The organism is Streptomyces sp. NPDC028907, assembly GCF_055564995.1.
Genome location: NZ_JBVHVE010000002.1, coordinates 902,795 through 986,944, shown reverse-complemented (window position 1 = coordinate 986,944; position 84,150 = coordinate 902,795). Strand labels below are relative to the sequence as shown.

The window sequence follows — 84,150 nt, the reverse complement described above, 5'->3', positions numbered from 1 at the left end:
CTCCGGGCGCTTCCCTTCGGTCTTGCGTTTCCGACTCTATCAGATCCTTTTCCGATCCGATTTCCTCGGTGCTTTCCAGGTTCCCGCTCTCGCGTTTCCCTTTCCGGCGACTCCGACTTTATCAGAGATTCTGAGTCGGATTTCCCGCCCCCTCCGGGGACTGGTTCCGACACACGAAGTGGCCGGGTTCCCGTTCAGGCGGAGCCGTAAACGTACTGGAGCGGGGCGCCCCGATGCAAATCGAGGCGCCCCGCTCCTGGTTCGCGCAGCCGAGTGTCCGACGGGCCGTCAGACCTCCACGACCACAGGCAGGATCATCGGCCGGCGCCGGTAGGTGTCCGAGACCCACTTGCCCAGGGACCGGCGCACCAGCTGCTGGAGCTGGTGCGGTTCGACCACTCCGTCCTGAGCCGACCGCTCCAGCGTCTCCGTGATCTTCGGGATGACCTCGCTGAACGCGGAGTCCTCGATGCCGGAGCCGCGGGCCTGGATGTGCGGGCCGCCCGTGATCTTGCCGGTGGAGGAGTCCACCACCACGAAGACCGAGATGATGCCCTCGTCGCCGAGGATCTTGCGGTCCTTGAGCGCCGGCTCGCCGACGTCACCGACCGAGAGGCCGTCGACGTAGACGTATCCGGCCTGGACCTTGCCGGAGATCTTCGCCTTGCCCTCGATGAGGTCGACGGCGACTCCGTCCTCGGCGATGACGATGCGGTCGTGCGGGACGCCGGTCAGGGCGCCCAGTTCGGCGTTGGCGCGCAGGTGGCGCCATTCGCCGTGGACCGGCATCAGGTTCTTCGGACGGCAGATGTTGTAGAAGTACAGCAGTTCGCCCGCGGACGCGTGGCCCGAGACGTGGACCTTGGCGTTGCCCTTGTGTACGACGTTCGCGCCCCAGCGGGTCAGGCCGTTGATGACGCGGTAGACCGCGTTCTCGTTGCCGGGGATGAGTGACGACGCGAGGATCACCGTGTCGCCCGGGACGATGCGGATCTGGTGGTCGCGGTTGGCCATACGGGACAGGGCCGCCATCGGCTCGCCCTGGGAGCCCGTGCAGACCAGGACGACCTCGCTGTCCGGTAGGTCGTCGAGGGTCTTGACGTCGACCACCAGCCCCGGCGGGACCTTCAGGTAGCCGAGGTCGCGGGCGATGCCCATGTTGCGGACCATCGAGCGGCCGACGAAGGCGACCCGGCGGCCGTATTCATGGGCCGCGTCCAGGATCTGCTGGATGCGGTGGACGTGGCTGGCGAAGCTCGCCACGATGACGCGCTTGCGGGCGCCCGCGAAGACCTGGCGCAGGACGTTGGAGATGTCGCGCTCGTGCGGGGTGAAGCCCGGGACCTCCGCGTTCGTGGAGTCGGAGAGGAGGAGGTCGATGCCTTCCTCGCTCAGCCGGGCGAACGCGTGCAGGTCGGTGAGGCGGTTGTCCAGCGGCAGCTGGTCCATCTTGAAGTCGCCGGTGTGGACCACCATGCCGGCGGGGGTGCGGATGGCGACCGCAAGGGCGTCCGGGATGGAGTGGTTGACCGCGACGAACTCGCAGTCGAAGGGGCCGATGCGCTCGCGGTTCCCCTCCGCCACCTCGAGGGTGTACGGGCGGATGCGGTGCTCCTGGAGCTTGGCCTCGATGAGTGCGAGGGTCAGCTTGGAGCCGATCAGTGGGATGTCCGGCTTCTCGCGGAGCAGGAAGGGGACGCCGCCGATGTGGTCCTCGTGGCCATGGGTGAGGACGATGCCCTCGATGTCGTCGAGGCGGTCCCTGATGGACGAGAAGTCCGGCAGGATCAGGTCGATTCCGGGCTGCTCCTCCTCTGGGAAGAGCACTCCGCAGTCGACGATCAACAGGCGGCCGCCGTACTCGAAGACCGTCATGTTTCGGCCGATTTCGCCGAGGCCACCGAGCGGGGTGACCCGCAGGCCGCCTTCGGTGAGCGGCGGGGGCGCGCTGAGTTCAGGATGCGGATGACTCAAAAGACTCTCCTCACCACGCGCGCCACGTACCGGTTGGGCACGTGGCGCGCGTGACGTTCGTGCAGAAGCAGTTGTCGTTGTGGGGTGCAGGCACCGGTGGCCTGCTTATTCAGTTGTGAAGTCTGGTGCGCGCCCTGCGCGCGAAGTCTGGTGTTAGAGCTGTACCCCGCCTGCGGCAAGATCGATCTTGAGCTGCTCGATCTCCTCGGGCGAGCACTCGGCCATGGGGGCACGCAGCGGTCCTGCGGGCAGGCCCTGGAGGGCGAGCGCGGCCTTGGTGGTCATGACGCCCTGGGTGCGGAACATGCCGGTGTAGACCGGGAGCAGCTTCTGGTGGATCTCCGTGGCCTTCTGGACGTCACCGGAGACGTACGCGTCGACGAGCGCGCGCAGGTCGGGGGTGACCAGGTGGCCGACGACCGAGACGAAGCCGACCGCGCCCACGGAGAGCAGCGGCAGGTTCAGCATGTCGTCGCCGGAGTACCAGGCGAGGCCGGAGCGGGCGATGGCCCAGCTGGCTCGGCCGAGGTCACCCTTCGCGTCCTTGTTGGCGACGATGCGCGGGTGCTCGGCGAGGCGGACGATCGTCTCCGTGTTGATCGGGACGCCGCTGCGGCCGGGGATGTCGTAGAGCATCACCGGCAGCTCGGTGCTGTCGGCGATGGCCTTGAAGTGCCGGTAGAGGCCTTCCTGCGGGGGCTTGTTGTAGTACGGCGTGACGACCAGGAGGCCGTGTGCGCCGACCTGCTCCGCCGCGCGGGCGAGCTCCAGGCTGTGGCGGGTGTCGTTGGTGCCGACTCCGGCCACCACGTGGGCCCGGTCGCCGACGGCCTCCAGTACCGCCCGCACCAGCTCCGATTTCTCCGCATCGCTGGTGGTGGGGGACTCGCCGGTGGTGCCATTGATGATCAGGCCGTCGTTGCCTGCGTCCACCAGGTGCGTGGCGAGCCGCTGCGCGCCGTCGAGATCGAGTGCGCCGTCCGCCGTGAAGGGCGTGATCATGGCGGTGAGGACCCGCCCGAAGGGGGTCTGCGGAGTGGAGGTCGGAGCCATGGGTTACACGCTACTCGTTGCGCTCGGCCTGGTCTGCCCTCGGGTGGTGCAGAAAAGTCAGGACAAATATGGAGCCCGGCACTGCCTGCTCGGGGGTTCAAGCAGTGCCGGGTCCGTTCGATCAGGCTAGATGAACTTATCTAAATGCCGCAATACGGACACTTCGTGCGGCTGGGCCGTGCGGCCGTGCCCGGTCGGGCGACGCGGGCGCGCTACGGCGCCACGCGGCCGTTCGCATTGAAGGCGGCGTACGTCAGCGGCATGAGCTTGGCCCACTCCGCCTCCATCAGCTCGCCGACCATCTCGATCTCCCGCTGCGGGAAGGACGGCACCTTGGCCAGTTCGTGCTGGGTGCGCAGGCCGAGGAAGTGCATCAGGGAGCGGGCGTTGCACGTGGCGTACATCGAGGAGAACAGGCCGACCGGGAGGACAGCGCGGGCGACCTCGCGGGCGACGCCTGCGGCGAGCATCTCCTGGTAGGCCTCGTACGCCTCCCGGTACGAGTCCTCCATGACGCGGCCGACCAGCTCCTGCTGGGCCTGGGTGCCCTCCACGAAGACGTACTTGCCCGGGCGGCCCTCCTGGACGAGCCTGCGGGACTCGCCGGGGACGTAGAAGACGGGCTGGAGCTCGCGGTAGCGGCCGCTCTCCTCGTTGTACGACCAGCCCACGCGGTGCCGCATGAACTCGCGGAAGACGAAGATGGGGGCGCTGATGAAGAAGGTCATCGAGTTGTGCTCGAAGGGGCTGCCGTGCCGGTCCCGCATCAGGTAGTTGATCAGGCCCTTGGAGCGCTCGGGGTCCTTCTGCAACTCCTCCAGGGACTGCTCGCCGGCGGTGGAGACGCGGGCGGCCCACAGCACGTCGGAGTCGGCCGCGCTGTGCTTGACCAGCTCGACGGTGACGTCGCTGCGGAAGCTTGGCTTGAGGTCGTCGGCGGGGGTGTCGGTCACGGCTCGGGGGGTCCTTCCATCACTTCGCTGGGCGGCGCCCACTCTACGGCCCGGCACTGACAACGGGTCGTTCGGTGCCGGGTCCCGACATACGGCGGCGAACTTCAGCGAATTTCTGTGAAGTCGGTGAAACCGGGCACCTTTTGGGGCACTCGCTCGTCTGTGTTGGTGACGGTCACCCACACGATCCCGAGAGGAGAAGCTCCCTGATGTTCGGTCGGCGCGAGCCCGTCCCGTTCGCCTTCCTCGCCGAGGCAGACAGGTTCCGCAGCAATGTCACTCCCCCACCCCGTGAGCGGGCGTCGGTCGGCCAGATGGCCGGACGCTGGCTGCTGGGGCTCACCATCGTCGCCGGGCTGGTCGGCTCGCTGGTGCTGGGCATGCCTGCGCTGTCCACGGACACCGCGACGCAGACGCAGCAGTCACAGGCCTCTCAGGGGCACTGACTCAACCGGCCCCCCAGGAGTGGTGAGTGGGGGCGCGGGTCGATTAGCCTCACCGGGCACAGCCCCTGCATGGATTGAGTGAGGACCAGCCGTGCCCCTGCCCTTCCTGACGGCCGACCGCGCATTCGAGACAGCCGATGACGTCGCGCTGCCCTTCGACGACCTCGACCGCTGGCGGCGTCCCTACCGGCCCGGGCCGTGGCGCGTGGGCGTGGGCGCGCTGTGCTTGCTGCTCGCGTCGTATGTGCTGTTCGCAGCGGTCGTCATCGCCTTGACCGGCACGGTGACCGAGGCCGCCGTCGTCTTCGGCATCGCGCTGGCCGTCATCGCCGGCGCCCTGCGGTTGCTGCGGATGGGTGTGTGGGTGAGCGCGCGGGGGCTGCGTCGGGTGCGGTTCCTCGTCACGCGCACGGTGCCCTGGGAGCAGGTCGTCGCCGTACGGACCGTGCAGCAGCCGGTGCGGTGGCTGGGGCTGCCGCGCACTGTGCAGGGGCAGGCGCTGATGCTCGTACAGCGCGGTCGTGCGGCGGATGACATGCCGACGCTGATGACCACGCACAACACGGACTTCCTGGCCCGGGTCACCGCGTTCGACCGGGCCGCCGACTCGGTCGAGGTGTGGGCCGCGGAGAACACGCGCGGCTGAGCACGACGGGTATGTGAAGGGGTCGGCCCGCGGCAGCGGACCGACCCCCTTTGGCTTATGGCCTGCTTGTCGGCGTATGGCTGACGCGTTGGGCGCGGTCGGATCGTCGGCATACAGCAAGCTCGTCGCCGTAGGGCTGGTGCCTCGTCCAAAGCCAGTCTGCCTACCTGAGGAAGGGGCATCGGCGTGTGGCCGGCCATCGTGGGCCGGTTCGTCCGGTCGCCGCCCTGCGCGGCGTCCCTGCCTGTGGCACGCCGTCGTGCGGCTTTGCCCGTCGGCACGCATCGCCTTCGTCGGCCCAGACGGCCCGGCAGCGGCAGCCAACCCGCCCCGCCGGAGACCGGGGCGTCGACGGACAGCCGACTCACCGGCGTACGGTCGTTTCTCCATCCCGCGGCGGCCCTCCGGCGGAGTGCTCAGGCCTCGACTGTCCTGCCCTCGTGCAGGGCGATGGCTCGTTGCATGGCCTTGCGGGCTCGGGGAGTGTCGCGGGCGTCGTGGTAGGCGATGGCCAGGCGGAACCAGCTGCGCCAGTCGTCGGGGGAGGCCTCCGTCTCGGCCTTGCGGCGGGTGAAGACCTCGTCGGCCGAGTCGCGGTCGATGCGGCCGCCGGGGGTGCGCTTCAGCTCGTCGACGGGAAGGCCGCCCTCGGCGTCGAGTTCGGCGGCGAGGGCGTTGGCCTTGCGCACGAACTGGGTGTTCTTCCACAGGAACCACACGCCGATCACCGGCAGGATCAGCACCGCGACCCCGAAGGTGACGGTGATGACCGTGCCGGACTGGATGAGCATCACGCCACGGCTGCCGACCAGGACGAAATAGACGACCAGGACGGCGGCCGTTATGGCGTAGGTGATCTTCGCGCGCATCTAACAGCCTCTTGTCAGCCCAGGTCCAGGAAGTGTTCCAGGCCGAAGGTGAGGCCCGGAGTGGTGACCACGCGGCGGGCGCCGAGCAGGATGCCCGGCATGAAGCTGCTGTGGTGGAGGGAGTCGTGGCGGACGGTCAGGGTCTCGCCCTCGCCGCCGAGCAGGACCTCCTGGTGGGCCAGCAGGCCGCGCAGGCGGACCGCGTGGACCGGGATGCCGTCGACGTTCGCGCCGCGCGCGCCGTCCAGGGCCGTCTCCGTGGCGTCCGGTGCCGGGGCCGTGCCCGCGGCGCGGCGGGCTTCGGCGATGAGCTGGGCCGTGCGGGTGGCGGTGCCGGAGGGGGCGTCGACCTTCTTCGGGTGGTGGAGTTCCACCACCTCGACCGACTCGAAGTAGGGCGCGGCGATCTGCGCGAACTTCATCGTCAGGACTGCGCCGATGGAGAAGTTCGGCGCGATCAGCACGCCCGTCTCCGGGGAGGCGGACAGCCATCCGTTCAGCTGCGCGAGGCGCTCGTCGGTCCAGCCCGTCGTACCGACGACCGCGTGGATGCCGCGGTTCACGCAGTAGTCGAGGTTGGCCATGACCGAGTCCGGCGTGGTCAGTTCGACGGCCACCTGGGCGCCGGTCTCCGCCAGCGTCTCCAGCTTGTCGCCCCGGCTCAGGGCGGCGACCAGCTCCATGTCCTCGGCGGCCTCGACCGCCCGTACCGCCTCGGAGCCGATCCGGCCCTTGGCGCCGAGGACCGCCACGCGCAGCTTGCTCATCTCTTGTGCTTCCTTCACCAGGGAATGGTCAGGCGACGGCGTCGTGCAGCCGGGACGCCTGCTTGTCCTTCAGTGGGCCGATGACCGACAGCGAGGGCCGCTGTCCGAGGACCTCGCGGGCGACCGAGCGGACGTCGTCCGGGGTCACCTCGGCGATCCGGGCCAGCATGTCGTCGACGGACATCTGCTCGCCCCAGCACAGCTCGCTCTTACCGATGCGGTTCATCAGGGCGCCGGTGTCCTCCAGACCGAGGACCGTGGAGCCCCGGAGCTGTCCGATGGCGCGGCCGATCTCGTCGTCGGACAGGCCGTGCTGGGCGACGTGGTCCAGTTCGTCGCGGCAGATCTTCAGCACGTCGTGGACCTGCGACGGCCGGCAGCCCGCGTACACGCCGAACAGGCCGCAGTCGGCGAAGCCCGAGGTGTACGAGTAGACGCTGTAGGCCAGGCCGCGCTTCTCGCGGACCTCCTGGAAGAGGCGGGACGACATGCCGCCGCCCAGCGCCGTGTTGAGGACCCCGAGCGCCCAGCGGCGGTCGTCCGTGCGGGACAGGCCGGGCATGCCGAGGACGACATGGGCCTGCTCGGTCTTGCGGCCGATCAGCTCGACCCGGCCGGCGGCGCGGATGGTGCGCCGTCCATCGCGCGGGGCGATGGGCGCCGCGTCACCGTTCTTGAAGGCGCCGGCCTTCTCGAAGGCCGCGCGGACCTGTCGTACGACCTTGTTGTGGTCGATGTTGCCCGCGGCCGCCACAACCAGGTGGGTCGGGTCGTAGTGCTTCTTGTAGAAGCGGCGGATGCGGTCGGCGGTGAGGGCGTTGACCGTGTCGACCGTGCCGAGGACCGGGCGGCCGAGGGGGTTGTCGCCGAACATGGTGTGCGCGAACAGGTCGTGCACGCAGTCGCCCGGGTCGTCCTCGGTCATGGCGATCTCTTCGAGGATCGCGCCCCGCTCGACGTTGACGTCCTCTTCGAGGATGAGGGAGCCCGTCAGCATGTCGCAGACGACGTCTATGGCGAGCGGCAGGTCGGCGTCGAGCACGCGCGCGTAGTAGCACGTGTACTCCTTCGCCGTGAACGCGTTCATCTCGCCGCCGACGGCGTCGACGGCGGAGGAGATGTCCAGGGCGGAGCGGCGGGTGGTGCCCTTGAAAAGCAGGTGCTCCAGGTAGTGCGTGGCACCGTTCAGGGCCGGCGTCTCGTCACGGGAGCCGACATGCGCCCAGATGCCGAAGGTCGCGGAGCGGACGGACGGCAGGATCTCGGTGACGATGCGCAGGCCGCCCGGGAGGGTGGTCTTGCGGACCGTGCCGATGCCGTTCTCGCCCTTGATCAGGGTTTGGGTACGGGCGACGGCCCGCGCCTCCGAAGAGGTGCGGGCCGTCACCGTGGAGCTACTCGACGTCACTTGTCGGTGTCGTCCTTCTTGTCGTCCTCAGCCTCTTCGCCCTCGATCACGGGGACGAGCGAGAGCTTGCCGCGCGAGTCGATCTCGGCGATCTCGACCTGGACCTTGGCGCCCACGCCGAGCACGTCCTCGACGTTCTCCACGCGCTTGCCGCCGGCCAGCTTGCGGATCTGCGAGATGTGCAGCAGACCGTCCTTGCCCGGGAGCAGCGAGACGAACGCGCCGAAGGTGGTCGTCTTCACGACCGTGCCCAGGTAGCGCTCGCCGACCTCCGGCATGGTCGGGTTGGCGATGCCGTTGATCGTGGTGCGGGCGGCCTCGGCGGACGGTCCGTCGACCGCGCCGATGTAGATCGTGCCGTCGTCCTCGATCGTGATGTCGGCGCCGGTGTCCTCCTGGATCTGGTTGATCATCTTGCCCTTGGGGCCGATGACCTCACCGATCTTGTCCACGGGGATCTTGACGGTGATGATCCGCGGGGCGTTCGGGGACATCTCGTCCGGCGTGTCGATCGCTTCCATCATCACGTCGAGGATGTGGAGGCGGGCGTCACGGGCCTGCTTCAGGGCGGCGGCCAGGACGGAGGCCGGGATGCCGTCCAGCTTGGTGTCGAGCTGGAGGGCGGTCACGAACTCCTTGGTGCCGGCGACCTTGAAGTCCATGTCGCCGAAGGCGTCCTCCGCACCGAGGATGTCGGTGAGGGTGACGTAGTGCGTCTCGCCCTCGATCTCCTGGGAGATCAGGCCCATGGCGATACCGGCGACGGGGGCCTTCAGCGGCACACCGGCGTTCAGCAGCGACATGGTGGAGGCGCAGACCGAGCCCATGGACGTCGAGCCGTTGGAGCTCAGCGCCTCGGAGACCTGGCGGATCGCGTAGGGGAACTCCTCGCGCGTCGGCAGGACCGGCACCAGGGCGCGCTCGGCGAGGGCGCCGTGGCCGATCTCGCGGCGCTTCGGGGAGCCGACGCGGCCGGTCTCGCCGGTGGAGTACGGCGGGAAGTTGTAGTTGTGCATGTAGCGCTTGCGGGTCACCGGGGAGAGGGTGTCCAGCTGCTGCTCCATGCGGAGCATGTTCAGGGTGGTGACGCCCAGGATCTGGGTCTCGCCACGCTCGAACACCGCGGAGCCGTGCACGCGCGGGATGGCCTCGACCTCGGCGGCCAGGGTGCGGATGTCGGTGACACCGCGGCCGTCGATGCGCTTCTTCTCCTTGATGACGCGCTCACGGACCAGGGTCTTGGTCAGCGAGCGGTACGCGGCGGAGATCTCCTTCTCGCGGCCCTCGAACTCCGGCAGGAGCTTCTCGGCGGCGAGCGCCTTGACGCGGTCCAGCTCGGACTCGCGCTCCTGCTTGCCCGCGATGGTCAGCGCGGAGGCGAGCTCCGGCTTGACGGCGGCGGTGAGCGCCTCCAGGACGTCGTCCTGGTAGTCGAGGAAGATCGGGAACTCGCCGGTCGGCTTGGCGGCCTTGGCGGCGAGGTCCGACTGGGCCTTGCAGAGCACCTTGATGAAGGGCTTCGCGGCGTCCAGACCGGCGGCGACGACCTCCTCGGTCGGGGCCTCGGCGCCACCCTGGACCAGCTTGATGGTCCCCTCGGTGGCCTCGGCCTCGACCATCATGATCGCGACGTCGCCGTCCTCCAGGACACGGCCCGCGACGACCATGTCGAAGACGGCGTCCTCGAGCTCGGAGTGCGTCGGGAAGGCCACCCACTGGCCGTTGATCAGCGCGACGCGGACGCCGCCGATCGGGCCGGAGAAGGGCAGGCCGGCCAGCTGGGTGGACGCGGAGGCGGCGTTGATCGCCACGACGTCGTACAGGTGGTCGGGGTTGAGCGCCATGATCGTGGCGACGACCTGGATCTCGTTGCGCAGGCCCTTCTTGAAGGACGGGCGCAGCGGGCGGTCGATGAGGCGGCAGGTGAGGATCGCGTCCTCGGAGGGACGGCCCTCACGGCGGAAGAAGCTGCCGGGGATCTTGCCGGCGGCGTACATCCGCTCCTCGACGTCCACCGTCAGGGGGAAGAAGTCGAGCTGGTCCTTGGGGTTCTTGGAGGCGGTGGTGGCCGACAGCACCATGGTGTCGTCGTCCAGGTACGCCACGGCGGAGCCGGCGGCCTGCTTGGCCAGGCGGCCCGTCTCGAAGCGGATGGTGCGGGTGCCGAAGGAGCCGTTGTCGATGACGGCCTCGGCGTAGTGGGTCTCGTTCTCCACTAGCGTTTTCTCCGTTACTTTGTCGTCTTTTGTCCCGTCGCTGCCCGTGTGGCAGGGGGACGGTGGCGGAGAAGCGCTCCGTGCGGTGCGGGCCGGTCTTCGATCGAAGCACCCGGGGCTCACTTTCCCCCCGGGGGCCACTACCGAGGACCGGCGGCGGCTAGGCGCGCTTCTCCTCTTCTTGTCGTGCTGTGTCGTCCGTATTGCGTTGTGCTACCACACTACAAAGCGTGTGTGACACTCCGCATGTTTCCGCACGCACGGTTGACGTTCCGTACGTACAGCAAAAGGAGCGGCTCCCGATCTCTCCGGGAACCGCTCCCCTCACGGCGTCTTACTTCGCGCCCGCCGCACCGCGGCGGATGCCGAGGCGGTCGACCAGCGCACGGAAGCGCTGGATGTCCTTCTTCGCCAGGTACTGGAGAAGGCGGCGACGCTGACCGACCAGGATCAGCAGACCACGACGGGAGTGGTGGTCGTGCTTGTGGGTCTTGAGGTGCTCGGTCAGGTCCGAGATCCGGCGCGAAAGCATGGCGACCTGGACCTCGGGGGAGCCGGTGTCGCCCTCCTTCTGGCCGAACTCGGAGATGATCTGCTTCTTCGTAGCGGCGTCGAGCGGCACGCGTACTCCTCGTAGTCTTTGAATGGCCACCGAGTGCCCCCGGTCTGTGTCTCGGGGGAGCTTCCGTTACTCGGGAGGCGGGGATCCGCTGGGCGCGTCCCCCAGGAAAACCCGGGGGCGCGTACACAAACGGCCGTCACACAGCGTACCAGCACATGGGCGCGCCCTTGACGGACGGTCCCGGCGGCGCTGGTCAGAGACCGCCGCGGACCTTGGCGTAGATGTCCAGGACGGCCAGGCAGATCGGGACCAGGGAGAGCAGGACCAGCGAGTCGGCGAGGTCCAGCATGCGGCCCCAGAAGGGGGAGAGGCCCTTCTGCGGGACGATCAGGGCGATGGCGATGAGCAGCAGCACACCGACGCCGACCGAGGCACCGAGCCACAGGGTCCGTACGTTGACCGGGCCGGAGTTGTTCTGGAGCAGCTCCATGATGATGTCGGCCGGGGGCGAGATCGCGAGGCCGAGGACCAGCAGGGCGAGGGTGACGACACCGGCCACGAACAGGCAGGTGACCTGCGCGGTGTAGCGGAACAGGCGGGCCCGCAGCATCGCGGCGAGGCCGGTGCACAGGGCGAGCAGCTGGGCCCAGCCGTTGTCGCTGAAGCCGAGTACCGCCCCGCCGGCGCCGATGATGACGGCGGCGCATCCGCCGACCAGGCCGAGGAGCAGTTCGTGGCCGCGGCTGGTCTGGGCGACGATGCGCTGGACGTCGACGGCCTCGAGGTCGCCCTCGCGGCCTTCACGACGGGCCCGGGCGAGGTCCTCGGGGTTGCGGAAGCCGATCGGCAGCTTGGCGAAGCGGGACGACCAGCCGGGCAGGAAGCCGACGACCGCGAGGGCGACGACCGAGGTACCGGCGGCGATCTCGCGCGGCTCGGCCTCGGTGAGGACACCGCAGAACACGGCGAGCGTGCCGATGGCGGAGGCGAGTGCGGCGGCCACGAACGGGGCGTCGCCCTGCGGCAGCAGCATGATCAGTACGACGGAGCACAGCAGTACGGCGACACAGCCGACGAGGAACTGGATCCGTCCGGGGCCTTCGCCCGCGTCCTGCGGAAGGGCGCCGGAGCCGGCGATGAGCGCGTGCGGCAGTGCCGAGATGCCGAGTGCGACGGCGGAGCCCCGGTCGTCGTACACCCGGGCCCGTACGCCGGCGAGAGCCGTCAGCGCGAGCGCGGTCACGCCGGCGAGGATGCCCTGGAGGCCGTGCATGTCGTGCCGGATCGGGTCCGCGAACCAGAAGACGAAGCCGAGCATGACCAGCAGCAGCGATCCGGCGACGAGGCCGGCGACGCGCATCAGGTTGTCGTTCCAGCTGCGGGTGTCCTGCTTCACCGCGGCGGCGATCGCGTCCACGACGTCGTCGTGCACGGCCGGCGGCAGCGAGTCGGCGAACGTGCGCAGCAGCAGCACCTCGCCGTCCCTGACCCGGTGCTCGAGCAACGAGCGGCTCGCGTCGAGTACTTGACCCTCGCGGGTCACAAGGTGGTAACCGGAAGGACTCGTATCCGACTGGACCAGGCCCGACAGCCTGATGATCTCAGGAAAGAGGTCCTGGATCGGCAGGTCCTCGGGCAGCGCCACATCGACTCGGCTGTCCGGCGCTGCGATGGTGATTCGGCAGAAACCTGTCGAAGTCCCCGTGCTCACCTGGTGTTCCCCCTGCTAGACAAGGCTTCCTCGCGCCGCTCGTACGACGCGGAGCGCCACCATATCCGTTGCGGTACCGGCCGCAGGACCTACCTCCCCCATTCCTCCCAGGACCTGCTCCGCATCTCCATCCGCCTGCCTCACTCGGGCACGTCACGCATCAGTAGGATCGACGCCTACGCGAACGACGCCTACGCGAACGAGAACACGTCGCGGTACACGGGGGCGTCGGTGCCAAGGACGTATCACGTATCAATCGCGAAGGATGAGTGCATCGGTGAGCGTCGTCATCATCAAACGACCACCGCGGACAGTGCCACCGGCCGTCCCGGACGGCGAGGTCAAACTCGAGACGCCGCCCGAGATTCCGCGCGAGGGCGACGACAGCATGCTGATGAACATGCTGCCCATGATGGGCATGCTGGGTTCCGTCGCCTTCTTCTTCACAGCCGGCCAGTCCTACATGAAGGTCGTCGGCGGCCTCATGCTGGCCTCGACGGTGGCCATGATGGTCGCCCAGTTCGCCAAGGCCCGGCAGGGCCCGGGGGCGGGCATGGCCCAGGACCGGCGTGACTATTTCCGTTATCTGGAGCAGGTCCGCAAGGACGTGCACAAGACGGCGGAGCTGCAGCGGCGCAGCCAGTTGTTCCAGCACCCCGACCCGGAGCAGTTGTGGGCGGTGGCGGCGGACGGCAAGCGGCTGTGGGAGCGGCGCCCGAACGACGCGGACTTCGCGTCCGTACGGATCGGCCGCGGTACGCAGCAGCTGAACACCCCGCTGGTCGCCCCGGAGACGGCGCCCAAGGACGAGCTGGAGCCGCTGACCGCGGCGGCCATGAAGGCGTTCCTCGACGCGCACGGCAGTCTGCACGACCTGCCGGTCTCCATCTCGCTGCGTGCCTTCTACCACGTGACGATCTGCGGTGAGACCGACACGGTCTACGGCAACGCCCGCGCGACCCTGTCGCAGCTGGCCACGCTGCACTCGCCCGAGGACCTGATGATCGCCGTGGTGGCGCACCCCTCCGCCACGGCGGACTGGGACTGGATCAAGTGGCTGCCGCACAGCCAGCATCCGAAGGCCAAGGACGGAGCGGGTTCGACCCGGCTCCTCTTCGACGACCTCGGTGAGCTGGAGGAGGCACTCGCGGACCAGTTGGGCGATCGGCCCCGCTGGAACCGTGAGGCGACTCCCGTCTACGACCAGCCGCACCTGATCGTCGTCCTCGACGGCGGCACCGTGCCGCCGGACTCCGAGCTCGCCGGCACCGAGGGCCTCCAGGGCGTCACCTTCCTGGAGATCGCCCCCGGTGAACTGGAGGAGGAGCTGCGGGCCGGTCTGACGGCCTATGTGAAGCCGGACCGTATGCGCCTGTTCGTCGGCCACGAGTCCGCGTACACCGGCAAGCCGGATGTGCTGAACCCGGCGCAGGCCGAGTCCCTGGCGCGCCAGCTCGCTCCCTTCCGGGTCGGCTCCGCCGAGGAGGGCGAACCCCTTCTGTCCAACCTGGACTTCACGGACCTCATGGGCATCGGCGACGCGGGCACGGTCGACGTCTCGCGCACCTGGCGGCCGCGCACGCTGCACGAGCGGCTGCGGGTGCCGATCGGCGTCGGCGAGAACGGCGAGCCGGTCATGCTGGACCTCAAGGAGGCCTCGCAGGAGGGCATGGGCCCGCACGGCCTGTGCGTCGGCGCCACCGGTTCCGGTAAGTCCGAGGTGCTGCGTACGCTGGTGCTGGGTCTCGCGGTGACGCACTCCTCGGAGACGCTGAACTTCATCCTCGCGGACTTCAAGGGTGGCGCGACCTTCGCGGGCATGGCGGACATGCCGCACACCGCGGCCGTCATCACCAACCTCGCGGACGACCTCACCCTCGTCGACCGTATGCGTGACTCGATCATGGGTGAGACGCAGCGCCGTCAGGAACTGCTGCGCTCGGCGGGCAACTACGCCAACCTGCACGACTACGAGAAGGCCCGGGCCGCGGGTGCCGCGCTGGAGCCGATGGCCTCGCTGGTGATCGTGCTCGACGAGTTCTCCGAACTCCTCACCGCCAAGCCGGACTTCATCGACATGTTCATCCAGATCGGCCGTATCGGCCGATCGCTGGGCGTCCACCTGCTGCTGGCCTCGCAGCGCCTCGAAGAGGGCAAGCTGCGCGGTCTGGACACCTATCTCTCGTACCGCATCGGTCTGCGGACCTTCTCCGCCGCCGAGTCCCGTACGGCGATCGGTGTCCCGGACGCCTACCACCTGCCGTCGATCCCCGGTTCCGGTTATCTGCGCTACGACACCGACACCATGGTCCGCTTCAAGGCGGCGTACGTGTCGGGGCCGTACCACGGCGAGGGCCCCTCCCGGGTGAGCCGCTCGACGCAGCTGCGTCCGGCGGTGTTCACGGCGGAGCAGGTGGCGCTGCCGCCGCAGCCGGTGATCGAGGAGCCGGAGCCCGACAACCGGGTGGACGACGCGCTCGCCGACACCGTGCTGGACGTCCTCGTCGGCCGGATGATCAACCAGGGTCCGCCCGCCCACCAGGTGTGGCTGCCCCCGCTGGAGGAGGCGCCCTCGCTGGAGCAGCTCCTCCCCCAGCTCGCCGTCAGCCCGGAGCGCGGCCTCACCGCGCCCGACTACACGGCGCTCGGCCGGCTCAACGTACCGGTCGGCCTGGTGGACAAGCCGTTCGAGCAGCGGCGTGACGTGCTGTACCGGGACTTCTCCGGCGGTGCCGGTCACGGTCTGTTCGTCGGTGGTCCGCAGTCCGGCAAGTCGACGCTGCTGCGCACGCTCATCTCGTCGTTCGCGCTCACCCACACGCCGTCCGAGGTGCAGTTCTACTGCCTGGACTTCGGTGGTGGCGGTCTGATCTCGATGGAGGAGCTGGCGCACGTCGGCGGGGTCGCGAACCGTCTCGACGCCGAGAAGGTGCGCCGTACGGTCAGCGAGGTCGAAGGCATCCTGAACGCGCGCGAGGAGTACTTCCGCGCGAACAACGTCGACTCGGTCCAGACGTACCGTCAGCGCCGGAACTCCGGCCAGCTGCCGGACCAGCCCTGGGGTGACGTGTTCCTCGTCGTCGACGGCTGGGCCACGTTCAAGACGGACTACGAGATGCTCGAGGCCACCGTCACCGAGATCGCCACGCGTGGCCTCGGCTTCGGTGTGCACGTGATCCTCACGGCGAGCCGCTACACCGAAGTGCGGCCCGCGCTCAAGGACATGCTGCAGAACCGTATCGAGCTGCGGCTCGGTGACCCGACGGAGTCGGAGGTCGACCGCAAGGTCGCGCAGAACGTCCCCGCGACCGTCCCGGGCCGTGGTCTGACGCAGGACAAGCTGCACTTCATGGCGGCGCTGCCGCGCGTCGACGGCTCCTCGGAGACGGACGACCTGTCCGAGGCGACGTCGATCCTCATCCGCGGCATCAACGACAACTGGCAGGGCCAGCACGCTCCGGCCGTACGCCTGCTGCCCACGATGATGCCGGCGGACCGGCTGCCCAAGGGCTTCGAGCACCCGGAGCGCGGTCTGGCCATCGGCATCGACGAGTCGTCGCTGTCGCCGGTCTTCGTCGACTTCGAGACGGACCCGCTGTTCATCGTGTTCGGTGAGAGCGAGTCCGGTAAGTCCGCGATGCTGCGGCTGCTCGTCAAGCAGATCACCGAGCGCTACACGCCGGACCAGGCGAAGATCGTCATGGGTGACTACCGGCGCGCCCACCTGGAGGGGGTGCCCGACTCGCACCTGTCGCGGTACTGCGCCTCGGCGCCGGCTCTGACGGAGACGCTGGAGGGCCTCGCCGGCTCGATGCACCGCCGGATGCCCGGCCCGGACGTCACGCCCGAGCAGCTGCGCAACCGCAGTTGGTACAGCAGCCCGGACGCGTTCGTCATCGTCGACGACTACGACCTGGTGGCGACCGGCGTGAACCCGCTGGCCCCGCTGCTGGAGTACCTGCCGTTCGCCCGTGACATCGGTCTGCGCGTCATCATCGCGCGTGCCTCCGGCGGTGCGAGCCGGTCGCTGTACGAGCCGGTGATGCAGCGGATGCGCGAGCTCGGCGCCCAAGGCATCGTGCTCTCCGGCGACCGGGCCGAGGGCGCGCTGCTCGGCAACATCACGGCGACGCAACTGCCGCCCGGCCGTGGGTACTTCCACACGCGCCGTCGCGGTGGGCAGCTGATCCAGACGGGGTGGCTGCCGAACCGGTTCTGACCGGTACCCGAGGAACGGTCGGTCGAGCAGGAGGGGCGGTACCCGCGAGGGTGCCGCCCCTCTTCGTTGCCGGTGGGCGCGCCGTTAAGGTGGAGCCACGACAGAAATGACGAGCCACGGGGGGCAGTTGTGCCGTCGGACTACATGGACTCCGATCCTGAGGTACTGAAGACCGAGGGATTCCACATGTTCAACGCAGGTGTGGAGTTCTCCAAGGCCGTGCACAAGCTGACGACCGGCCTGACCGCCCTGGAGAAGGGTGACACCCCGCCGTGGGGTGACGACGACATCGGCGAGAAGTTCGGCGTCGTCTACGAGGGCCTGCGCGACGGCATGTACGACTCGATGGGCAGCCTGGCGGAGCGGATCGCCGGCATGGGAGCCGCCCTGGCCCGGATGGGCGTGGCCCACGAGCAGAACGAGGCCGCGCAGAACGACATCTGGAAGAAGACGATGGCCGAGTACGACGGTCAGGTGGAGGTTCCGCCGGGGGTCGCACAGGGCACTCTGCAAGCCCGGTCGACCAACTGATCCGCGACTGCGGCCTGCCCGACGGCCGTGATCCGCGACGGACGTGTGACAGGTCACTCGCGCCAGTAGGGTGAGACACACACTTCGTACGCACGTCAGGAAGAGGCCCAGCAGCATGACCGAGGCTACCGAGCCACAGAACATCGAGGTCGGGACTCAGGCCGAGGACACCAAGGCGCGCAAGGAGCGGGAGCGGGACGAGCTGTACGCCCTCGACATCTCGGGGGTCGAGTGGCACTGCGCGCCCGGCACCGAGGAGCACGAGGAGCGCGTCGAGATCGCGTATCTGCCGGAGGGGGCCGTGGCCATGCGGTCGTCCCTGGATCCCGACACCGTGCTGCGGTACACCGAGGCGGAGTGGCGGGCGTTCGTGCTGGGGGCGCGGGACGGGGAGTTCGATCTGGAGCCGGCGCCGCACAATGGTGGGGTGGGGGCGGAGTAGGGCGAGTCCGCGTATTCCCCGTGGAATCCGCGTAGAGGGTCTTACGGCCGCCGGCCATGGCAGCGGGCGGCGGCCGCTCTCTCAGAAACCGGCGCCCACGCCTCCGAACAACCTCGGCGGCCTGCAACGGACTTGTGACAGCAAACCCCTGAAGTCACCGGCAGGTGATTCCGTAAGCTTTGCGGACGGCTGTACTCCAGTGTGATTTCCCTTGGCTGGTGAGGGATGTGTACGGCCGTGAAGTCTGACGGGGGTGCTTTCCGCTGTGGCGATGATGTTGCCGGACGAGCTCGAGTGGGTCCTCGAGATGCTGGGCTACAAGTGGCCCACGGCGAACGAGGACAAGCTCAGAGACTGCGCCGCCGTGTGGCGCGAGTTCGGCGAGAAGGTCAACGAGCTCCACACCACGGCGAACGGCGCCGCCCGCCAGGTCACCGCGCACAACGCCGGTGAGTCGATCGACAAGTTCACCAAGACGTACGAGAAGTTCGACGGTGGCGGCGGCAACGACGGCTACCTGCGCAGCGCCGCCGAGGCCGCGTTCCTCATCGCGAACGTGCTGGAGGCCTGCGCCTACCTCGTCGAGTTCGCCAAGTGGGCGGTCATCGCCCAGCTCATCGCACTGGCCATCCAGATCGCCGCCGCCGCTGCCGCCGCGCCCTTCACCTTCGGTCTGTCCTCGGTAGCGGGAATGGGCGCCACCCAGGCCGCCCGCCTCATCGTCCGACGCCTCCTCGACGAGCTCAAACAAGCCCTGATCGAGGCGATCATCGAGACGATGAAGGAACCCGCGATCTCGGCGATCGAGGCGATCATCACCGACCTCATCCGCCAGACCGTCAACGTCGGCTTCGGCGCCCAGGAGGGCTACGACGTCGGCGCCACCCTCAAGGCCGGCGGCGAGGCAGGCCTGGACGCCCTCAGGCAGAGCCCGCAGACCTTCGCCGAGGGCGTGCGCGACAGCCTCGGCCAGAAGGCCGGCAGCCGCGCCCGGCACGCGATCGACAGCCGCATCGACGGGTACGACGGGCCGTCGGGGTCGGACTTTCCGGGGGGTGACACCGGTAGCGACTCCAGCAGCGGGTCGGAGAGTTCCAACTCCTCTTCGTCCGACTCCTCTTCGTCCGACTCCTCGTCCTCCGGTTCGACTTCCTCGGACTCGGACTCCAGCACCTCGACACGTTCGAGCAACGGCAACATCCCCGGCGCGAACATAGGCAGCGGCATTTCCGCCGACACGGGCGGCAACGACATCCCCGCCCCCAACATCGGCGCGGGCTCCGACTCCGGCTCCGGTCCGGGGTCCGACTCCGGGAGTCCGTCCTCCTCGGACAGCCCGTACGCAAGGCCGACGCAATCGCCGGCGTCGTCCCTGTCGGACTTCGACGACCCCTCACCCAGCGGGCCCTCGTCCAACGGCTCCGACTCCAACGGCTCGTCCAGCACTCCGAGCACGTCCGGTCCTTCGCACTCCGGCGGCGGCTCCCCCGTATCGGGCCTGTCGTCCCCGAGCCCGCAGTCCGCGCCCACGGCCTCGTCGTCCGGCGGTACGTCGTCCTCGCCGGGAGGCGGCTCGATCGGCACCCAGATCGACGGGCTGGCCGCCAGCGCGCCCACGCAGTCCAACGCGGCGCCGACGCCTACGGCGGACTCGTCTCCCGCCGGTTCCGGGGGCCGGTCGGACGGTGGCGGGTCGGGCATGCCTACGTCGCCCACGGCGCCTTCCACGGGGGGTGCGGTTCCGGGGGGTGGGCACCACAGCCCGGGCGGCTCTGGCGGCAGTCCGTCCGCTACGAGCCCGACCAGCCCGAATACCAACTCCGGCCCGGCGAGGAACCCTTCCGCCGGCACACCTGGCACGCCCTCCGCCACGGGGACAGGGCCTGCCTCCACTCCGAGCCCTACGTCACCTGCGACGCCTCGGAGTACGCCTGCCTCGACGCCGGGGGCCACCGCGTCCGCCACGGGATCCGGGCCTGCCTCCACTCCGAGCTCCACCACGCCCTCGACGACGCCACGGACGACGCCGTCGCAGACGCCGGGGACCACCGCGCCCGCCACGGGATCCGGGCCCGCCTCCACGGCAAGCCCAACGTCACCTACGACGCCCCGGAGTACGCCTGCCCCGACGCCGGGGACCACCGCGCCCGCCACAGGGACCGGGCCTGCCTCCACGCCGAGCTCCACCACGCCCTCGACGACGCCACGGACGACGCCGTCGCAGACGCCGGATCCCCGTACGTCCGGCGCCGACGGTCGGACTCCCGGTACGCCGGATAATCGCGTGCCGAACCAGAGCAATCCGAGCCAGACCACTCCTGGTACGACGCCAGGAGACCGCACGCCGCCTCGGAGTACGCCTGGCACCACGCCCGGCGACCGGACTCCGTCCCGCGACACGCCGGGCACCACACCGGGCGACCGCACGCCGAACCGGGACAACACCAGCACCACACCGGGCGACCGCACCCCGTCGCGTAACAACGCGGACTCGACCGGCACCCGTACACCCGGCCAGAACCCGAGCCCGACCACGCACTCGCCGGGGAGCCAGACCCCGAGTCAGACCACTCCGAACCAGAGCCCGGCGCAGTCGTCGCCATCCAGGACACCGTCCGCTACCACCGGCACGCCGACGACGACACCCGCCAACTCCTCCAACAACGGGTCCGACCGAGCCTCGACCCCGGGCAACAACCAGAACCCGTCGACACAGCCAGGCCGCGCCCACACGCCCGGCGCTCCGAACCAGCCGAGCGCCGACCCCGGCACCACCCCGCCCCGGCCACACCAGCCTGCGGGCAACACACCCAACACTCCGCCGAACCCGAACCCGACCCCGAAGCCGAACACTCCGCAACAACCCGCCGCGCAGTCCCCCCAGGCGGAGAACACGCGACCCGAACGGGATGACCGGGACGACCGGGATCGACAGCACCAGCAACAGCAAGTGACGGCAGTCCCGATCCACACGGTCGTCACGACCCCGGGTCCCTCGACGTCACCGTCACACGCGGACCCCACGCCCCAGAACCCGGGCTCGCCCCAGGCCACCCCCAACAACCAGAGCCAACCCCAGCAGGACAGCCTCGACGACATCCGCTCCGACCTGGACCACCAGCCGGGCGGCCTGTCCCAGCCCGACCCCGCCGACCAGCAGGCACTGGCCGACGCCGTCCCGCACAACGAGGACGGCACCCCGCAGCGCTTCCCCGACCCCTTCGGCCCCTACACCCAGCTCCAGAACGACGGCGGCAACACGGTCCCGGGACGCAGCAACAACTGTGCCGACTGCTCCCGCTCGTTCCTGGAGACCTGGTACGGCAACCCCCAGGTCTCCGCCCCGCGAACAGTCGACCTCGACGAGAACGGCAAGCACAACCCGTTCACCCCCGAGGACAACGCGAACGCCAACCAGATCCGCTGGACCGGCGCCGCCCACACCTATGCCGGACCCGGTGGCGACCCCAACACCGCCAACAACATCGCCTCCACCCTCCAGCAGGCCGGACCCGGCTCGGCGGCCATCGTCCAGGTCGACTGGCCCGGTGGCGGCGGCCACGCCTTCAACGTCGTCAACCACAACGGCAAGATCGTCTGGATCGACACCCAGAGCGGACAGGTCAGCGAGCAGCCACTCCACATCGACCAGGCCAAGCACGTCTGGCACATCCCGCTGGACGCCGACCGCAACCCCATCGACACCAGCAAGTCGGACGACAAGGATTCCGAGGACACCGAAGGCTCCAAGGACTCCGAGAACCAGAACGACGACGCGGCCCAGCCGGAGAACTCCGAGAAGGACGGGCAACCGGAGAACACCCAGAACCCGCAGGACGACGCGTCGGACGACACCCCGACGCAGGGCGACGGCAGCGACACGACAACCGAATCCCCCCAGCCGGCGGTCCCACCGTCCCCAGAGGCATCGGACAACGCGGACTCCGCGCAGCCGTCGACGGCCGACCCGAACTCGTCCGAGCCGGATGGCACACCCGACGGCCACGAGCCGTCCCCGGGGACACCGGACACCCCGGATCAGCAGTCACGCCCGGACGAGGGGACGCGCGCCGACTCCCCCACGGAAAACCGGCAATCGTCCACCGACACCACATCCGACGACGGCACGTCGGACGACAGCACGCGTCCTGCCCGAACCGCGACGGACGACCCGAACGATCCCAAGACCGACCGGGACACACCTCAGCAGAACACCACACCCTCGGACCCGCGTACAACGACCCCGCACCAGGAGAACGGGGACCCCCGGGCCACCGACCCACGCACCGCTGACCCTCGCACCACGGACCCGCGCACGTCTGATCCTCGCGTTCCTGACCCCCGGGCCACCGACCCCCGCACGTCCGAGCCCCGTACGTCCGACTCGCCTCGGGACACCCCCACGCAGAACAGGCCGGAGGCCGACGGGCGACCCGACAGCCGGCGGCCGGACACCACACAGCGGCCGGACGAGACGCGCACCGATCACGCCGGTGATCCGCGGTCGGAGAACCCGCACAAGGTCCCGTCCGAGACGCCGGACCAGCCCCGGCCTGAACCCGCCGACCAGCCGCCGGCGGACGGCCATCGCGACCGCCCGAGCGGCATGAACGAGGACTCCGCGGTCCCCGCCCGCGAGAGCCTGCCGGACGGCAAGAACGCCGACGCCGCCAACTACGTGAAGGAATCCGTCAACGGGAAGAAGCCGCTGTACGGCGACATCGCCTCCGAAAACCCGCAGCAGGCATCCCCGTCGGCGAGTCCCGAGCGGTCCTCCGGTCCGGCGGATCCGGCAGGCAATTCTTCGAACGACGACGTGGCGAGCCGTCGGCAGCGCGATCTGGACATGCTCGCGCGGGCCAATTCGAAGGATCCGAAGGACAAGGCCTGGTTCGAGAAGTACTACTACCCGAAGAGCGGCTACCGCCAGAGCGTGACAGCCCCTGCCGAGGACGGCCGTCCTGTCCCCCAGTTGCATCCCACCGGCGATCCCAACGCTCCTTGGATGCTGGCCAACGACGCACCGGATGCCGATCCGGAGTCGTACATCGACTCGGGCGAGCACAAGGGTAAACGCGAAGAGGAGATCTCCAAGAAGAACCTGGAGGAGCTCGACAAATACGCCAAGGCCCGCCAGGACGCCATCAACGCGGACCGGCAGCCGCACGTGGACCGGCAAGCGGCCAAGGAAGCGTACGAGAAGAACAAAACTCCCGAGAACCTGAAGAGGTTCCAGGAAGCCGACGCGAAACACAGTCCCCTCCACGGCAAGATGACGCGGGCGAGCGAGGACTATGGCGAGGCCGTCGCCGAGTTCCACGTGATGCCCCAGCATTTCGAGGACTACAACCGCGTCGACGATCGGGCCATGGGCAACAACCGGTTCGACCAGGTCTGGATAGATCCCGGCAAGAACCCACCCGAGTTCGTCGTCGTGGAAGCCAAGGGCTCCACGAACGCCGAGCTGGGCCAACGACGAGGTATCGCACCGGATCAAGGCTCCGACCAGGCCGCCTCATCGGGCAACCCCAGCCAGACGCAGGGTGACGGCGGGCAGAGTGGGGATGAGGCGGGCCAGGACAAGCCGAGCCCAGGCGTACCGAAGGTCCGGCAGGGGACTCGCGCATACTTTGAAACGATCTTGCAGGAGATGGAGAACCGCGCAGACCGCAACGAGGACAAGGCCACGACCGACGCCGAGTTTGAGGCCGCAGAGGGCGAGCGGAAGCTGGCCCGCGAGCTCAGGAAGGCCCTGAACGCGAACCCGTCGCGGGTCAAGTACATACTCGTCAAGGGAAACGCCTCCACTGCAGGCGAGCACCAGGGGTACGAGATGAAGCAGTTCGACATCAGAACGGAAGAAGAAAAGGAACGCCATGCAGATTCCGCGACATGAATTCCCGACGCGAAATGTCCTGAGGATTCTTGAAACCCGTACGAGGGACTTCTGGGAGGACGTTGAAGACCTACGGGACCAACCGTCGTGGTTCTCGAACATTCTGGCTTCCGCCATCAATCTTCTCGGCCGACGCTGTGTCGTGGACCCCGAGGCCGACAAGCTGGAGACGTGGGAGGCCTGTGTCACCGCCATGCAGGTCGGCTCCGCCCTCTTCGCATCCGCCCAGGCCACGACCGGCAGCATCGAGTACCGCATCGGTCACAAGATGCACACCATCCGCGCCGGCGCCCTGCCCCGCGCCCACGCCGGAAACTGGCTCAACGCCTTCTGGCTCGCCTGCATCTGCCGCGAGAAGAAGCGCATGACCGAACTCTGCCAATTCCCCACCTCGAAACTCCGGCAAGCCGACGGAGTCCTCGACGAATACATCTACGACTGGGTGGAAGCACTACAGGCCTACTGGCTCAAGCGCCCCGAATTCGGCGACAAGCTCGTGACCGCGGTGGAGAAAACCGACCCAGCCGCCCTACGACACGCCCCACGCGACGGCGTCCTCCAGATCATGTATCCCCCCATGAACCTCCTCACCCAGCTCGCCCGCGGCGACCAGAACAAGTTCAACACCGAACTGGCCAAAGCCCTGGAATGGCACAAGGACTACTGGACCCGCGACGAGGACCGCGCCCTCGACACGGAAGGCCTCGTGGCACTCGGCCCACTGGCCGTGTCCTGCCTCGCCGTTCAGGCCGGCTTCACCATCACCGTCGAATCCGAGTACCTGCCCAAGCACCTCCTCGAAGGAGCCTGGATCAACGAATTCCCCACATAGCCCCCCAGTCACACCCCCGGAAAGCAATGAGGAGGGCAGGAGGGCTATGCAGGTTCCACGTCATGAATTCCCCACGGGCGCTTTGCCTCAGGTGCTGAAGGTGCTCGCACGAAGGCTGGACGGTGAACTCGAGGACCTCAAGGAGAACCCCGAGTGGTTCGGGATGGCCCTGAGCTCGGCGACCACCGCCCTCGACAGGCGCTGCTCGGGGGATCCCGAGGCCGACAAGGTGGAGACCTGGGAAGCCTGTGTCACCGCGATGCAGATCGGCCACGCCCTCTTCGTCGCCGCCCGCGCCACGACACCCACAGTCGAATGCGAGGTCGGCCACGAGAAGCACGTCTTCCGTTCCGGCACCGGGCCCTGGGCCGACGCGGGGAACTGGCTCACGGCGTTCTGGCTGGCCTGCGTCTGCCGCGAGCGGCAACGTACGAACGACCTCTGCCAGGTACCCGTCTCCCTGCTGCGCGAAGCCGGCGGCTTCGAGGAGTACATGTACCTCTGGGTCGAAGCACTTCAGGCGTACTGGCTCAGGCAGCCGGAACTCGGCGACAAACTCCTCGCCGCCGTGGACGCCACCGACCCCGAGGTGCTCCGCCCCGCCACACGCAGCGCCGTACTGAACCTCATGTACCCGCCCATGAACCTCCTCACTCAACTGGTACGCGGCGACCAGGACCGCTTCAACACCGAACTGGCCAAGACCGTCGAATGGCACAAGGGCTACTGGACCCGCGACGAGGAACGAGCCCGCGACTCCGACGGACTCATCGCCCTCGGCCCCCTCGCCATCGCCTGCCTCGCCCGGGACTCCGGCTTCACCATCGACGTCGACTCCCCATACCTGCCCGAATGCCTCCTCGACGGCAGCTGGTACGGCGAGTTCCCCACTTAGCCAACGCACCAGCCGACCACAGCCCGAACAGCGAACAGGAGACCCATGGCTCCCGAAACGCCACCCACCACCCCGGACGAAGCCGTCCAGATCGTCCGCGCGCGTTACGCCCAGCCCAAGCTCCCCGACGGCACGCCCGCCGAGCTCAACGTCCACGAGTTCGACATCGGCTACCTGGTCTACGCCGTCTTCCCACCCAGCGTCGACGCCTCCGGCCGACCGCAGCCCGCCCCACCCGGCGGCGCCAAGATCGTGGTGTCGAAGGAGACCGGCGAGACCGTCACGGTCCCCAACTATCCGACCGAGCAGGCCATCGCCCTGTATCGCAAGAACCTCACACAGAACACCTGACGCCGGGAAGGCCCAGCCCAGGCCGCCCTCACGAGACCGCTCTCCCCTGACCGCCCACCACTCCAACCAGGACTGATACCCATGGCCGGCACCACCGATGGCTACGCACCGCATCCCTACATTGGCGGCCGCACGGCAGTGCTGCGTGCCCTCGCCGCCTGGCGGATGGAGTGGCCCGGCACCCCGCGCGTCCTGGTCCTGACCGGAGATCCGGGTAGCGGTCGCTCGCATCTGATCACCGGGTTCCTGATGCTCTGCGACCCGGAGTACCGCAAGCGGCTCCCCTTGGCCGACCTGGACCCGTCGACCGTGCCACCCGACCTGCCCGCACCCGCCGTACCGGGAGCGGCCGGGTTGACCGCGACCCAGGTGATCTGGCTTCTCGCCGATCATCTCGGCCTCGTGGCCGACGAGGTGTCGGACGTGTTCAGCGAGCTGGCCTGCCTCTCGGGCCCCGTGACCGTGGTCGTTCCGGACGTCGACCGGGCAGGACCGGTGCGTCCTGCGGGTGAACCGGACCGACTCCTGCGTGAGGTACTCAAGCCGCTCGCCGCCGTCGAGACCGTCCGCCTGCTCACCGAGATGCCTCGCCGGCTCGCGGACGAGTTCGCAGCCGGCCTCCCGGCCGGCACCGTCCAGGTGATCGATCTCGACGCACCGCAGTGGGCCGACCCTGAGGGCCTGGTGCGTCAGGCCGAGGCGCTGCTCGACCCACGACTCGGCGCTCCGGAGCTGCCGTTCACCACCGACGCGGCGACGCGACGGACTCTGGCCGAGGCGATCGGGCGCCGGGCCGGGGCCAATCCATTGACCGTGGAACTCGCCGTGCGCAGCGTCCTGACGGGTGGGGGCGTCGGCGTCGTAGCCACGCACGACGAGGCCTACCTCCCCTCGTCCGTCGGCCAGGCAGTCGACCTGCACGCCCGTCGCCTCGGAGCGGACCCGCAGACCCTGCGGCTCCTTCTGGCGCCCTTGGCCCTGGCGGAAGGTGACGGTCTGCCTGTCGGCCTCTGGGCGCGGCTCGTCAGCGCCCTTGCGGGCAAAGATATGAGCGAGATCATCGAGAGCAGTGGTGCGTTGTCGGAGCCGTTCGTCGAGTCGCTTCAGCCCGACAGGGACGCGGCAGGCGGCGGGCGCACGCTTGTCCGGCTGCTCCATCCGGCCATCGGCAGCGAGATCCGCGCCGGCCTGCCGAACGTACGCGCCGCCCAGACCCACATCGCGATGGCGCTTCTGGATGCCGTCCCGGAGCAGGACTGGAGCAAGGCGGATCCCTACGTCCGCGACTACATCGCGAGCCACACCCTCGAGGCGGGACTGCTGCCCCAACTCCTCACGGACCCCGGGTTGTTCGTCCATGCCGATCCGGTGCCGCTGCGCGCCGCCGTCGAGGTCGTACCGATCGAAGAACTCGGCGCACCGGCCCGTACGTACCTTCGTACGGCCCCCCTGCTGACCCGCACCCAGGCACCCGTCATCCGGCGCGCCGCCCTTCTGGAGAAGGCGTTCGTCGAGGACGGTCTGCCCGAGTACGCCGAGGCCATCCGGCACCGGCTCGGCCTCGACCTGCCCCGACAGACCGTGTGAGTCGGTCCGCGGCGCCCAGGACGCCGGTGACCGTCACCGTCCCCAACCACCCGACCGAGGCGGGCCATCGCGCCGTACGGAATCCAGCCCGGGGGGCCTGACCCGCTGGTGCGTGTGATCAGTGCGTGATCAGTACAGCGAGAACCCGCCGCTGTGCCGCCCCTGGTTCTTCTTCCCGGACTGCGCACCCTCACCCTCCGACCGCCTCGGCTCGGACGGGCCGGAGGCGGGGCCATCGCCTGCCAGCGGCTCGCCGTGCCTGACCTGGTCGCGCTCATCCTCCGACAGCGACTCCCACTGGCCGCGCAGGGATGTCAGGCCTCCGCTCAGGGCGCGGGACACCGCGGGGTCGTCCAAGGCGTCGCGCAGGGCGACGCGGCCGGAGAGCAGCTTCTTCGCCGCCTCCTGCAGCTCCTTGCCCGCACCCTCGGTCTCGGACAGCTTGCGCAGGGCGGAGTTCAGGGAACGGATCTGCTCCGGTTCGAGCGCCTCGTCGATCACACCGCGTTCCTGTGAAGAGCCGTGCGGGTTGGGTGAGTTCTCGGGCTTCCTGGTCATTCGCTTCTCCTCGACTCTCGACACCTGAAGTATCTCCCGTCACCCATGGGTACCCTGCGGGGCCCCGGTGGTCGAAGTGAAGAGGGCCGGGAGACCTTCGGGAGGGCGAGCCACCTGCTCCAGCATGCAGGCTCCGGGGCGCGGGCTCGGGGCTCGGGAGTGTCGAAAGGTAGCGTGTGCCCTTCAACTCTGCGTTGATCTTCATCCGTTCAACCGACCACGGGGTCTTCCGGCATGTCCACGCCTCCACCGCAGTACCAGAACCAGCCGCCGTACGGGCAGCAGCAGCCGTACGGCTACCCGCAACAACAGCAGGCTCAGTACGGATATCCGCAGCAGCCGCAGCCTCCCGGCGGGCCTCAGCGACCGCAGCCGGGAGGTCTGTTGCGGGCTGTGAAGTCGGCCGTCGTCGTCATCGCGGTGTTCGGCGCCGTCGGCTACTGGGTCTGGGACTACAACACCAGCCCGACCGGCGGCAAGGCGAAGGCGGAAGCTTCGGCGTCCGCGGCGGCCGAAGAGGCCAAGACGCACGATCCCGAGATCGGGGACTGCGTCAAGGTCGCGGACCCGCAGGGCGAGCCGCTGCCGACGGTCGTCGACTGTGGCTCGCCCGAGGCCGAGTACAAGACGGGTGCCCTTCTCCCCGGCCAGGGCAAGGAATGCTCTGCGGAGTACGACTACGGCATCCAGTACCGCAACAGCCGAGGCTTCGACTACACGTTGTGCTTCACCAAGGTCTGATCCTCCGCCCCTGAGCCGAACGGCCTGAGCCGGCCTTCGGCTCGCTGACGACAATCCGGGAGGTCAGGGCAGCGCGTCCGCCAGCGACGCACCCGCCGCCGCCAGAATGATCGCCATCATGGCCAGGCGGGTGCGTCCGCGACGCGCCAGCTCCACGCCGAGACCGGCGGAGGCGAGGCACAGGCCGTACACCACGGTTCCCACGCCGGTATGCGTACCGCTGCTGAGACGTCCCACGATCACGAAGAGACAGACCAGAACCACCAACGCCCCAGCGGCCATGAGCCCCACGCGAGCGCTCCGTGCCTGATGCGACCGCTGCGACGGCTGTCTCGCGAAGCCCGGATCCGGCTGTCTTGGGAAACTCGCCATCGATTCCTCCACGCCGGGCGGGATCGGACCGCCCTCACCGGCTGGCACCTGCGTCTGTACCTGTTCCGCGCCGAGTTCCCGGCCGTGCGTCGTCATGAGGAGGGAGCGTAGGTCAATTCGCTAAGCTCACGCACCATGTTGCCTTCGCACACGCCCTCTCCCGCGCCCGACGCCACGGTCATACGGACCGGCCGCCGCGGTGCCATGACCGGGCTCCCCTGCTCCGTCCTGCTCATCGCGATGGGCGCGGTCGGCGTCTTCGGCGCTGTCGTGATTGCTACCGGGAACCAGAAGGGAGCGTCCAGCCCGGCGGGTTACGCGGGCCTGGTCTTCATGCTGCTGCTCGGGCGCTCGGCGTGTGCCTCTTCGTCGTCAACTGGGCCAACCGCCGCACCCGGGTCCTCGTCGACGCCACCGGCCTGTGGGTCGAGAACGGCAAGCACCGCGCCGTCATCCCCTGGCAGGGCCTCGCCGGGGTCGGCCTGTACTGGAGCAGGTACGGCCGCCAGACCGTCTACTCCCTCGAACTGTTCCCCACCGGCCCCATCGACCGGGACGACCCAGTCCTGTGGACCCTCGTCCGCGACGAGGAGCCGCTGCACCCCGACCTGCCCCGCCTGCGCCACCGTCTCCCCTTCCCCGTCCCGTGCCGGCAGGAGATGGTCTCGGCGGTCCAGCAGTACGTCCCCCACCTCTGGCTCGGCGAGTCCGAGCGCGCCAAGGGCCACGTCGGGCAGCCTGACGTGAAGGGACACCGAGAGCGCACTCAGGGCCGTAGGCACTGAACGGCCGACCCCTGTCTCCGCGTCTGCGGACAACCTCGGCGGCCAAGAAAGCTACGAACAGAACAAAATCCCCGAGAACCTCGAGAAGTTCCAGAAATCCGATGCGAAACACAGTCCCCTCCGCGGAAAGACGACGCGGGCAAGTGAGGACTACGGAGAGCAAGAAACCACCTGAGTTCGTCGTCGTGGAGGCCAAGGGCTCCACGAGAGCCGTACTGGGCGAACGACGAGGGCTGCCGCCAGAGCAAACCCCGGACCAGGCCGTATCATCCGGCGACCCGAGCCAGAGGCCGGGCGACGGCGTACAGAACGAGAACGAGGCGGGCCAGGGCCAACCCTGGGGTGCCGAAGGTCCGGCAGGGGACGCGCCCTTACTTTGAGGCGATCCTGCATGAGATGGAGAAGCGCGCAAACAGTAACGAGGCCAAAGCCAAGACCGACTCCGAACTGGCGGCCGCGAAAGCAGAGATGAAGCTGGCGCGCGGCCTCCGCAGAGCCCGGACCCGTCGCGGGTCAAGTACATACTCGTCAAGGGAAACGCCTCCGAGGCAGGCGAGCACCAGGGCTACGAGATGTTCCAGTTCGACATCAGAACGTCAGCAGAGAAGGAACGCGATGCAGATTCCGCGACATGAGTTCCCGACGCGAAATGTTGCGTCAATGCTCGAATCCCGTGGTGAGTACCTCTGGGAGGACGTAGAAGACCTGCAGACGCAACCATCGTGGTTCTCGAACGTTCTGGCTTCCGCCATCGCTCTCCTCGGCCTGCGTTGTTCCGTTGACCCGGAAGCCGACAAACTCGAGACCTGGGAAGCCTGCGTCACCGCCATGCAGGTCGGCTCCGCCCTCTTCGCATCAGCGCAGGCCACGACCGGCAGCATCGAGTACCGCATCGGTCACAAGATGCACACCATCCGCGCCGGTGCTCTGCCCCGCGCCCACGCCGGCAACTGGCTCAACGCCTTCTGGCTCGCCTGCATCTGCCGTGAAGAGAAGCGCCTGACCGAACTCTGCCAGTTCCCCGTATCGCAGCTCCGGCAAGCCGACGGAGTGCTCGACGATTACATCTACAACTGGGTCGAAGCACTACAGGCCTACTGGCTCAAGCGCCCCGCATTCGGCGACAAGCTCGTAGCCGCGGTAGAAGGAACCGACCCCGCCGGCCTGCGGCACGCCCCGCGAGACGGCGTCCTCCAGATCATGTACCCCCCGATGAACCTCCTGACCCAACTCGCCCGCGGCGATCAGGACAAGTTCAACGCCGAACTGGAGAAAGCCCTCGAATGGCACAAGGACTACTGGACCCGCGACGAGGATCGCGCACTGAACACCGAAGGTCTCGTGGCCCTGGGACCGCTGGCCGTGTCCTGCCTCGCCGTGCAGGCCGGCTTCACCACTACCGTCGAATCCGAATACCTCCCGAAGCACCTCCTCGAGGGCGCCTGGGTCAACGAATTCCCCACCTAGCCCCCGACCACAAACCCCATGTGACAGCAAGGAAGGCGATGCAGATTCCGCGTCGTGCATTCCCCACGGGAGCCTTGCCTCAGGTACTGCAGAACCTGAAGGCACGACTTGAGGACGAGCTCGAGGACCTCCAGGAAGACCCCGAGTGGTTCGGGATGGCCCTGAGTTCGGCGATCGACGCCCTCAACAACCGCTGCTCGGGGGATCCCGAGGCCGACAAGGTGGAGACCTGGGAAGCCTGTGTCACCGCGATGCAGATCGGCCACGCCCTCTTCGTCGCCGCCCGCGCCACGACACCGACCGTCGAATGCAAGGTCGACCACAAAAAGCACGTCTTCCGCTCCGGCACCGGCCCCTGGGCCCACGCCGGGAACTGGCTCACCGCCTTCTGGCTGGCCTGCGTCTGCCGCGAACGGCAACGTACGAACGACCTCTGCCAGGTACCCGTCTCCCTGCTGCGCGAAGCCGGCGGCTTCGAGGAGTACATGTACGCCTGGGTCGACGCACTGCAGGCCTACTGGCTCAGGCAGCCGGAACTCGGCGACAAACTCCTCGCCGCCGTGGACGCCACCGACCCCGACGTACTCCGCCCCGCCACACGCAGCGCCGTACTGAACCTCATGTACCCGCCCATGAACCTCCTCACCCAACTGGTGCGCGGCGACCAGGACAAGTTCAACACCGAACTGGCCAAGACCATCGAATGGCACAAGGACTACTGGACCCGCGACGAGGAACGGGCCCGCGACTCCGACGGACTCATCGCCCTCGGCCCCCTCGCCATCGCCTCCCTCGCCCGCGACTCGGGCTTCACCATCGACGTCGACTCCCCCTACCTGCCGAAATACCTCCTCGACGGCAGTCGGCACGGCGAATACCCCACCTGATGCCCTATCAGGCCGCCTAGAAGAGCACGGCATTCACCAGCGCACAGACCCCACAGCCCAGCAGCCCACCGAACAGCAAGCCGAGGCCGGCGATGAACGTCCCGCGCCGCATGGGGCGGCCCGAGCGGCGGAAGGCGGCGCTCAGCGGGAAGAGCGCCACTCCGAACATGGTGGCGGCGACGAACCAGACCTTGACGGCCTCGACGTAGAACGAGGTGATGGTGCCGCGCCTGAAGTACCCCGTGTCGTCGCCCACCACCTGGAACTCGTCGCCCCGGTCGGCGTCCTCGTCGGGCTCGAAGTCCGCCACGTCGGAGCGGTGCCTGCCGTCATCGGAGCGGAAGGTGCCCGAGCACTCCACGTCGTCCCCGATGACGTCCCTGCCGCAACGCTCGACGGTGATCGTCCCTTGCGTGCCGCCGGACACCTTCGCCGGGCCTTTCTCGTAGCCCACACCGACGAGAATCAGGCTGAAGAGGAGGGTGAGAACGCCCAGCACTCCGGAGCCGATACGGCTGCCGACGCCCCGCTGTCCCGCGGCAGCGAGGCCGATGAGGTGTGGCCTCCGTGTTCCGGCCGTCCGCAGATTCCGCCCGCCGCTCGCGTCCGTCTTCAATGCCGTCCCGTTCTCCTACGTGGCGCCCGCGCCACCCCAACTGACTCAGGAGATCTTGGCGACGCCGGTTCATGCAGGTCAAGCCGGTCGAAGCGGCCTCGCGCCCCTTTCGCGGGCAACGGTGTGGGGGTTTCACGGCGCGTATCCGACACCTCTACACATCCACCACGTTCCCACCCCCACAGGCCGCCCTTCACGCAGCCCGCTCCGGCTCCGACGGCCCCCTCCTGATCTCACTGATAGCTTGCTGCTCCAGTCAGTTCACTCCGTGGGAATCCGATGACTCAGCCGCCGTTCCAGCCGCCACCGCAGCCTTCACAGCCTCCACAGCAACCGCAGGCCCCCAACAACCCCTACAACCAGCCCCCACCGCCCCAGCAGGCGCCGGGATTCGGCCCTCCGCAGCCCCCGATGCAGGCTCCGGGGCAACCCCCGATGCAGGCCCCCGGCCAACCGCCGATGCACCACGGAGCTCCGCCGCCGGTGCCGGGGCAGCCGCCTGTGCAACCGATGCAGCCGATGTATCCGATGCAGCCGGCACCGCCGTTCCAGGCGCCCCCCTTCGGGCAGCAGCCGAATGCCGGCGGTCATCCGGTCGGCGCGGTCTTCCTCGGGTTCTTCGCCTCGGTCATCGTCTCGATGCTCTACAGCGGTCTCATCCTGGCCACTTACGAGGACCAGACGCTCACGACGGCCAACACCCTCTACCTGGGCCACGCACTGCTGAACGGCGCGGTTGTCGGCTGCTTGATCGGTCTGGTGGGTCATCGCAACACCGGCGCCCACATCAGCGGAGCCGTCATCGCCGCGCTCGGCGCCTTCTTCGGCTACACCAACGCCCTTCCGCTCATCATCGCCGACCGCCAATCGCCCGCCGCCATCGGGGACATGATGGAGGCCGACCCCCTTATCCCGGCCAAGGCCTGGTGGAACAACGAGACCGACGGCGGGGTCGACTGGTTCTCCCCGCTGGGCCTCGTGCTCGCCGCGGCTGCCGCCTGGGGCCTCGCCTATCTCATCGGCAGCAGGCGCCGCCAGGCGTGACGACCGTGTTCACGTCCCTTTGATGTCTGTTCAGGTCCCTTTGTCGTCCGTTCAGGTGCCGGTCCGGGCGGCCACCGCCCAGGTGCCCGGTCGGTAACTGAACTGAACCCGCCTCAGCGGAAAACGGGGCTGTCGCCGAGCCCCGCCAGCGCCGCCCCGATGCAAGTGACCATCATCGCCCACCGCGTGTGACCGATCCGGCCGAGCACAAAACCCCAACCGCCGAGCGCCACACCCACGGCATACGTGGCCACCCAGACACCGAGCGCATCGCCCTGCCCGAGACGTACGACGATCAGGGCCAGGCAGGTGACGGCCACCAACCCGGCGAACCCCGCGTACATCCCCCGCGCCTGCCGCGCGTCCCGCCGCCCCTCCTCCACGAGCTCCGACCGGCCCTGAGCCCGGAACCCCGCCCGCAACTCGTCCGTACTCGCACCGGAGGACAGAGGGCGCCCGCCCGACCTGGCCGATCCGTCCGACCTGTTCGCCGCGTTACCGTCGTGCGTCGTCATGGCAACCGAGCCTATCGGTCGACGGCCACCCTCGGGCGGCACGCCGATCGCTACGAGCCTTCGAGATAGGCCAGTCCCAGCATCAACGGCAGCGAGACGAGGGCGAGTCCGAACGCCGTGGCCGACATGGCCGTGCGGACTTCCCGTTTGCCACGAATTCCCAGGTAGGCGGCGATCAGCGGGAGGACGGCACTCAACAGGAAGCTGAATCGCCAGCCGTTGTCTCCGATGAGGAAGATCATGAGGCCCCAGGAGGCCGGCACGGACGCGACGCTCAAATAGCACGACCGTGTGAGGAAGCGCTCCAGGTCGTCGGTCCCGCCAAAGAAACTCATCGATCCCTACCTCTTTGTCCGCTAAACGGCCCGGTGGTCGTAACCACTCGTGCCCACCTCGGGAAAACCGTCCGCCGCCGAGAACCCGTTGATGGCCGCCGACGCGGCCAGGGCGATCCCGCTCAGCGCCATCGCGAACCTGTCGAACGTCATGGCCGCCTCCGACCACATCTGCATGAGCCGTAGAGCCTGTGCCGCGGCCAGCGCGAACATGCCCGCCGAGGCGACCTGCCCACCGACCGGGATCGCGTTGACAGCCCACGCGGCGGCCATGTTGACCATCCAGGTGATGAGCAGATCGCAGAACGACACCAGGAACGACTTGAGGAATTCAGCGAGCTGAAACGCCAACTGCGCGGCCTGCGCGTAACACTGGCGCAGGGATTCGAAGGTCTCCTTGATCTCGTCCAGCTTCTTGCTGAACTCGTCGAAGTACACGGTGGCGGCATCGGCAGCGTTGCCGTTCCAGCTGAGACCTACGGTCTGATTGCCCTTGCGCACGTTGTCGGCCACCGCGTCACAGAAGGACGCGAGATTGGCCCATACGTCGGCACAGTCGTTGTACTTGTTCCAGTCCCCGAACACCCAGTTCGTGCAGACGGCGAAGGGGTCGAAGTCGAAGAGCAGCTTGGACGCCTCCACGGCCATCGCCGAAGGGCTGCCGATGTCGAGCGCGGTGCCGAGCGTCTTCTGCACCGGACTCATCTGGAACTCGTCCGCGTGGCCCGAGGCGTACTTGACGAAGGGATTGTTGCTGTCCCCGTCCGGCGGCTTCAGCGTCTCGCCCGCGTCGCTGGCGTCCTTGAAGTCGTGCGGGTCTCCCCCGGAAGCACCGGCCGGCGCCTTGGAACCGGGATAGGTGGCGTCGAGCTTGGCCGCCTCGTCGTGGTCCGTCGCCCGGTAGTACTTGGCCGAGCCCGCCAGTTCCTTCGTGGAGGAGTCCAGTACGCCCCGGACCTTGCCCAGGGCCTTCTTGGCCTCGCTCACGTACTGGTCGTGCTCTCCCGCGACCAGGTCGTAGAGGTCGCCGCCGCCCTTCTCGATCTGCGCGTGCTGGCCGACGTACTGGACGGCCTTCTCACCGCTCTCCGCGGCACGCCCCATCAGCTTCGAGAAGCCGTCGAGCGCGTCGGGATTCACATCAAAGTCCACACTTCCCCCATCACCTGCTGCCGCTGACCCGTCGGCCGTACGGCCGGACCGACCGCGGCCACAGCCGACAGCCACCGCCATGACCACAGTCACAGCCACGGCCGACGGCCACGGCCACGCGTGGCCGGCGTCGGCTCAGTACAAGGACCAGCCGCGCCCGTCATGACGCGACTTCGTGTCGGACCGGTTCTCGGACTCCGCGCGCCGTCGCTCCTCCTCGAGCTGCCGCCGCTCCTCCTCGAGCCGGTGCTGCCCCTCCGCGGCGAGCTCCTCACGCTCACGGTCGGACATGGCGGCCCACTTCTCGGCGAGCGGAGCCGACTGCTGCACGGCCTCCTCGGCGTACGCCGACACATTGGCCGCCTCGCGCAGCCCCATACGCCCGGAGAGGACCTCCTGGGCCATCTCCTTGAGCGCATTGCCTCCCAGCCCCGACGCGAGATGCTCCAGGGACTGCCGCAGGATCTTTGCCTGTGCGGGGTCCTGCTGGGTCATCTCCAGGAATTCGGAGTCGTCTACGCGCTTGTCGGAACTGTCACGGGCGCTGTCCAAGGGATACCTCATCGGGAGGGTCGGCGTGTCTCGACCGGCGTGAACCTACCAATGCACTTGCGAACGCTTCAACACTCGGCCCGGGAGCGGATCGATTCACCTATGCCCGCAATTCCGTAATTCCGTGAATTCTTTCCCGGTCAACCAGGAATCGGATCAAGATGGCTCAATCTGACCGGAAACGCCGACGCGATTCGGCTCCAGCCGTGACCCCAGAAGTGGACCGAACACCACGAACCGTCGGCAAAGCCGATCTCGTGGTCACCGCCCGCCACATCGCTCCGGTCGCGGACATAGCTCACATTGCGAAGTTCAGTGACCCATCCCACCTCGACCGGGCCGCGCACGCCGGTGAAGGAGCGGGCGCGGGACACGTACACGAGTTGGAGGCGGCGGTCGGTCAGCTGGAGCATCACAGCCGTACTGTTCCTGGTCCGAGGGAGGAGGGCGCGGGCCATGTCGCCGGCCATGCTGTCCCAGCCGCCGTGGAAGGGCTCACCTGGCCTGTTCGGCTTCTTCGGCTCACGCCACATGACTGCCTCGAAGAAGGCCTCGATCGGATTCCAGTTCATGGCGCACAGTCGCGCGATCCCGTTCACGGGGAGCATCAGCCAGCTGCCGAGCGTGCGGCGCTCGGATCGCAGAGCGCGAGGGCGGCGGAAGTAGCCGGGCCGCGGCGCCCTGGCTGCCAATGAGACGGCGTGCTGACCGACCAGCACGTCCCCCGCCGGCACCATCGGCTTCGCCCTGTCGGCGGGCGTTTCTTGGTCGCGGCCCACCCTGCTCACCGAAAGAGGCCTCTCACGCTGCACATGATCATTGCCATGAATGTAGCGCACGGGCCTTTGCTGTAGGCGTGCGGGGCTTTGCTTGCCCGGGTGTGTGAGGGGCGTGAACCTCCGGAAGGCGGGGGCCTGTTGGGCGTACGACTCACCCTCCATGCTGGGGACGCCTTCCCGGGACGCCTTGCTGAGAACGCCTTCCCATGGGGCGCGGCACGTCCTACATGCCGGTGCATGGTGACAACCGAAGCGCCGTAGGGGTCACCCGAACTCGTTTCGAGCCCAGTCGTCCGCGCCTCCGGACGATCCTGAGGAACCGGAGGACCGCGAGGAACCCGAGCTCGCCGTGGAGGCGGCAGCCGCCGGCCTGTTGGCGGACTGGGCGCCGCTTGAAGACCCGGACCCCGCCCCGGAGGCTGTGGCCGCCGCAGCCCCGTCCGACGCCGACGTGCTCTGGGCACCTTGTCCGGCCAGCGCGTCCACGCCGTGCTGTACGCGATCCCCGGCCGCCGTGGTGACACGCTCCGTCGCCGCGTCCACGGCGTTGTTCACGTGCGTCGCCGGATCCACGTAGTCGGCGATGGTCGAGCCCTCGCCGCCGGTGACCTCGTTCTTGAGGCCGTCGACGTACTCGCCGGCCGCAGTCCTGGCCACGTCCGCCGTCTCGCCGAGGTCGATGCCGGACCGCGCGTCGAAGTACGTCTCGATGCTCTGCTGGCCGATGTTCTGCGCCATTCCGACGGCGGCTTCCGTGGCCTTCTCCTTGGCCGCGTCGATCACCTTCTCCTGGACGAACTGCTTGCCCTGCTCTTTGAGTTGGTCCTTGGCGAACTGCTTGACCTTCTCCTTGGTGATCTTTTCGAGCTGCTCCTTGGCCAGCTTCTTCACCGCGTCCATGGTCGCGTGCTCCATGGCCTTGGTGACCGCCTCCATGACCTCCCGCTTGAGCCGGTCCAGCAGCTCCCGGACGATCAGCCGGGTGGCCTGTGTCGCGCCGAGCGCACCGACTTCGGACAGTCCGAAGGTGAAGGGAGCCGCCGCCTGCGCCGCGATGATCTCGATGGCGAGGGCGACGAGTTGGGCGATCACGGCCACTTTCGCCGCGAGTACCGCCACCGCGGCCGCGTCGAAAGCGAAGGCAATCACTTCACATGCGGTCTTCGCGTCCGGCAGATAACGGTCCTCGCCGTTCGCGCCGGTGTAGGCACCCCAGTCCTTGCTGAATCCGTCGATCGCCGTACCGAAGTTGTGGGCGACGACGGTACGGGCGAGGCCTTCGCCTTCCCGCTGGATCTCTTCGAGTTCGTCGCCGAAGGCCCGCCAGGTCTCGGCGACCTTGTGCAGCGCTTCCTCGTCGACCTCCGGCCAGGTGTAGCCGAGGAGGTCGAGTACCCAGACAAGCTCACCGGGAAGTGTGAGCGACATGCGAATAGCCCCCGAATTTAATTGGAGTTGGCTTGTTGATCAGAAGCACCGGAGATTCGGAATCGGCCGGAGATTCAGAATCAACCGGAGAAGATTCAGAATTGGCCGGAGATGTTGTCCATCAGCCCACTGTTCGACGCATCCGACGCGTCATAGGTGCGCGCCATGCCCTGAAGGTTGTCCCCGATCTTCTGAAGCCGTTCCGCGAGGCTGTCCATCGATGTGAAGATCCCGTCGCGAATCGGCGTGTAGACCTGGCCGAAGATCTCCCCGAAGTCCGCATCCGCCCAGGGTTCTCCCAGCGCATCGAGGGCGTCCTGAAGCCGCTTGGACGCGGTCGAGAAATCGCCTCCGAGGTCGGTGAACTTCCCGCCCTGCCGCCGGAGTACATCCGTGTCCACGTTAAAGGTGTCGAACTCCATGACTCTCCCCCGAACTCCCCTTGCCGTAGTTCATATTGGACGACAGACCGATACCTTAGACTCCTCGCGCACAGCCCTGCCAAACCCAGCAGTCAAGAGATCGTCAAGTTATTCAAGGGGACACCAAAAGTGGTGACTACACAGCCGCGTTACGGCAGCACGGGGAGTCTGTGGATGGGCAGACTCCTCGGATTGGGACTGCTCCTCGTGGCCGCGGTCGTCGCCGCGGTGACCATTCCGGAACTGCGCAGTGAACTCGCAGGTGACGGCACCGAGGGAACCCTCACGATTTCTTCATGCGAAACACACACCAAGACCCACTACGGCACGCACAGGCGTTCTACGGAACTCAAGTTCAGCTGCATCGGAAACTGGACCGCGCAGAACGGTAAAGGCACCTACGAAGACGTGGTGGTGGAAACATCGTCGCGTTTCGAATCCGGTTCGAAAATCCCCGTGATCCAGGTGGGCGACACCTTCGAGCAGCCGCAGGATCGCGACCCGGGCGACGATGCCGCGATTCTCGCGTTCTGCCTCTCCGTGCTGGCCGTCGGCATCTTCTGCCTCCTGACCGGCTTCGGCGGCCGCGGCGGCCCCGGCCTCTCGGCTTCCTGGCAGCGCCTGCCCGCCCGGACCGTCACCGGCCCCGCCCTCGGCGGCCTCTTCGCACTGGGCGCCCTGGCAGCGCTGGTCTGCGCCCTCGTCCTCTGACCGCTCCGTCCCCCATTTCCTGAGGAACCCTCAATGACCCAAGTACAAGGGAACGCCGCGCCCAACTCCGCCGGCCCCGGCGACCGAACCAGCCTTGGCCGCCTCATCGGCGCGGGCCTGATCCTCGTAGGCCTCGTCCTCCTGGCCCTGGGCGCCTACCTCGGCCCCTACACCTACGCCACGGCCACCCCGGGCAAACTCACCGTCGACACCTGCACCGTCGACTACAAGTACCGTTCCAGCACGTCGAGCAGCTCGCGGAAGAAGACCAAGACCCGTTGGTGCTACGGCACCTTCACGTCCACCGACGGCTCCGTCAAGGACCTCAACGCCGAGCTCAAGAGCGATGCGCTGCACCAGCGGGGCTATGTCATCGAGGCCATCAAGACCGGAGACACCTCGTACAAGCTGGATCACGGGTGGGTCGGGGCCATCGCGGTGGGCTGCGCGTGGTTCTTCGGTGCGCTGATCTCCCTCGCCATCGGCACCTTCGGCGCGGTCACGGGGTTCATCTCCGGCGGGGCGTCCGCGCAGGGGTTGTTCCGCACTTGCCTGGTGCTGGTGGGGGTCGGGGTGGTGGGGCTTGTTGTGAGCTTGCTGGTGGTGTTCTTCGTGTGACGGGGCTTCCCGCGTCCTACGGCCGACCACTCGTACGATCAGGGCGGAGGGATCAGCCGATGAACAAGGAATGCCGCAGTCAGGTCGAGCCGCATCTCCAGAGTGGCGAGCGGCTGATCGTGGTCTGTGAGTGTGAGACCGCGCCCGGGGTGCCGGACCGGCCGGCCTGGTTGCAGCAGCCACCCCAGGAGTCGAGTTGGGAGATCCGGCTCAAGTCCCGCCTGCCCGGAGTTGTACGGAAGTTCCTGCAACCCAGCCGGCCCAACTCCGTCACCCGGTTCGAGCAGATCATGGACGGCGCCGAGCGGACGACCGACGACGCCGTAGCACGGGCCGTACACGGCAAGGGCCTGCACGGCGGATGGGAGGGCCAGGCCGGTCAGTTCTTGGCAAGGCACTACACCGCTACGCATGTACCGGCCGCTGCACTGGCGGTCTCGTTCACCGACCGCCGGGTACTCGTGCTGGCGGACCGCGCGCAGCTCTGGCAACTCAAGCGGTCCTTCGAGCCCCAATGGGAGGCTCCGCGATCGGCAGTTCGCGGCATCCGCGCGACACCCAAGGGCGTCCTTCAGCGCGGCCGCTTCGAGCTCGTCCTCACGGACGGGTCGTGGATCGCGATGGTGGCTTCGGTGCCTACGCATGCGGAGCCGTTCGCAGGGCGGGTGGGTTGAGGGCTCGTTCCAGAGGGCCGTTCCCCTGGCGCGCACGGCGGCTGGGCAGACCGTTGCGGGCCTGCCTGGCCGCCGAGTCGATTTCTAGGACGCGGTCGTGGGCAGTGCCACGAGGGCGTAGGAATCGCCGCTGACGCCGGCGCCAACCGAGGTGACGTAGAGCACTCCATCGTGCCAGAAGGGCCACTCCCCGCCGCTCATGTTCTTGTTCACCTCGACCGGATATTCAGCGACTGTGGTCATCGCGCCGTCCTTGGGATCGAGTTCCACGAGCTTCGGCTTCTCCGCACCCTCGTTGACATACGCCAGAAGTCGGTCGCTGCCGGTATCCCTCAGTGGAATGTAGTGAATGGTCTTGCCTGCCGGCGCTTTCCACAGTTCCTTGCCTGTGTCCAAGTCGTAGGCGACGAGAGTGTACGACGAGCCCTCCGCCTCGTCCCGCTCGCCCACTCCCATGAGGAAGATGTTCCCGAAACCAGCGGCCTGGCGCAGCGGGCTTCCGTCCTCCGGTGTGTGGACAAAGTACTTCTCCGTCATTCCGGGAATCTTGCTGCGTCGCTCACCGGACTTCTCATCGAGCGCGAACACACCCTTCTCGCCGCTGAGGACGAGCGGAGAAGTGGAAAGGGCGATCTCCGCTTCGTTCTCCCCGAATCGCTTCGACCACTCAGCCTTGCCAGTGGCCGGGTCGACCAGCGCCGCCTCGGTCGACCGCTTGCCGGTGAACTCGTCGCCGCCGGTAAGACACCACGTCGTACGGATCAGATTCTTGCCGCCGGTGTACGTACCGCTCTGACAGCCGCTCGGTACGACCTTCTTCACATCCCAGGCCAAGCTGCCGTCGGCCACCTTGAGCGCCATCTGCTCCCGGTCCGTGGTGACCACGACGGTCTCACCGGCCCGGGCCAGCGCCAGCTCCGTACCGGTCTTGAACTCGTCCTTCACCTTGAAGGCCTTGTGCCACAGCTCCTTGCCGGAGTTGAGGTCGTACGCCACCGCGTGGTCGCACTGGCCGTGCGCTCCCCCCATTCCCGAGGCGCCGTACGCGACTACGCCGATCCCGCCGTCGGAGACGGAGGGCGCGACGCAGGCCTGGTTGCCCGCTCCGGGCAGTGGAGTGGCCCACAACTGCTTTCCGGTGGCACGGTCGTAGGCCTTCACACCTCCGGCCAGGGTCTGAACGACGGCCTTGTCGGTGAACCAGGTGCCGTCCACCTCCTGCTCGCTCAGCGACCACTCCGACTTCGACGGCACACTCCACAGCGGTTGCGTGGCGGAGCCGACCATCAGGTACCACGCTGCGCCTCCGGCCCCGCCGAGGACGACGAGTGCAACGACGAGCAGCACGATGAGCCCGGTCTTCTTCTTCCGCGGCCGCGCAGGCGGAACGGGTGACCCGGGGTACTGCGGTGGATGACCTGGCTGACCGTAGGCCGGCTGGCCGTAGCCCTGCTGGGGAGCCATCGGATACTGCGGGGGAGTCGGCTGCTGGGGGTAGCCGTAGCCCGGCTGTCCCGGTGGTGTCGCGGATGGCTGTTGCGGATAGCCGTACCCCTGCGGCGGCATGTGGCCCTGCGGCGGCATGTGGCCCTGCGGTGGCACGTGGCCCTGCTGCGGGGGCATGGGAGGCTGCGGCGGAGCGGGGGGCTGCTGGCCGTAGGGGCCGGCACCAGGACCTGGTCCGTTGGCGCTCATCAGATGCTGCTCCTGACGTACTGGGCCCATGCGGCCTGGAATTCACTCTCGCTCATGCCGACTGCTCGCTGAAGCTGCTGATCGAGTTTCGTGGGTGTCCGATAGTGGTCCACGGCGAACTCGAAGAGCGCGTCCTCGCCGCCCTTCTCCGCGATGAATCGCATGGCCAGATAGCTGAGGGAGTAGTTCGCACCCACCGTGTTGTATTCCGCTTCGAAGTCCTGACCAGGTAGTTCACCGCTGAACTCCTCCCCTGCCAGATCACCACGCACACTCGCGTCGCCCAAGGCCCGGTCGAACCGGTAGGAGACGTACTCCGCAAACCCCTCGACGACCCACGCCCGAATGCTCGTTTCCTCGTTCTGGCCGTATGCACCAGGATCCTGCGGCTGAATGAGAGCGTGCGCGATCTCATGCCGGGAGATGTCTCCGACACCCCTCTGCCAAGTGGACGACGTGAATCGGGTCGTCGAGGTGTCCATCTTGATGCGCGCGCCACCGTATTCGAGCCCGTCGTCTCCGCTGGAGCCGGCATTGAACGCGGGCATGGGTACGCTTTGTCCGGCGTCCCACCCCACGTCCCTGCCGTCGTTGTTGTACAGCTTCGTGTACGTCTTGCGATCCGGCTCAAGTACGACGAGGAATCCCTCTGGGGTGTTGGGAACCGACGATGTACTCGATCCCCACAGTTCCAGGTCTTTCTTGGCGCTCTCCTCCACGATGGGCGCGAAACGCTCCGCGTCAGCAGCGTTTTTCTTGGCCGAGATCGTGATGGTATGCGCCTGACGCTTGACGTACATGTCGTCGTAGAGGTCCCAAGGAGCGGGGTAGTAGACCGCGTTAGCCAAGGCGCTCGCGCCCGGAGAACCCCCTACTTCACTGATGCGGGGCTCGACCGACTCGGACTCCTTCTCGACCGCCCACCGATACCACTCGGAGACCGGTCGGACGTCAACGCCCTTGATCTGGTGCACGAAGGCGACATCCAGCGTGAGCTTCACATCGGAGCCCCACTCGTCCGATCCGTCGCCCGTCTGCTTGAGCACCATGAACTTGCTCTCCGCGAAAGGAATCTTCCGCAGATTCCGGAAAATCTCCCGCTGCTTTGCCTTTGCCGCGCCGACGAAGGGCTCCAGGAATTCTTCCTCGTCCCCACTCTTCAGGGCGGCCGTACGGCCGTTGAGCAGCGTTGCGATCTCGTCCGAGCTCAATATCTGCTGCTCTTCGCCAGCCCCGCCCTGGGCCCCGGGCAGCGAGCCTCCGCCTGCGGCCTTGTACAGAGCCAGCCCACCGACTCCGAAGACGGCCACCACGGCCAGGACCAGCAACCCGATGACGACCCGCTTCAGCCCCTTGCCCTCGCCGAAGTTGCCAGGCGGGGGTGGTGGTGGCGGGGGTGGCTGATACCACCCTTGCTGCTGGACCGGTGCCCCGTACGGGCCGGGGTTCCCCGGTCCTCCGGGCGGCGCGGAATAGGACATGACAACCTCTCACGCGGACATTCTGATGAGGGAGCTCGATGTGGTCCGGTCACACGTGGCAGAGGCCTGGGTGACCCACCCAGGCCTCAATGCGCGGTGCGTGCCGACTCCTTGAGCGGTAGTCGCACTGCCCGACTCACCCTCCCCTTAAGTCACACAACACCTTATGACCCGTACTAACGGAGCCCTTACCTGTCACCATGAGGCTCCCGTGCAGAAAGTGTGATCAAAAGTTGCGTGGGCCGCGGCGCGCGTCTGAGGTCGAATGCCGGACATGCCTGAAGACTCAAGGGGCGTCCGGCGGGCCAGCCACCCGTACACGACGATCCAGCGACCGGCTACACCACCCGGCGGGACATGACCCTTCGCTAGCACAGGGCTCGTTGTCGGCATGCTGATCGGCGCCGTCATTGGGCTGGTGCTGAGGGTGTCAGTCTTCGGCAAATTGATGATCGGCTAACGCTCGACACCATGGCTGCCCGGGAGCCGGCCCTCAGCGATTTGCATGTGGCTTCAACGGCAGGCTCTCAAGGTTCACCGAACGGTCGGGCCGCGTGCTGTCATGCAGGCCACAAGCAGTTCGGCAAGCGGCCGACCGGGGACCCGACGCCGCGGGGGCGTTGAGCCCCTGCCAGCTGTCCCTGTCCATCTGGCGCAGTGCGACCATTGGGCATCACGATCGAGGTCGGCCCTTGAGGTTGCCGATGAACATCGTGAAGCTTCCGGCAGGGAAGGTGAGTGCGCCGCGGGACGGGTCCTTCGAGTCGCGTATCGCGACGTGGGTGTGGAGGTTGGCTATCTCTACGCAGTCGTTCCCCTCACCGCCGCCGGAAAAGGACGACTTCTTCCACTGAGCGGGGGCGGTCATGGCTGTCCTCACAATTCCTTCGCCATCTGATTGATGAGGTCACGTGACTGCTCGGGAGTGAGCGACGCCGCCTTCACCCTACGGAAGAGCCCTCGAAAGTGCTTCAGTTGGGCTTCGGAGTCGATGAAGGCCGTACCGTGCGGAGCGTCGCGCACGACAGTGTCCAAACAAGGCACTGCTCCGCCGACGTACACCATCGCGCTTCCGGCACCCGCGAAGTCGTCCAGGCCGAAGGGGATGACGCGCACAGTCACGTGATTCGCATCGGACAGCTCCAGGATGCGGGCCAGTTGGGCCCGGGACGCGGCTCGGCCGGCCACTTGGATGCGGAGCGCCGCTTCGTGGATCACGGTCTCGTACGGAATGGGGTCGGGGCCCTCAATGATGACCTTTCGCCTCATCCTGTGGTTCACCCGATGCTCCACTTCGCCCCTTGGAAACTCCGGGTTTATGTAGGCGAAAAGGGCTCGTGCGTAGGCATCTGTCTGGAAGAGCCCGGGCACATGGATGATCGCCACGTCGTGGCGAAATGTCGCCCAGTGGTCCAGTTCGGAGAGGTCCAAATAGGCAGCGGGAAGGGTGCCCCGGTACTCCTCCCACCAACCGCGGGTCCGATCAGTAGCCATGGCCACCAGGGCGTCGATCAACTCAGGGTCCACACAGGCATAGTTGGCCGCCAGACGGCGTACGCGCTCCTCGCTGACGCCTGCGACCCCGGACTCGATCTGACTCATCTGGACGGAACTCACCCCGAGCAGCGTCGCTGCCTGAGTGGCTTTGAGCCCTGCGGCATCGCGAAGCTTGCGCAGCTCGGCGCCCAGGCGCGCCTGCCGCGCCGTGGGATGTCGCCGTGTCGCCATGTCCAACTCCCTGGTTCAACTCGCGGAACAGCGTGCCCCGTTCGGGCGTCAGATTACGCGAACCACTTGCACGGTACTAAGTTTCAGACCTACCGTCAGTGACGCGACACATACACTGCGGGAATTCGGGGTCCCGGAAGCGCACCGCTCCGTCCTGCCACGACGGCTGCGGCACTGCCACCGCCCGCCTTCCTGCAGAAAACCGCCAATTCCCCTCCCTTGGACAGGAGTTTCGTCATGCCCGAAATCGAACCCTGGGAGTACTCCCTCTCCATCCCGAACGACCCACGCGCCGTCACTATCTGTCGCCGTACCGTCCGCCTGATTCTCACGATGCATGGCTTGATCCGCCTCGTCGAAACCGCCGAACTCCTCTCGACGGAGCTGGTCTCCAACGCCGTACGCCATACCAAGGGACCCGCCGCCCTGCGTCTGCGATGGCGGAGCGGTGTGCTGCGTATCGGTGCCTGGGACGCCGACCCCGAGCCGCCCGAACCTCCGTCAGAGCTGGGTGACTCGGTTGACGCGGAGGATGGCCGCGGTCTTGCGCTGGTCAGCGCCTGTGCTGACGTATGGGGTTGGCAGTCGCTGTCCAGAAACGGCAACCGGGGTAAGTACGTGCGGTGCGAGCTCGTTGCCGCGTAGGTCACGGGGTCGGGTCAGCGGAGTCGACCAGCTGAGCCATGAACCGTCGTGGTAGCAGACCATGCCGACCCGCCCCCGGAAACAGCATTAGACACCGCTTCTGATGGTGGATCCATCTCGTTACCCGGGGCATGGCAGGTCTCGTAGAACGGCTGGACGCCGTCGCCTTTGAGGCGGCAGTCGCGGAGGATCTTCCAGGTCTTCATGCGGGCGAAGACGTGCTCGACACGGGCGCGGACCTGCTTGTGGGACTTGTTGTGTTTCTCTTTCCAGGCTGGCAGTTGGGCCTGGCCGCGCTCGCGGCGGTGCGGGATGATGAGTCCAGTGCCCGGGTAGCCGGCGTCGGCAATCGTGACCGTGTTGCCGACGGCGTCCTTGGCGCCGGACTCCTCCCATGCCTTGCAGTCGTTGCGGTTCCCGGCGAGTGGCCGGCCAACCACGACGATCAGGCGGGTGTCGGCATCAATGACGACCTGATGGTTGGTGGAGTACCGGTAGTTCTTCGACCGCTCGGCGATCGTGTGGTCGCGGGTGGGCACCAGGGTGCCGTCCACGATGAGCACGGTGTCCTTGCCGAACCGCTTGCGGGGCTGGAGTGCGAGCAGGGGTCCGAGGTGGGGGAAGCCGTCCCAGGCCACCGCGGCGCCTGGGAGGCAGTGGCCGTGGACGGTTGCGTAGTCGCGGGCGACGGCGAGGCCGGCGTCCCACGCGGAGGCGTGCACGGACCAGACCATGCCGAGGTTCTCCAGCGCGGTGACCCGCTTGGCGTCCAGCGTCCCGGCCGCGTAATAGCGGCGTTGATCTGCGACCCAGACCCCCAGCGGATGTCCCGCACTGCTGTCCCAGTCCTCCGGACACACGAAGGTGTACGGCACGCGCAGCTCGCTGCTGCCGGTCTCGCGCAACCACCGTGTGGCTGCCTCGATGCCACGGCGCCAGTAGGCGCCTTCGGGGTCGATGACCCGCAGCCGGACGAACTGGGTGAGGACGGCCGGGTCGCGTTCCTCGCTGAACCGCAGTACTCCCGCTGCCGCGGCCCCGACCGTCGGAACGAGGTCCTGCTCCTGGACGTCCTCACCGCCAGTGTCCTCCGGCACGTCTTCGCCACCGTCGACGTCCTTCTCGGACCGCCAACTGCCGCTGCGCAGACGGGGATCGGCAAGCGCCTCGACACCGACCAGGCCATGGGGGACGAGACGCTGGAGTTCGAGGCGGGCCGGGTGATGGCGGAGGAGATCGCGGGACCGCTGGGAATTACCGGTACAGGACGATCGAGTTGATCGGGGTCAGGTTCAGGTACTCCCCGTAGCCGGGACCCAGCACTTTGCTGCAGTCGCCGGTGCCGTTGTAACCGGTGCACAGCTTCACGTACGCGTCCTCGAACGGGCCGTTCTGGTTGTTCAGGACCCAGTGCTGGTTGACCTGGTTCGACAGGTTGTAGGTGCCGTAGCGGAAGTACTTGTTGGTGATGTCTCCGGCGCCGATGTTGCTGTAGCGGCCCTCGGCGTAGATGCAGACGTTGCCGTCCGGGCAGCCGGCCCAGTCCGCCTGAGCGGCGGCGGAGGCGCCGGTCGCGCCCGTGAGCACGGTGGTACCGGTCGCAGCGGCGACGGCGGCCACGGCCAGCAGGTTGCGGAGATTGTTCCTCATGGTGGTTCCCTTCCTGGCTCTGTTTGACATGTCTCATGCCTACCAGGGGGCGTTGCCGGGCGGGTACCTGACAGATGTCAGGGTGGAAACGTGGGAGTTGTCCGGAGCGAAGGACGCCGTCGGCACCGCCACCGTGATCGCCGACGGCGGCTACCGCGGCACCGGCCTGGTCATCCCGCACCGCCGCGAACCTGGCCAGACCGAACTCCCACCCTGGAAAGAGGAATACAACGCGTCTCACCGCAAGGTCCGTGCCCGCGTCGAGCACGCCTTCGCCCGGATGAAGACCTGGAAGATCCTCCGCGACTGCCGTCTCAAAGGGCGATGGCGTCCACCACGCGATGCTCGGCATCGCCCGCCTGCACAACCTCGCCCTCGCCGGGTGACGAAGGGGCAGGCAGGTCAACGAACCCGTCGTAGATCATTTATGGGACAGCGCTTAGCCGCGTCCTACGTGGTGAGGCGGACGAGTCGCTTGTAGCAGCACAGGGCGGCGGCCAGGCCGAGAAAGGCCAGGTAGTTGCGAGGATTGCGTTCGTATCGAGGGCTGAGTCGGCGGTAGCCGGACAGCCAGGACATGGTCCGCTCGATGACCCAGCCGCGTCGCCCTAATCGTTCGCTGGATTCGATGCCTTTGCGGGCGATGCGCACTCCGATCCGCTTCCATCGAAGCCATCTGCGCGGATCGGAGCGGTCGTAGGCTTTGTCCGCGTGTAGGCGCTGACGCTTGAAGTACCTGCCGTTGTGAGGGTCGTGTTTCGTTTGGTGACCCTCGATCATGGGCTTCAGTCCTTCGCTGTCGTGGGTGTTGCCGGCTGAGACGCCGACGAGGAGAGGCAGTCCGTTCGCGTCCGACAGGATGTGCATCTTGGAACCCGGCTTGCCCCGGTCCACGGGGCTCGGACCTGTGTGTTCGCCCCGTTTTTAGCCCTGACGTGGGCGGTGTCGAGGACGACGCGGGTGATGTCGATGAGGCCGGCGTCGTCGAGCCGGTGCAGCACGGCTTTGTGCAGGCGGCCCCAGACACCGGCTCTTGACCAGATCAGGAAGCGGCGGTGAGCAGTCGACTTCGATATGCCGAAGCAGGGCGGCAGTTGGCGCCATGCGCAGCCGCTGACCAGGACGTAGACGATGGCCGCGAACAGCGTCTCATCAGGCGTGTTCGATGTTCCGCCGCCCTGTGGCCGTGCTCGTTGCTCTGGAATCAACGGCCTCGCGATCTCCCACAAGCCGTCCGGCACGATCCAGCTCCACGTTCCCCGCCCCATGCTGGGTCAACGTCCGCCTCACCACGTAGGACACGGTCTTAGTAGGTGGGTTCTCGACCAAGAAATCCGTCTCCACCAGAGGCTTCGCGTGCTTACCTACCCGTTCGCCGGCGTCTGAGCGCCGCTCTGCACGCTCTCGCCCACCTCCGCAACGGTTCACCCGTACACGCAACTCGCCACCGCGTTCGACATCGGAACCACCACCGCATACCGCTACATCACCGAAGTGCTCGAGATCCTGACCGCCCTCGCTCCCACCCTGAGCCAAGACGAGCAGAAGCATGATGCGAGCTTGCCACTGACGGCAAAGCACTGTTCAGCGGTGAACAACATTCCGGGAACAACGATCCCACCAACGACAAGTAACTCAAACGGAATCGCAAGGATTAGTAGAAGTACGTGATATTCGGTTCCTTCTCCACCAACTGGGTTAGCCCAGCCTGCTGCGCCTTCGCGCTACGTGATGACTCCGCCTGCTCGCGCTTGTCCGCAAACTTCTGCCATTCCGCTGGCTGCATGAACAACATGTCATTGGTGCCGGGCACAATCATGACTCCGCCAAAGGGGAGATCACCGGCAACCCAAGCACCGCCGTCCTCTGCACTCTGGGGCCAGCGACGGACCGTCGAGGCGTTGATAGCGCGCATCAGCGGTGCGCCGTGCTGACCACGAGTGGAAACCTTGATAGTGAACACCGTCCCGAGCAACAGCCACTGCTCGCTCTTCTTGACCACTCGCGTGTGGTATTCGAGGGGATAGGTGCGCAGCACCTTCTCACACGCCGCAAGCCGTCGACCACGGCTTGCCCGAATGAACAAAAACAGCAGGACAAAAAAGCCAGCAAGGACAGGGAGCGGCGTGAAGAAGGAATCCGGGACGCCCACTACGTGCAGCAGGAGCGGCAATGCGATCAAACCAAGGCCGAGGCTAATGCGCCCTCTGGCATGGTTTGCCCACTTCCTCCTGTTGTGCTTCAGCACCTGCTCGACATCGGGCGCCAGATCTGGGGTCGCCATGTGATTCTCCATCCTCACCCGAAATCACTGCGTATCGATGCGGCCGCGCTCTCCCGGTCGGGCTCCACGGCGCTCCCGGCGTCGGGCAGCGAAGGGTCTGTGAATGTCACCGTGTGAGCAACGCCGAGCAGGATATCCCTGTAGTCGTCAGCGAGCTCGACAGAGGCCGTCACCATCTGGATCATGATGATGTCGGGGGTACCGGTGCCAGTCACCGCGACTGTGCCCTGCCAGACCCGACCCTGTGAGAGCGCGTCATGACCCTCGGGGGGCCTGCCCGGTACCGTGGCGCTGAGCTTCTTCTCGACGAGAAAGCCCGGACCGCATGGCAGTTCAAGGGGGCGCATACCCTGGTCCGGACTAGTGGCAGCGGTGCCTGCCAAGTTGGCGATCACCAACTTGGCGTTGGACCCGGACGTCGGGACAGTCGAGACAGTGAGTACAGAGAAGGCGATTCCACCAGCACCATCCGGATGCGAACCGACCAAACAGGCTTGCACACGATTAGCATTCAGCGAAGTGACAACACCGGCGTAGAAGCGCAGGACTTCTTCCGCACGATCGCGCATCTCGTCCGGCAGAACGAGCAACTGCCGGACCAGCGCCTCGATCTGTTCCACCGGAGGATTGAGATCCAACCGCAGATAGCCGTGCGGAATCAAATACCAGAAGGCCGACTCCCGCTCTCTCACCCGTTCCTGTTCCGTGGTGAGCTCGGTCACTGAGGGATCCGCCTTTCGGAGTCTGTAGCGATGAGCATCATACGAGCTTCAGCTCTCCAGCAAGGCCGAGGAGACTGGCGCCCGCCTTGGTAAACTCTGCGAAGTTGTGGCTGCTGCCCTCCTTCGGGAGCACTCCCGCTTCCTCGAGTGAGGACACGGAGTTCGCCACGACGTTGAGGCCGTTGGCGCTGATATTTGCCATCAACTTGGCAGAACCCGTCGCACTGTTGGATGCAGCTTCCCAGGCATCGTCCACGCCGGACTTGGCACTCGTCCTGAAGACATGACCAAATTCCCGACCAAACTCCTGCACCTTTTCAAAATTTTTGACCGCGACGCCCATTTCATCGGCCATTCGAAGACCATCAGCGATTTCTCGACTAGCCGCGGTGAGGGCCTTCGCTCCGGGAACCATTCCGAGGGCGTCGCCACCGAACGAGGCATAGGCAGAGAAAGTATCCATGTTCCACCCAAACTTGTCCCCCCACGGGAAAAAGGCTTCTCGGAAATCATCATCGGCAAAATTCTTGCCCATGGAAACCCCGCTAGCCACTAGAGCAATTCCCGCGAACAGCGGCGCCAGCGGTGTGGGGAAGAGCGCCAGCAGCCCAGCGATGGCGCCAATGGTCCCCGCATGTTCCAGCAAGAACTCGCCAGTCGCCTTGATGCCGTCCCAAATGGCGTCGACGGCCTTACTCAGCCAGCCTGGTTCCCTCGGTGCCAGCTTGTCTGTGGCATCGTCGAGCGACTTGGCGACTGTTTCCGCGTTGTCCGTATGGGTGTGCTCCAGTACCTCAGCCTTCGCGATGATGTCGTTGTACTCGCCATTGGCCTTGTTCAGAGCGATGGTCGCTAGGTTGAGGTTACGCTCAGCTGCCCGCAACCGTGCAGTCGCCGCGTCGGCCTCTTCCTGCGTGGGGAACTGTTGGCCGGCGAGTCCCAGGTCCGGATGCTTCTCGGCATGGGCGTGATGTTCCTTTGCCGACGTGACTGCGGCCTTCTTCTCGGCCGCGGCATCATCGTATTTTCGCGCCAAGTCTCGATTGGACGTCAGGTAACCGTCCCAGTTACTCAATTGCGCCGCTGCCTTTTCCAAGGAACGGGCAGCGTTCTTGATGTAGGTCGGCAACTCACCGTCGATGGCTTCCCGGAACGCCTTTGCCGCGTCACCCTCCCAGTAGCTGCTTTCGCCAATCAGCTTGTCGAGCTGAGTGTGACAACTGCGTAGGGCAGTGGCGGCCGAACTGACCTTCTGTCTCAGGGCATTGACTTCACCGGGTATTCCGGGTACGGGGTTCCAGCCAAGATTGGGGTAGGGGTTCGCAGCCATTACTTCGCACCCCCTCCGCCTGAAGTGGCCTGCTCCGCCATGTGCTTGAAGGCCTTCTCCAGAGCTTCCTCGACTTCTTGGTAGCCCTTCTTGTTGGACCTCACGCCCTCGCTGACAGCCTCGACCATCTTGCTGGTCTGCTCGGATCCGTACTTCCACCGTTCTTGGAAACCATCACACGCCTCGTCGAGACGCTTAGTCCCGATCTGGTCCGCGCGGACGTGTGCCAGAGCGTTCCGCGCCTCATTCAGATCCCTGATGCAGCCCTCAAGAGTCTTGAGGAACTGCCCCAGCTGATCTACATCCGTTTTGAAGTGCTCCCCCATGAAAGTAGATAACTCCCTGAATGATAGACGTAACGAAAGCAAGCCAGAAAACTAACAATACTGACGCGACTTCGGCGCTCAGGTCGCCCGCAGGGCAGTCGCGACGAACCGCGCTACCGGCCACGACCGAGCGACCATCTACTGGCCCTGGTACGGAGGCTGTTGAGCGTAGGGATGGGGCTGTCCCGGGGGCTGTGTAGGAGCAACTGGATATCCCTGAGTGGGAGGTGCACCGGGATACAGCGGTTGAGCGGGCGGATGCATCATCTGCTGGGGTGGGTAGCCACCCATGTACTGCTGATGCGTTCCATCCACAGAGTTACGGCGCCTGCGCAGCACAGCAAGGACGATGACCGCGCCAATTACGGCTCCAAGGCCGATGACGCCAACCACCAGGGCGACGAGGCCCATTGCGATGATCCTTTCTCGTTCTTGGCATCTAGGTCACTGCAAAGTGGTGACGACTGCCAGGCGGCAAGATGATGCTGAAGTGGCTTGCGGTGCGGTCATCTCATCGGCAGCGGATTGAGAGCCCGTGCGGAAATTCGGCGCCGCAGTCTCTCAGACAGAAGTCCCCCTACTGCCCTTGCTGTGGCGGCTGTTGGGTGTAGGGGTTGGGCTGCTGTGGAGGTGCGGGGTAGCCCTGGTTGGTAGCCGAATTGGGGTACTGCTGGTAACCCGTCGGAGCCTGCGGCGGATAGCCGGCGCCGTGAGGAGCCGTTCCGCCGCCGGAGCCGGAGCCGCCGTTGCCACCGTTGCGACGGTTGCGGATTACCGCGAAGAGGATGCCGATGACGACGACTGCGATGGCGATGCCAGCGATGATGAGGAAGCTGCCCGAAGAGGAGGACTTCTTCTTTTTCTTTGCCAGACTCGTGCTGTCGTTGTCGTCGGAAGCGGCGCCTGAATTCGTGGAGGTGGAGGAAGACGCCTGGGCGAGGGGTCCCTGCTTCGGACCCTTGGGGATGTCCATCGTCAGCGCCGAACCAGGGCGGGCAATCCCATAGCCGAGCTCCTTGTCCGGAGCTGTCCTGCCCTTGTTGTTCAAGAAGGACGCCGACTTGATGAGGCGGTTGATGACCTGGCCTGCGGTGAGGTCGGGGTACTTGGAACGAACCAAGGCGGCAATGGCGGAGACGTAGGCAGTGGCGTCTGATGTGCCGGTGGCCTTTGCGTATCCGTTTTCCTGCCGAGGGTCAACTCGCGGGACATCAACACCGGGGGCGGCTAGGACTACGCCTTTGCCGGTATTCGAGTTGCCCCAAAATTCCAGGTTCTTGTCGACGGCAGTTACAGCAACGACTCCCGGAAGAGCAGCTGGGTAATTGACAGTTCCACCGTCATTACCCGTGCCTGCTACAACCACGACATCATGCTCCTGAGCGTAGGCAATTGCCTTTGCGCCCTTAGAGCCGGGATATGCAGTACTGTCGTTAAATGAAAGGTTGATGACCTTGGCGCCTTGGTCTACCGCGTAGCGGACTCCATCTGGCCAACTAGTTGAAATTTCATTGCCATTCCAAGCACGCACCGGAAGGATCTTGGCCTTCGGCGCGAGACCCATTACGCCGTCGGAGTTACCTTGCCCGTGTCCGTGACCAGCAATGACACTCGCCATGCCCGTGCCATGGCCATCAACATCATTGTGGGCATCGCCACCACTTACGTCCCTGCCGGACAGGACTTGACCTGTGAGGTCTGGGTGGGTGGCATCCACGCCGGAGTCAACGACTGCAACGGTGACTCCCTCCCCTTGTGCAGTTTCCCAGACCCGCTCGGCGTCGTACACCGTCAGGGGCCACTGCGCATCCCTGACAGAGTCTGCTGATGCGACAGGGGCCAACGTGAGGAGCAAGGCTCCCGTCGTCGCCACGACACCTGTCGTGGACAGGACTCGCTTGAAACCCAATTCCTTGCTCCTCAGTCAGCTTCGGCTGGGGACACCAGCCTTCACACCTATGCGGACCGGAACTTCCCGTCCGACCTGCTTGCGTACCTACTCAATGGTCCGCGGCACGTTGCGCTTGCGATCCTCTTCCGAGATCCAGGTCTCTTCGTCCTCGACAAGGTAGTCCGGACGGTCGCCCTGGCTGTTCTCGTCCTCAGCTCGACGGCCATTACGACCGCCCATACCGCCAACTCCGCCCGCCATCGCGCCACGTTGCGTTCCGCCGCGGCTGCCATGCAGGCCTGCACCACCACCGGCGCCTTTGCCAGTGACTCCCTTGGCCGCGCCGACCACACCGCCACGGGACTTTGCAAGCGCACCACGACCGCCAGCGCCGGCACCCCCACGGCCAGCCGCGCCAGCTCCGGCGCCGCCCATACCACCCATGCCGGCCCGGCCTCCGGCACCGCGGCCTGCAGCCGCGCCGCCACCGGCCATGCCGCCGCGACCGCCCGCCATCCCGATGCCGCCGCGTCCAGCAGCGCCGCCCCTGACTCCGGACGCCCCTCCAGGCGCCACGATGCCCGGGCCCTGAGCCCCGCCGGTGCCGATGCCGCCGCCACCACCGCTGGAACCGCCAATCCCGGTGCTGGGACCGCTTCCCGTCAGGCCGGGGGAGATACTGTCCACCTTCGTCTGCGCCGTCGGAAGCTGCGCGCCTCCCGTGATCCCCTGGTCACGGGGCACCGTCGGGGCTGGCTTGATGCTGGTCGTCCGACCCGCGCTCCAAGGCTTAGTCGTGCCGCTGCCAGTGCCGGGACTCGTGGTGCTGGGAGACGGCATGGCGATGGGAGTAGGCATCGGCGCATTGGGGTTCGGTGCCGGGAAGGGCTCAGGGTCGTCAATCGGAGGAAGTCTTTGCAGATGTGTCTTGTAGTTGGCCGCCAACTGCTCCATGATCGCCACCCCCTCCAACTGCTTTTCCTTGCCTGCTGACAAGGAATCGGCATTCGCCTGGCGGGCGGCGTCCGTGCTCACACCCTTGTTGATGTCTTCCAGCAGTTGCTCATCGCTGCGCTCGTCGTCAGTGAGCTTGTCCCAGGCCCTGGACCAACCGGAAGGCTCTTCGACCTCCCGCATCTTGGTCATCGAGTTCCGCAGATCGTTCTGGACGGCGTGCATGGCTTCCCCGTAGTGGTTGGCCCACGCAGCTCCGTTCCGGACGTTCTGCATGATCTCGTTGGCCTTCTTACGGAAGGCCTCTGCCGCGTCGCCCTCCCAGTGCTCGAGTACGTTTTCCACCGCGCTCTGCATCATGCCCGCGACGCTGTCCTTGGCGGATACCGAGTCCACGCCGCCAGTCTTACCGTCGCCGTCGCCACCCGAAAGGATGTTGTGGACCGACTTCCAGTGCTGGCTGACCTCGTAGATCCGGCCGGGGTCCGCATCCAGAATCATGGAGCGCAGCTCAGGGATACTCATGCTCATGAAGGGCGTGTCGAGCTTGCTGCGGTCCGGCCCCCCCATACCGCCGTCCTTGAGCGACTCCAGCTTTTCGTCGTGCTTGTCCTGGATCCGCTGCTGCTGTGCCTTCTGCTGAGCCTCGTAGTATTCGGGGCTGTTGTAGTAGCCGCCGTAGCCGTAGCCCATTGTCGAACGTCCCCTCTGTCAGTGACCTGTCGCTGAACCGTCTAGTAGGCCGAGCCCTTAGGCCCACCGTCGGGAGCAGCGCTCACGCCCTGCTTGTTCGCCTGTTCCTGGTTGTTGTACTTGTCCCTGACCTTCGAGGTGCTCTTGCCGAAGTCGTCGATCAACTGGTGCAGATCCTTGATGATCTTCTCGATCCGCGTCTTCTGCTTCTGATGCGCATTGTGAAGCTCGTTCGACTCCAGGAACTTCATACTTCCAAACGCAGTACTCGGGATGTCCGTCTCGTACTTGGCCTTGGTGTTGGCCTTGTCCATGTCCGACAGAAGGCCGTTGAGCTTGCGGATGACGTTATCCAGCTCGCTCAGATCAACCCGCATTCCGTTACTCATACCCCGTTGTCCTCTCCCCTGTTCCTCAAGTTGTCAGCACCTACTCGGTGCCCAATCATCGCCCAACCCCGTTGACGGACGACCCGGACCGACCAACCGAGCCAGCTCGCCCAACCGACCCAGCCCGCCCAGTCGACTCACCCCGCCGACTACGCCAGTCCCGCACAGCAACCCCACTCCCCGCAACCACAAGCGCAAGAGCCAGCCCCGTGCCCAACACATAGATGGCTACCCGGCGTTCGCGCTCCGCCTCGCTCTCCCCCATGGTCACGGCCATCGGGATGACGCGGCTTCCTGAGCCGGCCGCGACCGGTGGGTCCGGCTCGGGGGACTCGCCGGGCTCGGACTCGTCCGTGAGCGCGGCGACCGGGTCGACGACGCCCCAGCCGATGAAGGGGTTGGCCTCGCGGCCCGGGCGTTGGGCGGTTTCCTCGATGCGGGTGGCGATCTGGGCGGCGTTCCACTCCGGGTACTTCTGCTTCAGCAGGGCCGCGACCCCCGCGACGTACGGCGCCGCGAAGCTCGTGCCGTCGGCGGTGCACTGGCCGCCGAGGGGGACCGTGGAGACCATGCTGACGCCGGGTGCCGCGACGTCGACGAAGTCGCCCGCCTGTGAGAAGGGGGCGCGCTCGTCGTTGCGGTCGGAGGCCGCCACCGCCAGGACGCCGTCGTAGGCGGCGGGGTAGGTCTTCGCGAGCTTGCCGTCCGCTCCGTCGTTGCCCGCGGCGGCGATGATGAGGGCGCCCTTGCTCACCGCGCGCTCCACCGCACCCCGCAGCGTGTCGTCGTCCTGCTTGTTCTGGGTGTCCGACGAGATGTTGATGATCTTCGCGCCGTCGGCGACCGCGTCCCCGATCGCGTCGGCCATGGTTCCCGCGTTGCCCTGGCCCTTCTCCCCCTCCCCTCCCGTGTAGCGGTAGGAGAGGATGTCCGCGTCCTTGGCGATGCCGACGAAGCCCGTGCCCTTGTACGGGCGGGCGGCGATGATGCCCGCCACCCGGGTGCCGTGTCCCTCGAGGTCCTGGGTTCCGGAGCCACCGACATAGGACCGTCCGCCTGCCACGGCGCCGGTCAGCTGCTTGTTGGACTTGTCGACACCCGTGTCGATCACCGCGACCTTGACGTCCTTGCCCGTCGCCTGTTCCCACAGCTGGTCCAGGAGGATCCGCTGCAGTGACCAGGGCGTGGACTTGATTACGTCACCGCCGAAGACGCATTCCGAGCTGTCGGCCAGGCCGAAGCGGGCCCGGGCGCTCTCGGAGTCACCCGAGCCGGAACCGCCGGAAGCGGCGGCGCCCGAACCAGAACGGCCGGAGGCAGTGTTGCCCGAGTCCGCGAGGCGGGTGGGAATCGCCGAACCAGCCGGTCCAACAGAACCGGCCGGCCCAGCGGAACCAGCCGACATCGCCGAACCAGCCAGCCCAGCCGAACCAACCGGCACCCCGGAATCCCCCGGCACCCCCGGTCCCGCCATCGCCGGCGGCGCCGACGTGAGGCAGATCCCCGTCACCGCGAGCACGCCAAAAGCCCGCTGCAGTGCGCGGGTTCCACCGCCTCGGCCGGCGCGGCTGCGCGAGCGGGCCGTCCTGCCCGCCGCGTTCAGCCCCGCCACGTCCAGGCCCACCACGTTCAGGCCCCTCATCTCTTCAGGCCCCCAGGGCTTCCTTGCTTCCTTCGAAGCTGGGTCATGTGTGTGTCGCGGGTGTTGCGACGCGTGTGAATGTTTGCGGAATTTGCTGTGTGCATCCCCGTAGGGGGTGCCAGCCGTTCCGTAGAAGCTGTGGAGGCCCCCGAAGCAGAGGACGGCCCAGCGGACGCTGTGGCGTCGGCTGGGCCGAATCTCTTCATCTCATGCCCCTTGGGCCGCCGACGGGCTCAGCTCCAGGTCGCGGAGTTGCTCTTCTCCGTGGCCTGGTAGTTCTCGGCCGCGCTCTGGAGCGCCGTGGAGATCTTCAGCAGGGTGGCGTGCAGGTCGGCGGCGGTCTTGTCCCACTCACGCTGCTTGCGCTGGTAGCCCTCCTGCGCCTCGCCCTCCCAGGTGCTGGCGACGCGCTTGACCGCGGCCTCGAGGTCGTCGAGCTGCTGCTTGATACGGCCGGCGGTGGACTTCACGTCCGTGGACGCGTTGGTGATCGTTGCGTAATTGACGAGAATCGACATCGTCAGTCCCTTTCAGGATGAAATCGAAGGAAGTCGGTGGAGATCAGGGGGATCCGAAGGGGTCCGGGGTCCGGAAGGACCGAAGCCCTTCAAGCCGGTACGGCTCGATCAGCCGAAGTCCGACATGATCTTGCTGATCTCGGCGTTCTGCTGCTCTTCCGACGCGGAGTAATTGCTCCGCGTGGAGTCCACGGCTTCCTTGATGTCGTTGAGGATGTCGCTCATCCTCTTCGCGTCCTGGTTCCAACGATCCTGCAGCTGACGGTAGGACTGGGCCGCCTGGCCCTTCCAGCCGCCGGCGATCTGGTCGATCACTCCGTTGAGGCGGCGGATCTCGCCCTGCAGCTGACCGTTCACGGTGTTGATGTCGCCCGAGAGCTTGGTGAGTTCGTCCTCTGTTACCCGGAACTGGCCGGCCATGATGAACCTTCCCCCATGTCGTCGTTGATCCGGGAAACCTGTACCGGTGCCCGGACGAATGCTTCGCACGCTTGAGCGCTGCAAACACTCTATCGTCAGCCTGTCACTCAACCACAGGCAAGACCAATCAGTTACACGGCTCACACACTTGAGCGATCATCCTGTGACTCTCGCACCGTCTTACTCTCAAGTGCGTGCGCACGTACGACCGTTGGCGGGTCACTGACTCTGTTCCTGCGCGGCGCTGCCGGTGTCCAGCATGGGCCCCTTCGGGATGAACGCCGCCCACGTCTGCGGCACGATCGCGGGCCTCGTCACGTCCTCGTAGCCGAGCCGCGTGCGCGCCTTGTCCGTCTCGCTGGCGTCGCCGCCGGAGGAGTCCGCGGTGCCCGAGGCCGAGTCGCCGCCGTTGCCCTTCGCCGCGCTGTCGTTGGTCTTCGGCAGCGAGTAGCGCAGACCCGTGTCCGTCAGCAGGTACTGCCCACCGCCACCGGCCGCCGTACCGGTGATCTCCGTGAAGAGGAGGCCGGAGCCGGAGGAGACGTAGGCGCTCAGCGAGTCGGCGACGATCCGCTTCGGGTACGCCGTCCCGGCCCAGGCCGCGAGCTGCGGCTTGTTGCCCTGGCCGATGGTGCCGCCGTAGACGCTGCACGAGGTCGTGCGGGCCTCCGCGGTCGCCGAGGCAGGGGAGTTGGCCTGCTTCGGAACGGTCTCGAACCAGCCCTTGTCCTTGTAGAAGGACGGAGTGTCACCGTTGTTGGCGTCGATGACCTGAGGCGTCGCGAGCTTGATGTCGGCGCTCTCGTCCTGGCCCCAGGCCGCCCTGACCAGGCCGGCGACGAAGGGCGTGATGGCGGCGACCTTGTCCTTGAGGACGACGTAGTACTGCGTGACCTGCGTGTCCTCCGTCTTGATCACCCGGCCCACCGACGCGTCGGCGGGGAGTCCCTGGACCTGGGTCGGCCCTCCGGCGCCCTCGATGGTCGGGAACGTGATCACGCCGCCCGCGTTGAGCGTGCTCAGCCACTCCGAGCTCACCAGCTGCGGTTCGAAACCCGCGGCCGTGGTACCGATGGCGGCGGCGCGCAGCTTCTCCATCGTGGGCTTGTCCAGCGCCGGACCGCCGAGCTGGAACTTGGTGCCCTTGCTGTCGACGAGGTAGTCCAACTGGGTCCTGGAGTCGCGGACGTACAGCGCCTCGCGCGGATCCACCTTCCCCGCGTTGCCGAGCGCCTTGGCGTCGTCGGCGTTGAGCACGAAGACGGCCCGGTCGATCGCGCGGGCCGAGCCCTCGACCGGGCGTTCGCACACCGCCCAGGTCTTCGGCTTCTGCGCGTCGTCCTTGGACGGCAGCCGATCGGGGGCGTAGGGAATGCCGATGGTCGCCCCGTGCCGGATCCCGCTCTTGTCGATCTCCTTACCGGGGACCTCCAGGACGCTGCCCTTGCCCTTGTCGAGCAGCAGCTTGGCGGAGGCGTAGTTGAGGACCGGGTGGAGGACCTTCTCCACCTTGCCGTCCTTCGGGTCCGGGTCGAGGACCACGTACCGCGTCGTCGAGTCGCTGTCGACGATGATGTACTCGCCCGGGGTGTCCCAGCCCTTGGGCGCCGTGGGCTTGATCACGCCCCAGGCGATGAACCCGATGACCAGCACCAGGCCCACACCGAGGCTGGGCATCACCGTACGGATGGGACGCGGAGCGCCTTCCTCCGAGCCGCCCGGCGACGGCGCCAGGAACGCCGCGACAGTGCGCTTGCGAGCGAACGTGTAGGCGGCGAGCTCATCCCGACGCTGCTTTGCCATGGTCCCCGTGTCTCCCGTTTGTGATGCTCGATCGTGTTGCGATGCCCGAGCGCGACCGTATCGTTCGGCATTGTCCGGGCCGGCCGGCCTCGTCCGTACTGACTCGATCGCTCCCGAAAGCCCGAAAGGCCGACTTGTCAGGCCACTTCGGCCGCGCAGGCCCCTACTATGCCTTGCGCCGCCCGGCGACGATCCATCAGGTGTGCGGCCGCCCCCGCATCTTCACAGAGCTTCACCACAGCGCTCCACCATGCGGGATCGGTCCATGACAGGCTGACCACCTGGGTTTTGGGTGTCCCCTGTGTCGCCAGGGGTTCCGCAGCGGGTACCGTGAGCCACCCGCATGGATGTTGAGGGCCATCGGTGCCCCGGCCCGTCGCCGGGATCTCGGCCCTCTCGAACCTCTCGGCCACAGAGGATCCGGTCCGGCCCACGGCCACTACTTCGCGAAAGGGATGTCCCGGGGGATGAGCAGCGCTACGAGCACTCGGCGCGGTCGCCGCGCACAGCAGCAACAGGGAGGTCCGGGCGGCGGCAGACGTACGTCGGCCACTCCGGCAGCCCCCGCCGCCGCGTCCCCGCGCACGCTGCCCCGCCCGGGCGGTCTGGGCCCGGTAAGGCTCCAGCAGCTCATCCTGGTGGAACTGGCGGCGGCGGTCATGCTGGCCGCCTGGGCCGCCGACCAGTCCTGGATGCTGGTCCCGGCCGGTGTCGTCGCCGCGCTGCTGCTGCTCCTGGCGGTCCTGCGCCGGGGCCGCCGTCCGCTGCCCGAGTGGTACGAGACCTCGCGCGCGCTGAGGCAGCGCCGCCGCGACGCGAAGCAGCCCGTTCCACCGGGGACGGACACGATGCTGGCCCCGGTCGTGGAGTGCGACCCCGCTCTGCGGACGTACTCGTTCGTCTCCCGTGACGACCGCTCGATCGGCATGATCGGCGACGGCTCCTTCCTGACCGCCGTCCTCTTCGTCCAGCCGGGAGACCAGCCGCTGCGCCCCGCCGCCGCCGATCGGCAGCTGCCGCTGCGGCTGATCCAGGACGCCCTGGAGGTCGACGGGATCCGGCTCGCCTCCGTTCAGGTCGTGCAGCACACGCAGCCGGCGCCCGCTCCGCATCTGCCCTCGCAGTCGCTGGCCGCGCGGTCGTACGGCCCCCTCCAGGCGCAGGCCGGCTCCCCCGCGCTCCGCCTCACCTGGGTCGCCCTCAAGCTCGACCCGGAGCTGTGCCCGGAGGCGGTCAAGGCACGCGGGGACCGCGTTCCCGGTGCGCAGCGCGCCCTGTTGCGGGTGGCCGACCAGCTGGCCAGCCGACTGGCCGGGGCCGGCTTCAAGGCGACCATCCTGGACGAGACCGAGCTGGTGCAGGCGCTGGCGACGTCCAGCTGCCTCAACCCGCGTGCCAACGCGCAGCACTCCCAGGACGGGCGGACGCCGCAGCGCCGTACGGTCGAGGCGGTCCGCACCTGGCGGGTCGACGACCGGTGGCACACGACGTACTGGGTGTCCCGTTGGCCGCAGTTGGGGAGCGGCGGTGTGGCGCTGCCGGAGCTGGTGACGCGGTTCACCTCGCTGCCCGTGCTCGCCACGACGTTCAGCATGACCCTGAGCAAGGCCGGCAACCGGGGTGTCGCCCTCACCGGGCACGTCCGGGTCACCGCTCGCGGTGACAGTGAACTCGGCCAGGTGGGGCGTGAGTTGGAGCGGGCCGCGAGTGCCGCGAAGGTCGGCCTGGTCCGTCTCGACCGGGAGCAGGTCCCCGGCGCCCTCGCCACTCTGCCGCTCGGAGGTACCCACTGATGTCCCACCCCGCCTCGACCATGCCCCCGGGGCAGCAGGGCCGGGCCCCCGGGCGCACTCCGGCTCACGTGGCCTCGCCCACCGACACCGGCATGATCCCGATCATCGGCCGGCAGCCGGAGGCACCGCAGCAGCAACGGCGTATCTTCAGCCCGGGGTTCGGGCTGCGCGGCCCGCGCCGCAACCGCCATGTCGTCACCGTCGACGAGCTCGCGGCGATCAGCATGCCGATCGGTGACGACGGCGTACTGATCGGCACCGACCCGGAGTCGCAGCCCGCGGTGCTCGGGCTTTCCCGGCCGACCGCGTTCGACGTCGTGCTCGTGGGCGGTCTGTGGCTCGCCCAGGTGCTGGCGTTGCGGGCGGCCGCGACGGGCGCGCGCGTCGGTGTGGAGACCGGCCGTCCGCAGGCCTGGCAGCAGTTGGCCCAGGCGGCGGGCGGCGGCCAGCAGTGCGTCACGGTCTATCCGGTGGGCCGGGTGCCCGCGCAGGGGCCGTCGGTGTCGAGCCCGGTCGTACTGATCCGCGACTGCGGCATCCGCCCGCCGCGGGGCCGGGTGACGTCCGTGCCGTGGCAGGCGGTCGTGACGGTGCTGCCGTTCGTCAGCGAGCACGCGCCGCGCTGGCTGTCCCAGGCTCATTTGGTGGGGATTCAGCGCATCTCGCCCTACGAGACCGAGGCCGTACGCGACACGCTGGGGATCCCGGAGGAGCAACTCCAGCACCTGCCGACCCTTCACGACGGCGTCGCCCTGTGGTGCACTCGCAAGCATCAGAAGTTCGTCATGACCGAACCCACCGATGCGGAGACGGGGCTGCTCGGCGTGGCCCGTCGTATGGACTGAGAGGTCGTCGTCCCGGGAGCGGGGCGCGAACGGGGCCTCGGCCACGTGGTGTTACGAGAGTTCGGCCACGTGGGTGACGAGGCCTCGGTCACAGGGTGTTGCGAAGGCTCGGCCACAGGGCGCTCCGTACGCACCATGAGGCCCTTCCGTCCACACACCCGGGGCTATAGCGTCCGCCCCCATGGGGGCTTTTCCGTCCCGCCATGCGAGTGATTAGGCTTCTGGTGGTGCGGTGACGATCGCAGTCGCGTGGGACTAGCCACTCGGTCCGCCCGGCCGCGACGACGACCAGCTCAGCAGCAGTGGCTGACCAGGAGGCAAGCAGTGAACAGGGATCGGTCCGAGTACAACGGCGGGAGCCCTTCCTCGGACGGGGACGATCACGAGGTGGATCTCACCGGCGAGTTCGAAATCGTCTACACACCTCCCGCCTGGTACGCCCAAAGTACGCAAAGTGGTTCCTCGTCCGGTGGCCAGCAGGACGGCGGCCAGCCCACGCCGCCACCCCCGACCGGTTCACCCGTCGGGTCGCCCACCGGGCCCCCGGGCGCCGCGCCGCAGGGCCCGGGACCGCACACTCCCCCGGCGCAGCCGCCCGCCCAGGGCGTGCCTCAGCAGCAGTCGGCACAGCCCGCTCAGGCCACCCCGCCTCAGGGCACGCCGAGCGCCGGCCAGCAGGGGCCCGGCACGGGTGGCTACGGCTTCCCGCAGCAGCAGTCCGCGCCGGCGGCCGGTGGCTACGGTTACCCCCAGCAGGGTCAGGACACGTCGGGTGGCTTCGGCGTTCCCCAGCAGGGTCAGGACACGTCCGGCGGCTTCGGTGCCCCGCAGCGGGGCCAGGACACCTCGGGCGGTTTCGGCGTCCCTCAGCAGCACTCTCCTGCCCAGCCGCCCGCCGCCCCCCAACAGCACCCGCCCGCCCAGGCGTCCGGCGCGCCGGGCGCCCCCGGCTTCCCCGTGCTGCGCCCGCTCGACCCGGACGCGCAGGCAGCCCCGTCCCCGACCGCCACCCCGGCGCCGCCCGCGCCCGAACCGCCCGCCCCCGCACAGCCGGTGGCGGAGCCGGAGCCCGAGCTCAACCACGCCGCCGCCGACGCCGAGGCCGCGCGCCTGTTCGGCGACGACGATGACGTGGAGCCGGAGGAGGAGCGGAACGACGAGGTGGAGTCGGCCGACTCCACCGGATCCGTCGCCGTGCCGGACGGCCCGGCAGGCGCGGAAGGCGACGAACCGGCCTCCGCCGCCCAGCCCCAGCCCCCGGCCGCCGCGGTGACGCCGGAGCAGGAGCCGGAGGGAGCCCCGGACGCGCAGCCCGCGCCGGCACCCGCTGTCCCCGCCGCTCCCGCGCAGCCGCCCGCGCCCGAGGGACAGCAGCCGCAGCCGCAGTCGACGGGACAGGTCCCGCTGCCGCCGCAGGCGCAGCCCCCGGCACAGGCCCCGGAGCAGCCGCAGGCGCAGCCCCCCGTGCCGCCCCAGCCCCAGCCCCAGCCCCAGCAGGGCCTCCCCCCGCTGCCCCAGGGCTTCGCGCCCGCGCACCCCGCCCAGGGAGCACCGCAGCAGGCCGGGCAGCCGGACCCGCAGGCCGCCGCAGCCGCCGGCCAGGCCCCGGGTTACGGCTACCCCCAGGCCCCCGCCCAGCCGCACCCCGGGCAGCCCGCGCAACAGGCCCCGGCACAGGGCGCCTTCGGCCCTGCCCAGCCGCAGCCCGGCTACCCGGCCCAGGGCGGACAGCCCGCACCGGCCGACCCCCGCCAGGCACACCAGCCCGGCGGGCCGCAAGCCGCCGGGTACGGCTACCCGCAGCAGGCACCGCACCCGGGCCAGCCCCAACCGCAGCCCCAGGCCGACGGTTACGGCTACCCGCCCCAGGCCCCGCACCCCGGCCAGCCGCAGCCCGCTCAGCAGCAGCCGCAGCCCCAGCCGCACCCCGGGCAGCCCCAGCAGGGCCAGCCCCAGGCCGAGGGCTACGGCTACCCGCAGCAGCCGCAACAGCCCGCGCAGCCCGGCTATGGCTACCCGCCCCAGCAGGGCGGCTACGGCTACCCCCAGCAGCAGGCTCAGCAGCAGCCCGCCCCCCAGCAGCAGCCCCCGGCCCAGCCCCACCCGCAGGCGCCGCAGCAGCCGGCACCCCAGCAGAACCCCGCTGTCCCGCCCGCCGCCTACGGCAACCAGGGCCAGGGCAACCAGGGTTGGAGCGCCCCGCCCGGACCGCAGGCGGGCCCCGGCGCACCCCAGCAGCAACAAGCCGCGCCCGGCACTCCGCTCGGTTACAACGCCGCCGTGGAGCTGTCGTCGGACCGGCTGCTGCGCAACCAGCCGAAGGCCCGCAAGAACAACCAGGCCCCGTCCCGGTTCAAGCTCGGCGCCAAGAAGGAGGCCGCGGAGCGGGAGCGGAAGCTGGGTCTGATCCGTACACCGGTGATGTCCTGCTACCGGATCGCGGTGATCAGCCTCAAGGGCGGCGTCGGCAAGACCACGACGACGATGGCGCTCGGCGCCACGCTCGCCAGCGAGCGCCAGGACAAGATCCTCGCGATCGACGCCAACCCCGACGCCGGCACCCTCGGCCGACGGGTCCGGCGTGAGACGGGCGCCACCATCCGTGACCTGGTGCAGGCGATCCCGCAGCTCAACAGCTACATGGACATCCGCCGCTTCACCTCGCAGGCGCCCTCGGGCCTCGAGATCATCGCCAACGACGTGGACCCGGCGGTCTCCACCACCTTCAACGACCAGGACTACCGCAGCGCGCTCGACGTGCTCGGCAAGCAGTACCCGATCATCCTCACGGACTCGGGCACCGGTCTGCTCTACAGCGCGATGCGCGGAGTGCTGGATCTCGCCCACCAGTTGATCATCATCTCCACGCCCTCGGTCGACGGTGCGAGCAGCGCCTCGACGACGCTCGACTGGCTGTCGGCGAACGGCTTCGCCGATCTGGTCCAGCGGTCGATCACCGTGATCTCCGGTGTCCGCGAGACGGGCAAGATGATCAAGGTGGAGGACATCGTCGCGCACTTCGAGACCCGGTGCCGCGGTGTCGTCGTGATCCCCTTCGACGAGCACCTCGCGGCGGGCGCCGAGGTGGACCTCGACATGATGCGTCCGAAGACGCGCGAGGCCTACTTCGACCTCGCCTCGGTCATCGCCGAGGACATCGCGCGCACCCAGCAGGGCTTCGGCAACCCGAACATGCAGTACCAGCAGCCGCAGCAGGGTTACCCGGACCAGCAGGGCTACCCCGACCAGCAGGGCTACCCCGCCCCGCAGCAGCAGCCCCAGCAGCCCTACCCCCAGCAGGGCGGCGCCCCGCAGCCGGGTCAGGGCTGGGGGCAGGCCCCGCAGCAGCCCGCGCCGGGCCAGGGCTGGCAGCAGCAGGCGCCGCCGCCACCCCAGGACCCGCAGCAGGGCCAGCAGCCCCAGCAGGGTTCCGTACCGCCCGGCTGGACTCAGCAGTAGCGCGTGAACGCGTGAACCACGAAGGGCGGCCGGTGCCTCCAAGGCACCGGCCGCCCTTCGTCGTCGTACGACTGGTTACTGCTTCTCGTGCGTCTCGGCGGCCGCGATCAGCTCCCGGCAGCGCTTGACGTCCGCTGCCATCTGCTCCAGCAGGGCGTCCAGGGACTCGAACTTCGCCTGGCCGCGGACGAAGGCGAGGAAGTCGACGGCGACATGCAGGCCGTACAGGTCCAGGCCGACCCGGTCGATCGCGTACGCCTCGACCGTCCGCTCCGTGCCGTCGAACTGCGGGTTGGTGCCGACGGAGATCGCGGCCGGCATCCTCTCGCCCTGGGCGTGCAGCCAGCCGGCGTAGACGCCGTCGGCGGGGATGGCGGTGTGCGGGAGGGTCTCGACGTTGGCGGTGGGGAAGCCGAGCTCCCGGCCCCGCTGGGCTCCGCGTACGACGACACCCTCGACGCGGTGCGGGCGGCCCAGGATCTCGGCGGCGCCCTCGACGTCGCCCTCGCCGACCAGGCGCCGGGTCAGGGTGGAGGAGAAGGGCTCGCCGCCGCCGGCGTCGCCGGTGACGTACAGGTCGACGACCTCGACCTCGTAGTCGTAGGTCTTGCCCTGCTCGGCGAGGAACTCGACGTTCCCCGCGGCCCGGTGTCCGAAGCGGAAGTTCGGGCCCTCGACGACCGCCTTGGCGTGCAGCTTGTCGACCAGGACCTTGACGACGAAGTCGGCCGGCGACAGCTTCGAGAACTCGGTCGTGAACGGCAGGATCAGCACCGCGTCCACGCCCAGCTCGGCCATGAGGTCGGCGCGGCGGTGGTGCGGGGCGAGCAGGGGCGGGTGGCTGCCGGGGCGGACGACCTCGCTGGGGTGCGGGTCGAAGGTGACGACGACGGCGGGGACGCCCAGCTGACGGGCACGGTCCACGGCATGCCGGATGATCAGCTGGTGCCCGCGGTGGACTCCGTCGTAGGAACCGATGGTGACGACGCTGCGCCCCCAGTCCTGGGGGATGTCCTCCAAGCCACGCCAGCGCTGCACTGTGACCGCTCCTCGTCGAACCCGTGTCCGTGTTTGCTCGTACGCTCTTACGCAGGTCTAAGGGTGCCATGCCGGGCGCTCACGGCCCGCATCGGCATGGGTGCTGTGACCGGGTGCACGCACGGACTCGCCGCTCATGCGGGGACTCGCACGCCGGACAGGTTCTCGATCATCCTGCGGGTGCTCGGGCCCACCACCGCCGTCCACTCCTGCGGGGTGTCGGTCAGCCAGCCGGCGACCCGGGCGGCGAAGCCGGGGACGTGGCGGCCCAGGTCGACCAGGCCGCGGTCGAAGCGGGCCGCGCCGTCCGGTGTGCGGACGAGCAGCAGGCCGGTGTGGTGGACGAGGTCGCGCAGGCCGTCGTCCGACCCTTCGCCGCGCCGCCGCACGGTGGCGTGCAGGAAAGCGTCGAGCACGGCGGGGGCGCGTTCGTGGGCGAGGAGGAAGTCCAGCAGCTCACGGCGCAGGGTGCGCGAGTCGGGTGTGCCGGGAGCGGCGAGTACGACGGCGAGGGCGGCCCGTACCGGTTCCGTGCCGCCGTCCAGCAGGCCGGTGACCAGCGGCACGAGGACGGCGCGGGCGTTCGGGCCCTCGTCGAGGCGCCGGCCGACGTACGCGGCGAGGTCCGCGGCGGTCTCGGGGCGCCGCCGCACCGCCTCCCCGACGACGACGGCGATCCTGCGCGCGAGGCCGGGCGTGGTGGCGTCGGCGAGGGTGCGCAGCGCCGCTGCGGCGTCAGGGCGGCTCAGCCGGGCCCGGAAGGCTTCGAGGACCTGGTCGGGGTGGGTGTCCAGGGCGACGACCAAGGCGCTGGGCGGGAACTGGGGGTCGTCGGCCGTGAAGTGCGCCACGGCTTGCGGGAGATGGCGGGTACGGGTGCGGGGGTCCCGGACGAGGACGGCGAGCGCGCCGCCGTGCAGGGTGCAGTCGTCGGGGCGGGCGAGCAGGGCGAGGGCGGCGTGGCGCAGCGGCTCGCGGTCGGTCTCCGTGCGGACATGCGGCGCGGCGCGCAGCCCGTACACCACCGCCGCGACGCGCCGCCCGGGCCGTTCGTCGTGCGCCCAGCGGTCGACGGCCCGGCAGATCGCGGAGGTCTCCTCCTCGGCCAGTACGGCGAGGAGTTCGTCGGCCCGGCGGTGTGCGCTGTCGACGAGCGTCTCGGTGAGGTCGTCGAGGGCGCCGCGGCGGTGCGTGTGGAGCAGTGCCTGGGCGGCGCGGGCGACGGTCGCGTGCGGGGTGGCGGGCAGCGGGCGGTCGTCGTCGAACCAGCGGGTGAGGTGGCGTTGTACGGAGGTGGGGTCGGCGGCGAGGAGGGTGGCGACGGCGTCCAGGTAGCGGGGGTGCCGGGGATGACCGGGCTCCCCGGCGTCGGGACCCTCGGCCGGCGGGCCGTCGGTCAGGACGAGGCGGCGCAGCAGCTCCAGACGTTCACCGTCCGGAAGCGGCAGCGCGGTCCAGAAGCCGGGTTCGAACTCGCGCGGCGCGACACGTTGGTGGCGCCGCCATGCCGCGATCCGGTCGGTGAGGAGGCGCAGTACGTCCAGGTACGGCGTCGCGTCGGGAACCCGCAGCAGGGTCTCGGCCAGGAGCCGGGCGGCCCACCAGGAGGTGCGGTCGACCTCCAACGCGTCCGTCAACTCCTCCAGCCTGAGGGCGAGTTGGTGAGGACCCTGGAGGCGTGGCAGCAGCAGGAGGGCCTGGACGACGGGTCCGACGCGGTGGTGCGGAACGGGGAGGGGGTGCTCGGCGTCGGGGTCGGTGCGGCGGCGGTGGACCAGGGCGTGCAGGGCCTCGTCCAGGTCGAGGTGCATGCCCTGGATCCAGTCGGCGAGCTCCTCGTGGGCGAAGCGATAGCCGTTGCCCGCGGGGACGAGGATGCCTTCGGCGAGTACGGCGGAGGCCCAGCCGGTACCGCCGCCGAGCCTCGCGGGCGCCTGACCCCACGGGAACACCGCCTCGAACGACGCCCGGTCCAGCTCTCCCTGGCCCGGCCCGAGGCTGCGCCGCGCGGCCTCGTGGACCTGGCCGGAGACCTTGGCGGCGAGGCGGCGTACGGCGGTGCCGCGCAGGCCGTTCTCGACGGCGAGGCGGACGGCGACGCGCAGGCACATGAGGTCGAGGTGGGCGGAGAGGACGTCGTCGCGGTCGACCGGGGCGGCCGGGGCGTCGGGGAGGGCGGCTCGTACGTCGGACAGGAGCCGGAGGGTGAGGGGGTGGCGGGCATCGGGGCCGGTGAGGGCGCCTTCCGGGATGCCGTAGCGGGCGCGTGCCTGCCGGGCCTCGTCGGGGGTGAGGTCGTCGAGCGGTACGCACGGCGGAAACCGACCGGACGTCCCGTCCCCTGCCCGCTCGGCGGGGCGGTACAGCAGTTCCTCCGGAAATTCGGCGCCGGCTCCCTCCCAGTACTCCGCCCGGCACGCCACCACCAGCCGCGCCCCGGTCACCCGCAGCCACTCCTCCGTGCCCTCGGTCCACTCCGTGAGCCGGTGGGCCAGGACGGGCGGCATCTCCTCCGGGCCGTCCAGGAGGAGCAGCAGGGGGCGGCCGGCGGCGCGGGAGAGGTCGGCCAGGCGTTCCGGTGTCGTGTCGCCCAGGGCGGCGGGGTCGACGCAGGCGGAGGCCGCCACGATGCGGGCCGCCCGGGTCAGCGCCCGGCGCGCGGCGTCGGCCACGGAGGTGTCGTCGCCCTTCAGGTCGGCGCCACGCAGCCACAGGGTCGGGGCCGGTTCCGGGCCGCGGTGGCGGCGGGCGGCGAGGGCCGCGAGTTCCGTCGTACGGCCGCTTCCGGGGCGTCCGACGAGGCCCAGCACGGAGGCCCGGCTCGCGGTGAAGGCGCTGAACTCCCGCGCTGCGGAAGCCCGTTCGACCGGAGCCGCAACTCCCCCGCCGCAGGTCGGCGGACCGTCCTGCCCGACCGACGTGGCCGTCAGCTCCAATACGCCCGCCAGGTTGAGGTCGGCTCCGTACGCCGGAACCGTCGCCGCGTTCTCGGCCAGCAGGTCGGCCAGCGGCCCGCCGGCCCGTGGGCTCAGCGGTACGGCGAGAACGGCATCGCGCTGACCGGACCGCAGGGCCGTGCCGAGGACACCCACGACGGCGCCGGTACCGGCATCGAGCACGGGTCCTCCGGCCGCCCCGCCACCCTGCCGCAGCGCGTCCCGGCCGGCGGTGCCGATCGCCAACTCCAGGGCGTCGTCGAGAAGATGAGGGCCGTCCGTCACGGAGTACGTCGCGGACACCGGGCCCAGCACCCGTGCCTCCCGCCACCCCGCGGCGGCGATTCGCACATACGCCCCGATCCCGACCCGGTCCCGCGCACTCACCGGCAGCGGGCCCATGCCCAGCCCCTGAGTCCGTACGAGAGCCAGGCCCAGCTCCGGCAGCGATGTCACCTCGGCCGCGGGCACCACACAGCGACGTTCCCCGTCGGCGGCGCACAGGACCAGCTGAGGCAGACCGTCGACGACCTCGTGCCCGGTGACGACCGTGCCGCGATGGTCGGCCACGAAGCCGAGACCACGGGGCCGACCGGCCGGGTCATGAACACGCACCAGGTCCTCGTCCCGGACACGGACGCCCAGGCCGTCGCCGGGGCGTTCCCCGCCGTGGCCTTCGGAGTCGCCGTCCCGATGCCCGCGCGCGTGCCCGGCCCGACCGTCGTCGTAGGACGTGGAGCAACGTGAGTGCGGAGTGCCGCCCGCCTCAGCTCCATCAAGGCATTCCGCGGAGGCCCAGGGACCCGACGCCTCCCCCAGACCTCGAAGACCATCCCACCCGGCATCCCGCGCGCCCCAGTCCTCGCCCGGCGTCCCCGCCGTCCACGTGCCGTCCGGCGTCCGGCGGTCGCCGGCCGCCCCCGGGCCTCGTCCCGCCATCGTCGAACCTTCCCGCCGTGCGCCCACACGCCCATACGCCTACGCCCTGTTCTTTCGACGGTAGGCGGGATGTGATCAGCGGGACAGATCGCTCGGCGAACGCGCCCCCTTCCGCTCCCTCGGTTCACTCCGAGCGCCTGCACAGACGGGTGAACAGGCGGGCGTCGTTGGATACACCCTAGGGGTGGGGGAACCGAGGGGGGACCGTGGAGCGGCGGGCACGACCCCGTGACCGCCGCTCCACGGGCAGGCACCGGACACGGATGCCCGGTGGCTCAGCCGAAGACGGCCAGGCTCTTCGCCTTGCCCTTGTGTTCTTCGACGAGCGCGAGGAGGCGGCCCTCGGGGGCGAAGACGGCGACGGAACCGGCGCCCGCGTACTCGTCGGGCATGTCGAGCCGGACCCCGTTGGCCAGCAGCCGGGCGCGTCGGGCGTCCACGTCCCAGCGGGGGAACGCGGCCGCGGCGGCCTCGGCGATCGGCATCACCGTCAGCTCCTGCTGGAGCTGCTCCAGGGTCCTTGCCGAGTCCAGCTTGTACGGGCCGACCCGGGTGCGGCGCAGCGCCGTGAGGTGGCCGCCGACGCCCAGGTCGGCACCGAGGTCACGGGCCAGGGCACGGATGTACGTACCGGAGGAGCAGACCACCGACACGACCAGGTCGAGGGCGGCGGTGCCGTCGTCGGCGACGGCGTCCCGGACGTCGTAGACCGAGAAGGACGAGACGGTGACCGGCCGGGCGGGGATGTCGAAGTCCTCGCCGTCCCTCGCCCGCTTGTAGGAGCGCACCCCGTCGATCTTGATGGCGCTGACCTTGGACGGTACCTGCATGATGTCGCCGGTCAGCTTGGCGATCCCGGCGTCGATGGCGTCGCGGGTGACCTTCGAGGCGTCGGCCGACCCCGTGATCTCGCCCTCGGCGTCGTCGGTGACGGTGGTCTGGCCCAGCCGGATCGTGCCCAGGTACTCCTTCTCGGTCAGGGCCAGATGACCGAGGAGCTTGGTCGCCTTCTCGACGCCTAGGACGAGGACGCCCGTCGCCATGGGGTCGAGGGTGCCGGCGTGCCCGACGCGCCGCGTGCGTGCGATGCCGCGCATCTTGGCGACCACGTCGTGCGAAGTGAAGCCCGACGGCTTGTCGACGATGACAAGGCCGTCGGGCGTGGTGTGCTTCTGCGTCATTCCGCGGTGTCGCCGTCCGTCTCGTCCTCGTCGCCCGGCTTGCGGTACGGGTCCGCCTCACCGGCGTACTTGGCGCCCGCGGACACCTCACGCACCTTCTCGTCGGACTGCCGGGCCTTGTCGAGGAGGTCCTCGATGGTCCGGGCGGTGTCCGGAAGGGCGTCGGCGACGAAGGTCAGGGTGGGCGTGAACTTCACGCCCGCGGCGGCCCCGACCGCCGACCGCAGCACGCCCTTGGCGCTCTCCAGTCCGGCCGCGGCCGCCGCCCGCTCCTCGTCGTCCCCGTACACCGTGTAGAAGACGGTCGCCTCCCGCAGGTCACCCGTGACCCGGGTGTCCGTGATGGTGACGTGCGAGCCGAGCCGCGGGTCCTTGATCCCACGCTGCAGCTTCTGGGCCACCACCTCCCGGATGAGGTCCGCCAGCCTTTTCGCCCGCGCGTTGTCGGCCACTGGTCCGTCTCCTTAGTAACTTCTCTTGCTGCTTGCTTCAGTCTTCGTCGCTGTGGAGTCTGCGTCGAACCGAGAGCAGTTCCACCTCGGGCCGCCCGGCGACCAGCCGCTCACAGCGGTCCAGTACGTCGGTGAGGTGTCCCGTGTCCCCGGAGACCACCGCGAGCCCGATCTCGGCCCTGCGGTGGAGGTTCTGGTTCCCCGTCTCCGCCACACTCACCGCGTACTTGCGCTGGAGTTCGGCCACGATCGGACGGACGAGAGAGCGCTTCTCCTTCAGTGAGCGCACGTCACCGAGGAGCAGGTCGAAGGACAGAGTCCCCACATACATGTATGCAACCGGTTCACCCGCCGGTCCGGGATCGATGGCCCCGCCGGCTGATCGGGCGGGGACATCAGAACGGTACATCGAAGGGGGGAGCCGATCGACGGATATTACGCACCGCTGACCGGGGCCAAACGGCGCGCCGGCCGACGGAACCGAAGTCCCGCCGGCCGGCACCAACCGTGGCTGTTACGCCCGCGGCTTCTCGCGCATCTCGTACGTCGCGATGACGTCGTCGACCTTGATGTCGTTGAAGTTGCCGAGGTTGATACCGCCCTCGAACCCTTCGCGGATCTCGGTGACGTCGTCCTTGAAGCGACGCAGACCCTCGATGTTGAGGTTCTCCGCGATGACCTTGCCGTCGCGGACGAGGCGCGCCTTGGTGTTGCGCTTGACCTCGCCGGAGCGGATGAGAACACCCGCGATGTTGCCCAGCTTGGACGACTTGAAGACCTCGCGGATCTCCGCCGTACCGAGCTCGACCTCTTCGTACTCCGGCTTGAGCATGCCCTTGAGGGCCGCCTCGATCTCCTCGATCGCCTGGTAGATGACCGAGTAGTACCGGACGTCCACGCCCTCGCGCTCGGCCATCTGCTGCGCACGCCCGGCGGCGCGCACGTTGAAGCCGATGACGATGGCGTCGGAGCCCATGGCCAGGTCGATGTCGGACTCCGTGACCGCACCGACACCGCGGTGCAGGACGCGGATGTCGACCTCTTCGCCGACGTCCAGCTGAAGCAGGGAGGACTCCAGAGCCTCGACCGATCCGGACGCGTCGCCCTTGATGATCAGGTTGAGCTGCTGGACCTCGCCGGCCTTCAGCACCTTGTCCAGGTCCTCCAGCGACACACGGCGCGTGCGCTTGGCGAAGGCGGCGTTGCGCTCGCGAGCGGCACGCTTCTCCGCGATCTGGCGGGCCGTACGGTCCTCCTCGACGACGAGGAAGTTGTCGCCCGCGCCCGGGACGTTGGTGAGACCCAACACCTGGACCGGGGTCGACGGACCGGCCTCGGCGACGTTGTTGCCGTTGTCGTCGAGCATGGCGCGCACACGACCGTAGGCGTCGCCCACGACCATCGTGTCGCCGACCCGCAGCGTGCCTCGCTGGACGAGGACCGTCGCCACGGCACCGCGGCCGCGGTCGAGGCGGGACTCGATCGAGATGCCCTGCGCGTCCTGGTTCGGGTTGGCCCGCAGGTCGAGCGAGGCGTCGGCGGTGAGGATCACGGCCTCCAGCAGGGAGTCGATGTGCAGACCCTGCTTGGCGGAGATGTCGACGAACATCGTGTCGCCGCCGTACTCCTCGGCCACCAGCCCGTACTCGGTGAGCTGACCGCGCACCTTGGTCGGGTCGGCGCCCTCGACGTCGATCTTGTTGACCGCGACGACGATCGGGACCTCGGCCGCCTTGGCGTGGTTGAGCGCCTCGACCGTCTGCGGCATGACGCCGTCGTTGGCCGCGACGACCAGGATCGCGATGTCCGTCGACCGGGCACCACGGGCACGCATGGCGGTGAACGCCTCGTGACCCGGGGTGTCGATGAAGGTGATCGCGCGGTCCTCGTCGTTGACCTGGGTCGAGACCTGGTAGGCACCGATGTGCTGGGTGATGCCGCCGGCCTCGCCCGCGATGACGTTCGTCTTGCGGATGGCGTCGAGGAGTCGGGTCTTACCGTGGTCGACGTGACCCATGACGGTGACGACCGGCGGGCGGACCACCAGGTCCTCCTCGTCGCCCTCGTCCTCGCCGAACTCGATGTCGAAGGACTCGAGCAGCTCGCGGTCCTCCTCCTCCGGGCTGACGATCTGAACCGTGTAGTTCATCTCGTCGGCGAGGAGCTGGAGCGTCTCGTCGGAGACGGACTGCGTGGCCGTGACCATCTCGCCGAGGTTCATCATGACCGCGACGAGCGACGCCGGGTTGGCGTTGATCTTCTCCGCGAAGTCGGTGAGCGAAGCACCGCGCGACAGGCGAATGGACTCGCCGTTGCCGCGAGGCAGCATCACGCCGCCGACCGACGGGGCCTGCATGGCCTCGTACTCCTGGCGCCTCTGCCGCTTCGACTTGCGGCCACGACGCGCGGGACCACCGGGACGACCGAAGGCGCCCTGCGTGCCACCACGACCGCCCGGACCACCGGGACGGCCGCCGAAGCCGGGACGGCCACCGCCGCCACCGCCGGGACCACCCGGACGGCCGGCGAAACCGCCGCCACCGCCACCGGGACCACCGGGACGACCGGCGAAACCGCCACCGCCGCCGCCACCGGGACGACCGGCGAAACCGCCGCCGCCCGGACGACCGCCGCCGCCACCGGGGCGACCGCCGCCACCGGGACCACGGCCACCGGGGCCACCGCCGCCGGGACGCGGGCCGGCAGCAGGACGCTGCGGCATCATGCCGGGGTTCGGACGCGGACCGCCGGGGCCGCCGCCGGGACGCGGGCCGCCGCCCTGCGGACGGGGCATGCCGCCCGGGGTGGGACGAGCGCCGCCCGGAGCCTGCGGACGGGGACCGCCGCCGGCGCCCTGGGGACGGGGACCGCCCTGGCCCTGCGGACGCGGAGCGCCGCCGGGGCCACCGGGGCCGCCCTGGCCGCCGGGGCGCGGGGCGCCGCCCGGACGGGGCGCCTGCGGGCGCGCCATGCCGGTGGAGCCACCAGAGGTGAACGGGTTGTTGCCCGGACGGGGACCGGCCGGACGGGCACCGGGACGCGCGCCGCCGCCACCCGGACGCGGAGCGCCGGGACGGTCGCCGCGGTCACCACGACCCTGGCCGCCCTGGCCGGGACCACCCGGACGGGGGGCACCGGGACGCGGCGCCTGGCCGCCCGGACGCGGAGCACCCGGACGCGGGCCGGAGCCCTGGCCCTGAGAGGCGGCCGGAGCGGCGGGAGCCGCCGGAGGCGCCGTGAACTCGGGCGTGGTCGGAGCCGGGGACGCCGGGGCGGGCCGCGGCGCGGGCTTCGGGCCCGGGGTCGGACGGGGGCCGGGAGTGGCCGGCGCGGCGGGAGCCGCGGGCTTCTCGGCAGCGGCCGGCTTGGGGGCCGGCGGGCGCGGGGCGGCCGGACGGGCAGCCTGCGCCGGAGAGGGGGCCGCCGGCTTCGCCGGGGCAGCCTTGCGGGCGGGGGCGGACTTGCCGCCTCCGTTGCCCTGCTGGAGGGCGTCCGTCAACTTACGGACGACGGGCGCTTCGATGGTCGAAGACGCCGAACGGACGAATTCACCGAGTTCCTGGAGCTTGGCCATGACGACCTTGCTCTCAACCCCGAACTCCTTGGCGAGTTCGTATACCCGGACCTTAGCCACTTCGCTCCTTTTAGGTCCGGGTGTGTCCGGACCGTCGCTACTTCATGGGCGTACTCATCGCGTGCTCATCGAGTGCTCATCGCAATCTCGACCTACTTCCAACTCGCGGGGTACCAGGGCCGCACGGGGGTTCCGCGCGACGCGTCTTACGGTGTTGCCTGCTCAGCAACTGTTGTCTGCTCGACGTACTGGCGCAACGCCTTTGTGTCGAGCGCTCCCGGGGCGCGCAACGCCCGCGTGAACGCCCGGCGGCGCACCGCCTGGTCGAGACAGACCAGTGCGGGGTGTACATACGCACCCCGGCCGGGCAGCGTACCGCGAGGATCAGGGACGCACTCGTCCTTGATCGCCACGATCCGCAGCAGATCAGCCTTGGCCGCTCGCTCCCGGCACCCCACACAGGTGCGTTCAGGGCATGCGCGGACGCGTGTCCGGCCAGACACTCCTAAGTCTACCTCCCCGTACCGACCTCACCCCTTTGGGGCAGGCTTCGAACAGTTGCCGGGCGATAACCTGACGTGATCTGAGCGACCTGCGGCCTGGATCTATTCCCCGGCCTGCTCGGTGTCCGGGCGGATGTCGATCCGCCAGCCGGTGAGCCGGGCGGCGAGCCGGGCGTTCTGCCCTTCCTTGCCGATCGCCAGCGACAGCTGGTAGTCGGGCACGGTCACCCGGGCGGACCGGGCAGCCATGTCCACGACCTCCACCTTGGAGACCCGGGCCGGCGACAGCGCGTTCGCCACCATCTCGGCCGGGTCGTCCGACCAGTCGACGATGTCGATCTTCTCGCCGTTCAGCTCGCCCATGACATTGCGCACCCGGCCGCCCATGGGGCCGATGCAGGCACCCTTGGCGTTCAGGCCGCTGCGGGTGGACCGTACGGCGATCTTCGTGCGGTGGCCGGCCTCGCGGGCGATGGCGGCGATCTCGACGGACCCGTCGGCGATCTCCGGCACCTCCAGCGCGAAGAGCTTCTTCACCAGGTTGGGGTGCGTGCGCGAGAGGGTCACGGACGGGCCGCGGACGCCCTTCGCCACCCGTACGACGTACGACCGCAGCCGCATCCCGTGCGGATACGTCTCGCCGGGCACCTGCTCCTGCACCGGCAGGATGGCCTCCAGCTTGCCGATGTCGACGAGCACGTTCTTCGGGTCGCGGCCCTGCTGGACCACTCCGGTGACGATGTCGCCCTCGCGCCCGGCGTACTCGCCGAGCGTCGCGTCGTCCTCGGCGTCGCGCAGCCGCTGCAGGATGACCTGCTTGGCCGTGGTGGCGGCGATACGGCCGAAGCCGGACGGGGTGTCGTCGAACTCGCGGGCCTCCTGGCCCTCCTCCAGATCCTCGGGATCCTCCTTCGCCCACACGGTCACATGGCCGGTCTCCCGGTTCAGCTCCACGCGCGCGTGGCGGCGGCTTCCCTCGGTGCGGTGGTAGGCGATGAGGAGGGCCGACTCGATCGCCTCGACCAGCAGGTCGAAGGAGATCTCCTTCTCCCGAACCAAGCCCCGCAGGGCACTCATGTCGATGTCCACGGCTACGCCTCCTCTTCCTTCTCGTCCTTGCTGTCTTTGCTGTCCTTGCGGCTGAACTCGACCTGCACGCGCGCCTTGTCGATGTCCGGGAAGCCGAGTCTGCGGGTGGTGGCCTTGCGGCCCTTCACTCCGGGCACTTCGAGGTCGAGTCCGTCGTCGTCGACCTTCAGGATCCGGGCCACCAGCTCGCCGCCCTCGGCGAGTTGGAACTTCACCAGCCGGTCGACGGCACGCACGTAGTGGCGGTGCTCGGTGAGGGCGCGCTCCGCGCCCGGGGTACCCACTTCGAGGGTGTACTCGCCCTCGCCCATCGCGTCGCTCTCGTCGAGCTTCGCCGAGAGCGCGCGGCTCACATCGGCGATCCGGTCCAGATCGGCACCGGTGTCGGAGTCGACGACAACGCGGAGCACACGCTTGCGTCCGACGGAGTCCACTGCGATCTCTTCGAGATCCAGGCCCTGGGAGCTGACGAGCGGCTCCAGTAGTTCTCGCAGCCTCTCGCTCTGGGTGGTGCTCATCCGGGTGACTCCTCGGCCGCGTGTGCTGTTGTGGGATGGGTCGCGTGTCTGGTGAAAGGGTATCCGGTCGCAAGGACTGTTGCCGTCCACCTGCGCACGGACGGTGCCGATGAGTGGTGCCGTCGGCTCGCGCGGGTACGGTGATCACGGGCCTGTTCGACCCCCTGTTCCCGTAACCGCTTTCGTACGAGTTCCCCGAGGACGTCTGCCGTGCCGTACCCCTCGCCGCCGCGCTCCCCCTCGGGGCCGCGCAGAAGAACCCTGCTCGCCTCGGCCGCGGGCGCCGCGCTGCTGGTGGGCTGCTCCTCCGGGTCCAAGGACTCGGACGGCGGAACCAGCGGCAGTCCGTCACTCGCCGAGCGGGCACGCGCGCGTGCGGCGCGGGACAGCGAGGGTCTGGTCGAGCGGTACGACGCGGTGCTCGGCGTCCATCCGGGGCTGGCGGCGCTGGTGGCGCCGTTGCGGGCGGAGGCAGTACGGCATGTGGAGGCGTTCGGCGGGGGTGCGTCGGGGTCTTCGGCGTCCTCCGAACCCTCGGCCTCCGCTGCCCCCGGGAAGGCGTCGCCGTCGGCCTCTGCTTCGGCCGCCGTGCCCGTGGACGAGCGCGGCGCGCTGGCCGAGCTGGCCGCCGCCGAACGGGAGCTCGCGGACCGCCGGGCGAAGGCGCTGCTCGACCTGCCGGGCGAACTGGCGCGGCTGCTGGCCTCCGTGGCGGCGGCCGGAGCGGCGCATGCGTATCTGCTGACGGAGGGGGCCAAGTGAGCCAGGCGGACAAGGACAGCGAGAAGGAGCAGCTGAAGGCCCTTCAGGCGGCGCTCGCGGCCGAGCACGCGGCGGTGTACGGGTACGGCGTCGTCGGCGGCCGGATCCGTGAGGAGCAGCGCTCGGAAGCACGTACGGCGTACGACGCCCACCGGGCGCGGCGGGACGCGCTGGCGCGCGAGGTGCGCGACCTGGGCGGCGAGCCGGTCGTCGCGAACGCCGCGTACGCGCTGCCGTTCCCGGTGCCGGACTCGGCGGCGGCCGTCCGGTTGGCCGCCGGCCTGGAGGACCGGGTGGCCGGGGTGTACTCCGACCTGGTTCGGGCAGCCGAGGGTCAGCTTCGGGGCACGGCCGCCGAGGCGCTGCGGGAGGCGGCGGTGCGGGCGGTGCGCTGGCGGGGCGAGAGCGTAGCCTTCCCTGGGCTCGCCGAGCGGGCGGGCACTGCGTCGGCGTCACCGGCGCCCACCGCCTGACGCCGACGGCCGGCGAACACGTACGGGAAGGGACGACTCGCGCATGGCTTTCGAACCGCCGCAGCGTCTGGTCAGGGCGCTCGGTGAAACGGCGCCGGACGGTGACGACTGGTTGGAGAAGCTGCCGGAGGCGGCCCACCAGGCCGTCACGCTACGCGAGTTGACCGTTGAGCGGGTGCAGGTGCCCGGCGGGCGCAGCAGCCTGGTCGTACTGGTGCGGCGGGCGGACGGCACCCCTGCCGTGCTGAAGCTGGCTCCGCCCCGGGCGCGTCCGGAGAGCGAGCGGGCGGCGCTGGCGCACTGGGGTGGGGTGGGCGCCGTGCAACTGCTCGACGAGCCTCCGGTCGAGGGTGTGCTGTTGCTGGAGCGGCTGCATCCGGATGTGTCGGTACGGTCGTTGCCGGAGGCGAAGGCGTTGCTGGAGGCGGCGGGGACGTTGCGGCGGCTGTGGGTGGAGCCGCCTGGTGACCATTCCTTCGAGACCGTCGCCCGGCGGACGGGGCGGCAGGCCGAGGCGATGCGGGTGACCGCGTCCGGCTTCGGCGAGGTGGCCGCACTGGTCGAAGCCGCGCTGGCCGCCCGGGAGGAGCTGTTGGCTGCGCCGTCTGAGCGGCGGTTGCTGCATGGGACGTTCCGGCAGAGCAAGGTGCTGGCGGGTGAGCGGATGCCGTGGCTTGCGGTGGGGCCGGATCCCGTCGTGGGTGAGTGCGCGTTCGATCTGGCGCGGTTGGTACGGGATCGGGTGGAGGATCTGATCGCGTCGCCTTCGGGGGCGGCGACGACTCGGCGGCGGGTGAAGCGGCTGGCGGAGTCGTTGGACGTGGATCAGGAGCGGTTGCGGGGGTGGACGTTGTTCCGGGCCGTCGAGTCGGGTGTGCGGGCGCTTCGCGTGGGGCGGCCGAAGGATGCGGAGCTGTTGTTGGAATTTGCCGGGTGGCTTTAGGGCGCCTGGTCGGTGGGGTGCCTGGGGCTGTCGGGCGGCTGCGGGTCGGTGGGGGCTGGTCACGCCCACGCGGCGGTAGCCGCAAATCGACTTCAGCCCCGCGCCCCTGAGGGGGCGCTTCACATGCGTCGGAATGAAGGCTCGCCGCCGGGCAGGCTGGTGCTGCCCGGCGGGTCCGCCTCCTTACGCCGTCAGGCGGGCGATCGCCTCGTCCACCGTCAGTTCCTCGCGCTCACCGGTCCTGCGGTCCTTGAGCTCGACGACGCCCTCGGCTGCGCGGCGGCCGGCCACCAGGATCTGGGGTACGCCGATCAGCTCCGAGTCCGTGAACTTCACGCCCGGCGAGACGCCCGCCCGGTCGTCGCACAGGACGCGCAGGCCGGCCGCCGACAGCTTCTCGGAGACGTCGAGGGCGAGTTCGGTCTGGAGGGCCTTGCCGGCGGCGACCACGTGGACGTCGGCCGGGGCGACCTCGGCGGGCCAGCACAGGCCCTTGTCGTCGGCGGTCTGCTCGGCGAGGGCCGCGACGGCCCGGGAGACGCCGACGCCGTAGGAGCCCATGGTGACGCGGACCGGCTTGCCGTTCTGGCCGAGGACGTCGAGCTTGAGGGCGTCGGCGTACTTGCGGCCCAACTGGAAGATGTGGCCGATCTCGATGGCACGGTCGAGCTTGAGGCCGGTGCCGCACTTCGGGCAGGGGTCGCCCTCCTGGACGACCACGACGTCGACGTACTCGCCGACCTCGAAGTCACGGCCCGCGACGACGTGCTTGGCGTGCATGCCCTCCTTGTTGGCACCGGTGATCCAGGAGGTGCCGGGGGCCACGCGCGGGTCGGCGATGTACTTGACCTTCTCGCCCAGACCCTGCGGTCCGACATAGCCGCGGACGAGGTCGGGGCGGCCCGCGAAGTCCGCCTCGGTGACCATCTCGACGACGGCCGGCGCGAAGTGTGCCTCGACCTTGTCCATGTCGACCTCGCGGTCGCCCGGGACGCCGACGGCGACGATCTCGCCGTCGACCTTCACGAGGAGGTTCTTCAGGGTGGCGGAGGCCTGGACGCCGAGGGAGGCGGCGAGGGTCTCGATGGTCGGGGTGTCCGGGGTCGGGATGTCCTCGGCGGCGGGCACGCCGGCCGCGTCCACCGGCTTCAGCTCGTACGAGATCGCCTCGGTGTTGGCCGCGAAGTCGCAGTTCGGGCAGTCCGCGAAGGTGTCCTCGCCGGCGCCGGCCGGGGCGAGGAACTCCTCCGACTTGGAGCCGCCCATCGCGCCGGCGGTCGCGGCGCAGATGCGGTAGTCGAGGCCGAGGCGCGCGAAGATCTTCTGGTACGCCTCGCGGTGCAGGGCGTAGGACTTCGCGAGGCCCTCGTCCTCGGTGTCGAAGGAGTAGGAGTCCTTCATCAGGAACTCGCGGCCGCGGAGGATGCCGGCCCGGGGGCGGGCCTCGTCACGGTACTTGTGCTGGATCTGGTAGAGGATGACCGGCAGGTCCTTGTAGGAGGACGCCTGGTCCTTCACCAACAGGGTGAAGATCTCCTCGTGGGTCGGGCCGAGCAGGTAGTCGCCGCCCTTGCGGTCCTTGAGCCGGAACAGCTCCTGGCCGTACTCGTCCCAGCGGCCCGTCGCGTCGTACGGCTCACGCGGCAGCAGCGCGGGGAGCAGCACCTCCTGGGCGCCGATCGCGTCCATCTCCTCGCGGACGATGCGCTCGACGTTGGCGAGGACCCGCTTGCCGAGGGGCAGCCACGACCAGATGCCGGCCGCCGTGCGGCGGACGTAGCCGGCGCGGACGAGCAGCTTGTGGCTGAGGACCTCGGCGTCCGCCGGGTCGTCGCGCAGCGTCTTCGCCATCAACTGGGACATGCGCTGGACCGGTGCGTTCGCCATGGTTCTCGTACTCCTGCTGGTTTGGGTTATGGCAGGAGGTTAGCCGGGGGGTACGGGGCGGTGGAAATCGGTTAGCGGTGGCCTTGCCCCTGTCGGCGGCGGAGCGGGAGGGGGGCGCCCATCACGGCGTACGGCTTGGGGGCGCTGGGGAACAGGACCTGGCGGGCGAGGTCCTGGTAGCCGAGGGAGCGGTACAGGCCGCGGGCGGGGCTCTCGATGTCGATCGCTGAGAGGATCGAGCGGGGTTCGGCGGCGCCGTCCGTGATCGTGGTGATGAGGGAGCGGCCCACTCCGCGGTTCTGGTACCGCGGGAGGACGTGGAGTTCCGTGATGACGAAGGAGTCGTCGAGCCAGTCGTCGTAGCCCTGGGCCCGCAGGTACGGCTCCACGACGGTGGACCACCAGTGGGTGCGGTCGTTGGGCATGCCGTAGACGAATCCGACGAGACGCTCCGCGCTGGTGGCGCCGAGGGCTCTTGCTCCCGGGTAGGTCAGGTGGCGCAGGACGATCTGGCGCCGGACCGCCACCTCGTCGGGGCCGAGGCCGAATGCGACGGCCTGGACTGCGAGGGCC

73 protein-coding genes and 6 pseudogenes (1 of these 79 running past the window's edge) are annotated in these 84,150 nt (G+C 68.6%); 30 read left to right on the top strand and 49 right to left on the bottom strand.

The genetic code is table 11. The features are described 5' to 3' along the window. Positions 1–288 precede the first annotated feature (288 nt). The 3 genes from ACZ4UU_RS08975 to thyX form a co-directional block, all read right to left on the bottom strand. Positions 289–1,974 (bottom strand): ribonuclease J, encoded by a 1,686-nt coding sequence (locus ACZ4UU_RS08975; protein WP_468037840.1) that lies wholly within the window; start codon positions 1,972–1,974, stop codon positions 289–291. A gap of 153 nt (positions 1,975–2,127) precedes the next feature. Beyond that, positions 2,128–3,027: a 4-hydroxy-tetrahydrodipicolinate synthase gene (gene dapA / locus ACZ4UU_RS08970; protein ID WP_468037838.1), complete on the bottom strand. Its 900-nt coding sequence runs from the start codon at positions 3,025–3,027 to the stop codon at positions 2,128–2,130. Positions 3,028–3,239: 212 nt separating this feature from the next. Continuing rightward, positions 3,240–3,980, bottom strand: a complete 741-nt coding sequence (gene thyX, locus ACZ4UU_RS08965; RefSeq protein WP_468037836.1) for an FAD-dependent thymidylate synthase — start codon at positions 3,978–3,980, stop codon at positions 3,240–3,242. Positions 3,981–4,189: 209 nt separating this feature from the next. Between thyX and ACZ4UU_RS08960 the strand changes: the two genes are divergently transcribed. Both ACZ4UU_RS08960 and ACZ4UU_RS08955 read left to right on the top strand, forming a co-directional pair. Continuing rightward, a complete protein-coding gene (locus ACZ4UU_RS08960) occupies positions 4,190–4,426 on the top strand; it encodes a hypothetical protein (RefSeq protein ID WP_468037834.1) in 237 nt (78 codons plus the stop codon). A 91-nt stretch (positions 4,427–4,517) separates the two neighbouring features. Further along, complete coding sequence (locus tag ACZ4UU_RS08955) at positions 4,518–5,072, top strand: hypothetical protein (RefSeq protein ID WP_468037832.1); 555 nt, start codon at positions 4,518–4,520, stop codon at positions 5,070–5,072. 416 nt (positions 5,073–5,488) lie between these two features. Here ACZ4UU_RS08955 and ACZ4UU_RS08950 read toward each other — a convergent pair whose 3' ends face one another. From ACZ4UU_RS08950 to eccD, 6 genes are all read right to left on the bottom strand, one after another. After that, positions 5,489–5,941, bottom strand: a complete 453-nt coding sequence (locus tag ACZ4UU_RS08950) for a hypothetical protein (protein WP_468037830.1) — start codon at positions 5,939–5,941, stop codon at positions 5,489–5,491. A gap of 14 nt (positions 5,942–5,955) precedes the next feature. Then, entirely contained in the window at positions 5,956–6,708 is a 753-nt protein-coding gene (gene dapB, locus ACZ4UU_RS08945; RefSeq protein WP_468037828.1) for a 4-hydroxy-tetrahydrodipicolinate reductase, read from the bottom strand. Between the two features lie 28 nt (positions 6,709–6,736). Further along, entirely contained in the window at positions 6,737–8,116 is a 1,380-nt protein-coding gene (locus tag ACZ4UU_RS08940) for a M16 family metallopeptidase (protein ID WP_468037826.1), read from the bottom strand. Beyond that, positions 8,113–10,332, bottom strand: coding sequence for a polyribonucleotide nucleotidyltransferase (locus ACZ4UU_RS08935; RefSeq protein ID WP_468037824.1), 2,220 nt, complete (start codon positions 10,330–10,332; stop codon positions 8,113–8,115). The genes ACZ4UU_RS08940 and ACZ4UU_RS08935 overlap by 4 nt, the downstream gene beginning before the upstream one ends. Positions 10,333–10,666: 334 nt before the next feature. After that, complete coding sequence (rpsO, locus tag ACZ4UU_RS08930; protein WP_015657483.1) at positions 10,667–10,954, bottom strand: 30S ribosomal protein S15; 288 nt, start codon at positions 10,952–10,954, stop codon at positions 10,667–10,669. A 193-nt stretch (positions 10,955–11,147) separates the two neighbouring features. Continuing rightward, positions 11,148–12,605: a type VII secretion integral membrane protein EccD gene (eccD, locus tag ACZ4UU_RS08925; RefSeq protein ID WP_468037822.1), complete on the bottom strand. Its 1,458-nt coding sequence runs from the start codon at positions 12,603–12,605 to the stop codon at positions 11,148–11,150. Positions 12,606–12,882: 277 nt separating this feature from the next. On the opposite strand from eccD, the gene eccCa reads away from it, so the two are divergent. From eccCa to ACZ4UU_RS08885, 8 genes are all read left to right on the top strand, one after another. Then, complete coding sequence (gene eccCa, locus ACZ4UU_RS08920; RefSeq protein ID WP_468037820.1) at positions 12,883–16,824, top strand: type VII secretion protein EccCa; 3,942 nt, start codon at positions 12,883–12,885, stop codon at positions 16,822–16,824. 144 nt (positions 16,825–16,968) lie between these two features. Continuing rightward, positions 16,969–17,355, top strand: a complete 387-nt coding sequence (locus ACZ4UU_RS08915) for a hypothetical protein (RefSeq protein WP_468037818.1) — start codon at positions 16,969–16,971, stop codon at positions 17,353–17,355. 115 nt (positions 17,356–17,470) lie between these two features. After that, positions 17,471–17,797, top strand: coding sequence for a DUF397 domain-containing protein (locus ACZ4UU_RS08910; RefSeq protein WP_468037816.1), 327 nt, complete (start codon positions 17,471–17,473; stop codon positions 17,795–17,797). A gap of 271 nt (positions 17,798–18,068) precedes the next feature. Next, the gene (locus ACZ4UU_RS08905; RefSeq protein ID WP_468037814.1) at positions 18,069–23,693 is read left to right on the top strand and encodes a toxin glutamine deamidase domain-containing protein; all 5,625 of its coding nucleotides are present in this window, start codon (positions 18,069–18,071) and stop codon (positions 23,691–23,693) included. A gap of 142 nt (positions 23,694–23,835) precedes the next feature. Beyond that, positions 23,836–24,525 carry an immunity 49 family protein gene (locus ACZ4UU_RS08900; RefSeq protein ID WP_468037812.1) on the top strand — a complete coding sequence of 230 codons (690 nt, stop codon included), beginning with the start codon at positions 23,836–23,838 and terminating at the stop codon, positions 24,523–24,525. A gap of 100 nt (positions 24,526–24,625) precedes the next feature. Next, complete coding sequence (locus ACZ4UU_RS08895) at positions 24,626–25,420, top strand: immunity 49 family protein (protein WP_468037810.1); 795 nt, start codon at positions 24,626–24,628, stop codon at positions 25,418–25,420. Between the two features lie 45 nt (positions 25,421–25,465). Beyond that, the gene (locus ACZ4UU_RS08890; protein ID WP_468037808.1) at positions 25,466–25,771 is read left to right on the top strand and encodes a hypothetical protein; all 306 of its coding nucleotides are present in this window, start codon (positions 25,466–25,468) and stop codon (positions 25,769–25,771) included. 81 nt (positions 25,772–25,852) lie between these two features. After that, positions 25,853–27,358 (top strand): ATP-binding protein, encoded by a 1,506-nt coding sequence (locus tag ACZ4UU_RS08885; RefSeq protein WP_468037806.1) that lies wholly within the window; start codon positions 25,853–25,855, stop codon positions 27,356–27,358. 129 nt (positions 27,359–27,487) lie between these two features. Here ACZ4UU_RS08885 and ACZ4UU_RS08880 read toward each other — a convergent pair whose 3' ends face one another. Beyond that, positions 27,488–27,916, bottom strand: a complete 429-nt coding sequence (locus tag ACZ4UU_RS08880) for a hypothetical protein (RefSeq protein ID WP_468037804.1) — start codon at positions 27,914–27,916, stop codon at positions 27,488–27,490. A gap of 234 nt (positions 27,917–28,150) precedes the next feature. Between ACZ4UU_RS08880 and ACZ4UU_RS08875 the strand changes: the two genes are divergently transcribed. After that, positions 28,151–28,657 carry an LppU/SCO3897 family protein gene (locus tag ACZ4UU_RS08875; RefSeq protein WP_468037802.1) on the top strand — a complete coding sequence of 169 codons (507 nt, stop codon included), beginning with the start codon at positions 28,151–28,153 and terminating at the stop codon, positions 28,655–28,657. A gap of 63 nt (positions 28,658–28,720) precedes the next feature. Here the strand turns inward: ACZ4UU_RS08875 and ACZ4UU_RS08870 are convergent, their stop codons facing one another. Further along, complete coding sequence (locus ACZ4UU_RS08870) at positions 28,721–29,125, bottom strand: hypothetical protein (RefSeq protein WP_468037800.1); 405 nt, start codon at positions 29,123–29,125, stop codon at positions 28,721–28,723. Positions 29,126–29,385: 260 nt separating this feature from the next. On the opposite strand from ACZ4UU_RS08870, the gene ACZ4UU_RS08865 reads away from it, so the two are divergent. From ACZ4UU_RS08865 to ACZ4UU_RS08855, 3 genes are all read left to right on the top strand, one after another. Continuing rightward, positions 29,386–29,814, top strand: a complete 429-nt coding sequence (locus ACZ4UU_RS08865; protein ID WP_468037799.1) for a hypothetical protein — start codon at positions 29,386–29,388, stop codon at positions 29,812–29,814. Between the two features lie 660 nt (positions 29,815–30,474). Then, positions 30,475–31,281: an immunity 49 family protein gene (locus tag ACZ4UU_RS08860; RefSeq protein ID WP_468037798.1), complete on the top strand. Its 807-nt coding sequence runs from the start codon at positions 30,475–30,477 to the stop codon at positions 31,279–31,281. A gap of 74 nt (positions 31,282–31,355) precedes the next feature. Beyond that, on the top strand, positions 31,356–32,168 hold the full coding sequence (locus ACZ4UU_RS08855; RefSeq protein ID WP_468037797.1) for an immunity 49 family protein: 813 nt from the start codon (positions 31,356–31,358) through the stop codon (positions 32,166–32,168). A gap of 16 nt (positions 32,169–32,184) precedes the next feature. Here ACZ4UU_RS08855 and ACZ4UU_RS08850 read toward each other — a convergent pair whose 3' ends face one another. Continuing rightward, the gene (locus ACZ4UU_RS08850; RefSeq protein ID WP_468037795.1) at positions 32,185–32,784 is read right to left on the bottom strand and encodes a hypothetical protein; all 600 of its coding nucleotides are present in this window, start codon (positions 32,782–32,784) and stop codon (positions 32,185–32,187) included. 528 nt (positions 32,785–33,312) lie between these two features. On the opposite strand from ACZ4UU_RS08850, the gene ACZ4UU_RS08845 reads away from it, so the two are divergent. After that, on the top strand, positions 33,313–33,828 hold the full coding sequence (locus ACZ4UU_RS08845) for a hypothetical protein (protein ID WP_468037793.1): 516 nt from the start codon (positions 33,313–33,315) through the stop codon (positions 33,826–33,828). 113 nt (positions 33,829–33,941) lie between these two features. Here ACZ4UU_RS08845 and ACZ4UU_RS08840 read toward each other — a convergent pair whose 3' ends face one another. The 7 genes from ACZ4UU_RS08840 to ACZ4UU_RS08810 all read right to left on the bottom strand — a co-directional run bounded on the left by ACZ4UU_RS08840 (position 33,942) and on the right by ACZ4UU_RS08810 (position 39,011). Further along, positions 33,942–34,343, bottom strand: a complete 402-nt coding sequence (locus ACZ4UU_RS08840; RefSeq protein WP_468037791.1) for a hypothetical protein — start codon at positions 34,341–34,343, stop codon at positions 33,942–33,944. Between the two features lie 50 nt (positions 34,344–34,393). Continuing rightward, positions 34,394–34,678, bottom strand: a complete 285-nt coding sequence (locus ACZ4UU_RS08835; RefSeq protein WP_468037789.1) for a hypothetical protein — start codon at positions 34,676–34,678, stop codon at positions 34,394–34,396. A 21-nt stretch (positions 34,679–34,699) separates the two neighbouring features. Beyond that, on the bottom strand, positions 34,700–35,830 hold the full coding sequence (locus ACZ4UU_RS08830) for a WXG100-like domain-containing protein (protein ID WP_468037787.1): 1,131 nt from the start codon (positions 35,828–35,830) through the stop codon (positions 34,700–34,702). A 135-nt stretch (positions 35,831–35,965) separates the two neighbouring features. Further along, positions 35,966–36,382 carry a hypothetical protein gene (locus ACZ4UU_RS08825; RefSeq protein ID WP_234764928.1) on the bottom strand — a complete coding sequence of 139 codons (417 nt, stop codon included), beginning with the start codon at positions 36,380–36,382 and terminating at the stop codon, positions 35,966–35,968. A 140-nt stretch (positions 36,383–36,522) separates the two neighbouring features. After that, on the bottom strand, positions 36,523–37,221 hold the full coding sequence (locus tag ACZ4UU_RS08820; RefSeq protein WP_468037785.1) for a hypothetical protein: 699 nt from the start codon (positions 37,219–37,221) through the stop codon (positions 36,523–36,525). Between the two features lie 204 nt (positions 37,222–37,425). Beyond that, positions 37,426–38,589: a WXG100-like domain-containing protein gene (locus ACZ4UU_RS08815; protein WP_468037783.1), complete on the bottom strand. Its 1,164-nt coding sequence runs from the start codon at positions 38,587–38,589 to the stop codon at positions 37,426–37,428. 95 nt (positions 38,590–38,684) lie between these two features. After that, a complete protein-coding gene (locus tag ACZ4UU_RS08810; protein WP_468037781.1) occupies positions 38,685–39,011 on the bottom strand; it encodes a WXG100 family type VII secretion target in 327 nt (108 codons plus the stop codon). A 174-nt stretch (positions 39,012–39,185) separates the two neighbouring features. On the opposite strand from ACZ4UU_RS08810, the gene ACZ4UU_RS08805 reads away from it, so the two are divergent. From ACZ4UU_RS08805 to ACZ4UU_RS08795, 3 genes are read left to right on the top strand one after another with little or no spacing between them, the layout of a single operon-like run. Next, a complete protein-coding gene (locus ACZ4UU_RS08805) occupies positions 39,186–39,722 on the top strand; it encodes a hypothetical protein (protein ID WP_468037779.1) in 537 nt (178 codons plus the stop codon). Between the two features lie 33 nt (positions 39,723–39,755). Then, the gene (locus ACZ4UU_RS08800) at positions 39,756–40,340 is read left to right on the top strand and encodes a hypothetical protein (protein WP_468037777.1); all 585 of its coding nucleotides are present in this window, start codon (positions 39,756–39,758) and stop codon (positions 40,338–40,340) included. 59 nt (positions 40,341–40,399) lie between these two features. Next, positions 40,400–41,014, top strand: coding sequence for a hypothetical protein (locus ACZ4UU_RS08795; RefSeq protein ID WP_468037775.1), 615 nt, complete (start codon positions 40,400–40,402; stop codon positions 41,012–41,014). Positions 41,015–41,098: 84 nt separating this feature from the next. Here ACZ4UU_RS08795 and ACZ4UU_RS08790 read toward each other — a convergent pair whose 3' ends face one another. The 4 genes from ACZ4UU_RS08790 to ACZ4UU_RS08775 form a co-directional block, all read right to left on the bottom strand. After that, positions 41,099–42,709, bottom strand: a complete 1,611-nt coding sequence (locus ACZ4UU_RS08790; protein WP_468037773.1) for an outer membrane protein assembly factor BamB family protein — start codon at positions 42,707–42,709, stop codon at positions 41,099–41,101. After that, positions 42,709–44,190, bottom strand: coding sequence for a hypothetical protein (locus ACZ4UU_RS08785; RefSeq protein ID WP_468037771.1), 1,482 nt, complete (start codon positions 44,188–44,190; stop codon positions 42,709–42,711). The genes ACZ4UU_RS08790 and ACZ4UU_RS08785 overlap by 1 nt, the downstream gene beginning before the upstream one ends. 673 nt (positions 44,191–44,863) lie before the next feature. Beyond that, positions 44,864–45,058 carry a DUF397 domain-containing protein gene (locus tag ACZ4UU_RS08780; RefSeq protein ID WP_468037769.1) on the bottom strand — a complete coding sequence of 65 codons (195 nt, stop codon included), beginning with the start codon at positions 45,056–45,058 and terminating at the stop codon, positions 44,864–44,866. 8 nt (positions 45,059–45,066) lie between these two features. Beyond that, on the bottom strand, positions 45,067–45,918 hold the full coding sequence (locus tag ACZ4UU_RS08775; RefSeq protein WP_468037767.1) for a helix-turn-helix domain-containing protein: 852 nt from the start codon (positions 45,916–45,918) through the stop codon (positions 45,067–45,069). Positions 45,919–46,155: 237 nt separating this feature from the next. Between ACZ4UU_RS08775 and ACZ4UU_RS08770 the strand changes: the two genes are divergently transcribed. Then, entirely contained in the window at positions 46,156–46,563 is a 408-nt protein-coding gene (locus ACZ4UU_RS08770) for an ATP-binding protein (protein ID WP_468037765.1), read from the top strand. 155 nt (positions 46,564–46,718) lie between these two features. Here ACZ4UU_RS08770 and ACZ4UU_RS08765 read toward each other — a convergent pair. Next, a pseudogene (locus ACZ4UU_RS08765) lies at positions 46,719–47,180 on the bottom strand (transposase); the annotation flags it as partial. A gap of 126 nt (positions 47,181–47,306) precedes the next feature. Further along, positions 47,307–47,660 (bottom strand): annotated as a pseudogene (locus tag ACZ4UU_RS08760) (helicase associated domain-containing protein); the annotation flags it as partial. Positions 47,661–47,729: 69 nt separating this feature from the next. Between ACZ4UU_RS08760 and ACZ4UU_RS08755 the strand changes: the two are divergent. Next, a pseudogene (locus ACZ4UU_RS08755) lies at positions 47,730–47,843 on the top strand (DUF5063 domain-containing protein); the annotation flags it as partial. On the opposite strand, the gene ACZ4UU_RS08750 reads toward ACZ4UU_RS08755, so the two are convergent. Next, complete coding sequence (locus ACZ4UU_RS08750) at positions 47,818–48,213, bottom strand: hypothetical protein (RefSeq protein ID WP_468037763.1); 396 nt, start codon at positions 48,211–48,213, stop codon at positions 47,818–47,820. The pseudogene ACZ4UU_RS08755 and the gene ACZ4UU_RS08750 overlap by 26 nt on opposite strands. Before the next feature lie 85 nt (positions 48,214–48,298). Here ACZ4UU_RS08750 and ACZ4UU_RS08745 point away from each other — a divergent pair. Then, a pseudogene (locus ACZ4UU_RS08745) lies at positions 48,299–48,599 on the top strand (transposase); the annotation flags it as partial. A gap of 64 nt (positions 48,600–48,663) precedes the next feature. Here ACZ4UU_RS08745 and ACZ4UU_RS08740 read toward each other — a convergent pair. Further along, positions 48,664–49,481, bottom strand: a protein-coding gene (locus ACZ4UU_RS08740) for an IS5 family transposase (RefSeq protein WP_468037761.1) whose coding sequence is annotated in 2 segments (ribosomal slippage) — positions 48,664–49,133 and positions 49,133–49,481 — 819 coding nt in all. Because the reading frame shifts where the segments join, the coding sequence is not laid out codon by codon here. A 108-nt stretch (positions 49,482–49,589) separates the two neighbouring features. On the opposite strand from ACZ4UU_RS08740, the pseudogene ACZ4UU_RS08735 reads away from it, so the two are divergent. Further along, positions 49,590–49,749 (top strand): annotated as a pseudogene (locus tag ACZ4UU_RS08735) (transposase family protein); the annotation flags it as partial. A gap of 118 nt (positions 49,750–49,867) precedes the next feature. Here ACZ4UU_RS08735 and ACZ4UU_RS08730 read toward each other — a convergent pair. From ACZ4UU_RS08730 to eccB, 11 genes are all read right to left on the bottom strand, one after another. Beyond that, positions 49,868–50,497, bottom strand: a complete 630-nt coding sequence (locus ACZ4UU_RS08730; protein ID WP_468037759.1) for a hypothetical protein — start codon at positions 50,495–50,497, stop codon at positions 49,868–49,870. 14 nt (positions 50,498–50,511) lie between these two features. Then, positions 50,512–51,219 (bottom strand): hypothetical protein, encoded by a 708-nt coding sequence (locus ACZ4UU_RS08725; protein ID WP_468037757.1) that lies wholly within the window; start codon positions 51,217–51,219, stop codon positions 50,512–50,514. Between the two features lie 37 nt (positions 51,220–51,256). Next, entirely contained in the window at positions 51,257–52,549 is a 1,293-nt protein-coding gene (locus tag ACZ4UU_RS08720) for a WXG100 family type VII secretion target (RefSeq protein ID WP_468037755.1), read from the bottom strand. Then, positions 52,549–52,875 (bottom strand): hypothetical protein, encoded by a 327-nt coding sequence (locus tag ACZ4UU_RS08715; RefSeq protein WP_391420956.1) that lies wholly within the window; start codon positions 52,873–52,875, stop codon positions 52,549–52,551. The genes ACZ4UU_RS08720 and ACZ4UU_RS08715 overlap by 1 nt, the downstream gene beginning before the upstream one ends. Before the next feature lie 577 nt (positions 52,876–53,452). Continuing rightward, positions 53,453–54,784 (bottom strand): S8 family serine peptidase, encoded by a 1,332-nt coding sequence (locus ACZ4UU_RS08710; RefSeq protein WP_468037753.1) that lies wholly within the window; start codon positions 54,782–54,784, stop codon positions 53,453–53,455. 87 nt (positions 54,785–54,871) lie between these two features. Then, on the bottom strand, positions 54,872–56,413 hold the full coding sequence (locus ACZ4UU_RS08705) for a WXG100 family type VII secretion target (RefSeq protein WP_468037751.1): 1,542 nt from the start codon (positions 56,411–56,413) through the stop codon (positions 54,872–54,874). A gap of 41 nt (positions 56,414–56,454) precedes the next feature. Continuing rightward, positions 56,455–56,802 carry a hypothetical protein gene (locus tag ACZ4UU_RS08700; protein ID WP_468037749.1) on the bottom strand — a complete coding sequence of 116 codons (348 nt, stop codon included), beginning with the start codon at positions 56,800–56,802 and terminating at the stop codon, positions 56,455–56,457. 55 nt (positions 56,803–56,857) lie between these two features. Then, positions 56,858–58,207 carry a type VII secretion-associated serine protease mycosin gene (gene mycP / locus ACZ4UU_RS08695; RefSeq protein ID WP_468037747.1) on the bottom strand — a complete coding sequence of 450 codons (1,350 nt, stop codon included), beginning with the start codon at positions 58,205–58,207 and terminating at the stop codon, positions 56,858–56,860. A 470-nt stretch (positions 58,208–58,677) separates the two neighbouring features. Further along, on the bottom strand, positions 58,678–58,968 hold the full coding sequence (locus ACZ4UU_RS08690) for a WXG100 family type VII secretion target (RefSeq protein ID WP_030053280.1): 291 nt from the start codon (positions 58,966–58,968) through the stop codon (positions 58,678–58,680). 102 nt (positions 58,969–59,070) lie between these two features. Continuing rightward, positions 59,071–59,382 (bottom strand): WXG100 family type VII secretion target, encoded by a 312-nt coding sequence (locus ACZ4UU_RS08685; protein ID WP_048584643.1) that lies wholly within the window; start codon positions 59,380–59,382, stop codon positions 59,071–59,073. Positions 59,383–59,601: 219 nt separating this feature from the next. Further along, positions 59,602–61,185, bottom strand: coding sequence for a type VII secretion protein EccB (gene eccB, locus ACZ4UU_RS08680; RefSeq protein WP_468037744.1), 1,584 nt, complete (start codon positions 61,183–61,185; stop codon positions 59,602–59,604). Positions 61,186–61,652: 467 nt separating this feature from the next. Between eccB and eccE the strand changes: the two genes are divergently transcribed. The 4 genes and pseudogenes from eccE to ACZ4UU_RS08660 all read left to right on the top strand — a co-directional run bounded on the left by eccE (position 61,653) and on the right by ACZ4UU_RS08660 (position 67,282). Then, a complete protein-coding gene (gene eccE, locus ACZ4UU_RS08675; protein WP_468037742.1) occupies positions 61,653–62,978 on the top strand; it encodes a type VII secretion protein EccE in 1,326 nt (441 codons plus the stop codon). Beyond that, positions 62,978–63,823 carry a hypothetical protein gene (locus ACZ4UU_RS08670; protein WP_468037740.1) on the top strand — a complete coding sequence of 282 codons (846 nt, stop codon included), beginning with the start codon at positions 62,978–62,980 and terminating at the stop codon, positions 63,821–63,823. Before eccE ends, ACZ4UU_RS08670 begins: the two co-directional genes overlap by 1 nt. Before the next feature lie 249 nt (positions 63,824–64,072). Continuing rightward, positions 64,073–64,264: pseudogene (locus ACZ4UU_RS08665) on the top strand (SCO5717 family growth-regulating ATPase); the annotation flags it as partial. 165 nt (positions 64,265–64,429) lie between these two features. Beyond that, positions 64,430–67,282, top strand: a complete 2,853-nt coding sequence (locus ACZ4UU_RS08660) for a MinD/ParA family ATP-binding protein (protein ID WP_468037909.1) — start codon at positions 64,430–64,432, stop codon at positions 67,280–67,282. A 75-nt stretch (positions 67,283–67,357) separates the two neighbouring features. Here ACZ4UU_RS08660 and ACZ4UU_RS08655 read toward each other — a convergent pair whose 3' ends face one another. After that, positions 67,358–68,320 carry a bifunctional riboflavin kinase/FAD synthetase gene (locus ACZ4UU_RS08655; protein ID WP_468037738.1) on the bottom strand — a complete coding sequence of 321 codons (963 nt, stop codon included), beginning with the start codon at positions 68,318–68,320 and terminating at the stop codon, positions 67,358–67,360. Positions 68,321–68,454: 134 nt separating this feature from the next. Beyond that, positions 68,455–71,871: a trypsin-like peptidase domain-containing protein gene (locus ACZ4UU_RS08650; protein WP_468037736.1), complete on the bottom strand. Its 3,417-nt coding sequence runs from the start codon at positions 71,869–71,871 to the stop codon at positions 68,455–68,457. On the opposite strand from ACZ4UU_RS08650, the gene ACZ4UU_RS08645 reads away from it, so the two are divergent. Then, a complete protein-coding gene (locus ACZ4UU_RS08645) occupies positions 71,815–72,003 on the top strand; it encodes a hypothetical protein (RefSeq protein WP_468037912.1) in 189 nt (62 codons plus the stop codon). The genes ACZ4UU_RS08650 and ACZ4UU_RS08645 overlap by 57 nt on opposite strands. A gap of 467 nt (positions 72,004–72,470) precedes the next feature. Here ACZ4UU_RS08645 and truB read toward each other — a convergent pair whose 3' ends face one another. The 7 genes from truB to rimP all read right to left on the bottom strand — a co-directional run bounded on the left by truB (position 72,471) and on the right by rimP (position 79,512). Next, entirely contained in the window at positions 72,471–73,376 is a 906-nt protein-coding gene (truB, locus tag ACZ4UU_RS08640) for a tRNA pseudouridine(55) synthase TruB (RefSeq protein ID WP_468037734.1), read from the bottom strand. Continuing rightward, complete coding sequence (rbfA, locus tag ACZ4UU_RS08635) at positions 73,373–73,828, bottom strand: 30S ribosome-binding factor RbfA (RefSeq protein WP_030054473.1); 456 nt, start codon at positions 73,826–73,828, stop codon at positions 73,373–73,375. Before rbfA ends, truB begins: the two co-directional genes overlap by 4 nt. A gap of 37 nt (positions 73,829–73,865) precedes the next feature. After that, positions 73,866–74,159 (bottom strand): DUF503 domain-containing protein, encoded by a 294-nt coding sequence (locus tag ACZ4UU_RS08630; protein ID WP_234767670.1) that lies wholly within the window; start codon positions 74,157–74,159, stop codon positions 73,866–73,868. Positions 74,160–74,342: 183 nt separating this feature from the next. Beyond that, positions 74,343–77,462: a translation initiation factor IF-2 gene (gene infB, locus ACZ4UU_RS08625; RefSeq protein WP_468037732.1), complete on the bottom strand. Its 3,120-nt coding sequence runs from the start codon at positions 77,460–77,462 to the stop codon at positions 74,343–74,345. A 146-nt stretch (positions 77,463–77,608) separates the two neighbouring features. Further along, positions 77,609–77,905, bottom strand: coding sequence for a YlxR family protein (locus tag ACZ4UU_RS08620; protein ID WP_079056305.1), 297 nt, complete (start codon positions 77,903–77,905; stop codon positions 77,609–77,611). A gap of 102 nt (positions 77,906–78,007) precedes the next feature. After that, positions 78,008–78,994: a transcription termination factor NusA gene (gene nusA, locus ACZ4UU_RS08615; protein ID WP_030958814.1), complete on the bottom strand. Its 987-nt coding sequence runs from the start codon at positions 78,992–78,994 to the stop codon at positions 78,008–78,010. A gap of 2 nt (positions 78,995–78,996) precedes the next feature. After that, positions 78,997–79,512 carry a ribosome maturation factor RimP gene (rimP, locus tag ACZ4UU_RS08610; protein WP_468037729.1) on the bottom strand — a complete coding sequence of 172 codons (516 nt, stop codon included), beginning with the start codon at positions 79,510–79,512 and terminating at the stop codon, positions 78,997–78,999. Between the two features lie 210 nt (positions 79,513–79,722). Here rimP and ACZ4UU_RS08605 point away from each other — a divergent pair, with 210 nt between their 5' ends. The 3 genes from ACZ4UU_RS08605 to ACZ4UU_RS08595 are packed head-to-tail and all read left to right on the top strand — an operon-like array spanning position 79,723 to position 81,690. Then, on the top strand, positions 79,723–80,274 hold the full coding sequence (locus ACZ4UU_RS08605; protein ID WP_468037727.1) for a hypothetical protein: 552 nt from the start codon (positions 79,723–79,725) through the stop codon (positions 80,272–80,274). Continuing rightward, the gene (locus ACZ4UU_RS08600; protein WP_468037725.1) at positions 80,271–80,747 is read left to right on the top strand and encodes a ferritin-like domain-containing protein; all 477 of its coding nucleotides are present in this window, start codon (positions 80,271–80,273) and stop codon (positions 80,745–80,747) included. The genes ACZ4UU_RS08605 and ACZ4UU_RS08600 overlap by 4 nt, the downstream gene beginning before the upstream one ends. 43 nt (positions 80,748–80,790) lie before the next feature. Next, complete coding sequence (locus ACZ4UU_RS08595; protein WP_468037723.1) at positions 80,791–81,690, top strand: aminoglycoside phosphotransferase family protein; 900 nt, start codon at positions 80,791–80,793, stop codon at positions 81,688–81,690. 183 nt (positions 81,691–81,873) lie between these two features. On the opposite strand, the gene ACZ4UU_RS08590 is transcribed toward ACZ4UU_RS08595, so the two are convergent. Together ACZ4UU_RS08590 and ACZ4UU_RS08585 are read right to left on the bottom strand one after the other, a co-directional pair. Further along, positions 81,874–83,577: a proline--tRNA ligase gene (locus tag ACZ4UU_RS08590; RefSeq protein WP_468037720.1), complete on the bottom strand. Its 1,704-nt coding sequence runs from the start codon at positions 83,575–83,577 to the stop codon at positions 81,874–81,876. Positions 83,578–83,648: 71 nt separating this feature from the next. After that, on the bottom strand, positions 83,649–84,150 hold the 3' portion of the coding sequence (locus tag ACZ4UU_RS08585; protein ID WP_468037718.1) for a GNAT family N-acetyltransferase. Its footprint extends 83 nt past the window's final position; the window shows 502 of its 585 coding nt (coding positions 84–585); its start codon lies off the right edge, out of view; its stop codon occupies positions 83,649–83,651.

Coding starts and splice junctions, on each gene's coding strand:
- ACZ4UU_RS08950 (WP_468037830.1), bottom strand. CDS start 5,941: ATGCGCGCGAAGATCACCTACGCCATAACGGCCGCCGTCCTGGTCGTC.
- truB (WP_468037734.1), bottom strand. CDS start 73,376: ATGACGCAGAAGCACACCACGCCCGACGGCCTTGTCATCGTCGACAAG.
- ACZ4UU_RS08810 (WP_468037781.1), bottom strand. CDS start 39,011: ATGGAGTTCGACACCTTTAACGTGGACACGGATGTACTCCGGCGGCAG.
- ACZ4UU_RS08915 (WP_468037818.1), top strand. CDS start 16,969: ATGGACTCCGATCCTGAGGTACTGAAGACCGAGGGATTCCACATGTTC.
- eccB (WP_468037744.1), bottom strand. CDS start 61,185: ATGGCAAAGCAGCGTCGGGATGAGCTCGCCGCCTACACGTTCGCTCGC.
- dapB (WP_468037828.1), bottom strand. CDS start 6,708: ATGAGCAAGCTGCGCGTGGCGGTCCTCGGCGCCAAGGGCCGGATCGGC.
- ACZ4UU_RS08770 (WP_468037765.1), top strand. CDS start 46,156: ATGCCCGAAATCGAACCCTGGGAGTACTCCCTCTCCATCCCGAACGAC.
- ACZ4UU_RS08630 (WP_234767670.1), bottom strand. CDS start 74,159: ATGTATGTGGGGACTCTGTCCTTCGACCTGCTCCTCGGTGACGTGCGC.
- ACZ4UU_RS08750 (WP_468037763.1), bottom strand. CDS start 48,213: ATGAGGAACAATCTCCGCAACCTGCTGGCCGTGGCCGCCGTCGCCGCT.
- ACZ4UU_RS08905 (WP_468037814.1), top strand. CDS start 18,069: ATGATGTTGCCGGACGAGCTCGAGTGGGTCCTCGAGATGCTGGGCTAC.
- rimP (WP_468037729.1), bottom strand. CDS start 79,512: ATGAGCACCACCCAGAGCGAGAGGCTGCGAGAACTACTGGAGCCGCTC.
- ACZ4UU_RS08685 (WP_048584643.1), bottom strand. CDS start 59,382: ATGGCCGGCCAGTTCCGGGTAACAGAGGACGAACTCACCAAGCTCTCG.
- ACZ4UU_RS08795 (WP_468037775.1), top strand. CDS start 40,400: ATGAACAAGGAATGCCGCAGTCAGGTCGAGCCGCATCTCCAGAGTGGC.
- ACZ4UU_RS08715 (WP_391420956.1), bottom strand. CDS start 52,875: ATGGGGGAGCACTTCAAAACGGATGTAGATCAGCTGGGGCAGTTCCTC.
- ACZ4UU_RS08595 (WP_468037723.1), top strand. CDS start 80,791: ATGGCTTTCGAACCGCCGCAGCGTCTGGTCAGGGCGCTCGGTGAAACG.
- eccE (WP_468037742.1), top strand. CDS start 61,653: ATGAGCAGCGCTACGAGCACTCGGCGCGGTCGCCGCGCACAGCAGCAA.
- ACZ4UU_RS08785 (WP_468037771.1), bottom strand. CDS start 44,190: ATGTCCTATTCCGCGCCGCCCGGAGGACCGGGGAACCCCGGCCCGTAC.
- ACZ4UU_RS08875 (WP_468037802.1), top strand. CDS start 28,151: ATGTCCACGCCTCCACCGCAGTACCAGAACCAGCCGCCGTACGGGCAG.
- ACZ4UU_RS08590 (WP_468037720.1), bottom strand. CDS start 83,577: ATGGCGAACGCACCGGTCCAGCGCATGTCCCAGTTGATGGCGAAGACG.
- ACZ4UU_RS08805 (WP_468037779.1), top strand. CDS start 39,186: ATGGGCAGACTCCTCGGATTGGGACTGCTCCTCGTGGCCGCGGTCGTC.
- ACZ4UU_RS08780 (WP_468037769.1), bottom strand. CDS start 45,058: ATGACCGCCCCCGCTCAGTGGAAGAAGTCGTCCTTTTCCGGCGGCGGT.
- ACZ4UU_RS08845 (WP_468037793.1), top strand. CDS start 33,313: ATGCAGCCGGCACCGCCGTTCCAGGCGCCCCCCTTCGGGCAGCAGCCG.
- ACZ4UU_RS08800 (WP_468037777.1), top strand. CDS start 39,756: ATGACCCAAGTACAAGGGAACGCCGCGCCCAACTCCGCCGGCCCCGGC.
- ACZ4UU_RS08840 (WP_468037791.1), bottom strand. CDS start 34,343: ATGACGACGCACGACGGTAACGCGGCGAACAGGTCGGACGGATCGGCC.
- ACZ4UU_RS08720 (WP_468037755.1), bottom strand. CDS start 52,549: ATGGCTGCGAACCCCTACCCCAATCTTGGCTGGAACCCCGTACCCGGA.
- ACZ4UU_RS08790 (WP_468037773.1), bottom strand. CDS start 42,709: ATGAGCGCCAACGGACCAGGTCCTGGTGCCGGCCCCTACGGCCAGCAG.
- dapA (WP_468037838.1), bottom strand. CDS start 3,027: ATGGCTCCGACCTCCACTCCGCAGACCCCCTTCGGGCGGGTCCTCACC.
- ACZ4UU_RS08890 (WP_468037808.1), top strand. CDS start 25,466: ATGGCTCCCGAAACGCCACCCACCACCCCGGACGAAGCCGTCCAGATC.
- ACZ4UU_RS08815 (WP_468037783.1), bottom strand. CDS start 38,589: ATGTCGCTCACACTTCCCGGTGAGCTTGTCTGGGTACTCGACCTCCTC.
- ACZ4UU_RS08910 (WP_468037816.1), top strand. CDS start 17,471: ATGACCGAGGCTACCGAGCCACAGAACATCGAGGTCGGGACTCAGGCC.
- ACZ4UU_RS08670 (WP_468037740.1), top strand. CDS start 62,978: ATGTCCCACCCCGCCTCGACCATGCCCCCGGGGCAGCAGGGCCGGGCC.
- ACZ4UU_RS08705 (WP_468037751.1), bottom strand. CDS start 56,413: ATGGGCTACGGCTACGGCGGCTACTACAACAGCCCCGAATACTACGAG.
- mycP (WP_468037747.1), bottom strand. CDS start 58,207: ATGTCGGCTGGTTCCGCTGGGCCGGCCGGTTCTGTTGGACCGGCTGGT.
- ACZ4UU_RS08700 (WP_468037749.1), bottom strand. CDS start 56,802: ATGAGTAACGGAATGCGGGTTGATCTGAGCGAGCTGGATAACGTCATC.
- ACZ4UU_RS08960 (WP_468037834.1), top strand. CDS start 4,190: ATGTTCGGTCGGCGCGAGCCCGTCCCGTTCGCCTTCCTCGCCGAGGCA.
- ACZ4UU_RS08775 (WP_468037767.1), bottom strand. CDS start 45,918: ATGGCGACACGGCGACATCCCACGGCGCGGCAGGCGCGCCTGGGCGCC.
- ACZ4UU_RS08730 (WP_468037759.1), bottom strand. CDS start 50,497: ATGGCGACCCCAGATCTGGCGCCCGATGTCGAGCAGGTGCTGAAGCAC.
- ACZ4UU_RS08870 (WP_468037800.1), bottom strand. CDS start 29,125: ATGACGACGCACGGCCGGGAACTCGGCGCGGAACAGGTACAGACGCAG.
- ACZ4UU_RS08880 (WP_468037804.1), bottom strand. CDS start 27,916: ATGACCAGGAAGCCCGAGAACTCACCCAACCCGCACGGCTCTTCACAG.
- ACZ4UU_RS08860 (WP_468037798.1), top strand. CDS start 30,475: ATGCTCGAATCCCGTGGTGAGTACCTCTGGGAGGACGTAGAAGACCTG.
- ACZ4UU_RS08835 (WP_468037789.1), bottom strand. CDS start 34,678: ATGAGTTTCTTTGGCGGGACCGACGACCTGGAGCGCTTCCTCACACGG.
- ACZ4UU_RS08885 (WP_468037806.1), top strand. CDS start 25,853: ATGGCCGGCACCACCGATGGCTACGCACCGCATCCCTACATTGGCGGC.
- ACZ4UU_RS08645 (WP_468037912.1), top strand. CDS start 71,815: ATGGTCGGCCACGAAGCCGAGACCACGGGGCCGACCGGCCGGGTCATG.